Annotated in this window: 108 protein-coding genes, 6 tRNA genes and 2 pseudogenes (1 of these 116 running past the window's edge); 68 read left to right on the forward strand and 48 right to left on the reverse strand. The window is 42.2% G+C overall.

Annotated elements, in window-relative coordinates; translation table 11 throughout:
* Positions 1–231 (forward strand): annotated as a pseudogene (locus VJY63_RS09315) (hypothetical protein); the annotation flags it as partial.
* A 94-nt stretch (positions 232–325) separates the two neighbouring features.
* Here the strand turns inward: VJY63_RS09315 and VJY63_RS09320 are convergent.
* Entirely contained in the window at positions 326–1,810 is a 1,485-nt protein-coding gene (locus tag VJY63_RS09320; RefSeq protein WP_324050215.1) for a PLP-dependent aminotransferase family protein, read from the reverse strand.
* A gap of 119 nt (positions 1,811–1,929) precedes the next feature.
* Here VJY63_RS09320 and VJY63_RS09325 point away from each other — a divergent pair, with 119 nt between their 5' ends.
* A complete protein-coding gene (locus tag VJY63_RS09325) occupies positions 1,930–3,138 on the forward strand; it encodes a benzoate/H(+) symporter BenE family transporter (protein ID WP_324050217.1) in 1,209 nt (402 codons plus the stop codon).
* Positions 3,139–3,287: 149 nt separating this feature from the next.
* The gene (locus VJY63_RS09330; protein WP_324050219.1) at positions 3,288–4,361 is read left to right on the forward strand and encodes a nitronate monooxygenase; all 1,074 of its coding nucleotides are present in this window, start codon (positions 3,288–3,290) and stop codon (positions 4,359–4,361) included.
* 60 nt (positions 4,362–4,421) lie between these two features.
* On the opposite strand, the gene VJY63_RS09335 is transcribed toward VJY63_RS09330, so the two are convergent.
* Together VJY63_RS09335 and dusA are read right to left on the reverse strand one after the other, a co-directional pair.
* Complete coding sequence (locus VJY63_RS09335; protein WP_324050220.1) at positions 4,422–6,803, reverse strand: penicillin acylase family protein; 2,382 nt, start codon at positions 6,801–6,803, stop codon at positions 4,422–4,424.
* Between the two features lie 22 nt (positions 6,804–6,825).
* Entirely contained in the window at positions 6,826–7,824 is a 999-nt protein-coding gene (dusA, locus tag VJY63_RS09340; protein WP_324050222.1) for a tRNA dihydrouridine(20/20a) synthase DusA, read from the reverse strand.
* Positions 7,825–8,110: 286 nt separating this feature from the next.
* Between dusA and gltX the strand changes: the two genes are divergently transcribed.
* The 3 genes from gltX to VJY63_RS09355 all read left to right on the forward strand — a co-directional run bounded on the left by gltX (position 8,111) and on the right by VJY63_RS09355 (position 9,885).
* Complete coding sequence (gene gltX, locus VJY63_RS09345) at positions 8,111–9,628, forward strand: glutamate--tRNA ligase (protein WP_324050224.1); 1,518 nt, start codon at positions 8,111–8,113, stop codon at positions 9,626–9,628.
* Positions 9,629–9,693: 65 nt separating this feature from the next.
* Positions 9,694–9,769: transfer RNA gene (locus tag VJY63_RS09350), tRNA-Ala, on the forward strand.
* Positions 9,770–9,809: 40 nt separating this feature from the next.
* Positions 9,810–9,885 (forward strand) — tRNA-Glu (locus tag VJY63_RS09355).
* Between the two features lie 161 nt (positions 9,886–10,046).
* Here VJY63_RS09355 and VJY63_RS09360 read toward each other — a convergent pair.
* The 3 genes from VJY63_RS09360 to gltA all read right to left on the reverse strand — a co-directional run bounded on the left by VJY63_RS09360 (position 10,047) and on the right by gltA (position 14,269).
* Positions 10,047–11,888: an HD domain-containing phosphohydrolase gene (locus VJY63_RS09360; RefSeq protein WP_324050226.1), complete on the reverse strand. Its 1,842-nt coding sequence runs from the start codon at positions 11,886–11,888 to the stop codon at positions 10,047–10,049.
* Positions 11,889–12,001: 113 nt separating this feature from the next.
* Entirely contained in the window at positions 12,002–12,913 is a 912-nt protein-coding gene (locus VJY63_RS09365) for an NAD(P)-dependent oxidoreductase (protein WP_324050228.1), read from the reverse strand.
* Between the two features lie 75 nt (positions 12,914–12,988).
* Entirely contained in the window at positions 12,989–14,269 is a 1,281-nt protein-coding gene (gene gltA, locus VJY63_RS09370) for a citrate synthase (protein WP_324050229.1), read from the reverse strand.
* Between the two features lie 364 nt (positions 14,270–14,633).
* Between gltA and sdhC the strand changes: the two genes are divergently transcribed.
* The 9 genes from sdhC (at position 14,634) to sucD (ending at position 25,943) form a co-directional block, all read left to right on the forward strand.
* A complete protein-coding gene (gene sdhC / locus VJY63_RS09375; protein WP_324050231.1) occupies positions 14,634–15,011 on the forward strand; it encodes a succinate dehydrogenase, cytochrome b556 subunit in 378 nt (125 codons plus the stop codon).
* Entirely contained in the window at positions 15,005–15,352 is a 348-nt protein-coding gene (gene sdhD / locus VJY63_RS09380) for a succinate dehydrogenase, hydrophobic membrane anchor protein (protein WP_324050233.1), read from the forward strand. The genes sdhC and sdhD overlap by 7 nt, the downstream gene beginning before the upstream one ends.
* 3 nt (positions 15,353–15,355) lie before the next feature.
* On the forward strand, positions 15,356–17,143 hold the full coding sequence (gene sdhA, locus VJY63_RS09385) for a succinate dehydrogenase flavoprotein subunit (RefSeq protein ID WP_324050235.1): 1,788 nt from the start codon (positions 15,356–15,358) through the stop codon (positions 17,141–17,143).
* Between the two features lie 27 nt (positions 17,144–17,170).
* Positions 17,171–17,875 carry a succinate dehydrogenase iron-sulfur subunit gene (locus tag VJY63_RS09390; RefSeq protein WP_324050237.1) on the forward strand — a complete coding sequence of 235 codons (705 nt, stop codon included), beginning with the start codon at positions 17,171–17,173 and terminating at the stop codon, positions 17,873–17,875.
* Between the two features lie 255 nt (positions 17,876–18,130).
* On the forward strand, positions 18,131–20,965 hold the full coding sequence (locus tag VJY63_RS09395; protein ID WP_324050427.1) for a 2-oxoglutarate dehydrogenase E1 component: 2,835 nt from the start codon (positions 18,131–18,133) through the stop codon (positions 20,963–20,965).
* A 95-nt stretch (positions 20,966–21,060) separates the two neighbouring features.
* Positions 21,061–22,254 (forward strand): 2-oxoglutarate dehydrogenase complex dihydrolipoyllysine-residue succinyltransferase, encoded by a 1,194-nt coding sequence (gene odhB / locus VJY63_RS09400; RefSeq protein WP_324050239.1) that lies wholly within the window; start codon positions 21,061–21,063, stop codon positions 22,252–22,254.
* Positions 22,255–22,302: 48 nt separating this feature from the next.
* Complete coding sequence (gene lpdA / locus VJY63_RS09405) at positions 22,303–23,739, forward strand: dihydrolipoyl dehydrogenase (protein WP_324050241.1); 1,437 nt, start codon at positions 22,303–22,305, stop codon at positions 23,737–23,739.
* 165 nt (positions 23,740–23,904) lie between these two features.
* Positions 23,905–25,071: an ADP-forming succinate--CoA ligase subunit beta gene (gene sucC, locus VJY63_RS09410; protein WP_324050242.1), complete on the forward strand. Its 1,167-nt coding sequence runs from the start codon at positions 23,905–23,907 to the stop codon at positions 25,069–25,071.
* Positions 25,071–25,943, forward strand: coding sequence for a succinate--CoA ligase subunit alpha (gene sucD, locus VJY63_RS09415; protein WP_324050244.1), 873 nt, complete (start codon positions 25,071–25,073; stop codon positions 25,941–25,943). Before sucC ends, sucD begins: the two co-directional genes overlap by 1 nt.
* A gap of 92 nt (positions 25,944–26,035) precedes the next feature.
* On the opposite strand, the gene VJY63_RS09420 is transcribed toward sucD, so the two are convergent.
* A complete protein-coding gene (locus tag VJY63_RS09420) occupies positions 26,036–26,290 on the reverse strand; it encodes a DUF2798 domain-containing protein (protein WP_324050246.1) in 255 nt (84 codons plus the stop codon).
* Between the two features lie 232 nt (positions 26,291–26,522).
* On the opposite strand from VJY63_RS09420, the gene htpG reads away from it, so the two are divergent.
* The 6 genes from htpG to VJY63_RS09450 all read left to right on the forward strand — a co-directional run bounded on the left by htpG (position 26,523) and on the right by VJY63_RS09450 (position 32,940).
* Positions 26,523–28,430: a molecular chaperone HtpG gene (gene htpG / locus VJY63_RS09425; RefSeq protein WP_414674846.1), complete on the forward strand. Its 1,908-nt coding sequence runs from the start codon at positions 26,523–26,525 to the stop codon at positions 28,428–28,430.
* Positions 28,431–28,558: 128 nt separating this feature from the next.
* Positions 28,559–29,521, forward strand: coding sequence for a M15 family metallopeptidase (locus tag VJY63_RS09430; protein WP_324050248.1), 963 nt, complete (start codon positions 28,559–28,561; stop codon positions 29,519–29,521).
* 77 nt (positions 29,522–29,598) lie between these two features.
* Positions 29,599–30,450, forward strand: coding sequence for a glucosaminidase domain-containing protein (locus VJY63_RS09435; RefSeq protein WP_324050250.1), 852 nt, complete (start codon positions 29,599–29,601; stop codon positions 30,448–30,450).
* A gap of 107 nt (positions 30,451–30,557) precedes the next feature.
* Positions 30,558–31,622, forward strand: a complete 1,065-nt coding sequence (locus VJY63_RS09440; RefSeq protein WP_324050252.1) for an NAD(P)H-dependent glycerol-3-phosphate dehydrogenase — start codon at positions 30,558–30,560, stop codon at positions 31,620–31,622.
* An 18-nt stretch (positions 31,623–31,640) separates the two neighbouring features.
* Positions 31,641–32,003 carry a DUF4389 domain-containing protein gene (locus tag VJY63_RS09445; RefSeq protein WP_324050254.1) on the forward strand — a complete coding sequence of 121 codons (363 nt, stop codon included), beginning with the start codon at positions 31,641–31,643 and terminating at the stop codon, positions 32,001–32,003.
* A 31-nt stretch (positions 32,004–32,034) separates the two neighbouring features.
* On the forward strand, positions 32,035–32,940 hold the full coding sequence (locus tag VJY63_RS09450) for an alpha/beta hydrolase (protein WP_324050257.1): 906 nt from the start codon (positions 32,035–32,037) through the stop codon (positions 32,938–32,940).
* On the opposite strand, the gene VJY63_RS09455 is transcribed toward VJY63_RS09450, so the two are convergent.
* Positions 32,908–33,714 (reverse strand): alpha/beta hydrolase, encoded by an 807-nt coding sequence (locus VJY63_RS09455; protein WP_324050259.1) that lies wholly within the window; start codon positions 33,712–33,714, stop codon positions 32,908–32,910. The genes VJY63_RS09450 and VJY63_RS09455 overlap by 33 nt on opposite strands.
* 246 nt (positions 33,715–33,960) lie before the next feature.
* Here VJY63_RS09455 and VJY63_RS09460 point away from each other — a divergent pair, with 246 nt between their 5' ends.
* From VJY63_RS09460 to VJY63_RS09470, 3 genes are all read left to right on the forward strand, one after another.
* Positions 33,961–34,920, forward strand: coding sequence for an AEC family transporter (locus tag VJY63_RS09460; protein ID WP_324050261.1), 960 nt, complete (start codon positions 33,961–33,963; stop codon positions 34,918–34,920).
* A gap of 17 nt (positions 34,921–34,937) precedes the next feature.
* Positions 34,938–35,888 (forward strand): alpha/beta hydrolase, encoded by a 951-nt coding sequence (locus tag VJY63_RS09465; protein ID WP_324050263.1) that lies wholly within the window; start codon positions 34,938–34,940, stop codon positions 35,886–35,888.
* Positions 35,889–35,961: 73 nt separating this feature from the next.
* Positions 35,962–36,951, forward strand: coding sequence for a patatin-like phospholipase family protein (locus tag VJY63_RS09470; RefSeq protein WP_324050264.1), 990 nt, complete (start codon positions 35,962–35,964; stop codon positions 36,949–36,951).
* Between the two features lie 78 nt (positions 36,952–37,029).
* Here the strand turns inward: VJY63_RS09470 and VJY63_RS09475 are convergent, their stop codons facing one another.
* Complete coding sequence (locus VJY63_RS09475; RefSeq protein WP_324050266.1) at positions 37,030–37,971, reverse strand: hypothetical protein; 942 nt, start codon at positions 37,969–37,971, stop codon at positions 37,030–37,032.
* 172 nt (positions 37,972–38,143) lie between these two features.
* Here VJY63_RS09475 and VJY63_RS09480 point away from each other — a divergent pair, with 172 nt between their 5' ends.
* The 4 genes from VJY63_RS09480 to VJY63_RS09495 all read left to right on the forward strand — a co-directional run bounded on the left by VJY63_RS09480 (position 38,144) and on the right by VJY63_RS09495 (position 42,578).
* Positions 38,144–38,557 (forward strand): acyl-CoA thioesterase, encoded by a 414-nt coding sequence (locus VJY63_RS09480; protein WP_324050268.1) that lies wholly within the window; start codon positions 38,144–38,146, stop codon positions 38,555–38,557.
* A 40-nt stretch (positions 38,558–38,597) separates the two neighbouring features.
* Positions 38,598–39,284, forward strand: a complete 687-nt coding sequence (gene cmk, locus VJY63_RS09485; RefSeq protein WP_324050270.1) for a (d)CMP kinase — start codon at positions 38,598–38,600, stop codon at positions 39,282–39,284.
* 228 nt (positions 39,285–39,512) lie between these two features.
* Complete coding sequence (gene rpsA, locus VJY63_RS09490) at positions 39,513–41,186, forward strand: 30S ribosomal protein S1 (RefSeq protein WP_324050272.1); 1,674 nt, start codon at positions 39,513–39,515, stop codon at positions 41,184–41,186.
* A 186-nt stretch (positions 41,187–41,372) separates the two neighbouring features.
* On the forward strand, positions 41,373–42,578 hold the full coding sequence (locus VJY63_RS09495) for an EAL and HDOD domain-containing protein (RefSeq protein WP_324050274.1): 1,206 nt from the start codon (positions 41,373–41,375) through the stop codon (positions 42,576–42,578).
* Between the two features lie 12 nt (positions 42,579–42,590).
* Here the strand turns inward: VJY63_RS09495 and tusA are convergent, their stop codons facing one another.
* Together tusA and VJY63_RS09505 are read right to left on the reverse strand one after the other, a co-directional pair.
* Positions 42,591–42,836 carry a sulfurtransferase TusA gene (gene tusA, locus VJY63_RS09500; protein ID WP_324050276.1) on the reverse strand — a complete coding sequence of 82 codons (246 nt, stop codon included), beginning with the start codon at positions 42,834–42,836 and terminating at the stop codon, positions 42,591–42,593.
* Positions 42,837–42,903: 67 nt separating this feature from the next.
* Positions 42,904–43,350, reverse strand: coding sequence for a universal stress protein (locus tag VJY63_RS09505; RefSeq protein WP_324050278.1), 447 nt, complete (start codon positions 43,348–43,350; stop codon positions 42,904–42,906).
* A 61-nt stretch (positions 43,351–43,411) separates the two neighbouring features.
* Here VJY63_RS09505 and VJY63_RS09510 point away from each other — a divergent pair, with 61 nt between their 5' ends.
* Both VJY63_RS09510 and VJY63_RS09515 read left to right on the forward strand, forming a co-directional pair.
* Entirely contained in the window at positions 43,412–43,903 is a 492-nt protein-coding gene (locus tag VJY63_RS09510; RefSeq protein WP_324050279.1) for a hypothetical protein, read from the forward strand.
* Between the two features lie 36 nt (positions 43,904–43,939).
* Entirely contained in the window at positions 43,940–44,224 is a 285-nt protein-coding gene (locus VJY63_RS09515) for a pyrimidine/purine nucleoside phosphorylase (RefSeq protein ID WP_324050281.1), read from the forward strand.
* A 69-nt stretch (positions 44,225–44,293) separates the two neighbouring features.
* On the opposite strand, the gene VJY63_RS09520 is transcribed toward VJY63_RS09515, so the two are convergent.
* A complete protein-coding gene (locus tag VJY63_RS09520; protein WP_324050283.1) occupies positions 44,294–45,979 on the reverse strand; it encodes an electron transfer flavoprotein-ubiquinone oxidoreductase in 1,686 nt (561 codons plus the stop codon).
* A gap of 323 nt (positions 45,980–46,302) precedes the next feature.
* Here VJY63_RS09520 and VJY63_RS09525 point away from each other — a divergent pair, with 323 nt between their 5' ends.
* The 3 genes from VJY63_RS09525 (at position 46,303) to dbpA (ending at position 49,490) form a co-directional block, all read left to right on the forward strand.
* Positions 46,303–47,052 (forward strand): electron transfer flavoprotein subunit beta/FixA family protein, encoded by a 750-nt coding sequence (locus VJY63_RS09525; protein WP_324050285.1) that lies wholly within the window; start codon positions 46,303–46,305, stop codon positions 47,050–47,052.
* Positions 47,053–47,979 (forward strand): electron transfer flavoprotein subunit alpha/FixB family protein, encoded by a 927-nt coding sequence (locus VJY63_RS09530; RefSeq protein ID WP_324050288.1) that lies wholly within the window; start codon positions 47,053–47,055, stop codon positions 47,977–47,979.
* Positions 47,980–48,107: 128 nt separating this feature from the next.
* Positions 48,108–49,490: an ATP-dependent RNA helicase DbpA gene (dbpA, locus tag VJY63_RS09535; protein WP_324050290.1), complete on the forward strand. Its 1,383-nt coding sequence runs from the start codon at positions 48,108–48,110 to the stop codon at positions 49,488–49,490.
* Positions 49,491–49,568: 78 nt separating this feature from the next.
* Here the strand turns inward: dbpA and VJY63_RS09540 are convergent, their stop codons facing one another.
* Positions 49,569–51,074 (reverse strand): aldehyde dehydrogenase, encoded by a 1,506-nt coding sequence (locus VJY63_RS09540; RefSeq protein WP_324050292.1) that lies wholly within the window; start codon positions 51,072–51,074, stop codon positions 49,569–49,571.
* Positions 51,075–51,141: 67 nt separating this feature from the next.
* Between VJY63_RS09540 and VJY63_RS09545 the strand changes: the two genes are divergently transcribed.
* Positions 51,142–52,032: a mechanosensitive ion channel domain-containing protein gene (locus VJY63_RS09545; protein WP_324050294.1), complete on the forward strand. Its 891-nt coding sequence runs from the start codon at positions 51,142–51,144 to the stop codon at positions 52,030–52,032.
* 62 nt (positions 52,033–52,094) lie between these two features.
* Here the strand turns inward: VJY63_RS09545 and VJY63_RS09550 are convergent, their stop codons facing one another.
* Positions 52,095–53,168, reverse strand: a complete 1,074-nt coding sequence (locus VJY63_RS09550) for a hypothetical protein (protein WP_324050296.1) — start codon at positions 53,166–53,168, stop codon at positions 52,095–52,097.
* A gap of 205 nt (positions 53,169–53,373) precedes the next feature.
* Between VJY63_RS09550 and VJY63_RS09555 the strand changes: the two genes are divergently transcribed.
* Entirely contained in the window at positions 53,374–55,503 is a 2,130-nt protein-coding gene (locus VJY63_RS09555; protein ID WP_324050298.1) for a sensor histidine kinase, read from the forward strand.
* A 2-nt stretch (positions 55,504–55,505) separates the two neighbouring features.
* Here VJY63_RS09555 and VJY63_RS09560 read toward each other — a convergent pair whose 3' ends face one another.
* Both VJY63_RS09560 and VJY63_RS09565 read right to left on the reverse strand, forming a co-directional pair.
* Positions 55,506–56,150 (reverse strand): response regulator transcription factor, encoded by a 645-nt coding sequence (locus VJY63_RS09560; protein ID WP_324050299.1) that lies wholly within the window; start codon positions 56,148–56,150, stop codon positions 55,506–55,508.
* A 118-nt stretch (positions 56,151–56,268) separates the two neighbouring features.
* Positions 56,269–57,897, reverse strand: a complete 1,629-nt coding sequence (locus VJY63_RS09565) for a diguanylate cyclase (RefSeq protein ID WP_324050301.1) — start codon at positions 57,895–57,897, stop codon at positions 56,269–56,271.
* A gap of 198 nt (positions 57,898–58,095) precedes the next feature.
* On the opposite strand from VJY63_RS09565, the gene cobU reads away from it, so the two are divergent.
* Positions 58,096–58,629, forward strand: coding sequence for a bifunctional adenosylcobinamide kinase/adenosylcobinamide-phosphate guanylyltransferase (gene cobU, locus VJY63_RS09570; RefSeq protein ID WP_324050303.1), 534 nt, complete (start codon positions 58,096–58,098; stop codon positions 58,627–58,629).
* 77 nt (positions 58,630–58,706) lie between these two features.
* Here the strand turns inward: cobU and VJY63_RS09575 are convergent.
* From VJY63_RS09575 to alr, 7 genes are all read right to left on the reverse strand, one after another.
* A tRNA-Ser gene (locus tag VJY63_RS09575) sits at positions 58,707–58,796 on the reverse strand.
* A 75-nt stretch (positions 58,797–58,871) separates the two neighbouring features.
* A complete protein-coding gene (locus VJY63_RS09580) occupies positions 58,872–60,209 on the reverse strand; it encodes a ribonuclease J (RefSeq protein WP_324050305.1) in 1,338 nt (445 codons plus the stop codon).
* Positions 60,210–60,312: 103 nt separating this feature from the next.
* Entirely contained in the window at positions 60,313–60,492 is a 180-nt protein-coding gene (locus VJY63_RS09585) for a hypothetical protein (protein ID WP_324050307.1), read from the reverse strand.
* Positions 60,493–60,659: 167 nt separating this feature from the next.
* Entirely contained in the window at positions 60,660–61,496 is an 837-nt protein-coding gene (locus tag VJY63_RS09590) for a 23S rRNA (adenine(2030)-N(6))-methyltransferase RlmJ (RefSeq protein WP_324050309.1), read from the reverse strand.
* Positions 61,497–61,605: 109 nt separating this feature from the next.
* Entirely contained in the window at positions 61,606–61,860 is a 255-nt protein-coding gene (locus tag VJY63_RS09595) for a GrxA family glutaredoxin (protein WP_324050311.1), read from the reverse strand.
* Between the two features lie 326 nt (positions 61,861–62,186).
* Positions 62,187–62,969: a hydroxypyruvate isomerase family protein gene (locus VJY63_RS09600; RefSeq protein ID WP_324050312.1), complete on the reverse strand. Its 783-nt coding sequence runs from the start codon at positions 62,967–62,969 to the stop codon at positions 62,187–62,189.
* A 15-nt stretch (positions 62,970–62,984) separates the two neighbouring features.
* On the reverse strand, positions 62,985–64,082 hold the full coding sequence (alr, locus tag VJY63_RS09605) for an alanine racemase (RefSeq protein WP_324050314.1): 1,098 nt from the start codon (positions 64,080–64,082) through the stop codon (positions 62,985–62,987).
* 81 nt (positions 64,083–64,163) lie between these two features.
* On the opposite strand from alr, the gene VJY63_RS09610 reads away from it, so the two are divergent.
* Positions 64,164–64,901, forward strand: coding sequence for a glycerophosphodiester phosphodiesterase family protein (locus VJY63_RS09610; RefSeq protein WP_324050316.1), 738 nt, complete (start codon positions 64,164–64,166; stop codon positions 64,899–64,901).
* A 21-nt stretch (positions 64,902–64,922) separates the two neighbouring features.
* Here VJY63_RS09610 and VJY63_RS09615 read toward each other — a convergent pair whose 3' ends face one another.
* Complete coding sequence (locus VJY63_RS09615) at positions 64,923–65,759, reverse strand: inositol monophosphatase family protein (protein WP_324050319.1); 837 nt, start codon at positions 65,757–65,759, stop codon at positions 64,923–64,925.
* A gap of 74 nt (positions 65,760–65,833) precedes the next feature.
* Between VJY63_RS09615 and VJY63_RS09620 the strand changes: the two genes are divergently transcribed.
* From VJY63_RS09620 to VJY63_RS09650, 7 genes are all read left to right on the forward strand, one after another.
* Complete coding sequence (locus tag VJY63_RS09620) at positions 65,834–66,175, forward strand: hypothetical protein (RefSeq protein ID WP_324050321.1); 342 nt, start codon at positions 65,834–65,836, stop codon at positions 66,173–66,175.
* A complete protein-coding gene (locus VJY63_RS09625; RefSeq protein WP_324050323.1) occupies positions 66,175–67,365 on the forward strand; it encodes an HD-GYP domain-containing protein in 1,191 nt (396 codons plus the stop codon). The genes VJY63_RS09620 and VJY63_RS09625 overlap by 1 nt, the downstream gene beginning before the upstream one ends.
* Before the next feature lie 55 nt (positions 67,366–67,420).
* Entirely contained in the window at positions 67,421–67,888 is a 468-nt protein-coding gene (locus VJY63_RS09630; RefSeq protein WP_324050325.1) for a cytochrome c, read from the forward strand.
* Positions 67,889–67,915: 27 nt separating this feature from the next.
* The gene (gene gorA, locus VJY63_RS09635) at positions 67,916–69,274 is read left to right on the forward strand and encodes a glutathione-disulfide reductase (protein WP_324050327.1); all 1,359 of its coding nucleotides are present in this window, start codon (positions 67,916–67,918) and stop codon (positions 69,272–69,274) included.
* Between the two features lie 198 nt (positions 69,275–69,472).
* A complete protein-coding gene (gene ectA, locus VJY63_RS09640; protein ID WP_324050329.1) occupies positions 69,473–69,961 on the forward strand; it encodes a diaminobutyrate acetyltransferase in 489 nt (162 codons plus the stop codon).
* 34 nt (positions 69,962–69,995) lie between these two features.
* On the forward strand, positions 69,996–71,291 hold the full coding sequence (ectB, locus tag VJY63_RS09645; protein ID WP_324050431.1) for a diaminobutyrate--2-oxoglutarate transaminase: 1,296 nt from the start codon (positions 69,996–69,998) through the stop codon (positions 71,289–71,291).
* Between the two features lie 12 nt (positions 71,292–71,303).
* A complete protein-coding gene (locus tag VJY63_RS09650; RefSeq protein ID WP_324050331.1) occupies positions 71,304–71,705 on the forward strand; it encodes an ectoine synthase in 402 nt (133 codons plus the stop codon).
* Here the strand turns inward: VJY63_RS09650 and bioD are convergent.
* From bioD to bioF, 4 genes are read right to left on the reverse strand one after another with little or no spacing between them, the layout of a single operon-like run.
* Positions 71,702–72,373, reverse strand: a complete 672-nt coding sequence (bioD, locus tag VJY63_RS09655; protein ID WP_324050332.1) for a dethiobiotin synthase — start codon at positions 72,371–72,373, stop codon at positions 71,702–71,704. The two genes, VJY63_RS09650 and bioD, sit on opposite strands and share 4 nt — an antisense overlap.
* Entirely contained in the window at positions 72,370–73,191 is an 822-nt protein-coding gene (bioC, locus tag VJY63_RS09660; protein ID WP_324050334.1) for a malonyl-ACP O-methyltransferase BioC, read from the reverse strand. Before bioC ends, bioD begins: the two co-directional genes overlap by 4 nt.
* Entirely contained in the window at positions 73,184–73,930 is a 747-nt protein-coding gene (locus tag VJY63_RS09665) for an alpha/beta fold hydrolase (protein WP_324050336.1), read from the reverse strand. Before VJY63_RS09665 ends, bioC begins: the two co-directional genes overlap by 8 nt.
* Positions 73,927–75,108 carry an 8-amino-7-oxononanoate synthase gene (bioF, locus tag VJY63_RS09670; RefSeq protein WP_414674847.1) on the reverse strand — a complete coding sequence of 394 codons (1,182 nt, stop codon included), beginning with the start codon at positions 75,106–75,108 and terminating at the stop codon, positions 73,927–73,929. Before bioF ends, VJY63_RS09665 begins: the two co-directional genes overlap by 4 nt.
* Positions 75,109–75,189: 81 nt before the next feature.
* Between bioF and VJY63_RS09675 the strand changes: the two genes are divergently transcribed.
* Entirely contained in the window at positions 75,190–76,542 is a 1,353-nt protein-coding gene (locus tag VJY63_RS09675) for an adenosylmethionine--8-amino-7-oxononanoate transaminase (protein WP_324050338.1), read from the forward strand.
* 2 nt (positions 76,543–76,544) lie between these two features.
* Here the strand turns inward: VJY63_RS09675 and VJY63_RS09680 are convergent, their stop codons facing one another.
* A complete protein-coding gene (locus VJY63_RS09680; RefSeq protein WP_324050340.1) occupies positions 76,545–78,107 on the reverse strand; it encodes a diguanylate cyclase in 1,563 nt (520 codons plus the stop codon).
* A gap of 122 nt (positions 78,108–78,229) precedes the next feature.
* A complete protein-coding gene (locus VJY63_RS09685; protein WP_324050342.1) occupies positions 78,230–79,153 on the reverse strand; it encodes a histone deacetylase family protein in 924 nt (307 codons plus the stop codon).
* 124 nt (positions 79,154–79,277) lie between these two features.
* On the opposite strand from VJY63_RS09685, the gene VJY63_RS09690 reads away from it, so the two are divergent.
* Positions 79,278–82,007: a bifunctional acetate--CoA ligase family protein/GNAT family N-acetyltransferase gene (locus tag VJY63_RS09690; RefSeq protein ID WP_324050344.1), complete on the forward strand. Its 2,730-nt coding sequence runs from the start codon at positions 79,278–79,280 to the stop codon at positions 82,005–82,007.
* Positions 82,008–82,023: 16 nt separating this feature from the next.
* Here VJY63_RS09690 and pdxH read toward each other — a convergent pair whose 3' ends face one another.
* The gene (gene pdxH / locus VJY63_RS09695; protein ID WP_324050346.1) at positions 82,024–82,677 is read right to left on the reverse strand and encodes a pyridoxamine 5'-phosphate oxidase; all 654 of its coding nucleotides are present in this window, start codon (positions 82,675–82,677) and stop codon (positions 82,024–82,026) included.
* A 75-nt stretch (positions 82,678–82,752) separates the two neighbouring features.
* On the opposite strand from pdxH, the gene VJY63_RS09700 reads away from it, so the two are divergent.
* Positions 82,753–83,433 carry a cytochrome b/b6 domain-containing protein gene (locus VJY63_RS09700; RefSeq protein WP_324050348.1) on the forward strand — a complete coding sequence of 227 codons (681 nt, stop codon included), beginning with the start codon at positions 82,753–82,755 and terminating at the stop codon, positions 83,431–83,433.
* An 83-nt stretch (positions 83,434–83,516) separates the two neighbouring features.
* On the opposite strand, the gene VJY63_RS09705 is transcribed toward VJY63_RS09700, so the two are convergent.
* Positions 83,517–83,978 carry a cytochrome c gene (locus VJY63_RS09705; RefSeq protein ID WP_324050350.1) on the reverse strand — a complete coding sequence of 154 codons (462 nt, stop codon included), beginning with the start codon at positions 83,976–83,978 and terminating at the stop codon, positions 83,517–83,519.
* A 355-nt stretch (positions 83,979–84,333) separates the two neighbouring features.
* On the opposite strand from VJY63_RS09705, the gene VJY63_RS09710 reads away from it, so the two are divergent.
* Both VJY63_RS09710 and VJY63_RS09715 read left to right on the forward strand, forming a co-directional pair.
* The gene (locus VJY63_RS09710; RefSeq protein ID WP_324050352.1) at positions 84,334–85,110 is read left to right on the forward strand and encodes a MotA/TolQ/ExbB proton channel family protein; all 777 of its coding nucleotides are present in this window, start codon (positions 84,334–84,336) and stop codon (positions 85,108–85,110) included.
* Positions 85,111–85,116: 6 nt separating this feature from the next.
* A complete protein-coding gene (locus VJY63_RS09715; protein WP_324050353.1) occupies positions 85,117–85,917 on the forward strand; it encodes a flagellar motor protein MotB in 801 nt (266 codons plus the stop codon).
* Between the two features lie 81 nt (positions 85,918–85,998).
* Here the strand turns inward: VJY63_RS09715 and VJY63_RS09720 are convergent, their stop codons facing one another.
* Both VJY63_RS09720 and metH read right to left on the reverse strand, forming a co-directional pair.
* Complete coding sequence (locus tag VJY63_RS09720) at positions 85,999–87,324, reverse strand: MATE family efflux transporter (RefSeq protein WP_324050355.1); 1,326 nt, start codon at positions 87,322–87,324, stop codon at positions 85,999–86,001.
* Between the two features lie 29 nt (positions 87,325–87,353).
* Positions 87,354–91,064 carry a methionine synthase gene (gene metH, locus VJY63_RS09725; protein WP_324050357.1) on the reverse strand — a complete coding sequence of 1,237 codons (3,711 nt, stop codon included), beginning with the start codon at positions 91,062–91,064 and terminating at the stop codon, positions 87,354–87,356.
* Positions 91,065–91,229: 165 nt separating this feature from the next.
* Here metH and nfuA point away from each other — a divergent pair, with 165 nt between their 5' ends.
* From nfuA to VJY63_RS09745, 4 genes are all read left to right on the forward strand, one after another.
* Complete coding sequence (gene nfuA / locus VJY63_RS09730; protein ID WP_324050359.1) at positions 91,230–91,838, forward strand: Fe-S biogenesis protein NfuA; 609 nt, start codon at positions 91,230–91,232, stop codon at positions 91,836–91,838.
* 105 nt (positions 91,839–91,943) lie between these two features.
* The gene (locus VJY63_RS09735) at positions 91,944–92,183 is read left to right on the forward strand and encodes a TAXI family TRAP transporter solute-binding subunit (RefSeq protein ID WP_324050361.1); all 240 of its coding nucleotides are present in this window, start codon (positions 91,944–91,946) and stop codon (positions 92,181–92,183) included.
* Positions 92,155–92,937, forward strand: a complete 783-nt coding sequence (locus VJY63_RS09740; RefSeq protein ID WP_324050363.1) for a TAXI family TRAP transporter solute-binding subunit — start codon at positions 92,155–92,157, stop codon at positions 92,935–92,937. Before VJY63_RS09735 ends, VJY63_RS09740 begins: the two co-directional genes overlap by 29 nt.
* Positions 92,938–93,064: 127 nt before the next feature.
* The gene (locus VJY63_RS09745) at positions 93,065–93,658 is read left to right on the forward strand and encodes a hypothetical protein (protein ID WP_324050364.1); all 594 of its coding nucleotides are present in this window, start codon (positions 93,065–93,067) and stop codon (positions 93,656–93,658) included.
* A gap of 8 nt (positions 93,659–93,666) precedes the next feature.
* Here the strand turns inward: VJY63_RS09745 and VJY63_RS09750 are convergent, their stop codons facing one another.
* Positions 93,667–94,647, reverse strand: a complete 981-nt coding sequence (locus VJY63_RS09750; protein WP_324050366.1) for a DNA-binding protein — start codon at positions 94,645–94,647, stop codon at positions 93,667–93,669.
* A 220-nt stretch (positions 94,648–94,867) separates the two neighbouring features.
* Between VJY63_RS09750 and VJY63_RS09755 the strand changes: the two genes are divergently transcribed.
* The 4 genes from VJY63_RS09755 (at position 94,868) to VJY63_RS09770 (ending at position 97,580) form a co-directional block, all read left to right on the forward strand.
* Complete coding sequence (locus VJY63_RS09755; RefSeq protein ID WP_324050368.1) at positions 94,868–96,088, forward strand: tyrosine-type recombinase/integrase; 1,221 nt, start codon at positions 94,868–94,870, stop codon at positions 96,086–96,088.
* 97 nt (positions 96,089–96,185) lie between these two features.
* On the forward strand, positions 96,186–96,671 hold the full coding sequence (locus VJY63_RS09760; protein ID WP_324050370.1) for a sn-glycerol-3-phosphate transporter: 486 nt from the start codon (positions 96,186–96,188) through the stop codon (positions 96,669–96,671).
* A gap of 35 nt (positions 96,672–96,706) precedes the next feature.
* Entirely contained in the window at positions 96,707–97,108 is a 402-nt protein-coding gene (locus VJY63_RS09765; RefSeq protein ID WP_324050372.1) for a hypothetical protein, read from the forward strand.
* Between the two features lie 58 nt (positions 97,109–97,166).
* Positions 97,167–97,580, forward strand: a complete 414-nt coding sequence (locus VJY63_RS09770) for a SufE family protein (RefSeq protein ID WP_324050374.1) — start codon at positions 97,167–97,169, stop codon at positions 97,578–97,580.
* On the opposite strand, the gene yidD is transcribed toward VJY63_RS09770, so the two are convergent.
* From yidD to VJY63_RS09810, 8 genes are all read right to left on the reverse strand, one after another.
* A complete protein-coding gene (gene yidD / locus VJY63_RS09775; RefSeq protein ID WP_349254594.1) occupies positions 97,577–97,864 on the reverse strand; it encodes a membrane protein insertion efficiency factor YidD in 288 nt (95 codons plus the stop codon). The two genes, VJY63_RS09770 and yidD, sit on opposite strands and share 4 nt — an antisense overlap.
* A gap of 6 nt (positions 97,865–97,870) precedes the next feature.
* Positions 97,871–98,329: a phosphoribosyl-AMP cyclohydrolase gene (hisI, locus tag VJY63_RS09780; protein WP_324050377.1), complete on the reverse strand. Its 459-nt coding sequence runs from the start codon at positions 98,327–98,329 to the stop codon at positions 97,871–97,873.
* Between the two features lie 49 nt (positions 98,330–98,378).
* Positions 98,379–99,713, reverse strand: coding sequence for a dihydroorotase (locus tag VJY63_RS09785; RefSeq protein WP_324050379.1), 1,335 nt, complete (start codon positions 99,711–99,713; stop codon positions 98,379–98,381).
* Complete coding sequence (locus VJY63_RS09790) at positions 99,706–100,176, reverse strand: transcriptional repressor (RefSeq protein WP_324050381.1); 471 nt, start codon at positions 100,174–100,176, stop codon at positions 99,706–99,708. Before VJY63_RS09790 ends, VJY63_RS09785 begins: the two co-directional genes overlap by 8 nt.
* A 26-nt stretch (positions 100,177–100,202) precedes the next feature.
* Positions 100,203–101,273, reverse strand: coding sequence for an alpha-L-glutamate ligase-like protein (locus VJY63_RS09795; RefSeq protein WP_324050383.1), 1,071 nt, complete (start codon positions 101,271–101,273; stop codon positions 100,203–100,205).
* A gap of 4 nt (positions 101,274–101,277) precedes the next feature.
* Positions 101,278–102,816, reverse strand: a complete 1,539-nt coding sequence (locus VJY63_RS09800) for a UUP1 family membrane protein (protein WP_324050385.1) — start codon at positions 102,814–102,816, stop codon at positions 101,278–101,280.
* Positions 102,817–103,674 (reverse strand): ATP-dependent zinc protease, encoded by an 858-nt coding sequence (locus VJY63_RS09805; protein WP_324050388.1) that lies wholly within the window; start codon positions 103,672–103,674, stop codon positions 102,817–102,819. It lies immediately after the preceding gene.
* A gap of 66 nt (positions 103,675–103,740) precedes the next feature.
* Complete coding sequence (locus VJY63_RS09810; protein ID WP_324050390.1) at positions 103,741–104,550, reverse strand: DUF599 domain-containing protein; 810 nt, start codon at positions 104,548–104,550, stop codon at positions 103,741–103,743.
* Between the two features lie 130 nt (positions 104,551–104,680).
* Between VJY63_RS09810 and VJY63_RS09815 the strand changes: the two genes are divergently transcribed.
* Positions 104,681–105,307 (forward strand): TetR/AcrR family transcriptional regulator, encoded by a 627-nt coding sequence (locus VJY63_RS09815; RefSeq protein ID WP_324050392.1) that lies wholly within the window; start codon positions 104,681–104,683, stop codon positions 105,305–105,307.
* Positions 105,308–105,311: 4 nt separating this feature from the next.
* Here VJY63_RS09815 and rimO read toward each other — a convergent pair whose 3' ends face one another.
* On the reverse strand, positions 105,312–106,655 hold the full coding sequence (gene rimO / locus VJY63_RS09820) for a 30S ribosomal protein S12 methylthiotransferase RimO (protein WP_324050394.1): 1,344 nt from the start codon (positions 106,653–106,655) through the stop codon (positions 105,312–105,314).
* 174 nt (positions 106,656–106,829) lie between these two features.
* Here rimO and VJY63_RS09825 point away from each other — a divergent pair, with 174 nt between their 5' ends.
* The 6 genes from VJY63_RS09825 to VJY63_RS09850 all read left to right on the forward strand — a co-directional run bounded on the left by VJY63_RS09825 (position 106,830) and on the right by VJY63_RS09850 (position 110,360).
* Complete coding sequence (locus VJY63_RS09825; protein ID WP_324050396.1) at positions 106,830–107,465, forward strand: response regulator; 636 nt, start codon at positions 106,830–106,832, stop codon at positions 107,463–107,465.
* A gap of 33 nt (positions 107,466–107,498) precedes the next feature.
* Positions 107,499–109,337: an excinuclease ABC subunit UvrC gene (gene uvrC, locus VJY63_RS09830; RefSeq protein WP_324050398.1), complete on the forward strand. Its 1,839-nt coding sequence runs from the start codon at positions 107,499–107,501 to the stop codon at positions 109,335–109,337.
* 60 nt (positions 109,338–109,397) lie between these two features.
* The gene (gene pgsA, locus VJY63_RS09835; protein ID WP_324050400.1) at positions 109,398–109,952 is read left to right on the forward strand and encodes a CDP-diacylglycerol--glycerol-3-phosphate 3-phosphatidyltransferase; all 555 of its coding nucleotides are present in this window, start codon (positions 109,398–109,400) and stop codon (positions 109,950–109,952) included.
* 97 nt (positions 109,953–110,049) lie between these two features.
* Positions 110,050–110,124 (forward strand) — tRNA-Gly (locus VJY63_RS09840).
* 28 nt (positions 110,125–110,152) lie between these two features.
* A tRNA-Cys gene (locus VJY63_RS09845) sits at positions 110,153–110,226 on the forward strand.
* A 48-nt stretch (positions 110,227–110,274) separates the two neighbouring features.
* Positions 110,275–110,360, forward strand: a tRNA-Leu gene (locus tag VJY63_RS09850).
* A gap of 111 nt (positions 110,361–110,471) precedes the next feature.
* On the opposite strand, the gene VJY63_RS09855 is transcribed toward VJY63_RS09850, so the two are convergent.
* Positions 110,472–111,350 (reverse strand): methyl-accepting chemotaxis protein, encoded by an 879-nt coding sequence (locus VJY63_RS09855; RefSeq protein WP_324050402.1) that lies wholly within the window; start codon positions 111,348–111,350, stop codon positions 110,472–110,474.
* Between the two features lie 21 nt (positions 111,351–111,371).
* Positions 111,372–111,836 (reverse strand): HAMP domain-containing protein, encoded by a 465-nt coding sequence (locus VJY63_RS09860; RefSeq protein ID WP_324050404.1) that lies wholly within the window; start codon positions 111,834–111,836, stop codon positions 111,372–111,374.
* A gap of 197 nt (positions 111,837–112,033) precedes the next feature.
* On the opposite strand from VJY63_RS09860, the gene VJY63_RS09865 reads away from it, so the two are divergent.
* From VJY63_RS09865 to VJY63_RS09880, 4 genes and pseudogenes are all read left to right on the forward strand, one after another.
* On the forward strand, positions 112,034–112,930 hold the full coding sequence (locus VJY63_RS09865) for a DUF692 domain-containing protein (protein ID WP_324050406.1): 897 nt from the start codon (positions 112,034–112,036) through the stop codon (positions 112,928–112,930).
* A pseudogene (locus tag VJY63_RS09870) lies at positions 112,923–113,137 on the forward strand (DNA-binding domain-containing protein); the annotation flags it as partial. The gene VJY63_RS09865 and the pseudogene VJY63_RS09870, both read left to right, overlap by 8 nt.
* Positions 113,138–113,197: 60 nt before the next feature.
* Complete coding sequence (locus tag VJY63_RS09875) at positions 113,198–113,713, forward strand: hypothetical protein (RefSeq protein WP_324050409.1); 516 nt, start codon at positions 113,198–113,200, stop codon at positions 113,711–113,713.
* Positions 113,697–114,179, forward strand: a complete 483-nt coding sequence (locus tag VJY63_RS09880) for a DoxX family protein (protein ID WP_324050411.1) — start codon at positions 113,697–113,699, stop codon at positions 114,177–114,179. The genes VJY63_RS09875 and VJY63_RS09880 overlap by 17 nt, the downstream gene beginning before the upstream one ends.
* A 3-nt stretch (positions 114,180–114,182) precedes the next feature.
* Here the strand turns inward: VJY63_RS09880 and VJY63_RS09885 are convergent, their stop codons facing one another.
* Positions 114,183–114,797 carry a TetR/AcrR family transcriptional regulator gene (locus VJY63_RS09885; protein ID WP_324050413.1) on the reverse strand — a complete coding sequence of 205 codons (615 nt, stop codon included), beginning with the start codon at positions 114,795–114,797 and terminating at the stop codon, positions 114,183–114,185.
* Positions 114,798–114,918: 121 nt separating this feature from the next.
* Positions 114,919–115,343 carry the end of an MFS transporter gene (locus VJY63_RS09890; protein ID WP_324050415.1) on the reverse strand. Its footprint extends 763 nt past the window's final position, so the window shows 425 of its 1,188 coding nt (coding positions 764–1,188); the start codon falls outside the window, past its right edge; it ends in the stop codon at positions 114,919–114,921.

The raw sequence follows: 115,343 nt of genomic DNA on the forward strand, positions 1-115,343 counted from the left end.
GAATCAAAATTTGCTGCTGCGGTATCACTTGGCAGTAAGTTTCAGCTAGCTGGCACAACCTTGGCATTAAGTGCGTTTACTGGGCAAGGTGCGGGTGTTTATGCAGGCTGGGGCTATTTAGGTGCTGCAGGGGCTAATCAAGCGACCGATGTGATAGGTAAAGACCTTCGCACCATAGGCCGAGCCATTAGCAAGCTGCAACAAGCCAACCAATTAAAACACCTTGGCTGAAAATGCGATACACCCCTTTGCCATTGGCCGCAAAAACTGGTTGTTTGCTGAATATGCTCTACGCAACTGTGCAGACCGTAGTTCCAGCTTTAAACTAATCCATACAATCTATAAATATTTTTCTTATTACCTGTATAGCAAGTTCCATTTCTCGTTCGGTATAAGCTGCAAATCCAAGCAAGAACCCTGCTTGTTTTGGTGTGGTGATGTACAGGCTAGACAAGCTGATTAGGGTAATACCCTGTTGTTTAGCTTGCTCGATAATCACGTCCTCAAGAGTTTCATTTTTTAATACACAAGGCATTTGCATACCGCCTAAGGGCGGTAGAGGCTCGATAAAATCTTTTAAGTGTGTGCGCACAAGTTGCTCAAGTGTGGTTAAGCGTTTGGCATAAACTTGCCGCATCTGCCGAATGTAAGCGCCAAAATGACCATTCTCGATAAAGCGTGCAAGGGTAAGCTGGGAAATTGTTGCGGTATGTCCGTCTTGCAACGTTCGCGCTGTGGTCATTGGAGCGACGAGCTGCGAGGGTAAAATCATATAGCCAATACGCACGCTAGGAAATAAGGACTTGGTGAAAGTACCAATGTAAATAGTACGCTGGTAAGCGTCTAAACCTTGTACGCAGGCGGTTGGTTTTCCAGCGTAATGAAACTCACTGTCGTAATCATCTTCAATAATCCATGCTTGATTTTGTTCCGCCCATTCGATGAGTTCTAAGCGGCGCTCAAGTGATAATGTTGCGCCCGTGGGGTATTGATGTGAGGGCGTTAAAGAAAGAACTTTTGCGGATGAAGGATGCTGTTTTAATAAATCAACACGCATACCTTGCTGATCGACGGGTATAGGAATTGAAGTTAGCCCCGCTGCATTAAAGGCTTTACGTGCGCCTTGATACAGTGGATTCTCAGTAAAAATATTATCGCCCTCATCTAATAAAACCTGTGCACATAAGGCAATGGCTTGTTGTGAGCTGGTTAAAATCAAAATACGTTCAGGTGTGGCATGCGCGCCTCGCTCTAAATTTACATAGTGCGTAATGGCACGGCGCAGTTCTTTAGTACCTTGAGGATCACTATGTTGTAAGGCCTTGAATTGATAATCTCGAATAACTTGTCGCTCTAAGCGCGTCCAAAGTGACAGTGGAAACAGGCGTGTTTCGGGTATCCCTGGCGCAAAAGGCTGTGGTGTTAAAGCTTCTCTTACACCTTCATTGTTAAATATTTTCTGCCCTCGCTGGCTTAACTGAATACTTGTTTGCACGACAGGCCGAGCGGTTTTTTTACGCTTGGGCTTATGGAGTAACGGCACCTCTGCTACAAAGCTACCGCTGCCAACTTGGCGCTCAATAAAGCCTTCGGCATGCAATAAACTGTAGGCATTTTCAATAGTATCGCGTGAAACATTCAGTGATAACGCTAACGCACGCGAAGCTGGTAAGGGATGATTCGCTGGTAATGCGCCATCAAGTATTAACTGACGTAATGCTCGCTGAATGCGTAAGTACAGTGGGTACTTTATATCGTTGGGTTGTATCAGTGCTGCTTTAACGGACTCAAGCTGAGAATGCTTAAACAAATGGTATGCCTGCTATCTTAAAAATGGATGGTTACATCATGCCAAAGACGACGTATAAAACAACTCTTCTTCGTAGAATTTATGCGATTTAATGGAAAAGGTCATTAACAAGGTGGGTTATGAGTACATCAGTCGTGCAAAAAAATAAATTAACAGAGTATTGGAACCCGGTGATTGCGGGGTTAGTTTCCGTGTTAGTGAATTATGGTGGAACTTTTATTTTAGTTTTTCAAGCAGCCAGTGTTGCTGGTTTAAGTCCAGAATTAACGGCTTCATGGGTATGGGCTGTTTCAATTGGCGTTGGTATTACAGGAATTATATTAAGTTGGCGCTATCGTGAGCCGATTATCACGGCTTGGTCAACACCAGCAGCTGCGTTCTTGGTTGTCGCTTTAGCTTCAACGCCTTATGAGCAAGCAGTTGGAGCTTATCTAATTTCTGCTTTGGCTTTTTTTGTGCTAGGGCTTTCGGGCTATTTTGAAAAAGTTATTAAGTTAATTCCTGCGAGTATTGCATCGGGGTTATTAGCAGGGATTTTATTACAATTTGGTATCACTGCTTTCTCTAACATGACACTTGAGCCTGTCTTAGCAACGAGCTTAATTGTGGTTTACTTACTCTTGAAACGTGTGACTGCACGTTATGCCGTGGCGGGTATTTTAGTTCTGGGTTTAATACTTTTACTTCTTCAAGGTCGGGTTGATTTTTCAGGGGTTGAGCTACAGTTAGCCACTCCTGTGTTCACTTCGCCTGAATTTTCATGGCACGCCTTATTAAGTGTCGCGTTGCCATTGTTTTTAATTACTTTAACAGGTCAGTATATGCCTGGAATGTTAGTACTTCGTAATGATGGCTTTACCACCAGTGCAAATCCCATTGTGGCATTGACAGGTTTGGGTTCATTTCTTATGGCACCTTTTGGTTCGCACGCTTTTAATATTGCAGCTATTACGGCGGCTATCTGTACCGGTAAAGAAGCCCATGAAGAGCCATCTAAACGGTGGGTTGCTGGTATCGCAGCAGGTGTGTTCTATATTTTAGTGGGTTTATTTGGTGTCGCTTTAGCGTCTGTGTTCATGGCGTTGCCAAGTGCATTTATTACAACACTAGCGGGCTTGGCGCTGCTTGGAACGATAGGTGGAAGTCTGACAAATGCCTTATCAGACGACAAAACGCGTGAAGCCGCATTAATCACTTTTCTTGCTTCGGCTTCTAATATCCATTTATTGGGTATCGGTGGTGCTTTTTGGGGCTTATTAATTGGATTAATCGCTTATGCAGTACTTAATGGCCGCGTATTGGATAAATTATATAAAAGTACTATTTAAAATATGTAGGAGCATACAGTGAAAAAACCTTTGATTATTTCAGTTGAAGCGGTAAGTATTGATGATTATCAGCAGTGGTTAGTATTTTGATAGTAGTTAGCTGCTAACTTTGAGTGTAACGCTGAACTTTAATACATTAAGGTATTGCCATGAAATATACAGAACTTTCCATTACAGATGGATGCGGCAAAGACTTTAAGCAGCTTTTAGGTACAGACTTGCCTATTATTCAAGCCCCTATGGCAGGGGTTCAGGGCAGTGCTTTGGCTATAGCAGTAAGTGAGGCGGGCGGTTTAGGTTCTTTGCCCTGCGCGATGTTAAGCCCTGAGCAGTTGGATTCTGAAATTAAGCTTATAAAAGTGGCCACAAGCCAGCCGGTTAATTTGAATTTTTTCTGCCACGCAATGCCTGCGCTTGATGAAAAGAAGCAAGCGGCTTGGCAAGCAAGGCTAAAACCTTACTTTGATGAGCTGGGCATAGAGGCGGATAGCTTGCCTGCTGGTACCAGCCGAACGCCTTTTAATCATGCTACGGCAGATTTACTTGAAGCTTATAAACCAGAAATTATTAGCTTTCATTTTGGCTTGCCCAGTAATGAGTTAATGGCACGCATAAAAGGCTGGGGTACTAAAGTTTTATCTACGGCTACAACGCTTAAAGAAGCTGTGTGGTTAGAAGCTCAGGGTGTTGATGCCATTATTGCGCAAGGTTTAGAAGCCGGTGGGCATCGAGGGATGTTTTTATCGGCTGATATAACCACGCAAGTTGGTTTGGCTGCTTTAGTGCCGCAAATTGTCAGCCAAGTAAAAGTACCAGTAATAGCTGCGGGTGGCATTGCTGATGCTAAGGGTGTACAGGCTGCTTTATTGCTGGGTGCGACAGCAGTACAAGTGGGTACTGCTTATTTGTTGTGTAATGAGGCTAACACCAGTCAGCTGCACCGTGCTGCTTTAAAAAGCATTCAAGCTGCACACACGGCACTCACCAATATATTTACGGGTAGGCCAGCTAGAGGTATCGTTAACCGCGCCATTAAAGAGTTGGGTTATATAAGCGAAACAGCACCGGATTTCCCTTATGCTTCCATTGAAATGGGTAAGTTGCGTTCTGCTGCTGAAAAGAATAACTCAGCTGATTTTTCACCCCTTTGGGCAGGGCAAAACCCATCCGGCTGCAAAGAAATTTCGGCCGGTGAATTAACTAAGCAGTTAGCAGGGTTTTGACTTTATCCGTGTTTATCTGTGTCAATCCGTGGCTTATTTCTAATTTAAAGCACTAGGGCACTAGGGCACTAGCGTTAGCCTGCTTTGGGTATTCTGCTCGATATCTTTTTCAGCTAAGTGCTGTGGGTAGTAGCGCCCTTCACTATAAGCCTTGGCTTGGTCTGAATAGTGTTTATCAAACTTCACGCCGCTTTGCCCTACTGGGTTAATGCCTAAGGCTTGTTCGGGTGCAGCAAAATCAATTAACCGGCGGGTTGATGGGCCGTATTCCACTGCCCAAGGTGCGCTACTGTAACCGCTTGATAAATTATTAGGTAACTCATGACCGCCGGGTGCAGCAAAGTTCCCCACATTAAATAGTTTATCTAAGGGTTTTTGTGCGCCTAAAGGGTGATTGTGCGTAAGTGTGTGCGCTTTACCCCATTGCCAATCGTCTAGCTTAGGGCCTAGTACTTTATTTAGGTGCTTTAAAGTTGCTTGCCAAGCTTGGCCGACTACTATTTGACGGGTTTGGTTGGTGCCGGTTTGCTGGTTATTCCACCACGGTGAAGTGGGGTTGGCGACTAATAAGGGTAGAGCGCTGTCAATAATCCGCGTATTGAGCAGGTTATTAAAGGTTGCTTCACCTAATTCATCTAAAAAAGTGGCTGTTAATAGCTGGTAGGTAAATTCCGTAAATACCGTTGGTAAATAGCTGTTAGTTGGGAAGCTGCCTTGCCATTTTGCTAACTGGTTAATCAGTAGCGTTTCTTCTTTACTGCTGGCGCTGGCGTATAAATCGCCTAATAAGGGTTTAAGCAGGCGTGGTGCGTAGCCGCTTTGCTCACCTAGCTGTACGGCTTGGCTATTTTGGGTGTTCCATTTTATGTTGGGCTGACTAAGTTCTTTGATTAGTTGCTCGCCACGGTCGGCAAGGTTGTAGTAGCCAGGCAGTGGTACTTGATTAGGTGAAGCCGGCAGGTAATTTGCAGAAACTATATAACCTCGTTCGGGATTTTCTTCTTGCGGGTTATCGCTAAAAGGGTAGAAGCCGTATTTTTTAGCTTGGTCAGTTTGGCTGTCGAGTATAAAAGCAGGCTGAGTGCTGGCATCACGAATCGGCATCTTACCTGCTGCCCACCAAGCAATGTCGCCTTCAGCATTAGCCCAAACCATATTTAACCCAGGGGCATGAATCTTACTGGCAGCTGCACGGGCTTTATTCAGCGTGTTAGCACGGTTGAAGTCGTAAAAAGCGTCTAAAATGGGGTTTTTGGTTTCTAAGAAAGCCCACCAGAGTGCAATGGGCGTGTCAGGGGTTTTTTCACCTAACGCAGCGTTAATGATGGGGCCAAAGTCTGAGCTATAAAGGGTTAGCTCTTCAGCTGCTTGGCCTTTTATGGCGATTAGCTCGGTATGACGGGTTAAATTATCCCAGTTAGGTGGCAGGGCGATTAGGTCTAAATCATCATTTTGAAACATAGTCAGCGACCAGCCAAATGCTTGGTTATGGCCTAGCAGTGCAAAAGGGTTGAGGGCTTGAAAATGCCCATACAATTCAAAGCTAGGTGTTTGTAGATGCGCTTCATACCAAACAGCCGGTACAGAAAAGCCGATATGTGGGTCGCCAGCTAACAGGGGTTTACCGCTTTGGGTTTTACTACCCGCCATGACCCAAGCGTTACTGCCTTCAAACTGGGGCAGGCTGTGTTCAAACAGCGCTGCTTGGCTAACTTCGGCTAAAGCATTTAAACCCTGCCAATCGTTTGCTGTTAATTTGCTGCTACTTAGGGTGCTAGTGGCGTTAGTGGAAGAAGGTTCAGGGTAGGTGGCATCGCCTTGGCTAGGCGTGCTTAAATCAAAAATGCGTAAATAATCTTCGCCTAATTCATCACGAATATAAGTGAGCACTGGCTCGGTACGAAAAGCGGCGGCAAAACTGTAAGCTAAATAACCTGCCACGCTGATGGTATCTTCGGCTGTAAAAGGGCGAGGAGAAATGCCTAATAAATCGAATTCTAGGGGTTTAGCGCGAGTAGCTTGGTACTGGTTAATGCCATCTAAATAAGCATTTAAGCTTTGCATGGCTGGGCTGTTAGGGTCTAGCGTTTTTAAATAGCTTTTGGCGTGTTGGTGAAGGCGCAGGGTACGAAATAGGCGGTCGATTTTAACGGTTTTTTCGCCTAGTACTTCAGAAAGCTGGCCTTGGGCTAAGCGACGTACCATTTCCATTTGAAATAAACGGTCTTGGGCATGCACATAACCCAGTGCACGGTAAGCATCTAGCTCGGTTGCTGCCTGAATATGCGGAACACCGCGTTCATCGTAATGAACACTGACCGCTTCGCTTAGCTGCTCTAGTTTTATTTCACCACTACGCTGGGGTAGCTTTTGCTGGATAAACCAATAGCCACCTAAAGCTATGGCAATTAGCAGCAGAGCAAAACTAAAAAAACGCTTCATGGGGTTTATTCCTTGTTTATTGCTAATTATTTTCTGGCACTTGTGCTAAGGCGTGTTCAATTAACTCTACGCCAGCACCGGCTAGGTGTGCGCCTTCGCTTAAAGTGCGTCTAAACAGCCTTGCGCCGACTACACCTTGAAAAACACCCAGCAGTGGACGAATCATGGGGTTCAGTCGGTCGCCTTGGCTTAAACGCTCTTCAACATAAGGCAAATAATTACGAATGGCTTGGTGTTGGGTTAGACCGTTATCTTTCGCACCATAGAACTGTTGATCGACTTGGGCAACCAGCCAAGGGTTATTCCAAATGGCTCGACCTAGCATCACGGAATCGACTTTTTCTAAGTGGGTTTTGCATTCTTCTAAGGTATTAATGCCGCCATTTATGGCAATGACTAAATCGGGGTGTTGGGCTTTTAAGCGTTCTACACGGGCGTAGTTAAGGGGTGGTACTTCACGGTTTTGCTTGGGTGATAAACCTTTTAACCAAGCTTTTCTGGCATGCAGAATAAAAATTTCACAGCCTGCACTTTTTTGGTGCTGAATAAAGTTTTCTAAATCTGTGTCTTCGTCTTGGTCATCCACACCGATACGGCATTTAATGGTAACGGGTAACGGTGTAGCAGACTGCATGGCTTGAATGCAGTCGCTAACCAAGTTGGGGCGTGCCATTAAACAAGCACCAATCAGGTTGTTTTGCACCCTATCGCTGGGGCAGCCAACGTTAAGATTGATTTCGTTATAACCCCATTTGGTTGCCAAAGCCGCACAACGCGCTAGGTCTTCAGGGTTACTGCCACCCAGTTGCAGTGCAATGGGGTGTTCTTCGGTAGAAAAATCTAAAAACCTGTGTGGGTCTTTACCGTGCAAAAGTGCGCCGGTGGTAATCATTTCTGTGTACATCAAGGTTTTGTTACTTAGCAGGCGTAAAAAATACCGAAAATGACGGTCGGTAACATCCAGCATGGGAGCTAAAGAAAAACGGGGGTAGGGTTGGTCACCCCAAAGCGGCAAAGGCATAAGATTAAGATCACTAGCGAGTTAAAGTGGGTGAAGTGTAACCTTAGCAAGATAAAATGGCGACTCTTACAGGGGAGTAAGGTCGCCTAGGCATCGCAAGTGTGTATCTTAGGTGATAACAGCTAACTTCATACAAATTTGAGTGGCGATATTCTATATAAAAAACCGTTGTTGTGAAGGTGGTGTAATGTCACATAAATTGTCGGCAATGCACTCAGCGCAGGAATCTCTTATACTTGTTATCTGGGTTTTATTTTTATTTTCTTTGTCAGCAGGATGAACACGCATGACTGTACGCACTCGTATTGCTCCATCACCCACCGGTGACCCCCACGTTGGTACCGCTTATATCGCTTTATTTAACTTGTGCTTTGCCCGTCAGCATCAGGGTAAATTTATTCTGCGTATTGAAGATACTGACCAACAACGTTCTACCGCTGAATCGGAACAGCAAATTTTTGAATCGTTGCGTTGGTTAGGTTTGGATTGGGACGAAGGCCCAGACGTAGGCGGTGAATTTGGCCCTTACCGCCAAAGTGAGCGGGGTGATATTTATGGTCAATATGCACAAGAGCTATTGGATAAAGGCAAAGCTTTTAAATGCTACCGCACCAGCGAAGAGTTAGATGAACTGCGTCGTGATCGTCAATTAGCGGGTCATTCTACAGCGTTAAAACCTTCTGATCTGTATTTGCCCATTGAAGAAGTAAAACAGCGTGAAGCTGCTAATGCACCTTATGTTGTGCGTATGCTAGTGCCTGAGCATGATGGCGCTTGTGTAATTGATGATTTGCTACGTGGCAAGGTCGCGCTAGATTGGAGCATGGTTGATGCCCAGATTCTTTTAAAGTCTGATGGTATGCCAACGTATCATTTAGCGAATGTGGTTGATGACCATTTGATGCAGATTACTCACGTTATGCGCGGTGAAGAATGGTTGAATTCAGCACCTAAGCATAAGCTATTATACGAGTATTTTGGTTGGGAAATGCCAGTGTTGTGCCACTTGCCTTTGTTGCGTAACCCCGATAAATCTAAGTTGTCTAAGCGTAAAAACCCGACTTCAATTAACTTCTATCAGCGTATGGGTTATTTTCCAGCTGCTATGCTTAACTATTTAGGCCGCATGGGTTGGTCTATGCCTAACGAGCAAGAAAAATTCAGCCTAGAAGAAATGATTGCTAACTTTGATATTGGGCGTGTTTCTTTGGGTGGGCCAGTATTTGATGTTGAAAAACTAAGCTGGCTGAATGGTTTATACCTGCGTGAAGATTTTAATGATGAACAGTTAATTGCCGAGTTAATAAAGTGGGCTTTTAACAGCGATTATTTAAAGCAGATTATTCCACAGTTACGTCCGCGCATTGAAGTGCTGTCTGATGTAGCACCCTTGGCAAGCTTCTTCTTTAGCGGTATGCCTAAAGTAACCAAAGAAGATTATTTAAGCTTAGGTTTTGAAGAAACAAACTTGGTTGAGTTGTTACAGTTATTGGTTTGGGAAATGGATAACCTTAGCCCTTGGAATAAAGATGCTATTTTTGCGACGATTAAAGCCTTAGCCGATCATGCTGATTTGAAAATGAAGATTTATTTGCAGCCGGTGTTTATGGCGATTAGTGGTAGCACTACTTCAACGTCTGTTTTAGATGCGATGGTTATTCTAGGGTCAGATATGAGCCGTGCGCGTTTGCGTTTTGCGTTAGATCTAGTCTCTGGTGGTGGTGCTTCTAAAAAGCTTACTAAGAAGCTAGAAAAAGCCCACCAAACGTTTAAAACAGCCAAAGTTTCTGGGGAATTGAATTAGCTAGAAATAAAGCTTGACGGTGCGTAGGGTGCAGCCTATTATACGCACCGTCTTCAGGACATCGTGGGGGTATAGCTCAGATGGGAGAGCGCTTGCATGGCATGCAAGAGGTCTGCGGTTCGATCCCGCATATCTCCACCAATATTTAGAATGTTTTAAAGATAGCTTAAAAAGTACTAATGTCCCATTCGTCTAGTGGTCTAGGACACCGCCCTTTCACGGCGGTAACAGGGGTTCGAACCCCCTATGGGACGCCACTTATTTGTTTTCAGTATCAATGCTAATTAATGCCTAAGTTTTAAACGCTAATCTTATCTATTAAAAAATAATCAGGCTTAGTCCTGAGTTTTTTTGTGATTTTTTAGTGAGCTTTAAGTTAATTAATAGCCTACTTAGGTTTAGTAGGCTTTGGGTAACTTTAAATTGCTTCAAGCAAGACATGGTTAAGTAGTTTGTACTTGGCTGGGTCTTCTGGTAAGAGTTTTTTCTTTTCAGGTGGTAGTAGCTCTAATCTAAGATCCGTTGGTTTAATAGGCTTATTACTTAGCTTATTAAAAACAACACACACGACAGAAGGGCTATTATTTTTGTCATGTTCCTTTACAAAACCTAAATTACCATCTTCAAATGCGACTAAAGAACCCAATGGGAACAGCCCTTGACGCTTTATCAGTTGCTGGATAGAAGTTAAATCAAGTTGTTCACGCATTGCCATTAGTCGCTTATAGGCCAGAGCATAAGGTAGACCAGCACGGTAGCTGCGTGAGTTAGTCATGGCATCAAAGACATCAATAACAGCTGTTAATCTACCTATCGGGCTGATAGATATGGCTTTTAGGCTTTCGGGGTGCCCTGATCCGTCTAAGCGTTCACAGTTTTGTGTCGCAATGGTTAAAGCTATTTCAGGCATACCTTGCTGCCGTGAAAGAATTTCACGCGTCAGTAGTGAGTGTTTGTGCATCATTTTAGCTTCTTGTTCGCTTAACTCACCTTTTTTATTAACAATGCGTTCAGGTATTAATCCTTTACCTAAATCATGGCAAAGTCCTGCAAAAATTACATTACGCAAGTAATCTTTGTCGCGTGACTTAGGGTTGTCTTTATTAAACATAATTTGGTCAGCTAGAAGCACCGCAACGCTAACTGAGTGTTCATAAAGGTAATTGGCTGCGGTACGAATTCGAGTAGCAAGAATGAGTGCCTGTCTGTTCTTTTCTAAAGTGGTTAAAAGAAGGTCAGCAGTTTCCCGCATTGCTTTAATTGGTAAGGGTTTTTTCTCACGCAGGCTGTTAACCATATCTTGGATATTTTTGAGTGCTTTTTGATGAACCGCTATCACAGATAAGTTTTCTGCTGTTTCGCCACTTTGTTCAGCCGATTTGTTTTTATCGTCTTTAGTACTGTCTTTAGTCGCTATTTCTTGGAAAAGTTCAGATGTAGGTGTAGAGCTATCGCCTGAGCTAGCCCGTGCATTATCACGCTGCAACTCATTAACAATAAAAGAGATTTTGCGGTCTAATTTAGGATCCATATTAATAAATTGGCAGCCTAAACTACTGACTTTGTGTTTTTCGTTGTAGGCTATATGGCGTATGGCTAAACCAATATCAATTAAGTAACCATTAGGAAAAACAAAATGGCAGCTAGTGTACTCCGTGTTCTTGGGCAGCGTTTCACGCAAGTCACCTTCAATTTCTATTTGGCAACCTTGAGCCGATAAATCGTGTAATCGACCTTCATGTGCCCAAATTGGATTTTGAGGAATGATATTATCAAATTCATCACGTTTTTCAGGCGGGATTTCAAAGCCCAATTGTATTTTTATCGTTAGTGAGTGACGGATGGAAGCACGATAAAATTTACGGCGTTGTAGAAAATTAAGCTCAGTAGGAAAAAGAATTTTGTAAACTGGACTGCCTTCTTTTAATGCCCGTCCTACGGCTTGCATTTTTACAGCGCTAATTTTACAACCGTCATGGTAGCTATCAAAACTAAAGGGCACGGCTTTTGCCATTAACTCATCCCCCCATTTGGGGGTCACTTCATCAAGTAAAATATAGCCTTCTTTAAAATTAACGGCTAAAACCATGCTGGTGTAATAGTCAGCAACAGAATCAAACCGTAATTTTAAAGGTGTATGTTTACTCTCTAGCCTACGCATTAGGCGATAAATGCCTTCGTTAGACTTGATTATTTGTCCTTCGGGTTGATTTTCACCCGTAGGTTTTTTTGAAGCTATGCCTTTTTCATTTTGAGTCATGCCCACAAATTAAATCCTAAATACTTGGGTTTTGGTTAACCAGTAGAGCTTAATACCTGTTCATGTATAAAAAATCAACAATTGAAGTTAATTATATGCATAAACTAGTGGGTTTACTCAAAGTTAGGTTTGAATGCTTGTAGACGGCGCAATAAACTGGAGGTATCCCAGCGACCGCCATCTAATTGCTGCACTTCACCATAAAATTGATCAACTAATGCGGTAACAGGAAGTTGAGCATTAATTTTACGCGCTTGATTTAAGCAGATCGCTAAATCTTTACGCATCCAATCGACCGCAAAACCGTGTTCATATTCGTTAGCAATCATCGTTTTATGACGGTTATTCATTTGCCAAGAACCAGCCGCACCTAAGCTGATAACATCCATAACTTTTTGTTGGTCTAGCCCCGCTTTGTCAGCAAAATTAAGTCCTTCAGCTAAGGCTTGTAATAGACCGCCAATGCATATTTGATTAACCATTTTAGTCATTTGCCCAGCACCTGTTGCACCCATGTGGGTAACGGCTTTGGCGAATACTTGGATCAGCGGTTCAATTTGCTGGAATGCGTCTTCCTCACCACCGACCATAATGGTTAGTTGGCCATTAATCGCACCCTGTTCACCTCCTGAAACGGGTGCATCTAAAAAGCTAATTTTTTGTTGGTAGCAAAGCTCGGCCATTTCAATGGCAACAGCAGCAGAAGCCGTAGTGTGGTCAACAATAAAACTACCCGGTTTAAGGGTTTTAAGAATGCCTTGTTCACCCGTAATGACTTCTTTTAGGTTATCATCGTTTCCTACGCAAATAAAAACCACCTCAGCATTAGCCACAGCCTTTGCTGGTGTTGTTGCAGCACTATGGCCAGGGTGTTTTGCAGCCCACTGGGTAGCTTTGGTCAATGTACGGTTAAATACACATAGCTGATGACCGGCTTTAACTAGATGGCTGGCCATAGGAGCACCCATAACACCTAAACCAATAAAAGCTAAATTTTTGTTTGTGATTTTTGTAGGTATTTTCATTATTTGTTCCGGTTCTAATCGTTATAATCAACAAAAAAGGCCGCTAATGAGCAGCCTTTATTAGAGCAAAATTACTTAACGGTTAGGAAAGTCACGTTGTGGTGCGCCAGTGTAAAGCTGACGCGGACGGCCTATTTTATAATCATTACTAATCATTTCATTCCAATGCGAAATCCAGCCAATAGTACGACTCATGGCAAAAATTACGGTAAACATATTGGTTGGAATGCCAATGGCTTTAAGGATAATACCTGAATAGAAGTCAACGTTGGGATAAAGTTGACGTTCAACAAAGTATTCGTCTTGCAGGGCAATTTCTTCTAAACGTTTAGCAATTTTTAGCTGCGGATCGTTAGCCATACCCAGTTGAGCAAGTACCTCATCACAGGTTTCTTTCATAACTTTGGCGCGAGGGTCAAAGTTACGGTAAACACGGTGACCAAAGCCCATAAGCTTGAAAGAGTCTTCTTTGTCTTTAGCACGTGCAACAAACTCATCAATGCGTGACACATCACCAATTTCATCCAGCATAGCTAGAACGGCTTCGTTAGCACCACCGTGGGCAGGCCCCCAAAGCGCAGCAATACCTGCAGCAATACAAGCAAAAGGATTCGCGCCAGTAGAACCTGCTAAACGTACCGTTGAAGTGGACGCATTTTGCTCGTGATCGGCGTGTAGCATAAAAATACGATCCATTGCTTTAGCGAATACAGGGTTGATTTTGTATTCTTCACAAGGCGTAGCAAACATCATGTGTAAAAAGTTTTCTGCGTAGTTAAGCGCATTGTTTGGATAAACAAAGGGCTGGCCGGTGGAATACTTGTAACACATAGCGGCAATGGTCGGCATTTTGGCAATTAAGCGGTAGGCTGACACTTCACGGTGATAAGCATCACTGATATCCATTGCATCGTGATAAAACGCTGATAAAGCACCCACAACACCACACATAACCGCCATGGGGTGAGCATCGCGACGAAAGCCTTTGAAAAATTGAGTGAGCTGCTCATGTACCATGGTATGGCGGCTAATAGTCACTTTAAAGGTTGCGTGCTGCTCTGCTGTTGGCAATTCACCATTAAGCAATAAGTAGCAAAGCTCTAAATAATCAGATTTAGCCGCCAATTGATCGATAGGATAACCACGGTGCAGTAAAATACCCTTGCCGCCATCAATGTAAGTTATTTTTGATTCGCAGGAAGCGGTAGCTAAAAAGCCTGGATCATAAGTGAATAAGCCTGTAGAGCCTAGGCTACGCACATCAATAACGTCTGGGCCTACAGTTCCTGATAGGATAGGGAGTTCGACCGTTTGCTCAAGCCCATCAATAGTTAGCACTGCTTTCTTGTCAGCCATAAGGCCTCCTTATTGGTTTTAATCATGCTTGCAGTTTGAAAATGAAGATGGCACTACTATAGAAGCGAAAATTCTCCTGTCAATTACGCTAAATACCTAGAGTATTTGACCTTTGACTTGCTAGAATGCGCCACGCCTTAAATTTCAGGCTTAGCATTAGATTCGCTTATTTTGATGCGGCGCACAACCTTTGGATAGATTGCGTAACGTTTTTTTGATTTATATAATCTGTAACCTGCACTTGGGGGATAAGTGCTACAGCAGAAAACACTAAGATGAACCTGTTTTCTGATGAGTGCTTTTAAATATAATCGCTTGTTGTCAGGGAGACCTGTGCAAGCACTATAAAAGAGTGTGTAGAGCCGTGAAAAGTAATAGACCTGTGAACCTCGATTTATCGACGATAAAATTACCTTTATCAGCTTTAGCCTCGATAACCCACCGTGCGAGTGGTGTTATCTTGTTTGTTGGCTTGATTTTTATGTTCTGGGCCTTTGACGTATCTTTATCTTCAGCCGAAGGTTTTGATAGTGTGAAGGCAACATTGCAGCAAAGCTTTCTAGCTAAATTTGTTCTTTGGGGAATGCTTTCCGCTTTGGCTTATCATTGCCTAGCGGGTGTTAAGCACTTAATTATGGATATGGACATTGGTGTAAACCTTGAAACTGGTCACTTAATGTCAAAAAGCGTATTTGTATTAGCGGCTGTATTCATTGTATTAGCGGGGGTATGGGTATGGTAACTAATATTACTAACTTTGGTCGCAGTGGTTTAGCTGACTGGTTAATGCAACGTGTAACAGCTGTTATTATGTTGGCTTACACTTTGTTTTTATTAGGTTTTTTCTTGACAAACAGCAACCTTAGTTATGAAGTTTGGTCTAGCTTATTTGAGGGTACAGCAATGCGTATCTTTAGTTTGTTAGCTTTGCTTTCAATTGCAGCGCACGCCTGGATAGGTTTGTGGACTGTAGCGACCGATTACATTAAGCCAACAGGCATCCGTGTGATTTTTCACTTGGTGGTTGTTTTGGCTCTTTTTGCCTATGTAGTTTGGGGCGTTCAAGTTTTGTGGGGAGCTTAATCCATGTCATCACTTCGTACTATGGAATTTGATGCCATCATCGTTGGTGGTGGTGGTGCAGGTCTGCGTGCTGCACTTCAGTTAGCACAGTCTGGCCGTAACACAGCAGTAATTTCTAAAGTTTTCCCAACACGTTCACACACGGTGTCTGCACAAGGTGGTATTACTTGCGCCATCGCTTCTGATGACCCGAACGATGATTGGCGCTGGCATATGTACGATACCGTTAAGGGTTCCGATTATATCGGTGACCAAGACGCTATCGAATATATGTGTAGTGAAGGCCCTAAAGCGGTGTTTGAGTTAGAGCACATGGGCTTACCTTTCTCACGTACTGAAGAAGGTCGTATTTATCAGCGTCCTTTTGGTGGTCAGTCAAAAGATTTTGGTAAGGGTGGTCAGGCTTCGCGTACTTGTGCTGCTGCTGACCGTACTGGTCACGCACTGCTGCACACGCTTTATCAAGGTAACTTGAAAAACGAAGCAACCTTCTTGAATGAATGGTATGCCGTTGATCTTGTTAAAAATGCTAAAGGCGATGTAGTGGGTTGTATCGCTATTTGCATTGAAACAGGCGAAAATATTTACATTAAGTCCAAAGCAACCGTGCTAGCAACGGGTGGTGCAGGTCGTATTTACGCCTCAACTACTAACGCACTTATTAATACGGGTGACGGTGTAGGTATGGCGTTGCGTGCTGGTTTGGCGATGCAAGATATGGAAATGTGGCAGTTCCACCCAACGGGTATTTACGGTGCGGGTACGCTGGTTACTGAAGGTTGCCGTGGTGAAGGTGGTTACTTAATCAATAAAGATGGCGAGCGCTTTATGGAGCGTTATGCGCCCAATGCTAAAGACCTTGCTGGTCGTGACGTTGTTGCACGTTCTATGGTTCTAGAAATTCTAGAAGGCCGTGGTGCGGGCGAACACGGTGATCACGTATTCTTGAAGCTAGATCACTTAGGTGAAGAAGTTTTGAATAAGCGTTTACCGGGTATTTGTGAGCTGTCTAAGACATTTGCTCACGTTGATCCAGTAAAAGCCCCGATTCCTGTTGTCCCTACTTGTCACTATATGATGGGTGGTATTCCAACCAACGTTCATGGTCAAGCCATTACTATTGACGCGCAGGGTAACGACAAGATCGTTAATGGTTTGTTTGCTTGTGGTGAAGTGGCGTGCGTATCTGTACACGGTGCTAACCGCTTAGGTGGTAACTCATTGCTTGACTTGGTTGTGTTTGGTCGTGCAGCTGGTTTATACATCGAAGAAGCATTAGACCAAGGTATTCAGTATGATGCGGCTTCAGAATCTGATGTTGAAGCCGCATTAACACGCATGAATCGCTGGAATGAGTCTAAAAGTGGTGAGTCAGTTCATACGTTACGTACTGAGCTACAAAACTGTATGCAGAACTATTTTGGCGTATTCCGTGACGGTAAGTTCATGGAAAAAGGTATCGATCAGCTAAAAGATTTGCGTGAAAGAATTGGTAAAGCGCATCTACAAGATAAGAGTCAAGCATTTAACACAGGTCGTATTGAAGCACTGGAATTGGATAACTTGCTTGAAGTGGCTGAAGCAACCGCTATCTCTGCTTATGAGCGTCGTGAAAGCCGTGGTGCTCACAGCCGTAATGATTTCACCGAACGTGATGATGAAAACTGGTTGATGCACTCTGTTTATTCACCTGCCACTAAAACCTTGAGTAAGCGTGCGGTTAACCGTGCGCCTAAAATAATTCAAGGCGATATGTTGAAGCATTTTGAGCCAAAAGTGCGTACCTACTAATCAGAATTTGATGTTGGGAGAGTAAAGATGCTTCAGGTATCAGTTTATCGCTACAATCCGGAAACGGACAAAGCACCCTATATGCAAGACTTTGAAATCGACACCAAAGGTAAAGATATAATGGTGTTGGATGTATTGCATCTAGTAAAAGAAAAAGATAATGGTATGTCTTATCGCCGTTCTTGCCGCGAAGGTGTGTGTGGTTCAGACGGTGTTAATATGAATGGTAAAAATGGTTTGGCTTGCATTACACCTTTGTCTGATGTAGTGAAGAATAAAAAGCTAATCATTCGGCCGTTGCCTGGCCTGCCTGTTATTCGTGATCTAGTGGTTGATATGACGCTATTTTATAAGCAGTATGAGCGTATTAAACCTTTCTTGATTAACGATACGCCAGCACCGGGTATTGAGCGTCTGCAATCACCTGAAGAACGTGAAAAGCTAGATGGTTTGTATGAATGCATTCTTTGTGCTTGTTGTTCAACAGCCTGCCCATCGTTTTGGTGGAATCCTGATAAGTTTGTTGGCCCATCCGGTCTATTGCAAGCTTACCGTTTCCTGATTGATAGTCGTGATACGGCAACAAAAGAGCGTTTATCTGGTTTAGATGATCCATTTAGCGTATTCCGCTGCCACGGTATTATGAACTGTGTTGCGGTTTGTCCTAAAGGTCTAAATCCAACACGCGCTATTGGTAATATTCGCAATATGTTACTAAGTAACGCTACTTAGGTCGTATATTGTTAACGCGACTTTACTAAGCCGAAAGTCGTGGGTAAAACCCTGTACCTCTACTGTCTGTTTTTTTATAGGTGGGGTACAATACTCAAGACGAAGCCAGTGCAAGTCACTGGCTTCTGACTAAAATTTAGTAACCATCAGGGGATACGGGTTTTCCCCGTTTGTTCGCAGCGGCCAGGGGACTGAGAAGAAATTGACTCGGTGGTCAAAGCGAATGGACTCCCCTTCATGCAGGGTGATAACAGAATGCAAGAAGGCAGCATGGAGTTAATGTGGAATTCTTCCCATACTTATGGGGGCAACATCCACTATATCGAAGAGCTCTACGAAGAGTATCTTAACGACCCTAACGCCGTACCGGAGCAATGGCGTGAGTATTTCAATAAGCTCCCCCGTCCGGAAGGCGCATCCGCGCAGGATCTTCCTTTAGCACCTGTTCGTGATCATTTCTCCCGTTTGGCCCGCCAACGCGTCTCTCGCACTGCCAGCAGCAGCGCCGATAACCTTAGCGATAAAAAGCAGGTTAAAGTGTTGCAGCTTATCAATGCCTATCGTTTTCGTGGTCATCAACAAGCTAGCTTAGATCCGCTTGGGCTTATGAAACGTAACCCAATAGCTGATTTAGAGTTAAGTTTTCATCAGTTAAATACCGATGATTTAGATCAAGAATTTCAAACTGGCTCGCTTTTTATTGGTAAAGAGAAAGCAACGCTGCGTGAAATTCATGAAGCTGTTCAGCAAACTTACTGCAACACCATTGGTGCAGAGTTTATGCACATAGTGGATACAGAAGAAAAACGCTGGTTGCAACAACGTTTTGAATCTGTGCGCTCTAAGCCTGACTACAGTCCAGAAGTGCGTAAACATTTGCTAGAACGCTTAGTGGCTGCTGAGGGGCTAGAAAATTACTTAGCCTCTAAATATCCGGGTACTAAGCGTTTTGGTTTAGAAGGTGGTGAGTCTTACATTCCTATGATGGATGAAATTATCCAGCGCTCCGGTTCTTACGGTGTGAAAGAAGTTGTTATAGGCATGGCGCACCGTGGTCGTTTGAATACATTAGTTAACCTTCTAGGTAAAAGCCCTGCTGACTTATTCGAAGAATTCGCTGGTAAAATAGTGGTTAAATCAGGTTCAGGTGATGTTAAGTACCACCAAGGTTTTTCATCTAATGTGATGACCTCTGGTGGTGAAGTTCACCTAGCGATGGCATTTAACCCTTCTCACTTAGAAATTGTTTCACCTGTAGTGGAAGGTTCAGTACGTGCTCGCCAAGACCGTCGTGACGATGCTGAAGGTCAGCTTGTTCTACCTATTTCTATTCATGGTGACTCGGCTTTTTCTGGTCAGGGTGTGGTGATGGAGACGTTCCAAATGTCTCAAACCCGTGCTTATAAGACCGGCGGTACAATTCATATCGTTATCAATAATCAGGTTGGTTTCACTACGGCTAAACCTGAAGATACACGCTCATCTGAATACTGTACTGACGTAGCAAAGATGATTTCTGCGCCTATTTTTCACGTTAATGGTGATGATCCAGAAGCAGTACTTCACGTTACGCAAGTGGCTGTTGATTACCGTATGCAGTTTAAACGCGATGTAGTTATCAACCTAGTTTGTTACCGTCGTCGTGGTCACAATGAAGCGGATGAGCCATCCGGTACTCAGCCATTGATGTACCAGAAAATTGCTAAACATCCAACGACACGTACGCTTTACGGTGAAAAACTTGTTCAAGCGGGTTTAATTTCTGCAGAACAAAATAAGCAGTTAAGTGATGTTTACCGCGATGCACTCGATAATGGTCAGCACGTTGCTAATTCATTAGTGTTAGAACCTAACAAGGCGTTATTTGTTGATTGGACACCTTACTTAGGGCATGAATGGACTGCTGAGTATGACACCAGCGTAGAAATGAAAAAGCTACAAGAGCTTGCCGGTAAAATGTGCGAAGTTCCTGAAGATTTTCAGATGCAGCGTCAAGTCTCTAAAATCTACGAAGACCGTCGCAAAATGCAAGCCGGTGCTATGGCAATTAACTGGGGTTTTGCTGAAGTATTAGCCTATGCAACCTTGGTTGATGCTGAACTGCCCATTCGTATTACGGGTCAAGATGTCGGTCGTGGTACTTTCTCACACCGTCACGCTGTATTACACGACTTTAATGATGCCCGTGTTCATGTGCCGCTACAAAACATGAAGCCTAATCAGTCTAAGTTCATTATCCATGACTCTTTCTTGTCTGAAGAAGCCGTGTTAGCGTTTGAATATGGCTATGCTACAACTAAGCCTGATACTTTAGTGATTTGGGAAGCGCAATTTGGTGACTTTGCTAACGGTGCTCAAGTGGTTATTGACCAGTTTATTTCTTCTGGTGAAACCAAGTGGGGACGTTTGTGCGGTTTAACCATGTTACTACCGCATGGCTATGAAGGTCAGGGTCCAGAGCATTCTTCTGCACGCCTAGAGCGTTATTTGCAACTGTGTGCTGAGCATAATATGCAAATTTGTACGCCAACGACACCGGCACAAATTTTCCACCTATTACGTCGTCAGGCATTGCGCCCACTGCGTAAGCCTTTGGTGGTAATGTCACCAAAAAGCCTGTTGCGTCATAAAGATGCCACTTCAACGCTAGAGGATTTAGCTAACGGTCACTTTGAATGCGTGATTGGTGATAAGGGCAACTTAGATGCAAAGCAAGTTAAAAAAGTGATTCTGTGTGGTGGTAAGGTTTACTACGATCTAGCTGCTAAGCGTGAAGAGCAGGGTATTGAAGATACAGCAATCATTCGTATTGAACAGCTGTATCCTTTCCCAGAAAAAGACTTAGAAGCAGAAATGGCTAAGTATACTAACCTTGAAAGTGTGGTTTGGTGTCAAGAAGAGCCACAAAACCAAGGTGCGTGGTACTCAAGCCAACACCATATGCGTAATGTATTTAACCTTATTAAGCCTGAACTTAATCAGAAGTTTAGCTTTGCTGGTCGCCCTGCTTCTGCAGCACCAGCTTCAGGTTACGTTAGTGTTCACGTAGAGCAGCAAAACCGCTTAGTTGCTGATGCTTTTGAAGCTTAGACTTAAAAATAGGCTTTAAAAATCAGCAGCAAATAAACTTCAGCTTCCGAGCCTATAAAGGCTCGGAATACAAGAATAAGTAGGATAGGCATAACATGGCTATTGAAATTAAAGCTCCAACTTTCCCTGAGTCAGTGGCTGAGGGCAGCGTAGCAACTTGGCACAAGCAGCCAGGCGAAGCGGTAACACGCGACGAAATCATTGTTGATATCGAAACCGATAAAGTAGTTTTAGAAGTGCCAGCCCCTGCGGATGGTGTGTTAGAAGAGATTTTAGTAGAAGAGGGTGGCATTGTTGTTTCTGAACAGCTACTGGCGCGGATTAAAGAAGGCGCTGTTGCAGCACCTGTAGTTAAAGCTGAGAAAGCACCAGCTTTAACAGAAGAAGCCGAAGTAGTTGGTGATGTACGTGTAGCACCTGCTGCGCGTAAGCTTGCTGCTGAAAAAGGTTTAAACCTAACTAGTGTTAAAGGCACTGGTAAAGGCGGTTTAATCACTAAAGAAGACGTTATGAATGCTGGCTCAGCGCCAGTTGCTAAAGCGCCGGTTGCTAAAGCACCTATTCAAGTGAATGTTGCACCCGGTGAGCGCATTGAAAAGCGTGTTCCTATGAGCCGTATGCGTCAAACCATTGCTAAGCGTTTGGTTCATGCACAGCAAACAGCCGCCATGTTAACAACTTACAACGAAGTTGACATGAAGCCGATCATGGAATTACGTAAACAGTACAAAGATTTGTTTGAAAAGCGCCATGACGGTGTACGTTTAGGCTTTATGTCGTTTTTTGTTAAAGCAGCAACCGAAGCACTAAAACGCTTCCCAGATGTTAACGCTTCCATTGATGGTACTGATATTGTTTATCATGGCTACCAAGACATTGGCGTAGCTGTTTCTACACCACGCGGCTTGATGGTACCAGTATTACGTGATTGCGATACGATGAACTTGGCTAATATTGAAGGCGCTATTGCTGATTTAGGTGCGCGTGGCCGTGATGGTAAAATTGGTATTGAAGATTTACAAGGTGGTACTTTCACGATTACTAACGGTGGCGTATTTGGTTCGTTAATGTCTACACCTATCATTAACCCACCACAAACGGCTATTTTGGGTATGCATAAAATCCAAGATCGTCCAATGGCTGTTAACGGTCAGGTGGTTATTCGCCCAATGATGTACCTTGCGCTTTCTTATGACCACCGCATGATTGATGGTAAAGATGCTGTACAATTCCTTGTGACTATTAAAGAACTCTTGGAAGATCCAGCGCGTATTTTGCTGGATGTATAAAGTCTGAAAGTGTATAAATCCTGCTACTCTGAAACAGGAACAGAAATTATGTCTGATAAATTTGATGTTGTAGTAATTGGTGCTGGTCCTGGTGGTTATGTTGCTGCTATTCGTGCTGCACAGCTAGGCCTAAAAACCGCTTGTATTGAAAAGTGGATTAATAAAGACGGTAAAGATGTCTTAGGTGGCACTTGCTTAAACGTGGGCTGTATTCCTTCTAAAGCATTGCTAGAAGCGTCACATAAGTTCCACGAAGCCACGCATGATTTTGATACTTTTGGTATTCAAGCGACTGACGTTAAAATGAACGTCCAAAAAATGATTGATCGTAAAGATAAAATCATTGGTCAGCTAACCGGTGGTATTGAAGGTTTATTCACGGCCAATGGCGTTAAGCGCTTTATTGGTACGGGTAAATTATTAGCCGGTAAAAAAGTTGAAATAACCGCTCACGATGGTAGTACTCAAATTTTAGAAGCGGGCAATGTGATTATTGCTTCAGGTTCTGTGCCAGTCGAAATTCCGCCCGCACCTTTAACCGAAGGTTTAATCGTTGATTCAACAGGCGCATTAGAATTCACTGAAACGCCTAAGCGTTTAGGCGTTATTGGTGGCGGTGTTATTGGTTTAGAACTCGGTTCTGTTTGGAGTCGCCTAGGTTCTGAAGTGACCGTCTTTGAAGCTATGGATACGTTTTTAGCTTCATTAGACCAGCAGATCGCTAAAGATGTGAAGAAATCACTGACTAAGCAAGGTTTGCAAATTGAGTTAGGTGCGCGTGTAACGGGTACTACAATCAATGATCAAGAGGTTGAAGTAACCTTTACTGATGCCAAAGGTGAGCACAGCAAAGTGTTCGATAAACTAATCGTTTGTGTGGGTCGTAAACCTTTCACACAAGGCGTATTAGCCGATGATTCTGGTGTTAGCTTAGATGAACGTGGCTTTATTTTTGTTGATGACAATTGCCGCACTTCAGCACCGGGCGTTTATGCCATTGGTGATGTTGTACGTGGTGCTATGTTGGCGCATAAAGCATCTGAAGAAGGTGTTGCCGTTGCCGATTTAATCGCTGGTCATAAAGCAGAAGTAAACTACGATGCAATTCCTAGTGTGATCTATACTTTCCCAGAAGTGGCTGCTGTTGGTAAAACGGAAGAAGAACTTAAAGCATCGAATGTTCCTTATAAAACAGGTGTTTTTCCTTTCGCGGCGGCTGGTCGTGCTATGACTAACAATTGCACTGAAGGCATGGTTAAAATTTTGGCACACGCTGAAACGGATCGTGTTTTAGGTATGCATATTTTTGGGCAAAATGCCGGTGAATTAATTCATACAGGTGTTATAGCCCTTGAATTCGCTTCTTCAGCGGAAGATCTGGCGCTGATGTGCTTTGCACACCCAACGCTTTCTGAAGCCGTACATGAAGCAGCGCTGGCTGTGGATGGTCATGCTATTCATATGCCTAATCGTAAGAAACGCTGATTTTCAGCAAAAAGCTTTAAGTTTTGTGCATTAGTTTAGAAAGGTTTGTGAGTTGATCTAATAAATAACTCACGGGGGATACATCCAGCTAAAGGTTGGTATTAACTGGCTTTTGGTTGGGTGTATCAAGATCGCAAGTAACAAATATAAAATGGCATTGAAAATATGAACCTGCACGAATATCAGGGTAAAAAACTGTTTGCTGACTACGGTCTGCCAGTTTCTATCGGTTATGCTGTCGATACTCCAGCAGAAGCCATTGAAGCTTGTAAAAAAGTTGGTGGCGATAAGTGGGTCGTTAAGGCTCAAGTTCATGCTGGTGGTCGTGGTAAGGCTGGTGGCGTAAAGCTCATTAAATCTGTTGAAGAAGCAGGTGCATTTGCTGAGCAATGGCTAGGTAAAAACCTAGTAACCTACCAGACTGACAAAAATGGTCAGCCGGTTAGCAAAATTCTAGTTGAGAGCTGTACCGATATCGCTAATGAGCTTTATTTAGGTGCTGTTCTTGACCGTGCAACACGTCGCGTGGTTTTCATGGCCTCGACTGAAGGCGGTGTGGAAATCGAAAAAGTTGCTGAAGAAACGCCAGAAAAAATTCTGAAGGCAATCATTGATCCTTTAGTGGGCGCTCAGCCTTACCAAGCGCGTGAATTAGGTTTTCAATTGGGCTTAAATGCCGAACAAATTAAGCAATTCACTAAGATATTCTTAGGTTTGTCTAAATTGTTCACTGACAAAGACTTAGCCTTGCTAGAAATTAACCCGCTAGTTATTACTACCGAAGGCAACCTACACTGCCTAGATGCTAAAATTGTTCTTGATGGCAACGCCTTGTATCGTCATAAAGATTTACAAGAAATGCGTGATCCTAGTCAAGAAGACGAGCGCGAAGCAACGGCTGCTAAGTGGGAACTTAACTATGTCGCACTTGATGGCAACATCGGCTGCATGGTAAATGGTGCTGGCTTGGCAATGGGTACTATGGATATCGTTAATATCCACGGTGGCGAGCCTGCTAACTTCCTAGATGTTGGCGGTGGTGCTACTAAAGAACGCGTTGCTGAAGCATTTAAAATTATTTTATCTGACAGTAATGTAAAAGCAGTATTAGTTAATATTTTCGGTGGTATCGTGCGTTGCGATATGATTGCTGAAGGTATTATTGGTGCTGTTGAACAGGTTGGCGTTAAAGTACCTGTGGTTGTCCGCCTTGAAGGTAACAACGCAGAACTGGGTTCTAAAAAATTGGCTGAAAGCGGTCTAAACATCATTGCGGCCACTAGCCTAACGGATGCAGCTCAGCAAGTTGTTAAAGCGGCGGGAGGCAAATAATGAGCGTATTAATTAATAAAGATACCAAAGTAATCTGTCAGGGTTTCACTGGCGGTCAGGGTACATTCCATTCTGAACAAGCCATTGCTTATGGTACAAAAATGGTGGGTGGTGTTACTCCAGGTAAAGGTGGTACGACTCACCTAGGTTTGCCTGTTTTTAACACTGTTAAAGATGCCGTTGAAGCAACAGGTGCTGAAGCTTCTGTTATCTACGTTCCGGCGCCTTTTTGTAAAGACTCTATCTTAGAAGCGGCTAACGCTGGTATTAAGCTAATCGTTGCCATTACTGAAGGCATTCCTACTTTGGATATGCTGGAATGTAAAGTGAAGTGTGATGAGCTAGGTGTTGTTTTAATCGGGCCTAATTGTCCAGGTGTTATCACACCTGGCGAGTGCAAGATCGGTATTATGCCTGCTCAAATTCACCTGCCAGGTAAAGTAGGTATCGTATCGCGTTCAGGTACTTTGACTTATGAAGCCGTTAAGCAGACGACCGACTACGGTTTTGGTCAGTCGACTTGTGTTGGTATTGGTGGTGACCCTATTCCAGGTTCTAGCTTTATCGATATTCTAAAGCTATTCCAAGAAGATCCTAAAACTGAAGCGATTGTCATGATCGGTGAAATTGGTGGTTCTGCTGAAGAAGAAGCGGCGGCTTACATTAAAGCTAACGTAACTAAGCCGGTTGTTTCTTACATTGCTGGTGTGACTGCACCTGCTGGTAAGCGTATGGGTCATGCTGGTGCCATTATTTCTGGTGGTAAAGGCACAGCAGACGAAAAGTTTGCTGCATTAGAAGACGCGGGTGTTAAAACTGTGCGTTCTTTAGCTGATATTGGTAGCGCACTAAAAGAAATTACCGGCTGGTAAGTTTTAGCTAAATTTTTTCTAGTAAAGCAAACCGCCTACTTTAAAAAAGTAGGCGGTTTTTTGCTTTTTATGGCTAGTTGTTTGCGATTAAATCATGGGTTCTCTTTTTTCATAGGCTCAGGATTTTTAATTAAACGTGCTGCAAAGGCTTGCAAGCGAGGCGCTCCAATTAAAATAAGTACAAAAGCGATGGGCCAAGCAATGTAAAAAGAGTGTAGCCAACGCCAAAAAAAACCACTATCAAAACCAGTGTTCACTAAGGTGATTACACAAGTCATTATCGTAACCATGTAAACCGACATAATGGTTGTGAACACATAGCGAGCATAGCGTGCAGGAACAAGCATTGTTATCTCCGTGGTTATTTTAGCATCTGCTTATTTTAACGAATTAGTTTTAGACTTGTACAATACTTTTCCTTTATTTAATCAATAGCTATCTTTGTCGAGTAAATAGCTTAATAGGCAGGTTTTATAAATGCTAGCCTTGAAATTTTTTAGGCTGACCCCATTACTTTGAACAGGTTTTTATTTAATCAACTTTAATACTTGAATTTTAATAGCTAGGAGTTCGCTGATAATGAGTCAGACAGAAAAACAAACACTTGGTTTTCAAACTGAAGTTAAGCAGTTGCTACATTTAATGGTGCATGCACTTTATTCTAACCGTGAAATTTTTCTACGTGAGCTTATTTCTAACGCTTCAGATGCTTGCGACAAACTGCGTTTTGAAGCCATCGCTAAGCCTGCTTTGTTGGAAGAAGATTCTGAATTAAAAGTAAAAATCAGTTTTGACGAAGTGGCTAATCAGTTAACACTAGCAGATAACGGCATCGGCATGAGCCGTGAAGATGTTATTGCTAACTTGGGTACCATTGCGCGTTCTGGAACTTCAGAGTTTATTCAACAGTTAAGTGGCGATCAGAAAAAAGACTCTAGCTTAATTGGTCAGTTTGGTGTGGGTTTTTACTCAGCGTTTATTGTGGCTGATGAAGTGACTGTTGAAACGCGTAAAGCTGGCACAGCAGCAGAAGAAGGTGTGCGTTGGACATCTAAAGGTGATGGCGAGTTTACAGTTGAAACCATTAACAAAGCCATACGCGGTACTAGCATTACACTAACCTTAAAAGAAGATGCTAAAGAATACGCGAATGGTTACCGCTTACGTAATGTGATTCAAAAATACTCCGATCACATTGGTTTGCCTATTCAGTTGCTTAAAGACGTTGAAATAGATAGCGAGTCTGAAAGTGCTGAACAAGCAACGGCGGTTGAATGGGAAACCATTAATAAAGCCAATGCTTTGTGGACACGCAGCAAAAATGAAATTAAAGAAGAAGAATACAAAGAATTCTACAAGCACGTAGCCCATGACTTTGAAGCGCCTTTAGATTGGAGTCATAACAAGGTAGAAGGCAAACATGAATATACTTCGCTGCTGTATATTCCTAAACGTGCGCCTTTTGATTTATACCAGCGTGAAGCACCGCGTGGCTTAAAGCTTTATGTGCAGCGTGTGTTTATTCTTGATAATGCTGAGCAGTTCTTGCCGCTTTACCTGCGCTTTATTAAGGGCGTGGTTGATTCTTCTGACTTACCGCTGAATATTTCGCGTGAAATTCTGCAACAAAACCCACAAATTGACAGCATGAAGTCGGCATTAAGCAAGCGTGTATTAAGCCTGCTAGAAAAAATGTCTGAAGATCAAGACAAGTATTATGAGTTTTGGAAAGCGTTCGGTCAGGTGCTTAAAGAAGGTCCTGGTGAAGATTTTGCGAACCGTGAACGCATTGCTGGACTGCTGCGTTTTAGCTCAACCGAACAGCAAGAGCAGCGCGTTAGCCTAGCCGATTATGTTAGCCGCATGAAAGAAGGCCAAGATAAGGTTTATTACCTGATTGGTGAAAGCTTGGCGCAGGTTAAATCTAGCCCACACCTAGAAGTTTTCCGCAAAAAAGGCATTGAAGTGCTGCTGTTAACCGACCGCATTGATGAATGGTTAATGAGCCACCTGAACGAATTTGACGGTAAATCTTTAGTAGACGTAGCCCGTGGCGATTTAGACCTAGGTTCGCTGGATACTGAAGAAGACAAAAAAGCCCAAGAAGCTGCGACTGAAACTAAAAAAGATTTACTTGAACGTATTAAAAAGACGTTAGAAAATCGCGTTAGCGAAGTGCGCGTTTCAACGCGTTTAACGGATTCGCCCGCAGTGCTAGTGATTGGTGCTGGTGATTTAGGTTTACAAATGCGTAAAATTTTAGAAGCGTCTGGTCAAAAAATGCCGGATAGCAAACCTATTTTAGAAATCAACCCTAATCACCCTTTGATTGAGCGTTTAGAAGCGGATACTAAAGAAGCCAGCTTTAATGACCTAGCCGCGCTACTTTGCGATCAAGCAGCATTGGCGGCGGGTGAAAGCTTGGAAGATCCTGGTCAATTTGTACAAAGATTAAACCGTTTGTTATTAGATTTAGCCAGTAAGTAAGCAATGTAAGTTTGTCGCGCTCGGTTTAAATACCGAGCGTTTTTGTAGTTGTTCTGGACACTTGGGTACTCAATGGGTAAAGTTCACCTATTAAACATCATAATGAATTAATTAAGATGGAGTGGGTAGTGGATCGTAGAACACTTTTAAAGTCTTTATCTTTGTTAGGTTTTGTTGCCTTAGGTAGCGGTACAATACTGCGTCAAGCAATGATGACTGATAAATTACAAAAAAGTTTTGGTATGGGTGCGCTGCAAGGAGAGTGGGCTGCTAATAATTTACAATATGGCATGGAAGATATTTTACCCACCGAACTGAGTGAAGCATTATCCGTTGTTCACCAGCAAGCGGCTGCTCAAGCAGTTGCAACGGGTGTAACCGAAGCGGAAACTAGAACACGTTATTTTGAAAGTGTGTTTGACGACGATTATTTTTTACCTGAAGATAAACGTGAAACCATGTTGATGGCTTATCAACGTTTGGATCGTTTACAATCTTTTGTCGGTCACGGTAATTTTAATCTATTATCTTTTGATGAAGCATTAAAGTTTGCCCGTAATTATTCGGACATTGGTAACTTTACGCCAGCCGAAATGAACTTTTTAGATGAACTCTATCACATTGATGCTCGTTTGTATGGTTTTTATGGTGATCGTGTTTTAAATACTTTAACCAGTCGCATTGTTAAGACCGATGTGGAAAGTGTTGGGCGCACAGGACATTATTTATTTAAAGGTAAGTCAATGGTCTTTTATGATCGTTTACTTAAAGATGTAGGTGATGATTTAGTGTTAACTTCAGGTGTGCGTAGCATGGTTAAGCAGCTACACCTTTTCTTAGCTAAAGCTGAACAATCAGCCGGTAATATGTCTAAAGCTTCACGCTCGCTCGCCCCTCCAGGTTACTCCTATCACGCTGTTGGTGATTTTGATGTCGGTAAAGTAGGCTTTGGTTATCGTAACTTTAGCGATGATTTTTCTGAAACAGATGTTTATAAGCGACTACAAGATTTAGGTTTTGTAGAAATACGTTACACCACAGATAATAATTTTGGTGTGCGTTATGAACCTTGGCATATCCAAGTTAGCTAACTATTTTTTATTGATTAATCCATTGGTCACTCTTTCACTAGGTGGCTGGTTTTAAAAAGTAAAAAAGGAATCTTAGTATGCAAGCTCCTTCTGTAAAAACGCCTGTTATTTTCCCTTTGTTAATTGTTTTTTCGTTACTGATTGGGTTATTTGCTTTAGTGAGTGAATGGCTGACATCTAAATCACCAGCAGATCAAGCAATGACGACTTTTAAGTTGGTATTAGAAGACCCGCTTTATACTTTGCCAGATTATCGTGAAATTACTCATATACCTGCGCGTAAAGCTGCTTTTTTTAAAGCTTTATTGCCGCTAGCGCTGTATGAAAATGCCCGCATTAGTTCGCAGCGTAATCAACTAGCATTGGTTAAACAGCAGTTGCAGCAGGGTAAAGTATTGAATGATGAAATTTTAAAGTCCGTCACTCATATCGCCAAAAATTATGATTTGGAATGGCCGTTAAGCGATGAGGAATGGATTACTTTAGAGCGTCGAGTGCATCAAGTGCCGGTTGATCTAGTGTTAATGCAGGCTGCCAATGAATCTGCTTGGGGTACTTCGCGCTTTGCGCGTGAAGGCAACAATCTTTTTGGGCAATGGTGTTTTACTCAGGGTTGTGGATTAGTGCCTGCTGGACGTGATGCGGGTAAAAGCCATGAAGTGCAAAAATTTGCTACTGTTTTAGAAAGTGTGCAGGCTTACATGAATAATATCAATACCCACCGTGCTTACCGTCAATTGCGTGATTTAAGAGAACGTCTTTATGTTGTGGGTCAAGACGTGAAAGGTGTTGATCTAGCACCGGGTCTATTAAGCTACTCTGAGCGCCGTCAAGCTTATGTAGATGAATTAGTCGACATGATGAACAGTAATGCTAAGTACGTTGACCATGCTATGCAAGAAGTTGGACTGCCTTTTCTTGAGCAATAGATTTTAACAGCAGATTTTAACAGCAGGTATTCTCTGTTAAGGACGCAGTAGTAGGTTACAATAAGCGTCAATTAAGTTTATTGAAAGTGTAAAAGTAAAGGATTTTCATGGCTAAAGGTCTTATTGTTACCGTGCTAGGGGGTGGCAGCTTCGGTACTGCTTTGTCATCTATCGCTGCTAATAACGGCTATACAACGCGTTTATGGGTGCGTGACACAGCCTTAGCAGCGCAAATTAATCAAGAGCATCGTAACCCTCGTTATTTGTCTGATTTAGAATTACCCGCCAGCATTAAGGCAACAAGCTCTTTAGAAGCAGCATTAGACGGCGCTGGCTTAGTTTTTATGGCGATTCCAAGTAAAGGTTTTGGGCAAGTATTACAGCAAGCGCTACCTTTTATGAATTCAGAGCAAATTTTAGTCAGCACAACCAAAGGTTTTGAAGAAAAAGGCTTTAAATTAATGAGCCAAATTTTACAAGAAACCACTGGCTTTCAACATTTGGGGATTTTGTCAGGGCCTAATCTTGCCGGTGAAGTTGCTAAAAAATACTTAACGGCAACCGTTATTGCTAGCCCTGATGACTTAACGCGGATTACTGTGCAGCAAGTATTAGGTAATCATTATTTTCGCGTGTATGCCAATACTGATATGTATGGTGCTGAGTTGGGCGGCGCACTTAAAAACATTTACGCCATTGCTGTGGGTATGGCAGTGGCCTTGGGCATGGGTGAAAATACTAAAAGTATGTTAATGACGCGTGCCTTGGCTGAGATGAGTCGTTTTGCCGTCAGCTTAGGTGCGAATCCCATGACTTTTTTAGGCCTTTCAGGTGTTGGCGATTTAATTGTTACCTGTTCATCGCCTCTTTCTCGTAATTACCGTGTTGGTTATGCTTTAGGTGAAGGTAAAAGTTTAGATGACATTGTTGCTGCTTTAGGCCAAGTTGCTGAAGGTGTAAACACGGTGCGTTTAGTTAAAGCTCAAGCCGATAAAATGGGCATTTATATGCCATTGGTGCAAGCCTTGTACCTTGTTTTATTTGAAGGCCATAACCCTAAAGAAATGGCGAGCTCTTTAATGGGGCGTGAACAAAGTACCGACGTTGAATTTGTTCTGCCGCATGATGAAATGCTAAAGTCCGCTAAAAAGATTACCCGCATAACGCATTAACTGTGGAGGTTAATTAAAATGACAGAAAAAAATATGAAACAATGCTTAAAAGATGAAAGCTTTTGGTTACGCTTGCCTTTTATGTTGTTGTTTTTTATTGTTTGGCGGCTCACAGAATTAGTTTTAATCGGTATTATTTTAGTGCAAATTGTTTTTCGATTGTTTAAAGGTGAGCCTCAGTTGCAATTATTACAGCTAGGTTCGCAACTCACCCTTTTTAGTTATCAAGTGTTTCGCTACCTAACTTTCAATACTGAAGCTAAGCCTTTTCCATTTGCCGATTGGCCCAACGCTCAAGCAGCGGATGCTAATCCTTATGTGCCTAGCGAAGCAGTTAATGAAGATGCAACGCCCAGCGAAAAATCAATTAATAAAAGTTAATAGCAGCTAAGCCTGCTTTGGAAAATTTTAAATGTGGAATAATATGCTTTGGCCCTTAGCTGCAATGCAGCAGGGTATTGATCTAGTCAATCGTCAAATGTTGGCTAACCAATGCCGTTTACTGCGTGATTACTTAGATGGCTTTAAAGCTGTGGGTCGCCTTCCCCATGATATGGAAGGCATTAGCTTTAAAATTAATGGTTGTGATTCTGAATTAATTAGCCCTAAAGGGAGTTCTACTCAACGTTATGTTTTGTATTTGCACGGTGGTGGTTTTGCGCTGGGTTCTTTAGACACGCACCGTGAGCTAGTGACTGCTTTTGCGCGCAATGCGGATGCACGAATACTGGCCATTAATTACCGTTTAGCGCCAGATTATCCTTCGCCAGCAGGTTTAGACGATTCATTAGCAGCTTATCAATGGCTTGTTGACCAAGGCGTTACAGCGGATCGTCTGGCTGTTTGTGGCGATTCTGCTGGTGGTGGTTTAGCCGTTTCTCTACTGCAAAAATTACATGAACAAAAAGCGCCTCAACCAGCAGCCTGTGTGCTTTTATCACCTTGGGTTGATTTGTCTTGTTCAAGTCAGTCGATGGATTTAAATGCTGCAACAGATCCGATTCTAAACCGTGTACAAATGCACGCTTTTGCTGAGCTTTATGCTAATAAGCTGCCTTTAGACAGCCCTGAGATTTCGCCGTTGTTTGGTAATCTTTGTGGCTTAGCACCTTTACACGTACAGGTTAGCTCGCAAGAAATTTTGCGTGATGATGCAAGGCGCTTAGTTGAAGCCATTCAACAGCAAGGTGGTCAAGCAGAGCTTAACGAAACGCCTTGGATGCCCCATGTTTGGCAGTTGCTTTACCGCTATTTACCGCAAGCGGCTACAAGTGTTCGCCAAGCTTCACGTTTTATTAAGCTGCAAACGGCTGGTTAGAATTTTCTCTAAGCATTGGCGTGTTTGTTCTGGGTGTTCTAATGGAAACATATGTCCACCCGGAACGCAGTGCATTTCAAAACCCATTTTGCGTAAGCGTTGCTCGCGTTCGTGAGTGATTAAATCGCTTGATTCGCCACGAATAATACTGGCTGGTACTTTAAGTTTGCGGTGACTGCCCGTTAAATTATCTGCCAAATGACGAAAAATGGCTATTTCAACAGCCGGACTAAACCTTAATTGAATACCACCCGTTGCGCGTGGTTCTGTACCAAAATTAATGTAATCTTCTAAGGCTTGTGGGTGAAAATTTTTAAATAATTTTTTATGGGTAAAGTATTTTATCGCTGTGGCTTGGTCGGGAAAGTGGCTGCGTCGTCCTTTGGTAATGCCTGCAGGTGTTATTTTATCAATAAATCCAAAGCGTTTACCCAGCTTTAAACCTAGGCTATCAATGCCGGTTAAAATGGGTGGATCCAATAAAATGATTTGCGAAAAACGTTCGGGTGCTTTTAAAGCCGCCATGTAAGTAATAGCACCACCTAGCGAATGCCCCACACCTATTACTGGGTGATGGTTACAGGTTTGGTCTAGGTGCTGCAATAGTTCATCAACTAAAGCCTGCCAATTGTGATTAACCGGAAAGTCTGGTTGATGACCTAAACGATCCAGTACTTTAACTTGCCACTGGCTTTGCATTGGTTCTAATAAAACACGGTAACTTTGTCCCGGAAAGCCATTAGCGTGTGCAAAATGTAGAATAGGTCGACTCATGCGTAATCCTTAATTAGGATAAAAATAAGTCGATAGTAGAACGCTTGTTTTAATTAAATGCAAGGCTTGCTAATTTTGAATCTGGCTTTAATCTGAGTCGTCCCTTTAATCTTATTAAGAGTAACCCAGCATGACTAACGAAAAACCTCAACGTAAAACAGCCCTGCGTGGCCTCGTTTTTATCGGCGTAACTCTTGCTGCGATTGTTTATGCATTTGTTAGTAAATAACTAGGTCAATTGCGCGAATGGAATTATTTTTTAGTACGCTAAGCTTTACTTTAAACGTAACAGCACCCGTTTTTATACTGGTATTTTTGGGTTTATTGTTTGGTAAAATCGGCCTTATCAACGATGAATTTAACCGTGTTGCTTCAAGGTTGGTTTTTAACGTTACGCTACCAACGTTAGTTTTTTTAACCTTATTACACACGGATTTAACCCAAGTTTTTGCCTTTGATCTACTAGCTTATGCTGCGTTAGTCACGCTGGCGGCTTTTGGTTGGCTTATCTGGCACGCGCGCTACATTATTGCTAATGAAGATAAAGGCGTTTTTGTACAGGGTTCTTTTCGGGGTAATTTAGGTATTCTAGGTTTAGCATTAGCCGCTAATCAATACGGTGATGAAGGTTTAGCGCTCACCTCTATTTTGCTGGCGCTGTTGATTGTTTTATACAATTTACTTTCAGTGGTTGCATTAAACTTGTGGCGTGACACCACTGATGGTAAGGGCGTTAACTGGCGGCGAATTGTTAGTGATATCATCAAAAATCCACTGATTATTGCTGTGTTTATTGCCATTCCTACCTCGCTTTATCAAGTGCCTTTGCCTGCTGTAGTGCTAAAAGTAGGGGATTATTTTGCTAGTATGACTTTGCCGCTAGCCCTTTTGTGCATTGGTGCTGCATTGGATTTAAGTGCCTTGCGTGAAACCAGTGGATTGGCACTAAAAGCTACGGCCTATAAGTTGTTATTGTTGCCTGTACCAATGGTTTTTGGTGCTTGGTTATTAGGTTACGAAGGCATGACGCTGGGTGTACTATTTCTCGTTTTTAGTTGCCCAACCGCAGCAGCAAGTTATGTGATGGCGCGAGCAATGGGCGGCAATGCGGTTTTAGCTGCCAATATCGTTGCACTCACTACGCTTTTTGGCACGCTAACCATCAGCATAGGCGTATTTGCTTTGCATTGGTTTGGATTAAGTTAATGACTTAGGATGATTGAATGTTTTTAAATGAATCGTTGGTTGCTGTTCCTCAAGGTGCAGAAGAAATTCGCATTAAGCTTCCTCACTTAGCATTAGCAGCGCTGGCTTGGGGTGATCCTAAAGGCAAGCCGTTATTAGCGTTGCACGGTTGGCTAGACAATGCCATGACTTTTGTAAAGCTCGCACCTGTTTTAGCCGCTGCTGGTTATCGTGTTGTTGCGATTGATTTTGTTGGGCACGGTTTTTCAGACTGGCGACCGGCAGGTCAAACCTACCTAATGCTAGATAATTGCTTTGATGTGCAAGCCACGGTTATGGCGCTGGGTTGGAAGAAATTTACCCTAGTCGGGCATTCTATGGGTGCTGGTGTGGCTTCTTTATTGGCAGGTGCTCACCCAGAAGTGGTAGAGAAATTAGTATTAATTGATGGTTTAGGCACTTTAACTACGCCAGATAAAGACGCTGCGGATCAGCTAGGTCAAGCTTTAGCACGTTGGATAGGTCATCAACAAAAAAGCCGTCATGCTGATGATAAAGATGCGGTATCTGCTTTTTCTGGCAGAATTTATGCTAGCGTTGCGGCGGCGGCTAAAGCACGTATGCAAGGTGTTGGTGCGGTTGATTACGCTGCTGCTTTGGTACTTTGCCAACGTGCTTTACAGTCCAATGATTTTGATCAATCTAGTTCGGGTTGGTTTTGGCGCAGTGATTCCCGCTTACGCCATCCTTCACCTTTTCGTTTAACCGAAGCACAAAATTTATCTTTTATGGCAGCTATTCAAGCGCCTACGTTAATGATTGAAGGTGATAAAGGATTAATGGTTGAGCGTCCGGAAATAGCGACACGTTTGCAAGCGATAAAAAATGCGAAAAAATTAACTTTGGCTGGTGGACACCATTTACATTTAGAAGAAGCCAGTTGCCAAGCTGTTACGGCTGCAATTTTGCATTTTTTAAGGAGTCATTAAGGTGGTGGGTATCTCAGGTGATAGCATATCAGGTGATAAGACAGTGTTTGACAAAGCTATGTGTGAGAACGCAATGATTCGTTCAATGCATAATAAACGTGTGGCGCTAGTATTGGGTTCAGGTGGTGCTAGAGGCTATGCTCACATAGGTGTTATTGAAGAACTTGAAGCGAGAGGCTATGAAATTGTTGGTATTTCTGGCTGTTCAATGGGTGCTTTGATTGGTGGTCTTTATGCTGCAGGTAAGCTATCAGACTACAAAGAGTGGGTGATAAACCTTAATTACTTTGATCTATTTCGCTTGGTTGATGTGACTTGGAGTCCGATGGGCGCGATTAAAGGCGAAAAAGTCATGGATGTGATCGCCAGTATGCTAAATGGTCGCACGATTGAATCTTTGCCCATTCCTTTTACTTCAGTTGCGACGGATTTAATTAATCAAAAAGAAGTTTGGTTTCAAGAAGGCTCATTAGAACAAGCGATTCGAGCTTCTGTTGCCGTACCTGGTGTTATTACACCTGTGCAGCATCGAGGTCGTACCTTGGTTGATGGTGGATTATTAAATCCATTGCCGATTACACCGGCAGTTGCTTGGCACGCTGATTTAATTATTGCCGTTAATGTGACGGCACAAACACCAAGCTCAACCCTTGATGAACTAATGCCGGATTGGAGTAATAAAAATAAAAAAGATACTGAGCCAACCGCAGTTGGTGAATGGATGCACCGAATTAAAGGCAAAGCGGGTGACTTATTAGGACGGCTTAATTTTTGGGAAGGCGAAGAAAATGAACCAATAGGTCAAGGTGAAGGGACGGATACTAATTGGGGTAAGCTCAACATTATTATTCAATCCTTTGAAACGACTCAAGCGGCTTTAGCTCAATATAAAATTGCGGGTTATCCACCCGATATATTGATTGAAGTACCGCGCAGCGCTTGCAGCAGCTACGAGTTTCACCGAGCCAGTCAGTTAATTGAGTTGGGTCGCCGCTTAACTAAAAAGCAGCTAAATGAATGGGAGCAACTTAACCCATTTTTAAGTGGTGATTTGGATGGTTGAGTGGTTATTAGCATAGCAGCAGGATTGCTTGTCACTGCTGCTGGGTATTATTTGTTTGCTAGGCTAAATTTAGCGCTGCTAAGCCTCCTTACTAAGCCGTTCAATAATTGCTTCTAGCGGCACGCCTTTTTCTTTAATTAAAGCAACCACTGCGGCAATGTCTTGTTCACGATTTAGCGCCATTGCTTGTTCAATGTCATCAATGAGCTGCAACGCTTGCCGTTTACTTAAATTACGCAGCAGATTGATGCGGCTGTTTATCTGCATTGCCATTAAATCGGCTGTTAGGCTAGTAGAACTCATGGAAGGGACAGTTGCTTCAGTTAATGTTTCTGTTGATTCAGTTTTACTCGATTCATCTAATTGGATTGTTGGCTTAGGTAAAGTTTTTGTTGCGGCAATGACTGCATTGGTTGTGTCGTTGATATTTTTTTTGTATTTGGATTTACTTTCTAGTAATTCGGAGTAATGCGCTAAGGTAGGCATCATAAACTTTAAATGCTTTAAGACCATGTTTTCAATGCTTTTTATTTCTTGATGTTTGATATAGGTGCTAGGTTTACGCGCCTGAGACGCGAGCGCAACCATATTTTTAACCACTTCGCTGCGATGATCGGTTATGCCATCAACTGAGCGATTTTCTAGCACTTTTTCTTGTTCTTGTGATTTAAGCATACCCAGCCTTGATCTTAACGTTTTAACGCAACTTTGCACAATTCTGTCGTGATATTCGTCAACTGGTTCAGACATTTGTGGTTTAGGTTGCGTTTCATCATCTAAGCTGTGGTTAATTTTACTGGCTTTTAGTTCTCTTTTTACATCGGCCATAAAGTTATCAATCGACTTACGATCCGAGGGTGTTGAGCCGGTGTACATCGGCTTTGGCACCCCATCTATCAGCACTTTCAAATGATTGGTTTGTGTTTTTTCATAAGTAAAAGGCGTTTCCGTGCCCAAGAGGTCGGTTAAAAATTTAATTACACGTTTCTGGTATTTGCTATACATGGTTTGTCTAAACATTACGGCCTCTCCTGGCTATAAAAAATTCATCCAAATGTTAGCATTAAAATAGAAGCAACGATTAGGATTTAGGTACTTGCATTTTTGTAAACGGTCGTTTGAATTATTCCCTAAAAAGATTAGACTGACTGGATTGTTTAATACCCGTTAATCTTTTTGTTAGGAATAAAAAATGCAAACACGTACTCCGATAAAAGTTCGTGGCTATCACATTGATTTATACAGCCATGTTAATAACGCCCGCTACCTAGAGTTTTTAGAAGAAGGCCGCTGGCATTTTTTAGAGCAGCAGCCAGAAATAGATTATTTAATGACTTCTGATTTAGGCATGGCGGTGGTGAATATCAATATTAACTTTCGTCGTGGTGCTTTTATGGGCGAAGAATTAGAAGTGCTAACCAAACTGGCTAAAATTGGTAATAAAAGCGCATTAATCCAGCAGCAAGTCGTGTTGAAAGGCACTGAAACAATCATTGTTGATGCGGATGTTACCTTTGTAGTCACCGATCAAAAAAACCAAAAAGCCGTGGTATTAGAAGGTAAGCTATTAGAATTGATGCGGCAGTGGCTAATCAGCGCTGAATAATACTTAATGAGTGGTTTAAAATAGGGCGAGGTTTAATGTGATGATTATTACGGTAGACGGCCCCGGTGGGGCAGGCAAAGGCACGGTAAGTCTGCGATTGGCACGAGCTTTGGGCTGGTATTTGTTAGATTCTGGGGCGCTGTATCGCCTAGTAGGTTTGGCTGCTGAGCAACAAAACGTGGCTTTAGACGATGAAGCTGGATTAAGCGTGATTGCTGAACAATTAGATGTGCAGTTTCTTGCTGATCAAAATGATTTAGTCAGCGTTATTTTAGCAGGTCAAGACGTTAGCCATGAGTTACGTACTGAACGCGTAGGTGGTTTGGCTTCAAAAATTGCGGTATTAAATGGTGTACGCACTGCACTGCTGGTGCGTCAGCGAGCTTTTGCACAGCCGCCAGGTTTGATTTGCGATGGTCGAGATATGGGAACGGTAGTTTTTCCTGCTGCACCTTTAAAAATTTACTTAACCGCTAGTGCTGATGAGCGAGCCAAGCGTCGATTAGAGCAGTTGCAGTCTAAAGGTGTGGCTGCTAAACTGTGCGACCTTAAAAATGACATTTTAGAACGTGATGCGCGTGATATGAACCGCACTACTGCGCCGCTGAAACCTGCAGAAGACGCGTTGCAAGTAGACAGTACAGCACTAAGCATTACTGAAGTCGTTGATTTGATTCTTGCTGAGGCTAAACGCCGTGGCTTGATGCATGAAATATTGTATGTTTAAACCTTAGACTCCTCCATTTAAGGCGGCTTTAATTAGCTGAAGTTGTTAGGAGGTAATGCAAGTCAGTGTCACAGTTTGCCAGAATCCACATTTGAAAGTTCTGTCAGGCTTAACCGGCGTTAACACACTTGTATGTGTATGAAAATAAACAGGCCCGCGTTTGCTGGTGGCGCGGAGGGCGGCAATTTCGCCGCATTATTAAAGACATTTAAATTGAGTAAATAATACATGACACAATCCTTTGCCGAACTCTTTGAAGAAAGCTTGCAGATAGTCAATATGGAAGTGGGCGCTATTATCAAGGCCACTATTGTTGATGTTGATGGTGACTGGGTTACCGTAAATGCTGGCTTAAAGTCGGAAGGTGTTATTCATCGCAGTCAGTTTGAAAGCGATGAAGATCTAACTATCGGTTCACAAGTGCTAGTAGCGCTAGAAACTGTTGAAGATGGTTTCGGTGAAACGCGTCTATCCCGTGAAAAAGCACGTCGTGCTGAATCTTGGATCGAGCTAGAAGCTGCTTTCGAGAAGAGCGAAATCGTCAAGGGTATTATCAATGGCAAGGTCAAGGGTGGCTTTACAGTTGATATCAATACCATCCGTGCTTTCTTGCCTGGTTCTTTGGTTGATGTACGTCCGGTACGTGACACTGCACACCTAGAATACAAAGAGCTAGATTTCAAAGTTATCAAGCTAGATGCTAAGCGTAATAACGTGGTTGTATCTCGTCGTGCGGTATTAGAAGCAGAAAACTCTGCAGAGCGCGAACAACTATTGGCTAACCTTGCTGAAGGTCAAGAAGTTAAAGGTATCGTTAAAAACCTTACTGATTACGGCGCATTTGTTGATCTTGGCGGCGTAGATGGTCTTCTACACATTACTGACATGGCTTGGAAGCGCATTAAGCATCCTTCTGAGATCGTTGCTGTTGGTGATGAAATTAATGTTAAAGTGCTTAAATTTGACCGTGAACGTAACCGCGTATCACTTGGTCTTAAGCAGTTAGGCGAAGATCCTTGGATTCAAATCAAGGCGCGTTACCCTGAGTCTTCAATCATTAAGGCACGTATCACTAACCTAACTGACTACGGTTGCTTCGCTGAGCTAGAAGAAGGCGTTGAAGGTTTAGTACACGTTTCTGAAATGGACTGGACTAATAAAAACGTTAATCCTAAGCAGGTTGTTAATTTAGGTGACGAAGTTGAAGTGATGATCCTAGACATCGACGAAGAACGTCGTCGTATTTCTCTAGGTATCAAACAGTGCCGTGCTAATCCTTGGGAAGAGTTCTCAAGCAAGTACAATAAAGGCGACAAAGTTTCTGGTGGCATCAAGTCCATCACAGATTTTGGTATCTTTGTTGGCTTGAACGGCGGCATTGACGGTTTAGTTCACCTATCTGACATTTCTTGGAACGATACTGGCGAAGAAGCGGTTCGTAAGTTCAAGAAAGGCGAAGAAGTTGAAACAATCATTCTTTCGATTGATCCAGAGCGTGAGCGTATCTCGCTAGGTATCAAGCAGTTAGAAAGCGATCCTTTCAACGAATACCTCGCCATTAACGACAAAGGTTCTGTTGTTAAAGGTATCGTTTCAGCCGTTGAAGCTAAAGAAGCTGTTGTTGACCTAACAGACGAAGTTCAGGCAACACTTAAAGCGTCTGAAATTAGCGCAGAGCGTGTAGAAGATGCACGTAATGCACTAAAAGAAGGCGACGAAGTTGAAGCGCGTATTATCAATGTTGATCGTAAAAATCGTGTAATTAGCCTGTCTATTAAAGCTAAAGACAAAGTTGAAACTGAGCAAGCTGTTGCTACTCAGCGTGAAGCGCAGGTTGATTTAGCAGGTCCTACCACCATTGGTGACTTGATTAAGCAAAAGATGGAAAAAAACCAAGACTAATGTATTCTTGGTGATTTAAATGTTGTAATAAAATCCCTGCTTAGGCAGGGATTTTTTTGCTTGTATTTTAATTATTATTGGTTAATAGATATATTTTCAATGCGATTTTCATTGATCGGTATTTATTATTGTGATTAAGTTAGACATGATGGTTAAAATATAAATAAAGCAAAGGAAGCCAAGCTTGTGATAGAAGAAAATTATTGTATTGCTTTACAGCCTATTTGTGACGCTGAAATGAATCATGTTGCAGATGAATTACTTTATCGTTCAAGTGTAACGGCAACTTTTGCTCAAATTGACAATCAGCTCATGGCAACAGCAAGGGTTATTAACGCAACTTTTTTAGAAACAGGTTTAGAAAACTTAATTGGTAATCGTAAACTTTTTTTTAATGCCCCTAAAGAATGGATACTTAAACCCGAATTATTGCCCCCTCATCCCGAACAAGTGGTGATTGAGGTGCTGGAAAGTGTGACAGGCGAGCCTGACATTGTTAATGCGCTTAAAAGAGTGCGTGAATTAGGTTATGACGTAGCACTTGATGATTTTATTCTTAGCGACCAAACCCGTCCGTTATTAGACGTAGCCAGCATTATTAAAGTGGATATTTTTGAGCCAGTATTAGAAGAAGACATTGCTGAATATAAGCGCCGTGGTATACGGTTATTAGCTGAAAAAGTTGAAGACTTAGAAACTTTTAACCGTTTTAAAGCAATAGGTTTTGAAATGTTTCAAGGTTATTTTTATGCGCGTCCTGAAGTACATAAAGAAACGTCGCGTAAGGGACGCGCTAATAATCACAGCGTACAGCTTCGCATTATTACAGAACTTCAGTCTGAGGAACCTAATTATCAATTATTAGAAAATTTAATTGCTCAAGATCCTCAGCTTACTTTTATGTTACTTAAATATGTAAACTCAGCGGCTTTTCGTCGTCGTAATGAAATTACTACTATCCATCAAGCATTAAGCACGCTAGGTTTAGACCGAGTGCTGAGTATCGTTACCACGGTTATGTTGGCAAATAATGGTCCTGCGAGTCGTTTACTTTTACCTCAAGCCTTAATCCGTGCGCGGATGTGCGAACTGTTAGCAAAAGGTACAAGTGATTTAAACCCACGTTCTGCATTTATGCTGGGTTTGATGTCCATGATGGACTTATTGATGGCTATGGATATGACTGAGTTAATGGAACAAATGCCTTTAACGCAAGAAATTAAAGACGCTATTTTATCAAGCAAAGGGCGTTTAGGTAAGTTACTTAATTTAGTGATTGGTTTTGAACATGCACAGCTTGATGGTAAGTCACCCGCGTTAGTTGTTAAGTTAAATAGTGCTTGGCTTATAAGTCAACAGTGGTCTAATGAAGTGATGGGGCAAGTTAATTAGTCAGTTTTTTAATTAGCCCAATTTTTTTAACCAATAGCGATATTGCTGCTGGGTTTCTTCTTGATGAACCAATGGGTGTTTTAAAAACTGGCTAAATTTAGGCACATCTTTGGTGGTTGCGGGGTCTGTTGCAATGAGTAACAGTATTTCCCCCACCTGCATTTCATTTAATTTGGTGTGCAGCAGCATAATGGGTTCAGGGCAGTAAAGTCCTGAAGTATCTAATAGTTGTTGATATTCAAACGTTAATTTATTCATTACTTTTCTCATAAAACTGCGGCTTTATAAGCCGCAGGTGTTAAACTTTAAACGTTTTAAATTAAACTTAGCTTTTTTTACCGACTCTAACGGCTAATACGTCACAAGGTGCGCCGTGTAACACACCGCTTGATACTGAACCAAGCAGTAATTGAAAGCCGTGACGACCATGACTACCAACTACAATTAGGTCAACGCCTTTTTCGTTGGCTAAACGGTGTGTTTCAGTATCTGGCATACCTACTAAAATGTATTGATTTTCTTTAGGAATATCAATACCTTCCAGAAGTTCTTGCAGGCGTAATCGTGCATGAGCATCCAGTTGATCTTGAATGCTGGTTAGATCCATTGGAATGTCACCACCATAAGCAAAACCAAGCGGTTCAAGGGTGTGAACAACGGATAATTTGGCGTGCTGATTACGAGCAGCAATTTCTTTAGCTTGTAACAGCACTTTGCGTGATTCTTCAGATAAGTCGATGGCGACTAAAATATTTTTGTACGCATTACTCATAGTAGTTTTCCTGTTGCTGAGTCATTTGCTTTACTATAAACCAAATATGTAGGGGATGTCATTGAGTGGATTTTGGTGGTTTTTACTGATTGTTGTTTTAATACTTAGTCCGATGAGTATGCTGATTCCTAGCGCTCGGCAAAAAACTTTAATTATTTTAAGGGATAAAGCCTTAGCGTTAGGCATTAAGGTTACAGTGCTTCCTCATCAAATTAACGAAAACTTAACGTTAGAAGGCGCTGCTTATCGTTGGTTGCGTTCTGCTGAAGCGCCGCCATTGGGTGGTTATTTATGTTTGCTAAAAAAAGAAGCGGATCGAGATAGAGGTAAGATAGTTTTTCCTAATTGGCAGCTTGTAAGTGGTCAGTTAAACTGTTTAACCCTTGAGCAGCAATCGGGTTTAGCGCAGTGGTTAACACAATTGCCAGACGATGCTTTTGCTATTGAGTGGGGTTCTGCTACGCTAACACTTTGGTGGCATGAGCGTGATAGCCAATTAGATTTAGCCGCATTAAATACCCATGCGTTAGCTTTGTTAGCACTAAAAAAATAATGATTAATGCTAAAAAATATCGACGGAGATATTAGTATGTTGCAGGTAAACAAATATTTTGATGGTCAAGTAAAATCCATTGCTTTAACTAACAATGAAGGTTCTTTAACTATGGGTGTTATGGACGTGGGTGAGTACACCTTTTCAACGTCTAAAGATGAAGAAATGACGGTTGTTTCGGGTAGCTTGCAAGTGCAGCTTTCTGGTGATCCTGCTTTGCGTACCTTTAATAAAGGTCAAAGCTTTAACGTACCAGCTAACAGCTCGTTCCAAGTTAAAGTAGAAGAGCAAAGCGCTTACCTTTGCCGTTATATGGACTAAAATTTGGCGTTAAGTTTAATAAAAAAGGAGGCACTAAGCCTCCTTTTTTTGTGTTGTTTTTTTAAAAAATTACATATTAGGATAGTTAGGGCCACCACCACCTTCAGGTGTTACCCACGTAATATTCTGGGCTGGGTCTTTAATATCACACGTTTTGCAATGTACACAGTTAGAAAAGTTAATCTGAAACTTAGGTTGACCGGGTTCATCTTCAACAATTTCGTACACACCAGCAGGGCAATAGCGTTGTGCGGGTTCATCGTACTTAGGTAAGTTATCACGTAGCGGTAACTTAGGGTCAGTTAGGCGCAAATGCACGGGTTGGTCTTCTTCGTGAATCGCGCTAGACAAATACACAGAAGAAAGCTTATCAAAGCTTAAAATGCCGTCGGGTTTAGGGTATTCAATCTTGGTGCATTCGCTAGCTGGCTTTAGCATGGCGTAGTCAGGCGTTGTATCGTGCAAGGTAACTGGCAACTTACCGCCAAAAATATTTTGGTCGATGTAGTTAAACGTGCCACCTAAGAAAGTGCCATATTTATGCATGGCAGGACCAAAGTTACGCGTACTTTTAAGTTCCGCATTCGCCCAGCTTTCTTCCCATTTTTTAGCAAAGCTAGTGAGTTCTTGACCACCTTCATCACCGGCTTTAATGGCTTCAAAGACACTTTCAGCCGCTAACATACCCGACTTCATGCCGGTATGAACGCCTTTAATTTTCGCAAAATTCAATGTGCCAGCATTACAACCAATCAACAAGCCGCCAGGAAACGTCATTTTAGGTAAGCAGTTATAGCCACCTTTAGTAATGGCACGCGCACCGTAAGCAATGCGCTTGCCGCCTTCTAGGTATTGCTTTAGCACTGGGTGGTGCTTCATGCGCTGAAATTCGTCGAAGGGCGAGATGTAAGTGTTGGAATAAGAAAGGTCAACAATTAAACCGACTTCAACTTGGTTGTTTTCATCGTGGTACAAGAAGAAACCACCGCCAGTATCGCCAGATAAAGGCCAGCCAGAGCCGTGTACTACTAGGCCCGGCTTGTGCTTGCTAGGGTCGATTTCCCACAATTCTTTAATGCCAATACCGTAGTGCTGTGCATCTTTGCCTTCAGCTAAGTTGTATTTAGCAATCAGCTCTTTACCTAAATGCCCGTGTACACCTTCAGCAAACAGGGTGTATTTGGCTTTAAGTTCCATGCCGGGGGTGAAGCTGTCTTTTTGCTTGCCGTCAGCACCAATGCCCATATCGCCAGTAATAACGCCTTGCACTTCGCCTTTTTCGCCGTAAATAATGTTAGCAGCAGGGAAGCCAGGGAAAACGTTAACTTCTAACGCTTCGGCTTGTTCACCCAACCAACGGGTTAAGTTGGCTAGGCTGATAATGTAGTTTTGGCCTGCGTTGTGCATGGTTTTAGGCACAGCAAAACCGGGCAATTTTATGCCAGATTTCTCATTACGCAGCAAATACAGCTGGTCTTCTGTCACCAGTGTTTTGATAGGTGCGCCTAATTCTTTCCAGTTAGGAATCAGCTCATCAAGGGCACGGGTTTCAATAACAGCGCCTGATAAAATGTGTGCGCCAACTTCAGCACCTTTTTCTACAACACAAACTTCTAGCTCTTTGCCCGCTTCGTTGGCTTGTTGTTTTAAACGAATGGCAGCAGCAAGGCCCGCAACGCCAGCACCTACAATTAAAACATCAAACTCCATTGAGTCGCGCTCTATAGGTTGTTGTTCCATAGCTTCGTGTTCCATAGCTTATCTCCTCAGACTTGTTATCTTTTTAACACTCAGATAGAGTGCATTTAAAACGGTCGTTTGCTTACGGTCAAGCTTTGGCTAAAATAAACACCTTAACGAGCACCTATGTTAAGCAAATTAAGTGTAAAGTGGGTGTTTAAAAATTAAGCAGCAACAGGCTAACCTTAAAAGGTGGCATTATAGTCATAAAAATGTGACTCGTCAGTTTAAGGTCAAGTTTGACTGAAAGCTTGATTGCAGTCATTATTTAACTGATTTTTAAGTAGCAGGCCAAATGTTTGGTCTGTCGGTTCAACCACTGAGAAAACGGAGAATCTATGAAGGTTCTTGTCGCTGTCAAACGTGTCGTTGATTACAACGTCAAAGTTCGTGTTAAAGCAGATCAGTCAGGTGTCGATCTGACTAACGTCAAAATGTCCATGAACCCCTTCTGTGAAATTGCAGTAGAAGAAGCGGTTCGTTTAAAAGAAAAAGGCATAGCAACTGAAGTTATTGCTGTTTCTATCGGCCCTAAAACAGCCCAAGAGCAGTTGCGTACTGCAATGGCGCTGGGTGCTGATCGCGGTATTCTAGTTGAAACCGATGAGCAACTAAGCTCTTTGGCGGTTGCCAAAATTCTTGCCAAGGTTGCTGCTGAAGAACAACCTCAGATTATTCTGATGGGTAAGCAATCCATTGACACAGATAACAACCAAACCACGCAAATGCTGGCTGCTTTGGCAGGCTTCTCGCAAGGTGCTTTTGCTTCTGGATTAGTTGTTGCTGACGGTAAAGCAACGGTTGAGCGTGAGATTGATGGCGGTACGCAAACTATTCAAATTAATTTGCCTGCGGTAATTAGTGCTGACTTACGCTTAAATGAGCCACGTTACGCTAAGCTTCCTGACATTATGAAAGCTAAGAAAAAGCCAATGGACATTAAAACGCCAGCAGATTACGGCGTTGAAATGGCTTCTAAAGTGAAAACTTTGAAAGTTGAACCACCGGCAGAGCGTTCTGCTGGCATTAAAGTGGGCAGCGTTGAAGAGCTGGTTGATAAACTGAAAAACGAAGCGAAGGTGGTCTAAATGAGCATTTTAGTTATCGCTGATCATCATAATTCTGATCTAGCCCCTGTTACTGCTAATGTTGTTGCTGCTGCTAAAGCCATTGGTGGTGAGATTCACTTATTGGTTGCTGGTGCTGCTTGCCAAGCTGCTGCCGACGCTGGCGCTAAGTTAGAGGGCGTAAGCAAGGTATTAATAGCAGATAACGCTATTTATGCGCATCAGCTAGCTGAAAACACGGCTGCATTGGTTGCTGGTTTAGGTAAAAATTATACGCACATCTTAACGGGCGCAACGGGTAACGGTAAGAACTTTATGCCACGCGCTGCTGCACTGTTAGATGTTGAGCAAATTTCTGAAATTATCTCGGTAGAAAGCGCTGATACTTTCAAACGTCCTATTTATGCCGGTAATGCGATTGCTACTGTACAAAGTGAAGATGCGATTAAAGTCATCACGGTACGTGGTACGTCGTTTGATCCAGTTGCTGCAACGGGTTCTGCTAGTATTGAAGCACTTTCTGAAACTGCTGATGCTGGTTTGTCTAGCTTTGTTGGTGAAGAATTAGCCGCTTCAGACCGTCCTGAACTTACTGCTGCTAAAGTGGTTGTTGCGGGTGGTCGTGGCGTGGGTAGTGCCGAGAAATTCGATATTATCTATAAGTTAGCTGACAAATTAGGCGGTGCGGTGGGTGCAACGCGTGCAGCAGTTGACGCTGGCTATGTAGCTAATGATCTACAAGTCGGTCAAACTGGTAAGATTGTTGCACCAGCACTGTACATTGCGGCAGGTATTTCTGGTGCGATTCAGCATTTGGCCGGTATGAAAGATTCTAAAGTCATTGTTGCTATTAACAAAGATGAAGAAGCGCCCATCTTCCAGGTGGCTGATTACGGCCTAGTGGCTGATTTGTTTGACGCAGTACCTGCGCTAGAACAACAGCTATAAGTTTCTTGTCTTAGTTATAAGTTTATTGGCTTTATGCTGTAAACTAAAAAAGACCAGCCTCACAAGGGCTGGTTTTTACTTTTCTTTTTTATAGAACCCTTTTTTTAATTCTAACGCTAGGTGCTGCCTTGACCACTTTTGCTTTTGCTTCTTTAAACTTACAGTCTGAACTTTTGAGTAACCTTACCACCTTGGGTTATCAAGAAATGACCGCTATTCAAGCGGCTGCCTTACCCACTATTTTGGCGGGGCAAGATGTGATTGCTCAAGCAAAAACTGGCTCAGGTAAAACTGCTGCTTTTGGCTTAGGTTTATTACAAAAGCTAGATGTTGAACGCTTTAGAATTCAAACTTTAGTCTTGTGCCCAACGCGTGAATTGGCAGATCAAGTTGCCATTGAAATTCGCCGTTTAGCGCGGGGTATGCACAATGTAAAAGTATTAACCCTGTGTGGCGGACAACCTTTTGGCCCACAAGCACATTCGTTAGAACACGGCGCACACATTATTGTGGGTACACCGGGTCGTATTGATGACCATTTACGCAAAGGCAATTTACAACTAGAAAACGTGGCTATGCTGGTGTTGGACGAAGCCGACCGTATGTTAGACATGGGCTTTCAAGAAGTGCTAGATGCCATTGTTGAACAACTGCCTAAACAGCGCCAAACCTTGTTATTTAGTGCCACCTTTCCCGATAAAATTGCCAGCTTAGCTAAACGATTTTTAATAGATCCACAACAAATTAAAGTGGAGTCTAGCCATACTGCCAGCAGTATTGAGCAACATTTTTTCAAATTAAATGACGAAGCTGAACGTTTTTCTGCTTTGCGTTTACTGTTGCTGCATTATGCGCCTGAGTCTAGTGTGGTGTTTTGTACCACCCGTAAAGAAACCCAAGACCTTGCCGATGGTTTAAGTAAGCTAGGTTTTAGCGCCCAAGCGTTGCACGGTGATATGGAACAAAAAGACCGCGATCAAACGTTGATTCAGTTTGCTAATAAAAGCAGTAGTATTCTTGTGGCAACCGACGTTGCTGCACGTGGTTTAGACATCGCTGCTTTAGATGCCGTTTTTAACTATCAGCTATCGCTTGATCCTGAAGTTCACGTTCACCGTGTGGGGCGTACTGGTCGGGCTGGTGAGCAGGGCATTGCTTGTACGCTTTACACCGCAGCAGAAGCCTTTCGTTTAGCGGTTTTGGCCGATTATTTACAGCAAAGCCTAGTACCAGAAGCTTTGCCCAGTGCTGAAGCATTAAAAAACCACCCTAAGCCAGCAACCATGCAAACCTTACTGATAGATGGTGGTAAAAAAGACAAGCTGCGTCCCACCGATATTCTAGGTGCGTTAACGGCTAATCAGCAGTTAGCAGGTCAGCAAATAGGTAAAATTCATGTGACGGATCGACGCTCTTTTGTCGCGGTAGAGCGCCAAGTTGCCAAACAAGCATTGCAGCTATTAAGTGATGGAAAACTTAAAGGCCGTAGTTTTCGCGCTAGAAGTTTGTAGTTATTTTTTAGTGATTAAGTTAGTTAATACAGCCACCTAGCTTAGCGAGCCGGGTGGCTTAAATCAGTTGAAATAAGATTATTCGAAGCTTAACCAAGTGGCTTTTATTTCAGTGTATTTATCAAAGGCGTGTAACGATTTATCGCGTCCTTTACCTGACTGCTTAAAACCACCAAAAGGCGCAGTCATATCGCCGCCATCATAGTTGTTAATCCACACGCTACCGGCACGCAGTGCTTTGGCCGTTTTATGTGCCTTGTTTAAATCGGCTGTCCAAACCGCTGCAGCTAAACCATAAATGGTATCGTTGGCTTGTTTGATGGCATCTTCCATTGAATCAAAAGTAAGTACGCTTAATACTGGGCCAAAAATTTCTTCAGAAGCGATTTGCATGGTGTTTTTAGCGTCAGTAAACACCGTAGGCTGTACATAATAGCCACCACTTTCTTGAAAAGCCTGTTCACCACCAGCCAATAAAGACGCACCTTCTTGCTGACCTTTTTCTATATAACCTAATACTTTGCTTAACTGCTGCTTATCGACAATCGCGCCGTTTAAAGTGTTAGGGTCTAAAGGATGATTGGGTTGCCATTTAACCAGCGCCGCTTTCACTAAAGTCACAAACTTATCTTTAATACTGGCTTCAACCAATAAACGCGTGCCTGCGGTACAAACCTGCCCCATATTAAAAGCGATACCTTGTGCCGTTGCTTCAGCCGCTTTTTCTAAATTAGGTGCATCAGCAAACACAATGTTGGGGCTTTTACCACCGGCTTCTAACCAAACACGTTTCATGTTGGATTCACCCGCATAAATCATTAGCTGCTTAGCAACAGCGGTAGAACCGGTAAAGGCAAGGGTGTCAACGTCCATATGCAGCGCTAAAGCTTTACCAACCGTTGTACCAAAACCTGGCAGTACGTTAAACACACCATCAGGAATACCGGCTTCTTTAGCCAAGCCTGCCACGCGTAACGCGGTTAAAGGTGATTTTTCTGAAGGCTTTAAAATCACCGAATTACCCATTGCTAGTGCTGGCGCAAATTTCCAACTTGCCATTAACAAAGGAAAGTTCCAAGGCACAATTGCCGCCACAACACCTACTGCTTCACGGGTAATTAAGCCCATTTGGTTGGTTGGTGTTGGGGCAATTTCACCATAAACTTTATCAATCGCTTCGGCTGTCCAGCTAATTGCTCGCGCAGTACCACCGATATCAACGCTGCTCGAAAAACGTATTGGCTTACCCATATCAAGTGTTTCTAGTAAAGCTAACTCATCACGATTTTTGGCGATTAAATCAGCAAACTTGAGTAGAATTTGCTTGCGTTTAGCCGGTGGTAAATCGCGCCAAATACCGGATTCAAATGCGTTGCGAGCGGCTTTAACGGCTAAGTCAGCATCCGCAGCATCACAGCTAGCAACTTGGGTTAGAATGCGACCGTCGATAGGGCTTTCACAGGCAAACGTTGCGCCACTTAATGCATCAACGTATTCGCCATTAATAAAAGCTTGGTTGGTAAACGTTAAGTTAGTGGCAAGGTGTTCCCAATCTTCACGGGTTGGTGCTGGAATTTTAGTCATTTAAATCTCATATTTAATGAATGGTTTAGGTTGATACTCATACTACTTTAAAGGAGGCAATCCCTCTATGTTGGAATCTGCGTTTAATTGGATCAAAGATTTTTCAGTGTCCCATGAGCTAATCCGCTTATTATTTAGTACTTTGTTTTTGATTGTTACTATGTTTGTGTTGCAAGCCGTTGCAAGCCGTATTATTCGTCGACGTGTGGTGTCAACGGAACTTAGGCGCAAATGGTTGGTACAATCACGCAATGGGCTATTGCTGCTGACTTTGCTGGGTTTGTTTATGATTTGGGGTGAAGAACTTCGCACCCTTGCATTGTCCATAGTGGCGATTGCGGTTGCTTTTGTAGTGGCGACCAAAGAGCTTATTATGTGCATTACCGGCAGTTTGCTAAAAACGGGTGCGCGTTCTTTTGATATTGGTGATCGTATTCAGGTTAAGGATTTTAGAGGTGATGTGATTGACCAAAATCTGCTGGTGACGACCATTTTAGAAGTAGGGCCAGGCAAGACAATCCATCAGCGCACGGGTCGAATGATTGTATTGCCTAATGCTTTGTTTGTGTCTGAGGCGGTGATTAATGAAAGTTTTACCCATGATTTTGTATTGCACGTCTTTATTGTACCGTTTATGCGTAAAGATGATTGGCGTGCAGCACAACAAGCCTTATTAGCGGCGGCTATTAAGCATTGCTCACATAACTTAGATACGATACGCCGTCATATGCTTAAAGTGTCGGTACAACTAGGTCTGGAAGTTCCTAATGTCGATCCACGGGTTACTTTACAATTTCCTGATGCTGAAGAAGTTCACTTAATTGTTCGTGTACCTGCTAAAGCGGCACAAAAAAATTACATAGAACAGCTAATACTAAGCGAGGTGTTTCTTCAAAGAAACTACTTAGAAACAGAAAAAGAAGAAGAGATTAAAGCGGTCATAGACAGTAACGTTTAAACCACTTTAACGTTAAGCCACCTTTGGGTGGCTTTGTTTAGTTGCTGATTTTTTTATTTAGATTACGGCTTGTTGCGAAAATATTCTAAGCCCCAAACTAACTCATTCGAGCTGGCTTTTAATAAATCATTAACCATTGCTTGATAAATTTTAGGTTGCGCCTGCATTTCGTAAGTGATTGTGCTGTCAGACCTTGCAGTGCCACCTGATACGGCACTTAATGCACCTAGTGCATTTTTAAAGCCTGATACGGCTTTATCAGTACTGGACGTTGCTTCGACGCTTTCACCAAAAGCCCGTGCACCTTGGTAAGGGTTATCTGGATTTAAATACAAGGCCACTTCTTTGCCTTTATTATTAATGGCAACAATGCCGGTATTTTGTGGTTTTAAATGCAAATTTTGTCCAGTACTTACTTTAGCATTGGCATAAATGCTATCGGTTGCGTAGTTCATGCCTGCTCTGGCAGATGATTCAAAAGAGCTAAAATCAACAACATAAGCAACGTGTAAGGTCGTCATGCCCAAAGCACTGGCGACTTTAGGCAAGCAAATACTTTTAAATAATGGTTCTATTTGTTTGCATAAAAAAGATTCTGCTAGCAACGGTAAGCCCGTAGGCGAATAAACAGGGTACTCATTGAGGCTTGATTTTTTGCCCATGAGCATTTCTTTGGCTGAGTTGATTGTTGAACTGACTTGACCATTGTCGCGTTTATCCAGTTCTTTAAATGCTGCATTGCTTGTGACTTGTTGCAAAGGCAATACAGAAAACCCCTGCTGTACTAAGTTTTGGCTAAAGTTTGTATAAGCTTGGTCGGTTATCTGCTGCATTAATTGACTATCAACGCCGGTTAATTTTGTTTTAACCGTTGCAGTAGAACTTGCTTTACCTGAACTGCCCCAACGCCCTTTATCGGCTGCTGCCTGCATTTTTTGTCCTTCTGTTATAAAAACTACGCGAAAGGATGCGATGGCAATTTGCGTATCACCTTTTAAAAAACTGGGATCGCCACCGGTGCTAAATGCTGGTTTTGTGCCACTTTCGGTGTTTTGTGGCAGGGTGTTGTTTCCTCCACAGCCAGCTAATAAAGCGGTAATTGCTGAAGTAATTAAGAGTTTTTGGTAGGTTTTCATATTTTTATGCCTTTATAGCGAATGAGTCATCATGTAACCACCAATATAGAAGGTATTTAAACCGCACCCCACCCCCCTAAATGAGGGGTAGAGCGCTTTAAGGCATAAAAAAAGAGTTGATAAGCTAGGTTTTTAAGCGATTGATCTTGATCTGTTTTATACTTATCGCGCATCAAATTCTTATAAAAAAAGTTCAGAGAAAATCATGTCAATTAAAGTGCGTTTGTACCTTGGTCTAGCCTTGTTATTTTTTGCACTGCTGCTAGCGATTACTACCGCGCTTTCTTTACCACAAACGGCTTGGCAGTTTTCTATTACATCATCACAAACTTCTGCTGAATCCTCTGCCTTTACAGAGCCCGTCTTACAAGCCAATCGGTTGGGTGAAATACCGCGCACTGTCGTTAGGTTTTATTTCGGCGATCAGCCCATTCCAGCGTCTTATCATTTAGCTTTAGAAGAGCCTGATACGGTTGCAACCTACCAAGATTTTAATGCGTTAATGGCATTGAATAGTCAGTTAATGATGGGTTTAAATCAGCAGCAGCTTAGTATGCGTTTAAGTGATGGTCATTTAGAATCGCTCGTCACTAGGGCACGCCAATTAAAAGACTTGCCCAGTATCTTTTGGTTACAAATTACGTGTGGAAGCCTAGGTTTTTTAATTTGCTTGCTGATTAAAAGTGTACGTCCTAACTATCAAGGCATTAATGCTTTTGCATTAACTGGTTTTAGTTATTTATTATTTACTTTTGCCGCAGCGATTTACAGCACTCGCAACGTGTTTATAGACGGGCAATTATTTCATGCGCTGTCACTTTTAAACCATGCTGGCGCGATGTTGTTTTCTGCCTCGTTAACCGCTTTTTTATGGAATTATCCACGCGCAGTGAGCCAATACACGATTAGCACTTTGGCTTATGCGGTATTTGTTGCTAATTTGCTGGTCGATGGTTTACAGCTAACAAACGGCCCTGCGACGGGTTCTTACCTTTGGGTGTTTGGATTGTTTTTATTTGGTTTACTGGGATCTTTTATTCAGTGGTGGTTTGCCAGAAAAAACCTTTTGGATCGCGGTGCTGTGCGTTGGATGCTTTTATCTATTTATGCCGGTACAGTTTTTTTTGCAGGCGGTATGATGCTGCCCATTTTGTTACAAATGCCCCCACTGGCTTCACAAGGTTTAATGTTTACGACATTTTTATTGATGTATGGTGGTTTGGCTTTGGGCGTTTTACGTTACCGTTTATTTGATTTAGAACGCTGGTGGTTTTCTATTTGGGCTTGGTTTTTAGGTGGTTTAGCGATTTTATTAATGGATTTGGTGCTTGCCAGTTTTTTGACCTTGACCAGCACTTCAGCATTAACGTTAGCAACAGCATTGGTCGGTTGGTTGTATTTCCCGCTGCGCCAATGGGCTTGGCGACGTATTAGTTACCGTAAAGGTTTGGCGATTGAAGCTTGGTTGCCTAAAGTCGTCGCTAAGTTAGTTAACGTAAAAACGCCTTTACAATTAGAAACAGCATGGCAGCAAAGTTTACAAGCCTTGTTTCAGCCATTAACGCTTAATCAGCAAAGTACCGTTGTGGAATCGATTACTATTTTGAGTAATGGATTACAGTTGAGGCTGCCTAAAATAATTCAAGCGGGTAGTTTGGTGATTAATAACGCCGGTCAGGGGCAGCGATTATTCACTAAAAATGACGTTAAAAATGCCCAAACACTATTGGTAATGTATCAGTTGATGGCTAAAGCCTTAGCAGCCAAAGCTGAGGGTGCTAATAGTGAACGTGATCGTATTCGACAAGATATTCACGATGATTTAGGTGCAAAGCTATTAAGTATTTTACATAGCACTAAAGAGCCGCGCCCTGCACAATTAGCTAAAGAAGCGTTAACTGATTTGCGTAACCTGCTGCAAAGTATTGAAATTGAACCCATTGATATTGAATATGCCTTAGCGCATTGGCAGCAAGAAGCTAGAGAAAGGCTACCAGAGGGTATTCAGTTTATTTGGCAAGAACCACCAGAAAAACTGTGGTTGGAGTTACCACCTGAGTATTTTTCGCATTTAACACGCGCGATTCGTGAATGTTTAACCAATGCATTGCGTCATGCAAAACCTAGCCAGATTAGCGTTGAAGTTTTGGTGACTGATAAATTGACTATTATTATGACCAATGATGGCGTTGCGTTAGCTATTGTTTCAGCGGTTAAAGACAGTCGGGGCTGTAAAATTTTACAACAGCGCTGCGAAAGTTTAGGTGGGCATTTTCAGTATCAGCAGCAAGGGGTGGTTTGGCAGGTACAAATAAGTATTCCATTACCTCGCTAATTTTATGTGATTTTTTTACCCGAGTTAACCAAGCCTAGTTCGTAAGCTTTTAGTGTTGCATCGGCACGGTTGTTTACTTGTAGTTTTTTATAGACTTGCTTTAAATAACCTGCTGCTGTGTGAGGTGAAATATTTAGCAAGTTAGCGGCATCAGGCACATTGTAACCTTTGGCAATAAGGCTAAGAATTTGTTCTTCGCGTGGTGAAAGGTTGGCTGCTAGGTCTTTTTCGGGTCGAAAAGCCAAGAGCATTTTTTTAGCAATTACCGGCGATAAAGGTGGTTTGCCTAGCAAAATACCGGCTAAGTGTTCGGCTACTTGCTCGCTACTTTCGCTTTTTAATATATAACCGTCAGCACCGTATTTTAGCGCAGTAAATAAGTATTCCGACGCATCAAAAATACTGGTGACAACACAGTAGCAGTGCTCATTTTGGGTTTTTATAAGCTTTAGCGCATCCAATCCTGAGCCATCGGGTAGACCAATATCCAGTAACGCTAGGTCATAGGCGTTGTTTTTTAGTAATTCAAAAGCTTGGCTTAAAGTGCCAGCGGTATGAACTTTTTCAGCAGCAAGGTGGCTTTGGACTAAATTTTTTAGCCAGTCTTTAACATCGGGAAGGTCTTCTAAAATCAGTATTTTTTTCATCGACAAATAGTGACAGATTTTAAAGCGGAATAAACCCCCTAGTTTAGGGGGATAAGCAGACAGGCTAAGTGATATTTTTTTGATTGATGTCGGCTTGCCTAGTGAAAATAGGTTCAGTTTAATGATGATTAGGTTCGCTAGCCATACACACGCGGTTTCGGCCAAGGGTTTTGGCTTCGTATAACGCTTTATCGGCTCGGTCAACAGCGCTTTCTATTGCTTCATTAGTGGTAATAGAAAGCTCGGCTACCCCTAGGCTGACGGTGATATTAAGTGTGAGTTCATCGCCTAAATTTACGCTATGCTTTTCAATGCTTTGACGAATATGCTCTGCATACACTTGAGCTTCTGTAGTGTTGGTATCTGGCAGAATAACGACAAATTCTTCACCACCAAACCGAGCAATTAAATCTTGATCTCGACTGAGTTGATGAAAAATACTGGCGACATCCACCAAAACTAAGTCACCGGCTTTGTGTCCATATTGATCGTTTACTGCTTTGAAATGGTCAATGTCAAGAATAATAATGGATAAAGATTCATCATTAGCTTGCGCTTTTTTAATCATATAATTACTTTCAGTAAAGAAATAGCGGCGATTATAAAGCTGCGTTAGTGGGTCTGTTGATGCTTGTTTTGTTAGTTCGGCTTGTTTAGAGCGAATACCTTCTAGTATTTTTATTCGATAAGAGATAATAAATGCCAAAGTTAGTGCTTCTAGCACAATGCCTATTCCAACACCGTGGCTATTCACGTAATTGGGTATAACGAATCCTTTGTAATACATCACTGCAAGCCCATTAAATAAAATAAATAGCGTGTGACCCATTAAAAAGAACGTTGCTAAAGGGTTTTTCTTAATAAGGAATGAAATGCTGACTGAAAAAGTAGTCACCATCATAAGTGCAGCTAAGCTAGTCGAGTGTTTCAATGCGCCTGTTATATCGAATAAGCCGTATATAAAAGAGATTGTTAGTAACGCTAATATAATTTGTAGGGCGCGATGCTCTTTAATATAAAGTTTTTTTGTTTCAAAAATTGCCATCATAAACAGTAATAGAAAAATTGGCATACTGAAAACTGATAAATTTAATATAAAAAGATTGTCTCCATAGATATTGAAGGCTTTGCTAAGCAAGCCGTAGGAGAGCGCAATCCAAAGTAGCCCTGAAATAAGGTATAAAGAATAGAGAATATTTTCTTTTTTACTGGTAGCAAAATAAAGCAGCCCGTTGTAAAAAACTAAAGCCACCATCATGCCAACTAACAGGGCGATGTCGAGGTGGCCACCTACCAGTGCTCTACGAGACTGTTCGTCATCGTAGATTTGTGACGAAAACCACTGATGAGAATAGACGTGACTACGAATGTAAAGTGTTGTTGTTGATGGCACAGTAAAAGGGTAAACAATAGTCCCTTGATACATTAAGGGGTGATTACTGGCTTTATTAAGATCCACTAACGATTGCTTGATGAGTTTTTGATCATGCTCTTCAAAAATTTCAACAGAGCGTATGTGATAAGCTTTTGGTAAATGTAGAAAAAGTGATTTGGTTTGATTTTTTGAATTGTGTAGTGTTATTCGATACCAAGTAACGGTTGCTTGGGTCCCCAGCGTAGTGGTGTTATTAGTTTTTTTGAAATTTTGCTTACGAATGGCATCATAGGACAATGATTTTGAATCATCGGTTAAATACTCAATGGTGTAGTTCGTTAACTGAACGGATTCTTTATTGACATCTATCACTGGTAACGCCAGCGCGCTAGTATTAAAAATACACAAAAATAATGACAATAAAAGTAGGCGAGAGCTAGCCACTAAAAAGAACCTTTATTTATTGGTTAGGGCGTTAATTATAATTATTATAGCAGTCTAAACTTTTTTAAGGTATCGCATAGGTAAGGGTTTTGTTTTTAGCGTTAGATTTTCTATTGAGGAATGGCTATGCGTCAGCTTGTTTTAGGTGGAGTGCGTTCGGGTAAAAGCCGTTATGCCGAAGGCTTGGCTAAAAAAGTGGGTTTATCGGTGACTTATATTGCTACAGCAAGGGCTGGTGATGATGAAATGAAACAACGCATTCAGCAGCATCAAGCCTACCGACCAGCTGATTGGGTTACTTTGGAATTATTTGATGCAGGTTTGCCTAGGCAATTGGCGGTACTGTTGCAGCAGCCTAGGGTGATTCTTTTAGATTGCTTAACACTTTGGTTAACTCAGCTGTTGTGTGCAGCACCTTTAAGCGATGTTTTGTTGCAGCAGGTAGATTCAGTACTTGATGAATTAGTGGAAGTGGTTGCAGCAGGTGGTCAGGCAGAGTTAATTATGGTGGGGAATGAAACAGGTTTAGGGATAATGCCTATGGATGCTTTATCACGCGCTTTTGGGGATAGAGCAGGGTTGTTGCATCAGCGTTTGGCTGCTGTTTGTGAGCGAGTAGTATTAACTGTTGCTGGTTTACCTTTAAGCGTAAAAGGCTAGTCAGTTCTATTTTTTATAACTGCTTAAATCAAAGGCAAAAAAAAGCCCCTGATAAATCAAGGGCTTAAAGAATGTATTGGTGGAGGGCCAGAGATTCGAACTCTGGGAGGGCTCACACCCTCGTCGGTTTTCAAGACCGATGCTTTCGACCACTCAGCCAACCCTCCAACACGAGACGTATAGTAGCATCTAAAAATTATTCGTCAAGCACTATTTTTAAATATTCCTTAAATAACGTGTTTTTAGTGATTTTCTAGCTGAATCAGTGGTATTTCAATGGCATCAATAAGCTTAGGTGCAGCAGAAAGGTCATAGAGTTCGCCATCACGTGCTGAACGGGCGTTAATGTCTAAGCTAGTTGCAAAGCTACAGTGAGCTTGTTGGTGATAATTTTCACCATGCATGGCTAAAAGGTGCTTAGGGCGCAGCCACTCGTAGAGTTGCCGAATTTCGTCTTGTGCTGGATGGCCTGATGCGTGGGTTAAGCCATCTTTGTCGGTCAAAATTTGTATATTGCGTGCTGCTAGCTGTTCGGTTAAGCGTGCAACGGCTACTTCATTACCTGGGATGGTTTGGGAAGAGAAAATAATATGATCGCCTGCTTCTAACTCTAAAAACTGATGCCGACCTTCCGCAAGCCTAGCCAATGCTGCACGAGGCTCGCCTTGGCTGCCGGTGCAAATAATTAATTGTTCATTGCGCGGTAAATAGCCCAGTTCTTGCGGCTGAACCTGTTCAGGAAAGTCTTTTAGGTAATTAAGCTTACGACCAATGCCTAAAATACGCTGCATACTGGGTCCTAATAAGCTTAGATGACGGTTGGTTTGTTGAGCTATTTTACCAAGGCTATAAATTCGCGCTAGGTTGCTGGCAAAGCAAGTCACTATCACACGGTTAGGCAAAGGACGAATTATATCCAGTAAAGCACTTTGTACGCTGCCTTCTGATTTACTGTGCCCTGTTTTAGGTGCGTTGGTTGAATCGCCAATAACCACATCTACACCTTGTTCACCAATAGCTTTTAGGCGTTTAGTCGCGGTTGTTCTGCCTAATACGGGTTCAGGGTCAAGTTTCCAGTCGCCAGTGTGGTAAAGCGTGCGTCCAGCAACTTTTATGAATAAACCATGTGCTTCAGGAATGGAGTGCGTTACGGGGATCCATTCGACATTAAATGGGCCAAATGTATAGGCGTTTAAAGCCTTTATGGTATGAAGTTGACTAAGTAGGCGACTGTCTTTAATGCGTGAAGCAATCAGTTCTGTTGCAAAAGGTGAAGCATAAACGGGGCATCTCAGTTTTTTCCACAAATATGGTAAAGCCCCGATGTGATCTTCGTGACCGTGAGTGATAAGAATCGCTTGTATTGTTATACCGTTAACTTTAGCGGCGCGAATATCAGGAATTAAAACCAATGGATCGCCGCTGGTATTATTAATAAAACCTTGCCCGCAATCAACGGCTATCCAATAACCATTACTGCCATATAAATAAAAGTTTGCACCAATTTCGCCAGCACCGCCTAACGGCATAAAAAAAGGGCCTTGGCTTTGTTTGATAAGAGTTTGGGTTGTTTTTTGCACTAGAGCTCCTAAGCTGCCTGTTCACCAAGTTGTTACTATACCTAGAAGTTAGGCTATCTAAAAACTTTAGGTGGTAAACAGGCGATGAACAGAAGCTGGGCGTTTATGCTAACTTTTTAACTGAAGGTGTTGCGGCGGATTGAGTTAAAGGTATTGGGCTTTTTATAGCGATAGTAGTCGAAGTGACAGCATCTTGTTTAAGATTGGTTTCGTTAGTTGTAGCTACGCTACTAATTGCGACACAAAAACCACCGGCTGTTGCTACATAACCTCTTTTAGACATAGTTGTCTCCTGCTCTTGTTGTATTGAGTAAAGGAGCGGTAAGCGAGTACCACTGATATGTATTTTTAGGTTCAGAAAAGACAATAACCAGTTTTTTATGTAAAGGGAAGACTTTTTTTGTGCAATGCACAAAAAGTCTAATATAAGTCAAGTGTCTAATATAGGCGTCAAATAAGCTGCTCTACAAGGTAACTTCCTTTAGTTCCTTGTTTTAATAGCGTATTTAGTTCAGGTAATAAATTCTTGAAATCGGCAGCTAACGAGTAAGGTGGGTTAATAATTAATAATCCGCTGCCACTCATGCCATAGCCACTAATCAGCGGTAAAGGGCTGTGTTCAATTCTTAACAAATTGGGTAGACCTGCTTTTTGGAGGCGTGTTAACCAAGCGTTGGTGATTTGTGCCTGTAATACTGGGTACCAAATAACATAAGTACCATTAGCAAAGCGTTCTAAACCATTTACTACTGCTTTAATGAGTGTGTCGTAGTCAGTTTTTACTTCATAAGATGGATCAATAAAAACAAGTCCACGCCTTTCTGGTGGCGGTAATTGGGCTTTTATGGCAGAAAAACCATTATTTTGGCTGATTTTTATACGCTTATCTTTTTGAAAGGTGTTGCTTAGTAGTTGAAAGTCACTGGGGTGTAATTCGTGCAGCGCTAACCTGTCGGTAGGGCGCATTAATTTAGCTGCAATCGCCGGTGAACCTGGGTAAAAATCAAGGCGTTCAGCAGTGTTAAAGCTGCTAATCAGTGTTTTAAATGCTTGCAGCAACGGGTGTTTAGGTTCAACTTCAAATAAACGTGCGATGCCTTGACGAAACTCTTCTGTTTTATTGGCTTCAGGCGTGTTGAGTGAATAAAGTCCAGCCCCTGCGTGGGTATCTAGGTAAAAATAGGGTTTATCTTTGCGATTTAGGTAGTTAAGAATGTAGGCTTGGGTTAAATGTTTTAAAACGTCGGCAAAATTGCCAGCATGAAAGCTGTGACGGTAGCTAAGCATTGCGAAAGTATCCAAAAGGTTATTTTAAGGTGCTAGAATAGCAAAAAGCCGCAAGCTAATGTTAGTTGCGGCTTTTTTATTACACATTAAAACTTAACTAAGCAGACAATTAAATCCAACCTTGGTTTTTAGCGTGGGCTTCCATTTCTGTGTAGCCACCAATATGCGTTTTATCAAAAAACACTTGTGGCACAGTTTCTACTGGCTTGCCTATGGTTTTTTCCATGTCAGCTTTAGTAATGCCTTCTGCATGAATGTCGATATAACGGTAAGTAGCACCTTGTGAAGCTTCTAGTTTTTTAGCAAGTTCAACAGCTCTTACACAAAAAGGGCAACCCGGACGACCAAAAATAACGATGTTCATTTTTCACCTCAGAAAATTAACGATTAAATTGAGTGTTTCTTAATGACTGAAGCTATTTTGGCTGACTGCTAGCAGGATTTCCAATATAAAAAAACTAAATGCTTAATTAGAATTGATGATCTAAAAATAAAAACGAAACACCCCGCCTAAGCGGGGCGTAGACAGCAGATCTTTTATCTGTGTGCTTCTCAACTGTGAGTGAGATTCTAGCCTGTTGAGCTGAACTTCCTGTCCTAAACTCAGCGCTAATAATAAAGTGATAAGGCGGTTTGGTGTAGCAGTAGAAGTCTTCGTTGCTTGTAGGAGAATGCGTACAAAGGTGTTCTTTAATGACCAGTAATCGCACAAATATCTGATACCCAGTCATAATTATCCGCTGCTGCTGAAGGAAACTCGGCGGCTAGCCAGCCTTTATAGCCTTGCTGTTTAAGCTGTTGAAACACTGTCATCAATGGCAACTGTCCAGTATTTGGGTGGCTTCTGTTTGGATAATCAGCAAATTGAATGTGTGCTAGGTCGTTGCTGTGTTCGCTAATTAGCTGCTGAAGCGAATCACCCATGCAGGCAGCGTGGTATAAATCCAGCTGCAATCCAAAATTAGGCTGCTGAACTTGTGTGGCTAGCTGTAACCAATCAGCAACGCTAGGCGTTAAATAATTAACCTGGTCTTGGTTGTTAATGGGCTCGCAAGTAACGGTTGCTGGATAAATAGCCAGCATTTCACAGGTTAGCGTTAAATTGGCAACCAGTTGCTCTAAACAAGCGTTGCGGCTAAATCCTGCGACTTGTCTACCCGCTAATACATTCACCACTGACGGCTTTAGTTTGGCGATGTAAGGCAGGCTTTGTTCTAATGCTTGTTTAAAATCTTGCTGGCGCTGTGGATGACAGGCTAAACCATCGCCGCCTTGCATAAAATCACCAGCAGGCAAGTTAATTAATACTAGGGGCAACTGGGTTTTTGCTAATTGCTGTTGCCATTCGTCTACAGTTAATACATAGGGGAATTGAATTTCTATGCCTTGAAACCCCAGCGCTGCTGCGTGTTGAATGCGTTGTTGCATGGGTAAGTCGTTAAACATAAGGCTGATGTTAGCGGCAAGTTTCATGGTAATCGACTCAGCTTATTGATTGAGGTAAATGCGTTTAACACGCGGTAACAAGCTTGTTAATAGCGTATAGCTAATTGTATCGCAATAACTGGCTACTTCATTAACGGGCAAGCTTGCGCCCCACAAGAGTACTTCATCACCAATTTTAGCGTTTGGGCAAAGGCTTAGGTCAAGGGTAATCATGTCCATTGAAACTCGTCCGGCTAAACTGCATCTTATACCGTTAACTACTACGGGCGTGCCATCTAAAGCTTGCCTTGGATAGCCGTCGCCGTAACCACAAGCGGCGACACCCATTTGCGTTATTTTTTGAGTAACAAAACGTGCGCCATAACCAACACTTTCACCGGCCGGTAACTCACTAACACTGATTAACTGCGTTTTTAATGTCATAACGGTTTGCAGTTGGTCGCCTAAAACGTGTCCTGTTGCAAATGGGGATGCACCATACAACATAATCCCAGGGCGTAAACAACCGGTTTGTGCTGCTGGCCAACCCAGTGTTGCAGGTGAATTAGCAATGCTAATAGGGCAGTTAAGCTGCTGCTGCAAGTTTTTAAATGCGACTAATTGCTTTAAGGTTGCTGGGTTAGCCAGATCGTCAGCACAAGCAAAATGGCTGGTTAACGTAATTTGATTAATCGCGGGTAAAGCTTTTAACTGTTGATAAACACTAGCCGCTTCTGCCAGCGTAAAGCCTAAACGGTGCATTCCTGTATCTACTTTTAGCCATGTATTTAAACTTGCTGCAGGTGTTGGATTATGGATTAAATACTGAACTAACGCTGCAACTTGCCAATGACTGTGAATCAAGGGTTGATAATTGTTGGCAAAAATAATCGGTAATTCGCTTGCTTCAAAAAAACCTTCCATTAAAGTAATCGGCTGTTTTATTCCAGCAGCACGAAGTTGTTGTGCTTCTTCAATGCAAGCAACGGCAAAGGCTGGCGCTAAATCAGCTAGTGCTTTTGCAACTTCAACTGCACCATGCCCGTAAGCATTGGCTTTGACTACAGCAAGGGCAGACGCTGTGGGTGATTGGTTCAATGCTAATTGATAATTATGACGCAATGCAGCTAAATTGATTTCTGCAACAAGGGGGCGAGCCATGCCTAACTCCAGTTTTAACAGCTTGATTCAATTTAAAAAAAGTAGGTAGCGAATGTTAACCAATATTTTAGGGTTTTGCTTATGTTGATGACAGCAGTTATTGCCCATAGGGGCGCGAGTGGTGTTGCACCCGAAAATACACTAAGAGCCATTGCACTAGCAGCAGAGCAAGGTGCTGTATGGGTTGAGTTAGATGTGATGCTGACAGCTGATGAATTACCGATTATTTTTCACGATACTGCTGTTATTAAAGATAAAACTTGGCAGCAGCTGCAAAGCTTTCAAGTGCCAGCACCAGTAGGTAGCCCCGAACTCTCTGCCCCGATTGCAACTTTACAAGAAGCAGTTAACTTAATTCATCAATTAAGTATGGGATTGAATTTAGAAATAAAACCCACTACAGCAGGCTTAGGTGAATTAACCTTGCAGCGCAGTTTAGAGGTGTTGCAGACCTGTCCTGCCATTCATTTGGTAATTTCTAGCTTTGATTTTAACGCCTTACAAGCGGCTAAAGCTTTAGCGCCCAACATTCCACGCGCTTTATTGTATAAAAAGCTAGCCACTAATTGGCGTGATGCTGTGCGCGAATACGCGGTTAGATCAGTGCATTTAGCCGAAGCAACTTTGTTGCAAGAAGACGTTGCACAAATACGGGCGTTAGGGTTAGATGTTTATATTTATACCGTTAACGATTTAGTTATAAACAAACGCTTAGTTAGTTGGGGCGTTAACGGGATATTCAGTGATTTTCCGGTACTTTTTACCCATCTACCAGAAACAAACAGTAGACGGGTCAGTGCATATGGTGAGCCCATTTAAGCAATAAAGTTAATTAAACAACTAGTTATTATCAGAAACTAACAGCCGTTGGGTTAGTTCTTCGTGAATAGCGGGCGTGGCAATAACCCAATCGCGTACATCTAAGTAAAAAGGTATAAATTCGCTAGGATATAAGTGGCTAAGTTTAGCGCCAGCTTCTTCAGCAATCAGCACTGCTGCGGCAAAATCCCATAAACTTAGGCTTTCGTAATAACCATCTAACGAACCATTGGCAACGTGGCAAATGTCTAAAGCCGCTGAGCCACAGCGACGCAAATCTTGGCATTCAGGTAGAATAGCCATTAAACGGTCGATTAAATGCCTAAGCTGGCTTTTATCGTAAGGAAAACCTGTGGCAATAAGTGCTGGGCGAAAAGTATTTAAACCGCTGACTTTAATCGGTTGTTCATTTAAAAAAGCACCTTGACCTTTAATGGCAGTAAACGTTTCTTGTAAAAAAGGTGAATGCACCACGCCTATTTGTGGAATGCCTTTGGAATAAAAACCAATAGAAACTGCAACGTGTGGTTGACCATGAGCAAAGTTGATTGTGCCGTCGATTGGATCAAGTATCCATAAGCCAGCGATTTCTTCAGCTTGCTTGCTGTCGGTATCGTTTTCTTCACTCAGCACTTTATCATCAGGAAAAGCTTGATAAATTTCACGGCACAGAAAATCATCAATTTCCTTATCTACACTGGTAACAAGTTCTTGATGGTCTTTGTAATTGTGGCTAAAGTCGCCCGTTTGACGTGCCTTTAGCATCATTTCACCGGCTTGTAATGCTAATGCTAACGCAACGGTTTGGCGTTGCTGTAATTCTTCAGGTGTGAAGGTAGCTGAGTTAAAAAATTTCACTTTTTTGGCTTCCAGTTGACTTTGTTATGTGCAAGGGTAGCATTCTGGGCTATTTAAACAAAAGGCTAAGTAAGATGGATGGACGAATAACAACGAGTTTAGGCTGGCTTTTTGGTTGCTCGTTAATACTAATCGGCTTTTGGCTAACAGGGTTTTATTTTTTAACCGGCGCTGCTTTGGCTTTAATTGGTTTCTTATGGTGGCCACCATCTAGGCAACAAATTATTCAGCGTTTAGGTTTGCCTACAATGCCAGTATTTCATGTGGCTTTAACCCTTTGTTTGTTGGTGGTGGCCTTGTTCGCATTTATCGGGCGTTATTCTACCTTACTAGAAACACAAGCAATTGAAGCAGGTTTTCCAACCATTGAAGCTTGGCAAGAAGCTAAACAGCAAACACAAGAATTTAAAAACTAATGGCTAAAGACTTTTATTTACATCCTTTGCAAGAAGAAGAGCTTGAGCTGGGGTTCACTTTACCCTGGACAGTTTACAGTGCCAGCGGCCAACTTTTAATGCGAGAAGGTGCCGTTGTTGATAATCAACGTAAATTAGATAACTTATTATCTAATGGGCATCGTGAAAAAGAAGGTAAACCTAGTACCGGTGAAGAAGAGGCGGAAGAAGGCCCACCGCCTGGCGAACCACAGCCTGTTACTTTTGCTAGAAACACCAATCCTTTTGCTGAGTTGGATGAAATGGGGTATCAGTTAAAAGGTTTATTTGAGCGGATTGATTTTAAAAGTGTTAAGCCCGGTGAAGTTGAGCGTAAAATTTATGAAATGGCAGCACAAATTCAGGGGTTAGCGGTGCTGAATAGTGATGCCGTATTAGGCGCAGTCCATTTAAACAATACGCATGAATATACCATTCAACACCCGTTGCACGTTACTGTTATGACGGCCTTAGTTGCTAAAACCTTACAAATCCCACAAAAAGTACAGTTATCAATGCTGGCTGCTGCATTAACCCAAAATGTGGGCATGAATAGCTATCAAATGCGTTTGCACATTCAAGCCAAACCGTTAGATAAAGAGCAACGAGCCAGAGTCGATCAACACCCTTTAGTTGGTGCCAAGATGCTAAGCGATGCAGGTGTCACCGATAAGCTTTGGTTACAGATTATTTTTCAACATCACGAAAAAATTAATGGTACGGGTTATCCCAAGGGTTTGAAAGGCAATGAAATTCGGGCAGAAGCGCGAATTATTGCTTTAGGTGATACTTATTCTGCATTAGTCAGTAATCGACCGCATCGCCCAGGTTTAAGTGCTCAACAAAGTTTACGCTCTATCTTTTTAGAACGTGGGCAGCAATTTGATGAAAAACTGAGTCGCGTATTTTTGAATGAATTGGGGCTTTATCCGCCGGGTTCTTGTGTGAAATTACAAAATGGTGAAACTGCCATTGTTATAAGGCGTACTTCGGATAGCCGTGCCCCTAGAGTGACGAGTGTGATGGATGAATACAATCAACTATTTATGCGTATGCAAGAGCGCGATACCAGCAATCCTAATTACGCGATTGTCGCTAATGTAAGTCCACATCAACTTCCTCGCCTTAATCCAACACTTTTATGGGGCATCAAATTAAAAAGGGTCAGCTAAAAATTGTTCGTTAAAAGGCAAGTGAAAAAATGAGTAATAAAGGAGTGAATTAAGTATGCGTTCAATCTTGTATCCGTTAGCTATAGCTTTGTTTTTTGTGGGTTTTTTAGCCATTCCTCTTGCTAACGCGCAAGAAATATCTGCCAAGGATATTGATTTAAGAATTGAAACCTTTGATGAAATTGATAAATTATTTAAGGCGCTAAGGTTTAAAGTCGTTAATCAGCGCAGCACAAATCATGAAGCCGCCTTAAAATTTTCTAGTCAATTAGTTGAACTTGTTTATCGGTTACCGGACTTATTTGATGTACCTTCAGCAGCCGACGCTTTTCCACAAAGCCGTTCGCGTCCAGAGATTTGGTCACGTAAAACATTTTTTGATGCACAAATGTTTGAATTTGTTGATAACTTAGAAGATATTAACGATGAAATTAAGGCTGGAAACTTAACGAAAGCTGGGCAGTTGATTGACGAAACCGCTAAAGGTTGTCGGCGCTGCCACAATGCATTTCGTTACAAATAACCGCTTATAAAAAGATAGGAATTTTAAATGACTAAGTATGATTTTGATTTATTAGTAATTGGTGCAGGCTCTGGTGGTGTGCGTGCGGCACGTACTGCTGCTGGGCAAGGCGTTAAAGTGGGTATTATTGAAGACCGCTATTGGGGTGGTACTTGCGTTAACGTGGGTTGCGTACCTAAAAAACTGTATTCTTATGCGGCGCATTTTGCTGAAAATTTTGCGGATGCAGCGGGTTATGGCTGGACAGTGGCTAAACCAGCATTTCATTGGCCTACTTTGCGTGATAACCGTGCCGCAGAAATTCTACGCTTAAACGGTATTTATAATACCTTGCTTGAAAACAGCAGCGTGCAGCGTATTGATGGTCGTGGAAAAATTCTTTCTGAAAATAGCGTGCAAGTCGGTGATAAAACTTACACGGCTGAACGTTTATTAATTGCGACAGGAACGTGGCCTTTTGTACCTGAGTTTTCAGGTGCTGAGCATTGTTTAACATCCAATGAAATTTTTGATTTACCTGAATTTCCTAAGCGTTTTCTAGTTTATGGTGGTGGTTATATTGCCGTTGAATTTGCGTCTATTTTTAATGGCTTAGGTGCAGAAACCCACTTGGTTTATCGTGGCGATAAGCCGTTGCGTGGTTTTGATGAAGAAGTCCGCGAATTTGCACACAACGAAATTGCAGCACATGGCGTACAGATGCAATTAGGCTGTGAAATTATTGCCATTGAAAAGCAAGCAACGGGGCTTTTAGTAAAATTAAGCGATGGTCGTCATTTAGAAGTGGATGCTGTATTAAGCGCAACAGGACGACGTGGCAATGTTGAAAATCTAGGTTTAGAAAATGTAGGCTTAGAAGTGAATAAAAGCGGCGAATTAAGCGTTGATGGCAACTTTTGTACGCAAGTTCCCAGTATTTATGCGTTAGGTGATATCACGGGTGGGCCACAGTTAACCCCCGTTGCATTGGCAGAAGCAATGGTATTTGTACATAATTTGTACAGCGGTAAAGAACCACGCAAAATGGACTATAAAAATATTGCAACGGCAGTGTTTTGCCACCCTAACATTGGCACGGTAGGTTTAGGTGAAGAAGAAGCGCGTAAAGCTTACCCAGCCATTCGTGTATATTCCACTAACTTTAAACCCATGCGTAATACATTGTCTGGTAATACTAGCCGTACTTTAATGAAACTGATTGTTGATGATGCCACCGATAAAGTGGTTGGTTGCCATGTGGTTGGTTCAGATGCCGGTGAGCTAGTGCAAGGTATTGGTATTGCTGTTAAAGCCGGTTTAACCAAGGCTGATTTTGATGCCACGATAGGTATTCATCCTACTTCTGCTGAAGAGTTAGTTACGATGCGGACGTTAACGCGTAACTAGTTAAGCAGCACAATATAATGGTTTAAAACGACCCTTAAAGGGTCGTTTTTTATTGTTTAAAAAGCTTGTTGGAAAGTAAAATCAAGCCTTTAGTATAATAAAAAATTATCATTAAATGGTTTTATGATAACAAAGCGTTTGATTTTTTTGACTAAGCTGTTATCCTAATTGGCATCTTAGACAGAGACCCAAGCTTTTATGCCTTCCGAAAATCTGAAGATTAGAAAACCCAATGCCAATGACGGCGTCGCTATTCATCAGTTAATTGAGAATTGTCCACCGCTTGACCTCAATTCAACTTATCTCTATTTGCTGCAATCTACTCACTTTGCTGAAACCTGCGTTGTTGCTGAAGTTAACGGCAAAGTTGCTGCTTTTCTTTCTGGTTATATCAAACCAGACTCACCCAATACTTTTTTCTTATGGCAAGTTGCTGTAGGCGATGTGTTGCGAGGAAAAGGCATGGCTAAACAGCTGATGAATGAAGTTTTAAAGCGCACAGCTTGTAATAACGTTGAATTTTTAGAAACGACGATAACACCTGACAACCAAGCTTCTTGGGCGCTATTTCGTGGTTTTGCTAAAGAACGTAATGCTCAACTCGTTGATACGGTACTTTTTACTAGCCAACAGCTAGGTAACGATCACGAGCCAGAGATTTTGGTCAAAATTGGTCCATTTCAATAAATTATTAATAGGTAAATAAATGACAACTCCCAATGTGAATTCAGAATCTTTAGAGCGTTTAGAATCAGAAGTTCGTACTTATAGCCGTTCTTTTCCAACGGTATTTACTCGCGCTCGTGGCGCAACTTTATACGATGAAAATAATAAAGAATACATCGACTTTTTAGCTGGTGCTGGCACACTTAATTACGGCCATAACAATCCTAAGCTAAAAAAAGCTTTGCTTGATTACATTATGGACGATGGCTTAACTCACGGTTTAGATATGTGGAGTACCGCCAAGCGTGAATTTTTAGAGACGCTAGAAAACGTTATTCTTAAACCGCGTGGTTTGGAATACACCGTTCAATTTTGTGGTCCAACAGGTACTAACGCGATTGAAGCCGCATTAAGAATTGCGCGTAATGTCACTGGCCGTACGAATGTTGTGTCTTTTACTAATGCTTTTCACGGTGTCACTTTAGGTGCGCTGGCAGCAACCGCTAATAGTAAGTTCCGTCATGCGGCAGCAATGCCAACACAGGGCGTATCTTTTATGCCTTATTGTGGTTATATGGATGGTGATTCTTCAAGCTTGGCGTTTCTTGAAAAAACATTAACGGATAATTCCAGCGGCGTTGATTTCCCTGCGGCTATTTTATTAGAAACGGTACAAGGTGAAGGTGGTATTAATGTGGCTTCTATTGAATGGTTAGAAGGCATTGATAAAATTTGTAAAAAGCACGGCATTCTTTTGATTGTTGATGATATTCAAACCGGCTGTGGCCGTACAGGTAAGTACTTTAGCTTTGAACACGCTGACATTTCGCCTGATATCGTTACCACGTCTAAGTCTTTGTCAGGTTATGGCTTGCCTTTTGCTGCGGTATTTATGAAGCCTGAACTTGACCAGTGGAAGCCGGGTGAATACAACGGTACTTTCCGTGGTAATAACTTAGCATTTGTCACTTCAACCGTTGCGATGCGTGAATACTGGGCTAACGATGATCTGGCCAAAGAAGTAACACGTAAAGGTACGATTGTTGAGTATCGCTTTAAGCAGCTTGCGCGTGCTTTTCAAGATGCTGGCATTGCAGCAGAAGAACGTGGCCGTGGCTTAATGCGTGGTTTAGACATTATTGATGGTGACTTGGCCGATGCAGTTGTTACTGACTGCTTTGAGCAAGGCTTAGTCATTGAAACCTGTGGTCCTGCTGGCCAAGTTATTAAGTGTTTATGCCCTTTATTGATTACCGATGATGAGCTAAACGCAGGTTTAGATATTTTAGAAGCAGCGGTTAAGCGTCAAACAGAAAAATTAGCTGCTGATCAAGTTAAAAAAACTGCCTAAGGATTTTAATGTATGTTTGTAAGAAACTTAGAAGAAGCACGTAAAGAAGGCCGTATGGTTACCGCTGAAGGTGGTAACTGGGATTCAACACGCTTAGTTCTGGCTGAAGATAAGATGAACTATTCGTTTCATATCACCCGCATTTATGCCGATACTGAAACGCCGATTCATTATAAGCACCACCTAGAAACGGTTTATTGCATTGAAGGTGAAGGTGAAGTTGAAACCCTTGCCGATGGTAAAATTTGGCCGATTAAGCCCGGTGATGTGTATGTGTTAAATAAGCATGACCAACACCTGCTAAGAGCCAGTAAAACCATGACTTTGGCGTGTGTTTTTTACCCTGCGATTACCGGCAGTGAGCGCCACCGCGAAGATGGCTCTTACGCGCCAGCAGATGAACTAGATAGTTAGCAATGAGTTAGATAGCTAGCAACCGCTTTAGCGGATGCCTGCGCCAAATAAGGGACTTGTCCTAAACACGGTGCAGGCATTCTTGTTTTTAAACTGGCTAAATTTTCATTAAGGCGCAAACCGTTAGGGTCAACAACATTCGCCACCCAGCCCGCTAACTTTAAATCATCAGCAATAATGGCTTGTGCTGTTAACAGTGCATGATTGATACAGCCTAGTTTTACCCCCACCACTAATATAACTGGCAGTTGCAAAGCGATGGCTAAGTCAGATAAGTATTCGCTATTTGAAATAGGTACACGCCAGCCACCAGCGCCTTCTATTAAAGTAAAATCTGCTTGCTGCTGTAAAATCACTTGTGCTTTTTGGTATAAATCACTGATGGTTAACGCAATGCCTACTTCTTGTGCAGCAAGGTGCGGTGCGATTGCTGGTGCAAACGCATAAGGGTTTACTTCTGCGTAAGGGCGTTTAATACTGCTGTGTGCCATTAGCTTTAGGGCATCGCTGTTGCGTAAACCTTGTTCGGTCATTTCACAACCTGATGCAACCGGCTTTATGGCTAAGGTGCTTAATTGTTGCTCTTGTGCGGCATACAATAATGCTGTTGCAACGGTAGTTTTGCCTGCATCGGTATCGGTACCCGTAATAAAAAATGCTTTTTTCATGCTGCACGCTCTTTTTTTAAAACGCCATAAACTACCTGCCAACTTGCTGGTAAGCCTTGTGGCTGACGGTAAGTTTCATAGGTATTCAAAAAATGTTGAAAACCCTTTCTACCGATTAAACCTTGTGTTCTTCCCGCTTGAAGGTGATTTGCGCCTAAATGTTTAAGTTCGTGGATTAAATTGTGAACTTTTTTATAATGATAAACGTGCTGATTACAATGTAACTGCTCTATTGCCAAGTTGCTGCTGTTGATTAGCTTTTGATAGTCGCTAAAAGAACGGAATGCATTCACTCGCGCGGTACTCTTTACACCATCAACGGCTTGCCAGCTTTGTTTTAACTCCATTAATGAACCGTCTGCAACACTGCTAAACAGCAACAGCCCATTAGGTTTTAATACGCGCTGCACTTCATTTAAAACGCTAGAAAAATCACTACACCATTGCACGGCTAGGCTACTAAAAACTAAATCTTGGCTGTTATCCGCTAAAGGTAAGTGTTCAGCATCGGCACACACATAGTTAATAGCGGGGCAATGAAGGCGTGAAAACTGCAACATACCTTCAGCAAGGTCTAGTCCTATACCTTGCGCGTTAGGCCATTTTTCTAATAGTTGCTGACAAAAATACCCAGTGCCACAGCCGATATCTAACCAGTTTTCTATTTTTTTAGAATTAATATTTACTTCAGGCAACAAACTTAATAAGCGTGTACCAACCGCCCGTTGTAAGTCAGCAACGCTGTCATAGGTGTGGGCTGCTTGTGAAAAACGCTCAGCTATTTGTTGTTTCTTTTGTCTTTCTAATCGCTCAAGCATTTTGATGGCTCACTATAAATTCTGCCATACGTTGTGCCAGTAATTGTGGTTCAGCTAATACACAGGCGTGGCTTTGCCCTAACACTTCAACCGCTGCTTGGGCATTTAAAATTTGGTAATCAGCCGCAGCGGTAACCGGCACTAAAGCATCGTCGGCAGCAAAAAGGTGTAATTGAGGACTTGAAAAGTGGGCGATTGCAGCGCGGTTATCTAATTTAGCCAGAAGATTTAAGCCTTCTAACATAACGTTTAAATCAGGCATTAAAGCCATCGTTAATAATTCACGGGATAAAACTTTAGGATCTGTAGCACCTTGGCTGCATAACTGGCTGAAGTGCTTTAAACCTTTAGTCAAATTATTCTGGCAACGCTTATGAAATGCAATAAAATTGCTGCTTGGCATAGCATTTAGCCAAGTATCTTTCACCACAAAACAGGCATTACTGGCAACACTAATTAAACCCGCGCAGGTATTTTGACGCTGTGCAGCAACGGCAGTGGCAAGCATTCCACCCAACGACCAACCAGCTAACCAGCAGTGGTTAGGCAGTTCAATATTTAGTTGTTGAATAACTGCTGCAGTGTCTTGCCCTGTAAAATCTGGCAAGGGTTGTAACTGCACGACAAAATCGGGCAAAACCGAGCTTAATTCATGAGTCAGTGCAGTCGCTAACGCTTGCAAAGGTGCAACGCCTAAACCCCAACCGGCTATAAAAACAAGGGTGTTTGTTTTAGTCATAATTTACTCTTTAAATCACACTTAGATAGCGCTTTAAGTAGTTGCTCTACTTGTGCATGGTTATGTGCAGCGGTTAGGGTGATGCGTAAACGGGCGCTATTTTTAGCAACGGTGGGCGGGCGAATAGCACCGACTAAAATGCCTTGTTCGCGTAATTTAGCAGCAACGCTCATTGTTCTTTCTGAAGTTCCGATAATGATTGGCTGAATAGGGGTGGCGCTATTCATTAAATTTAAACCTAAAATTTGTGCGCCGTTACGAAACTGTTGAATAAGTGCTTGTAGGTGTTCACGCCGCCAATGTTCTTCTTGCAAAATTTTTAAACTCGCTAAAGTTGCACAAGCAACAGCGGGTGGCGAACTGGTGGTATAAATATAAGGTCGTGCAAATTGAATCAAGGTTTCAATCAGCGCTTCACTGCCAGCGATAAATGCCCCTGCCGTACCAAAGGCTTTGCCTAGTGTTCCCACTAATACTGGTACGTCTGCTGCGGTCATGGCGTAATGCTCGACTAGGCCACCACCCGTTTTACCCAGTACCCCAAAACCGTGGGCATCATCAACCATTAGCCAAGCATCTTGGGTTTTAGCCAAAGCCGCTAATTCGGGTAGCTGGGCTAAATCGCCATCCATGCTAAATACGCCATCGGTCACTAATAAGGTTTTGCCCTTTGCTGTGGCTAAACGCTTAGCCAAACTTGCCATATTTTGGTGTGAATAGCGGCTAAACCGTGCGCCCGATAAAAGCCCAGCATCCAGTAAAGAAGCGTGGTTTAAGCGGTCATGCAACAGGGTGTCACCTTTCCCAATTAGCGCAGTAATTACAGCAAGGTTAGCCATGTAACCGCTGCTCATCACTAGAGTGCGTTCACGGCCCGTAAATTTGGCTAAAGCTAACTCCAGTTGTTGATGGGGTTCGCTGTGACCAAGCACTAGGTGTGAAGCACCACCACCTACGCCCCACTTTTTTGCGCCTTGTTGTAATGCAGCAATTATTACAGGGTGATTAGCCAACCCTAAATAATCGTTGGATGAAAAAGCCAAATAGTTTTTACCGGCAACTTTCACATTAGACCCTTGTGGGCTTTGCAGCAGCGGACGTTGCCGGTAAAGGTTTTCTGCATGGCGTTTAGCCAGTCGTTCACTCAGGTTAAATCGCATAGTTAAGGGCTTGCTCATTCAATTTGCTTAGACGATTAGTTAGCGTGTAAACTAGATTTTAATTAAAGGTTAACAGCATTTTAAGCAAGGGGAAAGGCATTGAGTTCTAATAAAAGTTGGATGCAGCGGGACTTAGCGGTTTTATGGCACCCTTGCACGCAGATGAAAGATCACGAAACATTGCCTTTAGTGCCGATCCGTAAAGCACAAGGCATTTGGCTGGAAGACTTTGAAGGTAAGCGTTATTTGGATGCGGTGAGTTCTTGGTGGACCAATATTTTTGGGCACTGTAATCCACGCATTAATGCGCGAATTAAACAGCAGCTAGACCAACTTGAACACGTTATGTTAGCAGGCTTTAGTCACCAACCGGTTATTGAGTTGTCTGAGCGTTTAGTCAGCATCACTCCACAAGGTTTAGACAAGGTATTTTATGCAGACAACGGTTCGTCTGGGATTGAAGTTGCGTTAAAAATGAGTCATCACTATTGGTTAAATACTGGGCAGCCCAATAAAAAACGTTTTGCGACCATTACCAATGGTTATCACGGGGAAACCTTAGCAACTATGGCGGTAAGTGATGTGGCTTTGTACACAGAAACCTATAAGGCCTTGCTGATGGATTGCATTAAAGTACCCAGTCCAGATTGTTATTACCGCCCAGAAGGGGTGAGTTGGGAAGCGCATTCACGTTTAATGTTTGAACAAATGCGCGAAACGCTTGAAGAGAACCACACTGAGCTAGCAGCGGTTATTTTAGAACCGTTGGTGCAGGGCGCAGGTGGTATGCGTATGTATCACCCCATTTACTTAACCTTGCTGCGTGAAGCTTGTAATTATTATGGTGTGCATTTAATTGTTGATGAAATTGCGATGGGCTTTGGGCGTACCGGTACAATGTTTGCGTGTGAGCAGGCAGGAATAACACCCGACTTTATGATTCTTTCCAAAGCCTTAACTGGTGGTTATTTGCCTATGGCAGCAATTTTAACTACAGAGCAGGTATACCAAGCTTTTTATGCTGAATATAATACGCAACAGGCTTTTTTGCATTCGCATACTTATACCGGCAATCCTTTAGCCTGTGCTGCAGCTTTGGCAACGTTAGATATTTTTGCGAAAGATAAAGTGATTGAAGCTAATCAGTTATTAGCTAAAAAAATGGGTGAAGCAACAGCGCATTTAACAGACCACCCTCACGTTGCTGAAGTTAGGCAAACGGGCATGGTATTAGCAATTGAAATGGTAAAAGATAAAACCACCAAAACACCCTTCGCTTGGCAAGAGCGCCGTGGTTTAAAGGTTTATGAACACGCCATGAAAAAAGGCGCATTGCTGCGCCCTTTAGGGAATGTGGTGTATTTTATACCGCCCTACATCATTACACCGGAACAAATTAACTGGCTAGCAGCAGTGGCCACTGAAGGCATTGATGTTGCCACTAAAGGTTAAAATCAGTCTCGAACACTTAAATCTTCATAACCTTGAGCCGTGTATAATAAAATACGATTTCGCCCTGTACGTTTAGCACTGTACATGGCTTGATCGGCTGCATTAATCAGTGCATCGGCATCATCAAAAAAACTATTTTTATTATTGGCATTTTGATTGTTATGCACAGCTAAGCCTATAGAAGCAGAAATATAAATATCTTCTTTGTTATGGCTAAGTAGCGGTATTTCAGCGAGGTGTTCTTGTAAGCGTTTAGCAAAATTAAATGCTTCTTGTTGCCCATAGTCAGGCATTAATACCACAAATTCTTCACCACCATAACGGCCTGCGACACAATCAGGATCAATTTCTTGCTCAAGTGTTGCAGCAAAGGCTTTTAATACTGCATCACCTAACGCATGACCATATTGATCGTTAATGTTTTTAAAGAAATCTAAATCAATAAAAGCAACCGCTAGTTGACCATTAGTATTGGTTATATTAGCAAAATATTTTTTTAGCTGCTTTTCCGTAAATTGACGATTAAAAATGCCGGTGAGTGGGTCTCTTTTTAACTGCTCTTGTAGTTTTTCTGAATTTTTTCGTAATGAATCAATTTCTTGTTGTTGCACCATTAATTTTTGCATCATTCGCAAGTTGCGCTCTACCAACAGTTGCTTAGCTTCCTGTAATAAATTAAATGTATCAATGTTAGCCGGTACAGGTAATTCAAATAGTTTAGCGACCTCAGGTAGTTTTTCTTGGATGTGTAGTAATAAGTGGCTAAATTGTTGCTCATCCATGCCAAGGTATTCTTGGCTGGCTTGGTAGGCAACAGTCATTGCCATTTCACGATTAGCAGCAAGCCAAGGGTCTGCTAGTAAACCTGATAAAGCCAAAACTTTTTGAGCAATGTTATCTGCCAAAATTTCTTTAGGTAAATAATGGCTGCTTATAATTAAGCCTGTGTATTTTTCAGGTAAGCCCCAGTGATTACCTAACCAATAACCCACTTGAATATGACTGGTACCGTATTCTCTTTCTTCAAAAGAAGCGAGTTGACGATGTGACCTTGCACTGTGAAATATAACACCATAAATATTAGGGTCTAACTCGTTAAGCGCCAGCATACCGATATCTTGCAGCACTGCGGCCAAAAAAGTTGTTTCTACATCAAATTTAAGCTTTAACAATTTATGTAATTCACGCACGGCTATGCCGCTGATAACTGCACGTTTCCAAAAGCTATCAAGGCACATACCATTGTTTTTTTGTTTTGAATGGCGAGTTAAACCAAAGCTAAGAGATAAAGATAGCGCCGAATCCATGCCTATTCGATTAATCGCTTGTTGCAAGCTGCTATAGCTGTCTTTGCCATAAAAAGCAGAATTGGCAGCAGCCAAAATTTTAGCACTTAAAGAAGGATCGCTAGTAATAAGTGCTGCAAGTTCACTGGTACCGGCACTAGGAGAGCGAGCAAGGGCTATAATTTTAAGGGCAATTATGGGTAAGGAAGGTAAGCTTTTACAACCTTTAAGCTTTGTTAACAAGGGTGTCGGTATCACTGGTGCAGTAAATTCTGGCATTCACAATATCCTGAACAGCTAAAAGTTTTTAAAGCCAAGGTTATTAAAATAAGATTCTTAAAATAATGCAACTATACATTACCTAGCCAACCTCGCAAAAGTTAGCTAGGTTAAGAAATGTATTATAGACCTTGAAGGGCTTCAATATGCCTGTGAACAGAGCGTCCTAGCGAGTTTAAGTCATAACCACCTTCAAGCACTGAAACAAGGCGACCCTCACATTGACTTTTAGCTTGATCCATTAAAAAGTTAGTAATCCAATGAAAATCATCATCCTCTAAGTTTAACTCACCCATAGGATCTTCTCGGTGTGCATCAAAACCGGCAGAAATTAAAATTAACTGAGGCTTAAATTTTTGTATAGCCGGTAACCAACTTGATTCAATCGCTCGGCGAAATTCTAGGCTGCCAGAATGGGCATCTAAGGGCGTATTAACAATGTTTTCCCATTCTGATTCAGCGTAACGCCAAGGATAAAAAGGGTGTTGAAAGCTTGAGCACACCATCACACGTGGATCATTTTTAAAAATATCAACTGTCCCGTTGCCGTGGTGAACATCAAAATCAAAAATAGCTACGCGGTCAAGTTTGTGCTGTTCTAAAGCGTGCAGCGCACCAACGGCCACATTGTTATAAAAACAAAACCCCATGCTTTCTACCCGTTCAGCATGGTGTCCAGGTGGACGTACAGCACAAAAAATATTGTCTGCTTGATTACGAAAAATTTGATCAACGCCACGAATTACAGCGCCTGCTGCATAGGAAGCGGCCTCTAAAGAGCGAGGGCCCAGTAAAGTTTCATCTTCAATGGTAGTAAAGCCATGCTCTGGCAAGCTAAGTTGCAAAGAGCGGATGTGGGCTTTAGGGTGAACGCGATGCAGTTGCTCTTCAGTCACTTGACGTGCTTTATACTGCATTAACTGATTCATTAACCCACTAAGCTTTAATTGCTCAATAATGGCATTTAAGCGCATGGGGTTTTCAGGGTGCCAAGGCCCCATATCATGAAGGGCACAATCTTCGTGAGTGATAAACGATGTAATCATCTATAAGGTCCGTTTAATTTTTATAAGGTTTGATCTTGTTACAGATTAATGGATACTGGGCAAACGTCGCAGGGTTTGCAAGAATATTAAGCAAATAAAGCTAAATTTAGGCAAGGAGATTCAGGTGAGCACACGTTTTTTAAGGTACTTTTTTGAGCCTAAAAGCCTCGTAATTATTGGGGCTTCAGAAAAAAACTTCAGTCTAGGTGGGCAGGTAGTCGCTAATATGCTAGATGCCAAGTTCTCTGGTGATATTTTTGTTGTTAATCCTAAACCTTATGAAACAGTACACGGTTGCATTTGTTTTCGTGCGGTGAGTGATTTACCTAAAGTGCCTGATTTGGCTGTTGTTTGTTCGCCAGCAGCAACGGTTCCAGATGTTGTTGCCGCGTTAGGTCGTTTTGGCGTTAAAGCTGCTTTAGTGCTGACTTCTGGGCAAGGGCATCGCCAAACTAACTACAAAGCCCGCTTATTAGAAGCGGCACAATCATCAGGCATTCGTGTAATGGGGCCTGAGTGCATGGGTATTTTAGTACCTTCTAGTCAATTAAATGCTAGCTATGCCCCACAAAACATCAAGGCCGGTAAAGTCGCTTACATTGGTCAATCGGGTATGTTGGGTAACGCCATTATTGATTGGGCTAATGGGCGCGGCATCGGTTTTTCACACTTAATTACACTGGGTGATAGTGTTGACGTGCGTTTGGCTGATGTCATTGATTACGTTAACCGCTTTTCAGGTGCTCAGGCTATTTTGTTGCATTTGGAAGATGTTCCCGATTCGCGCCATTTTATGACGGCGGTACGTGAAGCATCACGTAATAAATTAGTCTTAGTGATTAAATCAGGACGAACAATGGAAGCTCAAGGTAATCCTGATGTTTTTACACCTGGTTTACTTAACCGTGACCCTATTTATGATGCTGCTTTTTCGCGTGCCGGTATGGTGCGCGTCGACAATAGCGAAGAATTATTTGATGCATTGGAAACACTGACACGTATGCGTCCAGTGCGAGGAGGGCGTTTAGCCATTATTAGTAATGGTTTAGGCCCAAGTATGTTGGCTGTGGATCGACTGATTCACCAAGGTGGCGAGTTGGCCAAGCTTAGCGATGAAACCGAGGCTAAGTTACAAGATTGGCTGCCCAGTGACCGTTCGCGGGTGAATCCTTTAGACATAGGCGGTGGCGCAACGTCGCAGATGTTTGTAGAAGCCATTCAAATGGTGTCTGAAGACCCAGGCGTTGATGCCGTATTAGTGGTTCATGCACCGACCCGTTTAGCACCTAGTAAAAGCACTGCCTTGGCTTTAATTGCTAATAAAAAGCTATTTAAGCGCAATTTATTAACCAGTTGGATGGGTTTGGAACACGCCTTCCCAGCTCGCCATGAGTTTAATATGGCTGGCATTCCTACCTACTTATCACCAGAAAAAGCCGTCCAAGCTTTTATGCATTTGGTGAATTACCAGCGTAATCAGCAGCTATTACAAGAAACACCCCCTACGTTGCCTTTTGAAACAACCAGCAATACAAGAAAAGAAGTGCGTGAAATGTTGGAAGCTGTTGTGGCTACCGGTCGTAATCACCTTAGTCACGAAGAAACGCATCAACTGTTAAAGGCTTATGGTATTGAAGTAGCGCCTGTACTTTATCCAAAAACCGTAGAGCAAGCCGTTACAATGGCCGCGCAATTTTCAGGCGCTAAAGCTTTAAAAATTAATCACGATCATAACTCCTATCCTTTTGTGTACCGTAAGCATCCTAATCGGCTTTCTACGGGTCTTTTACAAGATTTAGAAACAGCCGATGATGTACGCAAAGGTGCTGAGCGTTTACTGTTGAAAGTACAAGAAAAGTTTCCTGATAGCGGGTTTCACTCCTATGTGCTGCAACCTATGCAACGTGGCAAGCACTCTATGCAGTTAAATGTTGGAGTAACACGCGACCCACTCTTTGGCCCTATCATTGTGTTTGGTATCGGTGGCTATAAAGTTAATATCTTGCTTGATCGTCAAGTGGCACTGCCTCCTTTAAATATTAGCTTGGCACAAAACTTAATTATGCGTAGTCATGCAGGCAAGCTAATTAAAGAACACAGCAATCACCCTGAAAGTGACTTACAAAGAGTTGGGGTTCTGTTAGTTAAATTGTCGCAATTGTGTTCTGATATGCCGTTGATTAAAGGTTTAGAAATTAACCCATTGCTACTTAATAACCGTGAAATGTTTGCGATTGATGTACAGTGCGATTTAAGCACACCGGCTTACCATGCGATTATGCCCTACCCTGAAGATTTACGAAAAATCGTACAATTAAAAGACGGTCGGGAAGTAGAGGTGCGTCCTATTCGTGGTGAAGATGCGATAGCCTTGCTGCGTTTTCATAGCCGCTTATCCGAAGAAAGTATCCGCTTTCGTTACTTTCACAATAAAGCCGATTTAACAAAACGTGACCTTTCACTGCTAACACAGATTAACTACGATCGACAAATGGCGTTCATTGCTGAAGAAATACTAGACGATGGTGGACGGGAGATTTTAGGCGTTTCACGCGTTTGGACAGACCCAGACAACATTCGTACTGAGTTTTCGGTGATTATTCGTGATGATTTACAAGGTTTAGGCTTAGGTTCGTTATTGATGAATGCGATTATTGATTATTCACGCAGCGTGGGAACCTTGGAAATGATTGGTAAAATCATGGTTGAAAACCACCCAATGCGCGGTCTAATGAAGTATTTAGGGTTTAAAGCAACTTACAACATGGAAGAGCAAGTGATTGATGCGGTACTGCCACTTAATGAACCAACCACTGAATGGCAGCAGCACCGCTTAAATAACGCGGTTGATTAAAAACAATAGACGTGGGCTAGGGCGCTAATCTTTCTCTAGTCCACAGTTTGCTGTCTAAGTTTTGTTTAAATTTTAAACGGTCATGTAAGCGACTGGGTTGACCTTGCCAAAACTCAATAGCCGTTGGAATAACTTGATAACCACCCCAATGTGTAGGTCTTGGCAAAGTTTCTACACCTTGGTATTGCTGAGTTAATGCTTTTTCACGTTGCGTTAACACATCACGGCTAGTAATAACTTGGCTTTGTTCAGAAACCCAAGCGCCTAACTGACTTTCACGCGGGCGGCTAATATAATACGCATCCGATGCTGCTTCGCTTAGCTTTTTTACAACCCCTTCAATCCTTACTTGGCGTTCTAATAGTTCCCACCAAAAAAGGAGGCTGCATTGAGGGTTGTGTTCAAGCTCTTGACCTTTATCGCTGGCATAGTTGGTATAAAATACCCACCCCAGTGCTGTTGAAAAACCTTTTAGAAGTACCGTTCTTGCTTTTGGCTGACCTTTTGTATCGACTGTTGCTAAAGTCATGGCATTAGGATCAAGGGTTTCGGTTTTTGCTGCATCAGCCATCCAAGCATCAAATAAGGCAAAGGGACAGTTACCGGCGTTTGCTTCTACCAGATCATTTGCAGCATAAACACGACGCATACCTGCTAAATCACGATTCATCTTGCTATCCTCTTGCGGTAAAGTAAGGTAATCAATCTATTTAAAGCTAATAACTAATTTAGGAGCTATTTATTAATGACACAGCCTAATTCAACTAAGAGTATCAAAGTCTGGGATTGGTCTATACGAGTATTTCACTGGTCTTTGCCCGTATTGATCTTTTTGCTTTGGTTTTCACAGGATCAGGGTGAAATGGATAGGCACTTCTTATTGGGTCAAGTATTACTAGGTATGCTGGTTTATCGCTTCATTTGGGGTTTTATAGGTACGCCTTATGCACGCTTTAAACACTTTCTATATGGGCCTAAGGCATTTATACACTATGCTAAAAACTTTTTTTCTAGCAATAAACCGCGCTACCTAAGCCATAATCCACCCGGTGGTTTTATGGTGTTAGTGCTGTTGGGTGCGGTAAGTTTTCAATTAGTAACTGGGCTTTTTACCACTGATGATATTTTTTTCAGCGGGCCTTTATATGACAGTGTTAGCAGCAGCGTATCTGAATGGATGACCAAATGGCACTACACTTTTTTTAACGGGTTGTTGGTGTTAATTGGCTTACACTTATTCGCAATTGCTTTATATAAATGGCTGGGTGAAGGTTTAGTTAAAGCCATGTTTAGCGGTGAAAAAGAAGCATCTATTAAAGATAAAGACTTATTAGCAGCCAATGTTTTGCAAGAATCCTTTCCTTGGGCGCGTTTTGCTGTTGCTATTGTTATTGCAGCGACTGTCGTTATTAGTGTCTTTTATTGAGCGCCATAACAAAAAAACCACCGCATTGAATTTAAGCGGTGGTTTTAATTTTTAGGTAATGACTAAAAATTATTTAGCAAGAACTACTTAGCACGGTAGTCGTCATGGCAACCTTTACAGCCTTGTAAAACTGCACCAACCGCTGGACGAGCTTTGGCAAGGTCAAAGTCAGGCTTAGACGAAGCAGCAATCAGTTCACCTAAAGCTTTACCAAAAGTGTTACCTTTAGCGCCCATACCTTCCATATCTGCCCAAGCTGATGCCTTTAACTTAGTGCCTTTAACATCTTTAGTTTCAGGGAAATAAGTTTCACCAAGCATAGGAGCTACTGCGGCAATATTCTTGGCACGTTTGTTAATTTCAGCAGCATCAAAAGGAATTTTACCTTGAGACATAGCGCCCATAATGCCTGTTTGTGCAGCAAAAACTTGATAAATTGCTTGGCGATACTTAACCGCATCGTCAGGCTTAAATAGATCAGCTGACTGTACTGCGGTGCTGCTTAAAAGAGCAAAAGTAGCAATTGTAATAACTTTTTTAATCATAGCGAGAACTCCGTTCATTTTATGTGTTTATAAGAGATTGCTTAAAGAAGGGGAGACTTTACAATAAAATTGTACTTTCAGCAAAAAATTACCTTTTGAGTTAGACCTTTTAGAATAAGCATTTTAGTGAGTGATTTTGATTACCAATTAATAAGTATATTTAAAGCATTTTTAATTTTAAAAAAATAACAACACTTTTTAGATAAAAATACACTCTTAGCACTAAAAGCCTTATTTCTAATGCTGTTCAAATGGCGTAGGACTGTTATTATAGTGCCACTTGTGCCTTGTACCTAAAGGGTCATCTTGGGGTTAAGCAAAATAATCGATGTAACCAACACTGAAGGATCGCACTATGGATCTTGCTACAATTCTTGGCTTAGTACTGGGCTTTACGCTCATTATTCTAGCAATCGTCACCAGCTCTGAGTTAGGTATATTCCTTGATATTGGGAGTATCTTAATCGTAATTGGTGGTACCTTTGCTGCTGCTTTAATTAAATTTAGCGTACAAAGTTATTTAACGGGTATCAAAGAAGGCATCGTAACGGCGTTTTTTGATCGTAGTGATAACCCACGTGAAATCATTGCTTTAGCTAACCGCTTATCACGCATTGCGCGTCGTAATGGTCTACTTGGTTTAGAAGATGAGCCCATCGACAATCCCTTTTTCAAAAAAGGTGTGCAAATGTGTGTTGATGGTAGTGCGCCAGAGTTTATTCAAGAAGTACTCCAAAAAGAAATGCTGCTTACTATAGAGCGCAAGTCAGTCGCTGAAAAAGTCTTCCGTGCTTTTGGTGATCTTGCACCAGCATTTGGAATGATAGGTACGCTGGTTGGTCTTATCGCTATGTTGAGCAACCTAGATGACCCAAGCGCACTAGGTCCAGGTATGGCTCTTGCGTTAATAACCACACTTTATGGTTCAGTTTTAGCCCAGCTAATTTTTATTCCTTTAGCTGATAAGCTGGAAATGAAAAGTGATCAGCTAAGAAACAATATGGCTTTAATTGTTGACTCGGTAATGGGTATTTATAACGGCATGAACCCGCAAGTTTTAGATGAGCTTCTTGAAACTTACCTACCTGAGTATCAGCGTGGCGCGATGAATATGACTGAAGAAATAGAGTAAGTATTTATGAGTCTACCGCAAAAAAAGAAAAAAGAAGTCAAAGGAACGCCCATAGCACCTTGGATGGTTACTTTTGCTGATATGATGACGCTTTTGCTGGTTTTCTTTGTCCTTATATTATCTTTTTCTAGTATGGAAAAAGAGCGTTTTAGAGCGGTTGCCACAGCACTACAAAATTCTTTTGGTTTTCAAAATATGAACCCACTGAATTTAATACCTGTGGATAATCCGCCACGCACAGAAAATATCGTCGCTCCAATAAAGCCTGAGCCGCCTAAAACTGAAAATACTGGTATGGAAAATCAGTTAGATACGCTGGGAAATCGTTTACAAACTAACTTTGTGGATGAAATTGAGCGTGGGCTTATCATTGTTGAACAAGATGAAGATCACATTATTATTCGCTTTCCAGACGATGCTGCTTTTGGATCGGGTAGTGATTGGCTAGAACCGCAAATGGTGCCAATTATTCAGCGTGTGGGTGATTTGATTTCTGAATTTGAGATGTATGTTATTGTCGGTGGACATACCGATAATGTACCTATTAATTCAAGTCGTTACCGCTCTAACTGGGAGTTATCCTCTGCGCGGGCTACCTCCGTTGCACATGAGTTAACTTGGATGAGCGATTTAAACGAAGAGTACCTTTATGTAGTGGGTAATGGTGATGCTAGACCACTGGTTTCTAACGCAACTCCAGAAGGTAGAATTAGTAATCGGCGTGTTGAAATTCTATTAATGGAGCGTGATTTGACTGAAGAGCGTGAAGTTTTTCAAGGTATCCAACAAATTCCAACTTACCGTTAAAGTTAGTAATTACTCGTTATTGAAAATAAAACCTGCTGTTCTTAACCGAATAGCAGGGTTTTTTATGGTCTATTTTCATGCCTAAATATCCAGTTTTTGCCAGCCCCGTTGCTGCCAAATTTTAATGAATACTAAAGAATTAATAATCCGGTACGCTAATTGTACACTCCAAATGCCTAATAAACCCCACTGAAAATAAATACCAAACAGCCAAGCTACAGGTAAAAATATTAGCCACTGCATTAAAAGGCTAACTTGCATGGTTAGCCGTTGTGCGCCAGCGCCTTGTAAAGCTTGATTAAAAACAATGGCTGCTGCATCTAGGGTAATCATAACGCCAGTCAGCATTAAAGGCGTTTTACCCAATGCAACTAAATAGGATTGGTGTAAAAATAAACCCAGTATTTTTTCTGGAAAAAACAATAGCGGTAAGCTTAGAACCATCAAAATAATCATGGCTAAATGTACACTATCCCAACCCCAGCGATAGGCTTCTTCTGGGTTATTCTCGCCTAAACTGTTGCCAACTAGCGTCATTGCTGTCATGCCCAGACCTACACTGGGTAAAATTAATAACAAAGATAAATGCACTAATACATGACCAACGGCAACACTTGCTGTGCTTATTTGTCCTAAAAACCAAAATAAAACGGCATAACTGACCGCAAATAAAAACTGTTGCAACGAGTTAGGTGCTACAAGGCGTAGCATTTTCCAAATAAGATTTAAGTTAGGTAATTTAAGTAAAAAGCCACTTGGACAGGCATTGCGCCAAGTTAACCAACTCCAAATAAGTGAACCAATAGTAATAGAAATGCTAGTGCCTAAAGCTGCACCGCTAGCGCCTAAAGGCGCTATACCTAAGCCACCATGAATCAACCAAATACTTAACAGAATATTTAAGGTATGAGTAAAAACAATAATTTGAAAATAAATCCCTGTTTTTTGAATCCCATGCCAGTAGCCACGAAAACAAAGAGTTAAAGCGATAGGCCATAAAGCAATAACTCGCCATTGAAAGTAATCTTTAGCCACTTGCTGTACTTCAAGCGTGGGGTTTATTAAAGCAATCAGTTTGCCAGCATTAAACCAGCCAAAAAAACTAAGCGGTAAGGTAATGAGTAAAGCTAAAAGAATAGCGGCATTTAAAGGGCTAGCACGAATGGTGTATTGCCTTGCACCTTGATGGCGAGCTACTTGAGATTGTACGCCAGAACTAAAACCCGCAATGATTGCTGATAGCATAAAAATAGCATAACCACCCACGCCTACCCCTGCTAATACGGTTTCGCCTAAACTGCCCACTAAAGCTGCATCAACAAGGTTTAATAAACTCTGACTTAGCATTCCACCCATAATGGGTAGCGCTAAAGTCAGAATTTTTTTCCTACGTTGCATTTGATGCATAGTGGGTATTTCTAAGCAGTTAATTGCATTTAAGCTTGGTCAGGATCATAACTAAGTGCTGGCATCAACCAACGTTCTAGCGTATCTGCAGGCATATTTTTATGCTTGGCTGCTGACTCTACTTGGTCACGGGTAATTTTACCTAGATTAAAGTATTTGCTTTTAGGGTGAGCAAAATACCAGCCAGAAACTGCAGCGGTTGGGTACATAGCAAAGCTTTCAGTTAGAAATAGACTGGTATGTTTAGTAGCATTTAAAAGCTCAAATAAGCCTTCTTTTTCAGTATGGTCGGGGCAGGCTGGATAGCCAGGTGCAGGGCGAATGCCTTGATACGCTTCTTTAATTAAATCTGTGTTATCTAGCTGCTCATCGGTGACATAACCCCAGAATTCTTTACGTACGCGTTGATGCAAGCATTCAGCAAAGGCTTCAGCTAGGCGGTCGGCAAGGGCTTTCAGCATAATCGCGCTGTAGTCATCGAGCTTGCCTTCGTAAATTTTGGCAAGCTCATCAACACCGATACCAGAAGTCACCGCAAAACCGCCGATCCAGTCAGGAATACCGCTATCTTTGGGTGCTATAAAGTCGGCTAAGGACTTACAAAAGCCTTGTTTGTCAGGCGTTTGTTGACGTAGGTGTGTTAAGCGTTTAATCACTTTTTGGCGGCTTTCGTCTGCATAAACTTCAAGGACTTCATCATCAACACTATTAGCAGGCCAAATACCCAATACGCCTCTAGCTTCAATTTGTTTTTTGCTGATAATCGCTTTTAGCATGGATTGTGCATCAGCAAAGAGTTCAATCGCTTCTTTGCCTACCACCTTATCTTCAAAAATAGCAGGGTATTTACCCACTAAATTCCAGCTAATAAAAAAAGGTGTCCAATCAATAAATTCAGCCAATTCTTCAAGGGGATAATTCACAAAAGTTTGCACACCCAAAGTTTTAGGTGCAACGGGGGGGTGAGTAACAAAATCTAGTTTTAACTTACGGGTGCGTGCTTCGGCATAATCACACGATGCACCTTTTAAGATACGTTTACTTTGACGAATTCTGACCTGCTCATATTCTTCACGAATATTTTCCATAAACGCCGGTTTATGCTCGTCAGACAGTAAATTACTTGCCACGCCAACAGAGCGTGAAGCATCGCTAACGTAAACTACCGCCTGATCGTAATGAGGGTCTATTTTTACAGCGGTATGCGCTTTAGACGTCGTTGCACCACCAATCATTAAAGGAATAGTAAAACCTTGACGCTGCATTTCTTTGGCAACATTAACCATTTCATCTAAAGAAGGCGTAATAAGCCCCGACAAGCCAATAATATCAACATTTTCTTCGCGGGCTTTTTCTAGAATTTTACTGGCAGGCACCATCACACCCATATCGATTACTTCGTAGTTATTGCATTGCAAAACCACGCCAACAATATTTTTGCCGATATCGTGAACATCGCCTTTAACCGTGGCCATTAAAATCTTGCCCTTGGTTTGCACTTCGCCCGATTTTTCAGCTTCAATGTAGGGGATAAGAATGGCAACCGCTTGTTTCATTACACGCGCTGACTTAACCACTTGGGGTAAGAACATCTTACCTTCACCAAATAAGTCACCCACCACGTTCATGCCATCCATTAACGGCCCTTCAATCACATGAATAGGTCGGTCGGCCTGCTGGCGAGATTCTTCTACGTCCACATCAATAAAAGCTGTAATGCCTTTAACCAAAGCGTAAGAAATACGTTCGTTAACCGGCAGTTTGCGCCACTCTAAGTCTTCTTTTTTCTCGGCAGTAGAACCATCTCCACGGTATTTTTCTGCTAAATCAAGCAGGCGCTCAGTACCATCATCGCGGCGATTAAGCACCACATCTTCAACAGCATCACGCAGTTCGCTGGGTAAATCGTCATAAAGGGCTAGCTGACCTGCATTGACGATACCCATACTCATACCTACTTTAATGGCATGGTATAAAAACACGGAATGAATGGCTTCACGAACGGGGTTGTTACCACGAAAAGAGAAAGAAACGTTAGAAACACCACCAGAAATCATGGCGTGAGGTAGGTTATTATGAATCCACTCGGTTGCCTGAATAAAATCGACACCGTAGTTATTGTGTTCTTCTATACCTGTAGCTATGGCAAATACGTTGGGGTCAAAAATAATGTCTTCAGCAGGAAAGCCAATGTCATCAACGAGTAAACGGTAAGCCCTTGCACAAATTTCAGTTTTACGCTCAAACGTATCGGCTTGACCCACTTCATCAAACGCCATCACAATAATGGCAGCACCATAACGCTTGCACAGTATGGCTTGTTTGCGAAAGGCTTCTTCACCTTCTTTCATTGAAATAGAATTAACAATAGGCTTGCCTTGCACGCATTTTAAACCAGCTTCTAAAATCGACCATTTAGAAGAGTCCAACATTATTGGTACACGGGCAATATCAGGCTCACCGGCAATCAGGTTAAGGAATTTAACCATAGCGGCTTCAGAATCCAGCATACCTTCATCCATGTTGATATCAATAACCTGAGCGCCATTTTCTACCTGTTCTAAGGCAACTTCCAAAGCCGTGTTGTAATCTTCAGCAATGATTAGCTTTTTAAAGCGTGCTGAACCAGTAATGTTGGTTCTTTCACCAATGTTTACAAATAAAGAGTCAGCGGTGATATTAAACGGTTCTAAACCCGACAAACGGCAAGCAGGAGCAATAATAGGCACTTGGCGTGGTGATATTTTTGCAACCGCTGCAGCAATTTGTCTTATATGTTCAGGTGTAGAACCACAGCAACCACCAATAATGTTCATTAAACCGGCTTGAGCAAACTCCACCAAAATTTCTGCCATTTCTTTTGGCGTTTGATCGTATTCACCAAACGCGTTGGGCAAACCTGCGTTGGGGTGAGCAGAAACAAAAGTGTCGGCGATACGTGACAATTCTTCGATGTAAGGGCGTAAATCTTCAGCGCCCAAGGCACAGTTAAGCCCCACAGAAATAGGGCGAGCATGGCGAATACTGTTCCAAAAAGCTTCAGTAGTTTGACCGGAAAGGGTACGGCCAGAAGCATCAGTGATGGTGCCGGAAATCATTATCGGCAGCTCATAACCTTGCTTAGCAAAGACCGCTTGAACGGCAAAAATAGCGGCTTTAGCGTTTAAGGTATCAAAAATGGTTTCGATCATAATTAAATCGGCACCACCACGAATCAAAGCTTCAGTCGATTCTATGTAGTTTTCGACCAGAGCATCAAAAGTAACGTTGCGAAAGCTTGCATCGTTTACATCGGGAGAAATAGACGCAGTGCGACTAGTCGGGCCTAGAACACCGGCAACATAGCGAGGTTTTTCTGGTGTAGAATACTCATCGGCAGCTTGGCGTGCTAAACGCGCACCCGCTTCGTTAATGTCTGCCGAATAATCTTGCATACCATAGTCAGCTTGTGAAACGCGCGTTGAGTTAAACGTATTGGTTTCAACAATGTCTGCACCGGCAGCAAAATACTCCCCGTGTAAACGACGAATTAAATCCGGTTGAGACAGCACTAAAAGGTCATTATTGCCTTTAACATCACTAGACCAATCAACAAAGCGCTCGCCTCTAAAGTCTTCTTCAGACAACTTTTGGTTTTGTATCAGTGTTCCCATGCCGCCATCCAGAATAACAATGCGTTCTTCTAGGTGTTTTCTAAGGGCGGCGATACGTGTTTGATTGGCATTGACAGGACTGTTCATTTGGGGTGCTAACTCCGAAATAATATTTTGCGCTAGTGTAACAAAAAGCACTAAGGGCGTTTAGATAAAAAGACCTATCAAAATACTAGGGTATTGTTTTTTAGACTCGATTTATCATAAGATGCTCATAAATTAAGTCTTATACCTAAAAAGGAAGTAAAACCGATGAGCGAGTCAGAAGTAATCAGCAATCCTTTAAAAATCACCGAAACTGCCGAAAACTACTTGGCTGAGCTACTTTCTAAGCAAGCGGTTGAAGGTATGTCTGTCAGAGTTTTCATCACCCAACCGGGTACGCCTTATGCAGAAACTTGTTTAGCTTACAGCCGACCCGGTGAAGAAGAGCCCACCGATGTGCTGTTGCAGTTAGAAAAAATTAAAGTTTATTTAGAAAAAAACAGCTTAGCATTTTTAGATGAAGCCGTTGTGGATTTTAACCCCGATCGCATGGGCGGCCAGCTTACCATTAAAGCGCCGAATGCTAAAATGCCTAAAGTGAGTGCAGACAGCCCATTGGCCGACCAAATTAACTACATTTTATACAGTGATATCAATCCAGGTTTGGCCGCACACGGTGGTGAAATTAAGCTAATAGAGTTAACAGAAGATAACTTTGCTGTATTACAGTTTGGTGGTGGTTGTCAGGGTTGTTCTGCTGTGGATTTAACCTTAAAAGATGGCGTTGAAAAAACCTTATTAGAGCGTTTACCAGCACTGCGTGGCATTCGTGATGTAACCGACCATACGGTCACTAAAAACGCTTATTATAAATAATGGCTGAATAAATAAAAGGATTAGTATTTGACACTCGTGTACTAACTGCATAAATTCATAGTTTAGATCCAAACAAATAAAGCGGCTTGGGAGAATCAAAAACGTATGAATATGCTAAGAAAAACACTGTCAACAGCGATTGTTACAGCGGGTTTAGGTTTAGGCGCATTAGCCGTTAGTAGTTCAGCCATAGCCGCAGAACAAAGTTTTATTACTTTAGGCACGGGTGGCGTTACGGGTGTTTATTATCCAACGGGCGGTGCTATTTGCCGTTTAGTTAATCGCAGTCGTAAAGAACACGGTATTCGTTGCTCCGTTGAAAGTACGGGGGGGGTCTGCCTATAACGTCAACACCATTCGTGCTGGTGAACTCGACTTTGGTATTGCTCAATCGGATGTTCAATACAACGCACACCGTGGCAAAGGTCAGTTTGAAAACGCCGGTGCTTATAAAGACCTACGTGCAGTTTTCTCTCTTCACCCTGAAGCCTTTACCGTTGTTGCGCGTGCTGATGCTAAAGCTAAAGAATTTGATGATTTGCAAGGTAAGCGCGTTAATGTGGGTAATCCAGGTTCTGGTCAGCGTGCCACGATGGAACAGCTTTTAGAATTACGTGGGCAAGATATGGGGGTATTTTCTTTAGCGGCGGATTTACGTGCAGCAGAAATGTCCAGTGCCCTTTGTGATAACCGCATTGATGCAATGATTTATGTGGTTGGTCACCCAAGTGGTTCTATTAAAGAAGCGTCTAGTAGTTGTAGCAGCAACCTTGTCAATGTGCGCGGTACTTACGTTGATGAGCTGTTAAAAAAATACCCTTACTATCGCCGTGCAGTGATTAAAGGTGGTGAATACAGCGGTAATCCTAAAGATACTCATACTTTTGGTGTGGCTGCTACTTTAGTTACTCGTGCCCAAACCTCTGATGAACAGGTTTATCAGCTAGTTAAAGCCGTATTTGATAACTTCGATACTTTCACACGTTTACACCCTGCATTTGCAGACTTAACTAAAGAAGATATGGTTAGCGCGGGTATTTCTGCGCCACTTCACCCAGGTGCAGCTAAGTATTACCGTGAAGCTGGACTGCTTAAATAGCCAACTTATTCGATTTTTAGCAAGCTAAATCGTTAAGCCGGTTCAAAAAGCCAGCTAATCAGCAACAGGACTAGCTGGCTTTTTTGTCGTCAATAACAAGACAGCCAACTTGCAAGAGGTGATTTGCATGACTGAAAATAAACTCAGTAAGCGTATTAGCATTGACGACTCTTCAGTTGATGAAGCAACAAAGTTGGTTGAATCGGAAAGTGGTTCACGTTTACCCGCAAACTTAGGTGGCAAGGTTATTCTTCTGGTGGCTTTAAGCTGGTCACTTTTTCAGCTTTGGTATGCTTCACCTTTTTCTTTAATGAGTTCTTCTTTTGCGCGCCCCATACACTTAGCTTTTGCTATCTTTTTAGCTTTTTTAGCTTATCCGGCTTTTAAAAAATCAGCACAAAATAAAATCCCTTGGCACGACTGGCTGTTTGCTTTGCTGGGCGTTGCTTCTGCTATGTATTTGGTTTTTGCTTATGAAGCTTTAGCCACTCGCCCGGGTATTCCTAATACAACCGATTTAGTGTTTTCTGGTGTCGGTATGTTGCTGCTGTTAGAAGCCACCCGCCGTGCTTTAGGCCCACCTTTAATGGTCGTTGCTGCTGTTTTTTTGTTTTACACCTATTTTGGTGCGTATTTTCCAGACGTTATTTCCCACCGTGGTGCGAGTTTAGAACGGCTTTTATCACACCAGTGGCTAACGTCAGAAGGAGTAAAGGAATGAACACTTTATCAAACCATAATTAATGGCGATGGTCGGTTTTTTGAAGCAGTCGCAACGGCTGCTTTTAATTTTCTAACTTCTTGATCTTTATTGGTCAGTTCTATTTTCATAGCTTCCAACTTAGTTAAGTAAGCTGCTTGTTGTCCTTCAAGTTGCTGTTGTTGTTTAAGCCAATTTTCTTCTTTAATTTTTAAACGCTGTAATTCTAACAACTGTTGCTGTGTCTGCTGTTGACTAATATTTAAATTTTCTTCTAATTGTTGAATGCGCTGTTTAGCTTGCTTAGTTTCTTGTTGTAAAACTTCTTTTAAGCTTTGCGTTTGTTGACGCGCTAAATCCACTTCCTGCATCCAGCGTAGTTGGTTTTCTTCATTACGCTGCTGTTCATGCGTGAGCGCAATTTTCTGCTGTTCTTTTTGCTGCTCTAATTTCTCTTCTAGCGCCACTATCTGCTGATTTTTTGCTACTTCTTGCGCTAGAGCGATTTTTTCTAAAGAAATTAACTGATTTTTACTGCTATTTAAGTGTTCTTGGCTAGTTTCTAGGCCTGCTTCTAAGCGACTAACCTGTGCTGCCTGCTGTTTCAGGTCAGTTAGTAGTTCATTATTCTTCTTATCTAACAATAGATTCCTTTCTTCAGTGCGCTGCGCTGCTTCTAACGCTGCTTGTTGCTCAGCAATGGCTTGATTTATTTTTTCATCGGCTTGTTGTTGATAAACCTGCATTTTTTCATCGGCTTCTAAACAAGCTTGCTGCCAAAGTTCTTGGGTCAACTTGATTAAGTTAGCAGGTAAGCCTAATCCTTCCTGCTGTAAAGGCGTACTGTTTTTCTGATTTTCACGCCATTGCCGTAAATGCTCACTAATTGTTGTAAAACTACCTGTGCCTAACCATTCGCGTATTCGTTGAATAGTGGGATTGTCACCCTGTTTTTGTAACTGTAAAACTGCTTCAACTACCGTTTCGTATTGAATGCCTACTCTGGCCATTTCGTAATACCTTAGTTTTAAAAAATTATTTTTTAGCGTGAATGTTAGCTTTCTCAATCTCCCTGCATTTTATTCATAATAATACATTTTACGTAATATGTAAAATAAAATACATTTGGTGGTATCTATTCATGATAACCGTTATTATCATGAATAGAGTAAATGTGAGATGATTACAAAACCCGCTAAATAAAAATGCAATGAATAAGAGAGCAGCAAAATGTGCAGTTTTGAAATTTCAAGATTAAAAAATACGCCAAATGAAAAACACGAAAAATTCGTGCTACCTATGGCGCCGTTGGAATTTTTACCGCATTTACCCGATGCGCTTAATGGCAGTTTTGGTGAAAACCGCCCTGCTGCTAACCAGTATTGCCAATTAGCCGCCAACACAGATTTAGAAGCAGTTCAGTCTTGGTTAATGGAATACCAAGAACAGCCGCAAACGTTTCGTGCCTATCGCAAAGAAGCAGAACGCTTGTTGCTCTGGTGCTGGCTAGAATTAGGCAAGCCGTTTTCCAGCCTTAATCGCCAAGACTTAGCGGCTTATCAATTATTTTTAGCTGATCCACAACCCACTTCGCGCTGGTGTGGAAATGGTCGAACGCCGCGTCATTCATCAAAATGGCGACCGTTTCAAGGTAAATTAGGTAAAGCCAGTCAACAGCACGCACTTAGAATTTTAAAAGGTTTATTTCAATACCTGCACTCAGCCAATTATTTAGCAGGTAACCCTTTAGCTTTATTGCGACAAAAAGATGCTCGCCAAGATTCACGCAATGTACGGGAACGCCATTTAGACCAAGCTAGCTGGCAAGTTTTGGTGGATTATTTACAGCAACAAGAAGCAGATAATGTACAGCGCCAAAAACAGCTAGAACGTTGGCGACTGCTGTTGGCATTTTTATATTTATTAGCGCCGCGTGTGCATGAAGTGGCACAGGCGAAAATGAATGATTTTTTTCAACGCCGTGGTAACTGGTGGTGGGCGGTGGAAGGTAAGGGTAAAAAATACGCTGAAATTCCGGTCAACGAAGCGTTAATCAATGCGTTAATGCGTTACCGTGAAACGTTAAATTTATCGGCTTTGCCAGATAACGATGATTTTAGTTCGGTGATTCGTAATTTATCAGGCACTAAAGGCATCAGCCCCAATATGATTTATCGCACCATGAAAGATTTAACCGATGAAGCCAGCCAAGCTTGCGCTGCGACTCACCCAGACATTGCTGAGCGTTTAGCTAAAACATCAACACATTGGTTTCGACACACAGCCATTACTCATCAAGCTGATGCTGGTGTGGAATTAAGGTTTTTAGCACGCAATGCTCGTCACGCTAATTTAGCGACTACGCGTATTTATTTACATGAAGAAGACGATGTATGGCAAGCGCAAAATAAAAAACAAAACTGGCAAGCACCTTGGGTAAAAGAAAAATAAATCTATAATTTGCAATGTGTTTTATCTGTGGCACTATTCAGCCTAAAAATTTTACCTATACTTGTATTTATTAGCCTTACTGGAATGGAGACCTAAATTGAAACTTTCAGGGCGTATTTTTTTATGTCTAGTTGTTTTATCGTTGCCTTTAACGCTAAGCGCTAAATTGCTAGAATCTGCTTCTGCTGAATCTTATTGGTATTTACAAACCAGTATTTTAACTAAGCACTTTAACCCTAAGCCGGAACATAATAATAATCAAAAATTAATAGGTATTGAACGTAATAGAGCAGATCGCTACCTTTGGGGTGGCGCTACATTCCTTAACTCTTTCGATCAGCGCTCTTATTATATTTATGTTGGTAAGCGGTATGATTTTGCTAACACACCTTTTTATAGTAAGTTAACGGGTGGTTTTATTCACGGTTATAAAGGTGAGTATCGTGACAAAATCCCTTTTAATAATCTAGGCGTTGCTCCTGTTATACTGCCTTCAGTTGGTGTTAAATTTAAAAACACACAAGCAGAAGCTATTTTACTGGGTGCTAATGCCATGATAATAACCATTGGGCTTAAAATTTGAATCAGTTCATTTGAGTTTATTAAGTAGGAGTAAGTATGCTAGGTAAGTTGCTAGTCACTTTAATCGTTGGCGGCATTATTTATTTTTCATGGCGAAATCAGCAAAATAAAAATAATACTACTGTTGAGCAAGAAAAAAATCGCTGCTTACCTGCACCATACGATCAAGTTAAACCGCCGATCAAGTTAATTTTTTCAGTTGCTTTAGGTGTTATTATTCTAGTGACTATTGCTTGGATGGTTTATGACTGGAAAGATCAGCGCACTTTATTAGAAGTACAAATCATCACTTCAACAAGTGCGGGTAATCATTACATTGGCACTTATCAAGTGTATAAAAAAGACCTGCAAGAAAGGGGGTTTATTACTAAAGATGGGCAAATTGTACGCATTGCCAGTAATGAACGGCTGGAAGTACGTCAATTAGATGCTAATTAAATGAATACTTATTGAATAATTTCTTGAGTAATCTTTAACAAAATTGGAGATTTAAACCTTGTCAGCAAAAGAAGCGCAACAAATATTGTTAGAAGAGTTTGATTTTTTTGATAACTGGATGGACCGTTATCAATACATTATTGATTTAGGTAAAGCCTTACCTGAATACCCAGAAGAATGGAAGTCAGCTGACTATAAAATTGAGGGCTGTCAATCACAAGTTTGGATACACCCAGAAGCACATGGTGAAATTATTTCTTTTGCTGCAATCAGTGATGCGGCGATTGTTTCAGGCTTAATTGCACTGCTAATGCGTATTTACAATGGCCGTACAGCGGCAGAAATTCTTGCTACACCACCCGACTTTTTAAAAGCTTTAGGGCTTGATAAACATCTAAGCCCCACACGCAGTAATGGTTTGCACGCTATGTTAGAACGTATTTTCGCCATTGCCAACGCAGTTAAAGCTTAATGATTGCAGTCTGGTTTAGAACACTTTTCAGGCACCATATCAACACCACCCTTGTGTAAAGGGTGGCATTTTCCTACGCGTTTAATGGCTAACCATGAACCTTTTAAAGCACCATGCATTTGTACTGCTTCTATCGCATAGCTAGAACAGGTTGGGTAAAAACGGCAGCTAGGCGGCTTTAATGGGCTAATAAATAATTGGTAAAAACGTAATAAACCAATCAATAGCTTTTTTAATAACCACCCTAAACCTTTTAATGGCATTAACAGCCAGTGCATTAACATAGTCAGTTACTTATATAAACTAGTTGGGTCAATTTCTGGTGCATTCAGTATTTCTAATTGCCCCTCTTTTAAATCTAAGCCTTTTAAACCCAGATAAAAACAGCTTTTGCGCCCAGTATGGCAAGCGGGGCCTTGTTGATCGACTGCTAGCAATAAAGCATCGCCATCGCAATCAATCCGTAAGCCTTTTAACGACTGTACTTGGCCAGAGCTTTCGCCCTTTCGCCATAAGCGATTACGCGAGCGCGACCAATAACAAGCACGTTGTTCTTGTAGTGAAATCAGCAACGACTCACGGTTCATCCAAGCCAGCATCAGCACTTCACCAGTATCAAACTGCTGGGCAATGGCGGTAATTAGCCCTTGTTCATTAAATACCAGTTGATCGATTGCTTTTGAAAAATCGCGCTGACTACCCACTGGGGCACTTTCTAAATCTAGCCAAAACTCATTGCTTGATGCCATTACCAATTTACCTATCTAACTTTTTAAATTAACATTCTAGCTTTTTAAATTAACGATCAAATGTAATGCGTTGCCCGTGTACATTTTTACCCAGTTCACCTTCATGCCAAGCAAAACCACCATTCACTAAAGTGGTGACTATGCGGCTGTTAAACGTATGGCCTTCAAAGGGCGACCAACCACATTTATAAAGAATCGACTCTTTAGTAACGGTGCTGGTGGCTTGTAAATCAACCAATACCAAATCAGCAAAATAACCTTCGCGCAAATACCCCCGATCTTTTACTTCAAAAGCATCCGCCGGATTATGGCAAACTTTTTGCACAAGGGTTTGTAGCGATAAACGCCCAGCATGGTAATGATCCAATAAACTGGGTAAAGCGTGTTGCACTAACGGCAAGCCAGCCGGTGCTTTAAAATAGCTGCGCTGCTTTTCCTCCCAAGTATGTGGCGCGTGATCGGTTGCAATCACATCAATGCGCCCTTCGGTAACAGCTTGCAAAATAGCATCACGGTCTTCTTTACGCTTAACGGCTGGATTACACTTAATTTGTGCGCCCAAACGTGCATAATCGTCTTGGCTAAACCACAAGTGATGCACGCAAGCTTCAGCAGTAATGCGCTTGCCTTTTAATGCACCTGGCTCAAATAATTCTAATTCTTTGGCGGTGGTAATGTGCAAAACGTGCAAGCGAGTATTGTGCTTTTTAGCCAGTGCAACCGCATAAGACGAGGATTTCCAACAGGCTTCTTCAGAACGGATATTAGGGTGTTCAGAAAAAGGCACATCTTCGCCGTATTGCTCACGCGCTGCAGCTTCATTAGCGCTAATCAGCGGCGTGTCTTCACAATGCGTAGCAACCAAGATAGCAGCGTGCTCAAAAATTGCATCCAAAGAAGCGGGGTTATCCACCAACATATCGCCGGTTGAAGCACCCATAAATACTTTAATACCACAAGCGGCTTGAGGATCAAGGTTTTTAATTTCTTCGATATTGTTATTGCTAGCGCCTAGGTAAAAAGAAAAGTTAGCGTGTGAACGCCCTGCAGCACGTTGGTATTTATCGTCTAAAGCCGCCACATTAATAGTAAGCGGATCAACGTTAGGCATTTCCATGTAAGTAGTAATACCACCAGCTACCGCTGCGGCTGATTCTGTAGCTATGTCACCTTTATGGGTTAAACCTGGCTCACGAAAATGTACTTGGTCGTCAATCATGCCCGGTAATAAATGCAGCCCTGTTGCATCCATAACTTGTTTTGCTGGTGCTGATGATAAATCCGAGGCAATGGCAGCAATGCGTTGATTAGCGATTGCAACATCCGCCTGCATCAAACGACCTTCGTTAACTAAAGTCGCATTTAAAATGAGTAAATCATACATGGGCTGGCTCCATAAGGTGTTTTTCTGGCTGGCAATCTTGGCATCTACCATGCACTTCAATGGTTTTTTTCTCAACACTAAAACCTTGTTTAGCGGCGGCTGCCTCCAAACGTTGATCTATAAATTCTTCATGCAGTTCTTGCACATTACCGCAAACTTGACAAATCAGCAGTTGGTAAGCTTGTGCGTGTTCAGGGCAGGTGCAACGCACATAAGCATTTAATGATTCTATACGATGAATTAAACCATTACTGAGTAAAAAGTCGATAGCACGATAAACCGTTGGCGGACGCGCAGACGCATTTTCAGCGGTTAACGCATCTAAAAGGTCATACGCTTTAGCCCCACCTGGACTATGCACGATCATTTCTAAAACACGGCGGCGGGTGGGCGTTAACCTTAATCCCTCACGTTGACACAGTGCATCGGCTTGGGTCATTAATGCTTCAGGTACTTGGCTCATTTGATGAACTTCTATAAGAATGAATGCTACTGATTGTTACATTCTACGTTGGCAGGCTTAATAGAACAAACTTGTTGCGTATTAGTAAAAGGGGGGATTGGTGATTTTTGTGTGAATAATGGTTTTTGTGTGAATAGCTGCTGCGCTAAATTGACCCTTGTTTGGTAATTTTCAGTAGGGCCTTTAAGTTTGGCTCTATGCTGGTCAATCGCTTGTAGTCTAGGTTTTAAGCCAGTGCCATTCGCCATTTGAATCGCTAAACCAGGACGCGCATTTAGCTCTAAAAGCAGCGGGCCTAATTCAGCATCCACCACCAAATCAGCACCCAAATAACCTAAGCCGGTCATGTCATAGCAACGTGCAGCAAGTTCTAAAAGGTTTTGCCAGTTTTGAATTCGCAACTTATGCAACGCGCTACCTGTGTCTGGGTGCAAATAAACGGGACGATCATGTTGCACGGCTTGAATGGCGGTGCCTAGTTTTAAATCAATGCCAACGCCAATCGCCCCTTGGTGCAAGTTAGCTTTGCCATCAGAGTCGCGGGTAGACAGCCGCATCATCGCCATCACCGGATAGCCATGATAAATAATAACCCGAATATCTGGCACACCTTCAAAAGTAAAATCAGCAAAATCGCTGCTGCTATGAATCAAGCTTTCAATAAGTGCCACGTCTGGATGACCACCTAAACTATACAGCCCAGAAATAAGGTTTGATAAATGGCGCTGCACCGTTTGTTGCGTAACCCATTCCCCTGAAGCTTTTAAATAACGTCCCTCTTTAGCGGACTGAATCACCAAAATACCCTTACCACCACTGCCTTGTGCTGGTTTAATCACAAAACCATCCTGTACTGGTAAATAGCGTTCAAACTTAGCAATTTCGGCTTGATGACGAATTACGCCTAATAAAGCGGGTGTGGCAATTTGATAATCTTGTGCTAGCAGTTTGGTTTGTAATTTATCATCGACCAGTGGAAAGCCTTTTCGCGGATTATGGGCGCTGATACAGGCAAGGTTGCGTTCGTTTAAGCCTAAAACACCCAATTCATTTAAACGTTTAGGGCTAACAAAATGTTTTTTCAGCCAATTTAACACTCATCTACTCCTTTATTTTGGATGAGGCTAAGGCTTGATTAGCCAACGGATTAAAGCGCCAAAGTTCAAATAAACGGTAGCCGGTGTAACTGCCCACCATCAAAATCAGCGCCAGCACTACCAGCTGCAAACCTAAAAAGTTAAACATCCAGTAACGAACTTCGTAAATATCCATCAACAAGAAAGCCAAGGTTGCGGTTATTAAACTGCCGCCGCCTTGCTTAACCACTTCCATTGGGCCATCTTCCTCCCAAAGAATCGACATACGTTCAATCGTCCAAGCCAAAATAATCATTGGAAACAGCGTTACTTTCATGCCGGTTGTAATGCCTGTATGAAAAGACACCACCGCAAACAGCGCAATCATGCCAATCACGCAAACAATAACGGCAGCGACCCTAGCCACTAATAATAAATTAAGGTGGGCTAGCAACTGGCGCAGCACCAATCCAGCACCAACTAAAAGCAAAAAGGTAATCAACCCTGCTGATAAGGACATTTCTAAAAACGCCAAAGCAATCAGCAACGGCATAAAAGTTCCTGAAGTTTTCAAACCGACAAAAACCCTTAACACCACCACCACTAAAGCCCCTAAAGGTAGTAATAGTAAGGTTTTAAATAAGGTTTGTTCAGAAATTGGTAAGCTGTGAATTGAAAGGCTTAACAGCGCATCTTTCACCGCCAAAGCATTGACACTGCTGCTGGCAGGTTCATGGGTTGAAAGCATCGAAAAAGTTACTTTAGATTCCTGTGCGCCTTCCACTTCTAAAATAGGTCCAGCTTGCTGTTGCCATAATAGGTAGTTTTTGCCAGTAATATTAATATTTAAAGCCGAGTTGACTGCAAATAACTGCCAGCGTTGTCCATCAAATACCTGCACCAACTGCTGCAAGCCTTGCCTACGTCGCCCATCTTCTAGTTGAATGCCATACAGTATTCTAGCCGGTGTTTTAGCATCATTTAACAGATTAACCATGGCTTCAGCAGCAGTCATTTCACTGAGCAATAAACGCCCATTTTGGTTTTTTTCATTGGTTAATTGCTCTACCAAAGCTTTTGCTAAGCTAAATGCATCTGCTGACTCTTGCCATGAACGCCTTAAAATTTGTGCTGCAGCCGCTTGTAAAGGCAAAGACCAGGTGCTGCTGACTAAAGCGGGTGCATGGTCAACTGCTGCAATGTGTTGTTTAGGATCAAATTGAAATTGAGTACGGTAATAAAGCCATTGTGTTCCAGCCGCCGTACGAATACTCCATTCGGCATAGCGCTGATTACCTTCAGTAAGACTTACGCCAAACCCTGGTGAAGCTGTGTGTTCTGAACGCATTAAAAAACTTGGCTGGCTTTGTGGAATGGCTAAACGTACTTTAATCGGCTTACCTTGAGCCTCCATTTCAACCCGTGCTTCTAAATCCCAATAGGTTTGTTGGCTACCTGGCAGCAAAGGCACTTGATGCACAAAATGCCGCCAAGCTGTGTGTAAGCTGCCTAACATAATAAGAATGAGCGCTGTCCAAAGTAAGGCAGAGCGACTTTTATTCATTTATTCAGCCTCAGCAGGTGCATTGTTAATAATCTCTGGCTTGCCCTGAATATAAGTTTGACTAACATCAATCACAGCAATGTCCATAAAAAAACGCCGCCCAAGTAATATAGGGAAGGTTAAATTACTACGATCCGTTAAAGTAAATTCAACGGGTTGTGTTAAAGCGCCTAGCTGTATCGGTAACGTAATGACAGGACGATTTTCTGAGCCTGTTGCTTGAATAATATTCACCTTACGCACCAAAGGTGCTTCAATAATCGCTTCAAATGCTGGTTGATTGTTTTCTGGCTGATAATGGGTTTCAAACCTTACCCAAGTTTTGCCATCACGCTCAAACTGCTGCAGATGAATGGCGTGTAAAGAAGAAGTGTTTGCACCAGAATCAATTCTTGCAGGTAAAACTAGCTGTTGTATTGGCAACAACACCCACTCATATTCGCCTAACAGCAGCTTGCCATCATTTTGCACCACCTCCGTGATTGGTTTGTTAATGATTAACCCTTGTGCGGTGCTATTACTCTGGTCAGGTGCTAATAAGTGACCTAATTGTTCAATTTGAAAGGTGTGCTGGCGTTGAAAAAGTAGGTTTTCTTGTTGATATTTTTTAAGCAGCGCTCTTAGGTTACGTATTTCTTGCGCTTGTTGTTTGTGGCTGGCTAATTGACGCTGCTCTAAAGCTTCCAATCCTTGCCAAAAATTATTTTGCAGCGTTTGACTTGACAGTTGTAACTCTTCTTTAGTTACGGCGGGTGGTAGGTTATCTTTTTGTGCGGGTAGTAACTGGCAACCAGTAACAAGCACCACAAAAATACTAATGACTAAAAGTCGGGACGTAATTAGTTTGCTGCTAGTCATCAATAAAAACCTTAGCGTGATTAAATGGGTGTAATTAAAAGTGGTTAAACATTAATGCTAAGGATTCTAGGGTTTTCTATCATTGGTTGCAGTGTCTTGCAAAGACGACACACCAACTTCAGTCTTTTCAAGGTCTTGTAAGATACCTCGAAAAACTATATTGGGATCACGCCCAGCAACTAATGCTTTAAGTGTTTTAGAGTGAAACTCACGACGGTAAAGCACCGCAACAACAGCAACAGTTGAAAAAATCAATACCAACGGGTGTAAAAACCAGCCCAATAATGCTAAACCAAAATAATAGGCTCTTAGACCATAATTAAATTGATTGGCGGCTAGGTCGATAACATTTGCCGCTTGAATAGCAAAGGCACTTCTAGCCCCAGGAGTAATGCTTTTTTCACTAGGCAAGGGCGCACTCGCAATTAAAATCGCACAAAAATTGTACTGACGCATCGACCAGCTAAAGGTAAAAAAAGCATAGATAAAAATACTAATCAGCAGCAATAACTTAATTTCTATGCCTAACTCGGTGGGTGCTAACATTGCAAAAGGTAGCGCGGTCATAATAGCTAAAACTTTTTCTGTTGCGCCTAATAAGCTAAATAAAGCCGCCAAAATCAGTAATGAACTGGATGCAAAAAAAGCCCCGTTACGTTCTAGGTGGGTCATAATGGTTGCATCAGCAATGCGTACTTCTCGATCAACCATACGCTTCATCCAATCATAGCGGTAGCTGTGCATCGTTGCGGCTAAACAACGCTTAGTTCTTAAACGTAAACGGCAATAATAATAGTACCAAGCCCAACACATAAAAAAACAGCCTATAGCTAACCAATCCAAGCAGCTAAAGGCATTTAAAAGACTTATAGGCAAAGCAAACTCCTTAATTTTTTGGTAAAAATAACTTGCGCTTAATATGTTATTATGAGCAATAGCGTATATTTTGTTATACTTAGCTTAACTTTTTCCAATTCTTCCCATTGATCCTGTATGGAAAACTTCCGTGAATAGTCTTAAAACTACCCAACAACCGGTCAAAAACGATAAGCGCCAAGTAATTATTAATGCTGCTTCTGAGTCTTTTCTAGAAAATGGCTATCAAAACACCAGCATGGAAACCATTTCTAGCAAAGCGGGTGTTGCCAAGCAAACGCTTTATAATTACTTTGGTAACAAGGATGCATTGTTTATAGCGGTGGTTGACCAAAAGTGCGATTGCCATAACAACGCCACGATGCGCTCCAATGTCATTAAAAGTGAAAACGTTGAAGATATTTTAAAAAAATACGCCCAAAATAAATTAGCAGACCTTGTTTCAGCAGAAAGTACCGCCATGTTTCGGATGATGATTTCTGAAGCCATTCGCTTTCCAAATTTAGGTGAAATGTTTTTTGCCGCAGGGCTAGAAAAAGACCGTTTACTTTTAGTTGGTTTTTTAACCTTGCAAAACCAAGCAGGCAACCTGACGATTGATGATCCAGAACAAGCCGCTTTATTTTTCCAAGGCGCACTTAATGCTTACTTTCGCCCTAAATTTATTATGACCGGCGAAACACCCAGCAAAGAAGCGATACAGCAGCACATTGACTACTGTATCGAAAAATTCTTAATTCTTTACCGCCCAACTTAATTAACTACTGAACAGGCTTACCCCATAAGTCATGTTCGTCTGCATCGGTGACTTTTACTTGTAAACGCTGCCCCGGTTTTAAGTGAGAAGCGCCTAGCAAGAATATTTGACCATCAATCTCAGGTGCATCGGCTTGGGTACGTGCAGCAGCGCCATCATCACCCACTTCATCCACTAACACTTCTAAGGTCTTACCTATTTTTTGTTGCAGTTTAGCAGCACTGATTTGCGCTTGTTTTTCCATAAAACGGGCTAAGCGTTCTTCTTTAATCTCTTCAGCTACTGGATTAGGAAGCTGATTAGCGCTGGCACCGTCAACGGGCGAATAGGTAAAGCAGCCCACTCTATCTAGTTGTGCTTCATCCAAAAAATCGAGTAGATATTCAAATTGTGCTTCGGTTTCACCCGGAAAACCCACAATGAACGTGGAGCGTAGGGTTATGTCTGGACAAACTTCACGCCAAGATTGAATGCGTTTTAAGGTTTTTTCGCTAGCTGCAGGACGCTTCATGGCACGCAATACATCGGGGTGCGCGTGTTGAAAAGGAATATCTAAGTAAGGCAAAATTTTGTTTTCTGCCATTAACGGCATAATGTCGTCAACGTGTGGATAAGGGTAAACGTAGTGCATACGCACCCAGCTACCTAATTGACCCAACTCTTCGCACAACTCTTTCATGCGCGTTTTAATGGGGCGACCTTGCCAAAAACCAGTACGGTATTTTAAATCTAAGCCATAAGCGCTGGTATCTTGTGATACGACTAGCAGCTCTTGTACGCCAGCACTAACCAAGCGCTCGGCTTCACTTAATACATCCCCAATGGGGCGAGAAACTAAATCGCCACGCAATGAAGGAATAATACAAAAACTACAGCGGTGGTTGCAGCCTTCTGAAATTTTTAAATAAGAATAATGGCGAGGCGTTAACTTAATCCCTTGCGGCGGTAATAAGTCAATGTAAGGGTCATGGTCGATTTTAGGCGGCAAATACTGATGCACAGCCTTGACTACCTGTTCATACTGCTGCGGGCCAGTAACGGCCAATACTTGCGGGTGCAAATCACGAATTAATGCTTCATCAACACCCATGCAGCCAGTCACAATAACGCGACCATTTTCACTAATCGCTTCGCCAATGGCTTCTAAAGACTCCGCCTTAGCTGCATCAATAAAACCACAGGTATTGACAACCACTAGGTCAGCATCTTCATAGCTAGGTACTAAATCATAACCTTCGCCACGCAATTGGGTAAGAATGCGCTCAGAATCAACCAATGCCTTGGGGCAACCTAGGCTAACAAAGCCAACTTTATGAGAGGCCGTGCTTAGATGAGTGCTTGAAGCCATAAAAAAATATACTCTGGTGGAATTTAATGCGGCATTCTAACGGTTTGTAGCCACCTAAAACAGTGCTATTTGATCGCTTAAAAAAGAATGCATACCTTGGTGTTATTAACCGTTTCTTGCACCGTCTGTTATTCTGTTAGCCCTTGTTGAACCGATCTTTTGAGGTAATCAATTGTGACTCGTGTATTAATTGTGGATGACCACATTCTGGTAAGAACAGGCATTGAACGAATACTCGCTGACACGGATGGCATTGAAGTGGTTGGGCAAGCAGCGGATGGCGAAGAAGCCATACAAAAAGCCCGTGAACTTAGTCCTAATATAATATTAATGGATGTTAAAATGCCCGGTATTGGTGGCATTGAAGCAACCCGTAAAATCATACGCAATAATACTGCCATCGGTATTATTGGTTTAACCGCTAGCGGGGATGAAACTTTTGTTCAACGCTTATTGCAAGCTGGCGCTAAAGGCTATTTAACAAAAGGGGCAAGTTTTGAAGAAGTAGTTCGCGCCATACGTCACGTTGCTTCTGGGCAGTTTTATGTTGACCCTACTTTAACCAGTGGTTTTATTGTGAGAGATCCAGAAAACAACAACCCCTTTAGCAAGCTTTCAGACCGTGAAATGCAAGTCACTATGATGCTGGTGACTTGTCAAAAGGTACACGAAATTGCTGATAGCTTATTTGTTAGTCCAAGAACTATTAATACCTACCGATATCGAATTTTTGAAAAGCTATCGGTGCGTAATGATGTTGAGCTGACTCACCTAGCCATGCGTCATAAACTGGTTGATGTGACTGATTAACTGATTAATGGGTAAAAAAACAGGTAGAAAAAAGTGTTTGATGCAGCCTTAACCGTGTTTGACCACGCGCCTTTTTTAAAGCAAACCACCCAAGCACCGGGCATTTACCAAATGTTTGCGCTCGACGGTAAAATTCTTTACGTTGGTAAGGCGAAAAATTTAAAAAAACGCCTTGCAAGCTACTTTCGTAGCACGGGTTTAGCACCCAAAACAAAAGCGTTGGTCAGCCGTATTTATAAAATTGAAGTAACGGTTACACAAACTGAAATTGAAGCACTGCTACTGGAACAAAATTTAATAAAAGCACTAAAGCCACCATTTAATATCTTGTTACGCGATGATAAATCCTACCCGTTCTTACGCTTTTCAACCCATGCTTGGCCGGCTTTAAGTATTAGGCACGCTAGGCATCAGCGCGGTTCAGGGCAATGGTTTGGCCCTTACCCCAGCGCATCTAGCGTAAAGGACACGCTACAATTGCTTTATAAGGTATTTTTACTGCGCCAATGTGATGACACGACCTTTAGCAATCGTAGCCGCCCTTGTTTACAATACCAAATTAAGCGCTGCTCTGCGCCTTGTACGGGCGAAATAAGCGCAGCAGACTATACTGAAGATTTACGCCATGCCAAGTTGCTGCTTGAAGGTAAAAGCCAGCAAGTTACCAATGCATTAGCAGAAAAAATGGACGCGGCGGCGGCGGAATTAGCCTTTGAAAAAGCCAGCCATTACCGCGACCAAATTCAACAGTTAAGGCAATTACAAACGCAGCAAGACGTTGACACGGGTGTAGGTGAAGTGGATGTTTTTGGCTTAGTTTCGTCAGAAGGCAATAGCAGTATTAGCTTATTACAGCTTCGCCAAGGGCGATTAATCAGTACACGTCATTTCAATTTTAAAAATCCTTTAGATGAAACCGACAGCGCTACCTTGACCGCTTTTGTTGCCCAGTATTATTTAACTCGCACATCTTTGCCACCAGCAATAGAAATTTTGTTAAGCCATGAACTCGAAGAAAGCCAAGTTATTCAAGCCGCTTTACAAGAACGTTTTGGTTTTAAGTCGCGCCTTGCACACAAGGTACGCAGCCAAAGAGCGCGTTGGTTAAAGTTAGCGCTAACCAATGCAAGCCAGCAGTTATTAAGCCATGTTAATAAATCCAGCCAACAGCAACAGCGTATGCAAGCCTTAAAAGAAGCGTTAGGTTTTAGCCAGCCTATTCAACGTATGGAATGTTTTGATATTAGCCATAGTCACGGTGAAGCAACCGTTGCTTCTTGCGTGGTATTTGATGCTGAAGGACCACTCAAACAAGATTATCGGCGCTTTAATATAGCAGGCATTACTGGCGGCGATGACTATGCTGCCATGCGTCAAGCACTAGAAAGGCGCTATAAAAGAGTTAAAGCTGGTGAAGTAACCCTACCCGATTTACTGCTTGTTGATGGGGGTAAAGGTCAGCTAAATGCTGCTAAAGCCATTCTTGAGTCACTTGATTTAACTAACATTCATCTTTTAGGTGTTGCCAAAGGTACAACAAGAAAAGCAGGTTTAGAGACGTTGTTTTTAGAAACGATTGATAACCAACTAGCGTTACCTGAGCATTCGCCCGCCTTGCATTTAATTCAACAGATACGCGATGAAGCGCATCGCTTTGCTATTACTGGACACCGCCAGCGCCGTGATAAAACACGCACAACGTCTGGCTTAGAAAGCATCGCTGGTGTAGGGCCTAAACGCCGCCAAGCTTTATTGCGTTATTTTGGTGGGCTTAAAGCCATTGCCGAAGCCAGTATTGAAGCTTTATGCCAAGTTGATGGCATAAACCGCGCACTGGCTGAAACGATTCATGCTACCCTTCACAACCATTAAATGTAGTTTTAAACGCTAAACCCAGTTTTTTTCAGAACTTAATTTTTAAGAGCCTAAGCCATGAACTTTCCAACTTTTTTAACGCTGCTGCGTATTTTAGTGATTCCATTGTTAGTTGCGATTTATTATTTACCTTTAGAAAGTAAATACCTTATTTGTGCAGGAATTTTTGGTGCAGCAGCACTCACCGATTGGTTAGATGGCTTTTTAGCCCGTCGCTGGAATCAAATGACCCCTTTTGGTGCTTTTTTAGACCCCGTTGCAGATAAATTAATGGTGGCGGTGGCATTGGGGGTTTTAATTGAAGCTTATGCCAACTGGTGGTTAACATTACCGGCGCTGGTCATTATTGGCCGAGAAATTGTAATATCTGCATTGCGTGAATGGATGGCTGAAATAGGAAAAAGCGCTAATGTTGCGGTAAGCTGGATTGGCAAAGTGAAAACAACCTTCCAAATGTTATCTATCTTTTTGTTATTATTAGCACCGCCTGGGCAGCTGATCTCTTGGGCCGGCATCGCTATGTTATACGTTGCAGCACTGCTGACCTTATGGTCTATGTACAATTACTTGTTAGCAGCCAAACCTTACCTTTTACCTAAAACCGATCAGTGATTTTTGTAAGCCATTGCTAAGATAGCCTTTTTTTCAATAAAGTTTAGAAAACCTATTGACAAGAAAAAAAATCTGCCTATAATGTGCAACCAGATCAGCGGGAATAGCTCAGTGGTAGAGCACAACCTTGCCAAGGTTGGGGTCGAGAGTTCGAATCTCTTTTCCCGCTCCAAAGTTTTAAAGCTGAAACTAAGAAAAGTGGCTGGATGGCAGAGTGGTCATGCAGCGGATTGCAAATCCGTCAACGCCGGTTCGATTCCGACTCTAGCCTCCAATTAGTTTCAGTAGTAAGCCTAGTAAAGTAAGTGTTAGTTTAGTAAATGCCCGGATGGTGGAATCGGTAGACACAAGGGATTTAAAATCCCTCGCTCATAGAGTGTGCGAGTTCAAGTCTCGCTCCGGGCACCACTAAAAAATAGCTTACATACCAAAGACAAATAAAACACTTAATTGTGTTTTTTTGCGTTTATAATCAAAAATCCAGCCTTAGAAGATAAAGTCTTCTAAGGCTGGCTGGTGTTATTCTGTCAGTTGGAAAGAACTGACGGCTGTTTCTGTAGCCTGTGCTGTTTGCAGTAACTGATCAGTTAGTTTTGAAAGGTGCTCTGTTGAGCCGCGACTGGTATTAGCCATAACCGCTATCTGATTTGCTCTGCTACTGATAGTCTGGCTTTCTTCTGCCTGCTCTTGTGCCAGTGCAGTTAAATTTTCTAGGCTGTCTAATGATTTTTGTGCATCTTCTTTTAATGTTTCTAAGGGGGTTATCAAATTCTGAATTAATACGGCTCCTTTATCCATTCCTGCTTTACCTTCAGTTATTCGCTTAACAGATTCTTTGGTCTGACTGTTAATAACTGAAATAACCTTGTCAATCTGTTCTGTCACTTCACTGGTTCTGCGCGCTAGGTTTCTTACTTCATCGGCTACCACTGCAAAGCCCCGGCCACTTTCACCTGCGCGTGCTGCTTCTATGGATGCATTAAGTGCCAGTAAGTTGGTTTGGTCTGAAATTTCACGAATCAGACCAACTGAACCGGCAACTTCACTTGCACTGTGGGTCAGCTGAATGACTGATTCTGCCGATTCTGCGACCAAGCTGGCGATACGTGTAATTTCTGTTGCTGCTATACCTATATCATCGACACCCTGCTGGGCTAAATCTCTGGCTTTAAGTACCTGATCCCGGGTTGTCTGCAAATCTTTTGCCATTGCACTGGAGCTTTTAGAAGACTGGGTGATGGAGCTTTCTATATCAACAGTTAGCTGGTTCTGGCCTTCTGTATCTACTCTTACGTCTTCTGCACAGTGGCGCATCTGCTCTGCTGCTTGACTAACGGCTCTGGCATTTTTACGAATTCTTTCAACCACACCCAGCAGGTGCTTTCGCATATTAGCCATACTGTTCAGTAATACGCCCAGCTAATCTGACCGACCAGAGGGAACCTTAACACTTAAATCACCTGCGGCTATTCTGTCTGCTGCTGTAACTGCTAGGTTAAGGGGTTTAACAATACTTCTTGTAATGAAGAGCGACATAAGTATGCCCAGTAGCAATGCTCCGATTCCTAATAAAATCATGACATAAACCGATTGCTCTACTGTTGCCAGTGTTTGTTGCTGGCGGGCCTGCATACTGATTCGCTGCTCTTTTGTCAGTTGTTCAGTAAAAGTAAGTAAATCATCTAAGGCTGACCGTGTTTCTCCGGCCATCATTTTTCTTGCTTCAGTAAGCTGTCCCATTTCAAGCGATTCAACCGTTGACTGAAGCTTGTTTTGGTAGATTTCTCTAAGCTGCTCTAATTTTAAAATAACGTCTTGTTGGTTGGGTATTAACTGCTGAAGGCGGACGACTGCTTCATCCAGCTGGGCATTACGGCTATCCATATCTTTGTACAGCGCGATGCGTTGTTCCCGGTGTTCAACTATAAACAGCAGAAGTAAGCGGCTGGCGACACTTTCAGCGTTCAGATTAATGTAGCTGCGAGCAAATTGAATCTAAAACCTCATCGACCGGTTCTGGGCAGTTGCAAGCTTTTAAAGAAAAACGTAGTTAATTTGTTAACCGTTACAGGGAGTGAACTGTGTCCGACCTCAACCTTTCTGCTGTTAACTCTGCTTCGGCCAGGCTCTTGCCTGACCGGGCTGGTATAGGGCTAAAACCCGAACATTTCGAGGCTATTCTTGAAACGCTGCCGGCTATTGGCTTTTTTGAGATTCACGCTGAGAATTATATGGTTGAGGGCGGCCCTTTCCATTTTTATCTTGAACGTATCCGCAAAGATTATCCTTTATCCATTCATGGTGTTGGCTTGTCTATTGGTGGCGCTGCTCCGGTTGATGAACAGCACCTTAATCGTCTTAAACTATTACTGGAGCGTTACCAGCCGGAACTTTTTTCTGAACATTTGGCTTGGTCAACACATCAGGGGCATTTTTTAAATGATCTGTTGCCTGTTCCCTATACTCAGGCAACGCTGGCGAGGGTTTGTGAGCAGATTGACTCTATTCAAAATCGGCTTGGGCGGTCTATGTTGCTGGAAAACCCTGCCACCTACCTTGAATTTTCTGAATCAAGTATGTCTGAAGCAGCATTTATAACAGAAGTTATTAATAAAACAGGCTGTGGTTTGCTGCTTGATATTAATAATGTGTATGTTGCCTGCACTAACCATCAGCGTCATGCGCTTGATTATATTCGTGCCTTGCCTTTAGATGCCGTTGGCGAATTTCATCTGGCGGGTTTTGCAACGGATTATGACAGTGATGGTTCGCTGTTGCTGATTGACAGTCATGATGCTGAAGTTGCGCCGCAGGTCTGGTCTTTGTATCAAGCCGCCCTTGCTCTTACCGGGCCTCGCCCCACTTTGCTGGAGCGTGACGACAATATTCCTTCCTTACCTATCTTGTGTGCTGAAGCTAAGCAGGCGGATCTTTACCTGAGGGCAGCGAGACAGACTAAGGGAGCGTACCATGCATAAATCTTTTTATAATGCTTTACTCAATACTGACTCAGTACTGCCAAAAGGACTGGTCAGTTGGAATAAAACCAATTGTGAACGCCGTTTTGCTGTGTACCGCAATAATGTTGTGGTTTCGCTGATCGATGCACTGGCGGTTAATTTTCCGGTTGTACAACATCTGGTTGGTGAGGTTTTTTTCGGGCTATGGCTCGGGAGTTTGTCAGCCAGTTTCCACCCAAAACACCTGTTATGGCTTTCTATGGTGAAGACTTTGCTGACTTTATTATGGCTTTTCCTCCGGCGGCTTCCATTGCCTATTTAGCTGATATAGCAAAACTTGAATATGCTATTCAGCTGAGTCGTCATAGTGCTGATAGTTTACCATTGGCAACAGCAAAACTGTTGCATCTTATTGAAGATCATCAAGCTATGGCATCGACTGGTTTAAAGCTGGCTGCCTCAGCAGAGGTTATTACTTCGGGTTTTCCAATTGCTTCTATCTGGTACGCGCATCAGGGTAAACCTCCCTTTGATTTAAGCCAAATTCAGCTTGATCAGTCTGAAGCAGTTTTTTTATCCAGGCCAGGTTTGGAAGTTGAGTTACATTCTATTGATCAGGGAACGGCTGAATTTATAACCAAGTTGAACCAGACATTTCCTCTTTTGGCTGCTGCTGAAACAACCCACCCTTTTGATTTAACTGCAGCATTAAAATTACTTATTCAGCAACAGGCGATTATAGGTTTAATCACCGCTTCATTAATAACAACAAAGGTGTCCGATCATGAATTCTATCATTAATGGTTATAGCCACTTTTTATTATTGCTTGAGAAAATTCCATCTTCTTTTATTGCACTGATTGGGCGCTTTTCAATTGCTGCCGTGTTCTGGCAATCCGGACAAACCAAAATAGAAGGTTTTACTATTAATTTGGTGAAAGGGGATTTTAGTTTAGGTTGGCCAAGGTTGGCCGATTCAACCCTTTTTTTGTTTAAAGAGGAATATCAGCTACCTTTAATTGCACCAGAAATTGCCGCTGTTATGGCGACAACTGCTGAACACTTATTTCCTGTACTTTTGCTTTTAGGTTTTGCTACGCGCATTTCTGCCTTATCACTTTTGATTATGACTGGCGTAATACAACTGCTGGTTTATCCTGGTGCTTATGCAACGCATGGTGTCTGGGCTAGTGTGCTTCTTTATTTGCTGGTTTATGGTGCGGGTAAGTTTTCAGTTGATCAGTTGTTTATAAAAAAACAAGCCTGATTTTTATCTCTGAGTTTTTAGCTGAGTATTGCTGAGTGCTTCTAGGCTAAGTGCCATATCATCAGCAACTGCCTGTACCACTTCATTCTCAACATCTCGTTCGGCAAAGGCACGTAACCCCATAATTTCTGCCTGTAACCGTCTGCTTAGCCGAACAGGATCAAGGGTGGTGTCTAGCTCTCCGGCTTCTTGGGCGGCAATAAAGCAGGTGGTAAAAAAAGCTTCCATACTGGCCAGTAAGTTATCGGCTTTTTGCCTAGAGCCTTGCTCCTGATAACTGAGTTCTAACAAGCTTTTTACCAGCATACAGGCACAACTGGGTAAATCCTGATCCCGCAGGCCGCCCAGCCCGCGTATAAAGGCGGTTAGTCCTGATAAGGGTGAATCAAAGGATGCTAGGTGGTGTTTTAATTCCTGTAGGCTTTGTTGGGCATAGCGCTCTAGGGCTTCCTGAAAAAGCCCTTCTTTACTGCCAAAGGCGGCATAAATACTGCCCGGTCGCATATCAAGTGCTTTTTCTATGTCTTTTAGTGAGGTGGCGTGAAAGCCTTTCCTCCAGAATAGCTGAAGCGCTTTTTCTAGTGAATCTTGGCGATTATGGTTGCTGGTTCGTGCCATATTGATTAAGTCTGCTTTATCTGTTGGGATGCCGCGCCAACTTTATATTGATCGATCACTCAGGTAAAGCCCAAGTGGTTAACAAGTTAAGGAGAAATAATATAAAAAACTCAACGCCTTGCTAAATTTCTTTTAGCTGGTTTTTTTCTAACTTAAACATAGCCCAAAGCCCAGCCACAGGCCCTGGCAGTAGAAAAAACAAAACCCAAAGCTCCATGCTAGGCCAAAAGCTTGTTACCAAAGCAATAGCAGGTAGCGTTAAGCTAAAACCTATTGCATTCATCATAGCCAGTGCAGAACCTAGGTGTTCTTTAGGCGCATTGGCAGAAGCTAAAGCAGAAAACTGAGGAGAGTCGGCAATGACTGTAAAGCCCCACAAGGCTAACAAAGTTAATAACACCCAAGGCGGTAATTGCCCCAAAAAAGGGTAAAGTAAACAAATCAAACCCGATGCCATTAACATACTTTTAGCAACACCTAAGCTGCCAGTAGAACGACTAATAAAACCACCAACAACACATCCAAACAAACCAAGCCCAATAACCC

Source organism: Marinospirillum sp., from assembly GCF_035271045.1.
Classification (GTDB): Bacteria; Pseudomonadota; Gammaproteobacteria; order Pseudomonadales; family Halomonadaceae; genus Marinospirillum.

Coding starts and splice junctions, on each gene's coding strand:
- VJY63_RS09325 (WP_324050217.1), top strand. CDS start 1,930: ATGAGTACATCAGTCGTGCAAAAAAATAAATTAACAGAGTATTGGAAC.
- VJY63_RS09330 (WP_324050219.1), top strand. CDS start 3,288: ATGAAATATACAGAACTTTCCATTACAGATGGATGCGGCAAAGACTTT.
- VJY63_RS09335 (WP_324050220.1), bottom strand. CDS start 6,803: ATGAAGCGTTTTTTTAGTTTTGCTCTGCTGCTAATTGCCATAGCTTTA.
- dusA (WP_324050222.1), bottom strand. CDS start 7,824: ATGCCTTTGCCGCTTTGGGGTGACCAACCCTACCCCCGTTTTTCTTTA.
- gltX (WP_324050224.1), top strand. CDS start 8,111: ATGACTGTACGCACTCGTATTGCTCCATCACCCACCGGTGACCCCCAC.
- VJY63_RS09360 (WP_324050226.1), bottom strand. CDS start 11,888: ATGACTCAAAATGAAAAAGGCATAGCTTCAAAAAAACCTACGGGTGAA.
- VJY63_RS09365 (WP_324050228.1), bottom strand. CDS start 12,913: ATGAAAATACCTACAAAAATCACAAACAAAAATTTAGCTTTTATTGGT.
- gltA (WP_324050229.1), bottom strand. CDS start 14,269: ATGGCTGACAAGAAAGCAGTGCTAACTATTGATGGGCTTGAGCAAACG.
- sdhD (WP_324050233.1), top strand. CDS start 15,005: ATGGTAACTAATATTACTAACTTTGGTCGCAGTGGTTTAGCTGACTGG.
- sdhA (WP_324050235.1), top strand. CDS start 15,356: ATGTCATCACTTCGTACTATGGAATTTGATGCCATCATCGTTGGTGGT.
- VJY63_RS09390 (WP_324050237.1), top strand. CDS start 17,171: ATGCTTCAGGTATCAGTTTATCGCTACAATCCGGAAACGGACAAAGCA.
- VJY63_RS09395 (WP_324050427.1), top strand. CDS start 18,131: ATGCAAGAAGGCAGCATGGAGTTAATGTGGAATTCTTCCCATACTTAT.
- odhB (WP_324050239.1), top strand. CDS start 21,061: ATGGCTATTGAAATTAAAGCTCCAACTTTCCCTGAGTCAGTGGCTGAG.
- lpdA (WP_324050241.1), top strand. CDS start 22,303: ATGTCTGATAAATTTGATGTTGTAGTAATTGGTGCTGGTCCTGGTGGT.
- sucC (WP_324050242.1), top strand. CDS start 23,905: ATGAACCTGCACGAATATCAGGGTAAAAAACTGTTTGCTGACTACGGT.
- sucD (WP_324050244.1), top strand. CDS start 25,071: ATGAGCGTATTAATTAATAAAGATACCAAAGTAATCTGTCAGGGTTTC.
- VJY63_RS09420 (WP_324050246.1), bottom strand. CDS start 26,290: ATGCTTGTTCCTGCACGCTATGCTCGCTATGTGTTCACAACCATTATG.
- htpG (WP_414674846.1), top strand. CDS start 26,523: ATGAGTCAGACAGAAAAACAAACACTTGGTTTTCAAACTGAAGTTAAG.
- VJY63_RS09435 (WP_324050250.1), top strand. CDS start 29,599: ATGCAAGCTCCTTCTGTAAAAACGCCTGTTATTTTCCCTTTGTTAATT.
- VJY63_RS09440 (WP_324050252.1), top strand. CDS start 30,558: ATGGCTAAAGGTCTTATTGTTACCGTGCTAGGGGGTGGCAGCTTCGGT.
- VJY63_RS09445 (WP_324050254.1), top strand. CDS start 31,641: ATGACAGAAAAAAATATGAAACAATGCTTAAAAGATGAAAGCTTTTGG.
- VJY63_RS09450 (WP_324050257.1), top strand. CDS start 32,035: ATGTGGAATAATATGCTTTGGCCCTTAGCTGCAATGCAGCAGGGTATT.
- VJY63_RS09455 (WP_324050259.1), bottom strand. CDS start 33,714: ATGAGTCGACCTATTCTACATTTTGCACACGCTAATGGCTTTCCGGGA.
- VJY63_RS09460 (WP_324050261.1), top strand. CDS start 33,961: ATGGAATTATTTTTTAGTACGCTAAGCTTTACTTTAAACGTAACAGCA.
- VJY63_RS09465 (WP_324050263.1), top strand. CDS start 34,938: ATGTTTTTAAATGAATCGTTGGTTGCTGTTCCTCAAGGTGCAGAAGAA.
- VJY63_RS09470 (WP_324050264.1), top strand. CDS start 35,962: ATGATTCGTTCAATGCATAATAAACGTGTGGCGCTAGTATTGGGTTCA.
- VJY63_RS09475 (WP_324050266.1), bottom strand. CDS start 37,971: ATGTTTAGACAAACCATGTATAGCAAATACCAGAAACGTGTAATTAAA.
- VJY63_RS09480 (WP_324050268.1), top strand. CDS start 38,144: ATGCAAACACGTACTCCGATAAAAGTTCGTGGCTATCACATTGATTTA.
- cmk (WP_324050270.1), top strand. CDS start 38,598: ATGATTATTACGGTAGACGGCCCCGGTGGGGCAGGCAAAGGCACGGTA.
- rpsA (WP_324050272.1), top strand. CDS start 39,513: ATGACACAATCCTTTGCCGAACTCTTTGAAGAAAGCTTGCAGATAGTC.
- tusA (WP_324050276.1), bottom strand. CDS start 42,836: ATGAATAAATTAACGTTTGAATATCAACAACTATTAGATACTTCAGGA.
- VJY63_RS09505 (WP_324050278.1), bottom strand. CDS start 43,350: ATGAGTAATGCGTACAAAAATATTTTAGTCGCCATCGACTTATCTGAA.
- VJY63_RS09515 (WP_324050281.1), top strand. CDS start 43,940: ATGTTGCAGGTAAACAAATATTTTGATGGTCAAGTAAAATCCATTGCT.
- VJY63_RS09520 (WP_324050283.1), bottom strand. CDS start 45,979: ATGGAACACGAAGCTATGGAACAACAACCTATAGAGCGCGACTCAATG.
- VJY63_RS09525 (WP_324050285.1), top strand. CDS start 46,303: ATGAAGGTTCTTGTCGCTGTCAAACGTGTCGTTGATTACAACGTCAAA.
- VJY63_RS09530 (WP_324050288.1), top strand. CDS start 47,053: ATGAGCATTTTAGTTATCGCTGATCATCATAATTCTGATCTAGCCCCT.
- VJY63_RS09540 (WP_324050292.1), bottom strand. CDS start 51,074: ATGACTAAAATTCCAGCACCAACCCGTGAAGATTGGGAACACCTTGCC.
- VJY63_RS09545 (WP_324050294.1), top strand. CDS start 51,142: ATGTTGGAATCTGCGTTTAATTGGATCAAAGATTTTTCAGTGTCCCAT.
- VJY63_RS09550 (WP_324050296.1), bottom strand. CDS start 53,168: ATGAAAACCTACCAAAAACTCTTAATTACTTCAGCAATTACCGCTTTA.
- VJY63_RS09555 (WP_324050298.1), top strand. CDS start 53,374: ATGTCAATTAAAGTGCGTTTGTACCTTGGTCTAGCCTTGTTATTTTTT.
- VJY63_RS09560 (WP_324050299.1), bottom strand. CDS start 56,150: ATGAAAAAAATACTGATTTTAGAAGACCTTCCCGATGTTAAAGACTGG.
- cobU (WP_324050303.1), top strand. CDS start 58,096: ATGCGTCAGCTTGTTTTAGGTGGAGTGCGTTCGGGTAAAAGCCGTTAT.
- VJY63_RS09585 (WP_324050307.1), bottom strand. CDS start 60,492: ATGTCTAAAAGAGGTTATGTAGCAACAGCCGGTGGTTTTTGTGTCGCA.
- VJY63_RS09590 (WP_324050309.1), bottom strand. CDS start 61,496: ATGCTTAGCTACCGTCACAGCTTTCATGCTGGCAATTTTGCCGACGTT.
- VJY63_RS09595 (WP_324050311.1), bottom strand. CDS start 61,860: ATGAACATCGTTATTTTTGGTCGTCCGGGTTGCCCTTTTTGTGTAAGA.
- VJY63_RS09600 (WP_324050312.1), bottom strand. CDS start 62,969: ATGAAACTTGCCGCTAACATCAGCCTTATGTTTAACGACTTACCCATG.
- alr (WP_324050314.1), bottom strand. CDS start 64,082: ATGGCTCGCCCCCTTGTTGCAGAAATCAATTTAGCTGCATTGCGTCAT.
- VJY63_RS09610 (WP_324050316.1), top strand. CDS start 64,164: ATGTTGATGACAGCAGTTATTGCCCATAGGGGCGCGAGTGGTGTTGCA.
- VJY63_RS09620 (WP_324050321.1), top strand. CDS start 65,834: ATGGATGGACGAATAACAACGAGTTTAGGCTGGCTTTTTGGTTGCTCG.
- VJY63_RS09625 (WP_324050323.1), top strand. CDS start 66,175: ATGGCTAAAGACTTTTATTTACATCCTTTGCAAGAAGAAGAGCTTGAG.
- VJY63_RS09630 (WP_324050325.1), top strand. CDS start 67,421: ATGCGTTCAATCTTGTATCCGTTAGCTATAGCTTTGTTTTTTGTGGGT.
- gorA (WP_324050327.1), top strand. CDS start 67,916: ATGACTAAGTATGATTTTGATTTATTAGTAATTGGTGCAGGCTCTGGT.
- ectA (WP_324050329.1), top strand. CDS start 69,473: ATGCCTTCCGAAAATCTGAAGATTAGAAAACCCAATGCCAATGACGGC.
- VJY63_RS09650 (WP_324050331.1), top strand. CDS start 71,304: ATGTTTGTAAGAAACTTAGAAGAAGCACGTAAAGAAGGCCGTATGGTT.
- bioD (WP_324050332.1), bottom strand. CDS start 72,373: ATGAAAAAAGCATTTTTTATTACGGGTACCGATACCGATGCAGGCAAA.
- bioC (WP_324050334.1), bottom strand. CDS start 73,191: ATGCTTGAGCGATTAGAAAGACAAAAGAAACAACAAATAGCTGAGCGT.
- VJY63_RS09665 (WP_324050336.1), bottom strand. CDS start 73,930: ATGACTAAAACAAACACCCTTGTTTTTATAGCCGGTTGGGGTTTAGGC.
- bioF (WP_414674847.1), bottom strand. CDS start 75,108: ATGAGCAAGCCCTTAACTATGCGATTTAACCTGAGTGAACGACTGGCT.
- VJY63_RS09680 (WP_324050340.1), bottom strand. CDS start 78,107: ATGCCAGAATTTACTGCACCAGTGATACCGACACCCTTGTTAACAAAG.
- VJY63_RS09685 (WP_324050342.1), bottom strand. CDS start 79,153: ATGATTACATCGTTTATCACTCACGAAGATTGTGCCCTTCATGATATG.
- pdxH (WP_324050346.1), bottom strand. CDS start 82,677: ATGAATCGTGATTTAGCAGGTATGCGTCGTGTTTATGCTGCAAATGAT.
- VJY63_RS09700 (WP_324050348.1), top strand. CDS start 82,753: ATGACACAGCCTAATTCAACTAAGAGTATCAAAGTCTGGGATTGGTCT.
- VJY63_RS09705 (WP_324050350.1), bottom strand. CDS start 83,978: ATGATTAAAAAAGTTATTACAATTGCTACTTTTGCTCTTTTAAGCAGC.
- VJY63_RS09710 (WP_324050352.1), top strand. CDS start 84,334: ATGGATCTTGCTACAATTCTTGGCTTAGTACTGGGCTTTACGCTCATT.
- VJY63_RS09715 (WP_324050353.1), top strand. CDS start 85,117: ATGAGTCTACCGCAAAAAAAGAAAAAAGAAGTCAAAGGAACGCCCATA.
- VJY63_RS09720 (WP_324050355.1), bottom strand. CDS start 87,324: ATGCATCAAATGCAACGTAGGAAAAAAATTCTGACTTTAGCGCTACCC.
- metH (WP_324050357.1), bottom strand. CDS start 91,064: ATGAACAGTCCTGTCAATGCCAATCAAACACGTATCGCCGCCCTTAGA.
- nfuA (WP_324050359.1), top strand. CDS start 91,230: ATGAGCGAGTCAGAAGTAATCAGCAATCCTTTAAAAATCACCGAAACT.
- VJY63_RS09735 (WP_324050361.1), top strand. CDS start 91,944: ATGAATATGCTAAGAAAAACACTGTCAACAGCGATTGTTACAGCGGGT.
- VJY63_RS09745 (WP_324050364.1), top strand. CDS start 93,065: ATGACTGAAAATAAACTCAGTAAGCGTATTAGCATTGACGACTCTTCA.
- VJY63_RS09750 (WP_324050366.1), bottom strand. CDS start 94,647: ATGGCCAGAGTAGGCATTCAATACGAAACGGTAGTTGAAGCAGTTTTA.
- VJY63_RS09755 (WP_324050368.1), top strand. CDS start 94,868: ATGTGCAGTTTTGAAATTTCAAGATTAAAAAATACGCCAAATGAAAAA.
- VJY63_RS09765 (WP_324050372.1), top strand. CDS start 96,707: ATGCTAGGTAAGTTGCTAGTCACTTTAATCGTTGGCGGCATTATTTAT.
- yidD (WP_349254594.1), bottom strand. CDS start 97,864: ATGTTAATGCACTGGCTGTTAATGCCATTAAAAGGTTTAGGGTGGTTA.
- hisI (WP_324050377.1), bottom strand. CDS start 98,329: ATGGCATCAAGCAATGAGTTTTGGCTAGATTTAGAAAGTGCCCCAGTG.
- VJY63_RS09785 (WP_324050379.1), bottom strand. CDS start 99,713: ATGTATGATTTACTCATTTTAAATGCGACTTTAGTTAACGAAGGTCGT.
- VJY63_RS09790 (WP_324050381.1), bottom strand. CDS start 100,176: ATGAGCCAAGTACCTGAAGCATTAATGACCCAAGCCGATGCACTGTGT.
- VJY63_RS09800 (WP_324050385.1), bottom strand. CDS start 102,816: ATGAATAAAAGTCGCTCTGCCTTACTTTGGACAGCGCTCATTCTTATT.
- VJY63_RS09805 (WP_324050388.1), bottom strand. CDS start 103,674: ATGACTAGCAGCAAACTAATTACGTCCCGACTTTTAGTCATTAGTATT.
- rimO (WP_324050394.1), bottom strand. CDS start 106,655: ATGGCTTCAAGCACTCATCTAAGCACGGCCTCTCATAAAGTTGGCTTT.
- pgsA (WP_324050400.1), top strand. CDS start 109,398: ATGAACTTTCCAACTTTTTTAACGCTGCTGCGTATTTTAGTGATTCCA.
- VJY63_RS09855 (WP_324050402.1), bottom strand. CDS start 111,350: ATGGCTAATATGCGAAAGCACCTGCTGGGTGTGGTTGAAAGAATTCGT.
- VJY63_RS09860 (WP_324050404.1), bottom strand. CDS start 111,836: ATGGATAGCCGTAATGCCCAGCTGGATGAAGCAGTCGTCCGCCTTCAG.
- VJY63_RS09875 (WP_324050409.1), top strand. CDS start 113,198: ATGGCTTTTCCTCCGGCGGCTTCCATTGCCTATTTAGCTGATATAGCA.
- VJY63_RS09880 (WP_324050411.1), top strand. CDS start 113,697: ATGAATTCTATCATTAATGGTTATAGCCACTTTTTATTATTGCTTGAG.
- VJY63_RS09885 (WP_324050413.1), bottom strand. CDS start 114,797: ATGGCACGAACCAGCAACCATAATCGCCAAGATTCACTAGAAAAAGCG.